Origin of the sequence: Thetidibacter halocola, from assembly GCF_018224955.1 — a bacterium.
Classification (GTDB): Bacteria; Pseudomonadota; Alphaproteobacteria; order Rhodobacterales; family Rhodobacteraceae; genus Thetidibacter; species Thetidibacter halocola.
The window spans coordinates 1-112,883 of the sequence record NZ_JAGTUU010000001.1; the positions used below are offsets into that span (position 1 = coordinate 1).

Annotated in this window: 113 protein-coding genes and 2 tRNA genes (1 of these 115 running past the window's edge); 67 read left to right on the forward strand and 48 right to left on the reverse strand. The window is 65.8% G+C overall.

Going from position 1 to position 112,883, the window contains the following annotated elements; genetic code table 11:
• From KB874_RS00005 to KB874_RS00025, 5 genes are all read right to left on the reverse strand, one after another.
• Nucleotides 1-147 (reverse strand): CoA-transferase (locus tag KB874_RS00005; RefSeq protein WP_283053733.1); only part of this gene is annotated, 147 nt, incomplete at its 3' end.
• On the reverse strand, nt 144-1,004 hold the full coding sequence (locus KB874_RS00010; RefSeq protein ID WP_212534486.1) for a 3-oxoadipate:acetyl-CoA acetyltransferase: 861 nt from the start codon (nt 1,002-1,004) through the stop codon (nt 144-146). The genes KB874_RS00010 and KB874_RS00005, both read right to left, overlap by 4 nt.
• A 52-nt stretch (nt 1,005-1,056) precedes the next feature.
• Entirely contained in the window at nt 1,057-1,206 is a 150-nt protein-coding gene (locus KB874_RS00015) for a hypothetical protein (RefSeq protein WP_212534487.1), read from the reverse strand.
• Between the two features lie 24 nt (nt 1,207-1,230).
• Nucleotides 1,231-2,088, reverse strand: coding sequence for an alpha/beta fold hydrolase (locus KB874_RS00020; protein WP_212534488.1), 858 nt, complete (start codon nt 2,086-2,088; stop codon nt 1,231-1,233).
• On the reverse strand, nt 2,085-2,465 hold the full coding sequence (locus KB874_RS00025) for a hypothetical protein (protein ID WP_212534489.1): 381 nt from the start codon (nt 2,463-2,465) through the stop codon (nt 2,085-2,087). The genes KB874_RS00020 and KB874_RS00025 overlap by 4 nt, the downstream gene beginning before the upstream one ends.
• Before the next feature lie 247 nt (nt 2,466-2,712).
• On the opposite strand from KB874_RS00025, the gene KB874_RS00030 reads away from it, so the two are divergent.
• Nucleotides 2,713-3,588: a dioxygenase family protein gene (locus KB874_RS00030; RefSeq protein ID WP_212534490.1), complete on the forward strand. Its 876-nt coding sequence runs from the start codon at nt 2,713-2,715 to the stop codon at nt 3,586-3,588.
• A 94-nt stretch (nt 3,589-3,682) separates the two neighbouring features.
• Complete coding sequence (locus tag KB874_RS00035; RefSeq protein ID WP_212534491.1) at nt 3,683-4,573, forward strand: LysR family transcriptional regulator; 891 nt, start codon at nt 3,683-3,685, stop codon at nt 4,571-4,573.
• 7 nt (nt 4,574-4,580) lie between these two features.
• Here the strand turns inward: KB874_RS00035 and KB874_RS00040 are convergent, their stop codons facing one another.
• The 11 genes from KB874_RS00040 to KB874_RS00090 form a co-directional block, all read right to left on the reverse strand.
• A complete protein-coding gene (locus KB874_RS00040) occupies nt 4,581-6,464 on the reverse strand; it encodes an FAD-binding monooxygenase (RefSeq protein ID WP_212534492.1) in 1,884 nt (627 codons plus the stop codon).
• Nucleotides 6,465-6,483: 19 nt separating this feature from the next.
• A complete protein-coding gene (locus KB874_RS00045) occupies nt 6,484-7,182 on the reverse strand; it encodes an ABC transporter ATP-binding protein (protein WP_212534493.1) in 699 nt (232 codons plus the stop codon).
• Nucleotides 7,175-7,918, reverse strand: a complete 744-nt coding sequence (locus tag KB874_RS00050) for an ABC transporter ATP-binding protein (RefSeq protein WP_212534494.1) — start codon at nt 7,916-7,918, stop codon at nt 7,175-7,177. Before KB874_RS00050 ends, KB874_RS00045 begins: the two co-directional genes overlap by 8 nt.
• Entirely contained in the window at nt 7,911-8,915 is a 1,005-nt protein-coding gene (locus KB874_RS00055) for a branched-chain amino acid ABC transporter permease (RefSeq protein WP_212534495.1), read from the reverse strand. Before KB874_RS00055 ends, KB874_RS00050 begins: the two co-directional genes overlap by 8 nt.
• A 4-nt stretch (nt 8,916-8,919) precedes the next feature.
• Nucleotides 8,920-9,789: a branched-chain amino acid ABC transporter permease gene (locus tag KB874_RS00060; RefSeq protein ID WP_212534496.1), complete on the reverse strand. Its 870-nt coding sequence runs from the start codon at nt 9,787-9,789 to the stop codon at nt 8,920-8,922.
• Between the two features lie 56 nt (nt 9,790-9,845).
• Nucleotides 9,846-11,018, reverse strand: a complete 1,173-nt coding sequence (locus tag KB874_RS00065; RefSeq protein ID WP_212534497.1) for an ABC transporter substrate-binding protein — start codon at nt 11,016-11,018, stop codon at nt 9,846-9,848.
• A 42-nt stretch (nt 11,019-11,060) separates the two neighbouring features.
• The gene (gene benD / locus KB874_RS00070) at nt 11,061-11,840 is read right to left on the reverse strand and encodes a benzoate diol dehydrogenase BenD (RefSeq protein ID WP_212534498.1); all 780 of its coding nucleotides are present in this window, start codon (nt 11,838-11,840) and stop codon (nt 11,061-11,063) included.
• Nucleotides 11,837-12,856 carry a benzoate 1,2-dioxygenase electron transfer component BenC gene (gene benC / locus KB874_RS00075; protein WP_212534499.1) on the reverse strand — a complete coding sequence of 340 codons (1,020 nt, stop codon included), beginning with the start codon at nt 12,854-12,856 and terminating at the stop codon, nt 11,837-11,839. The genes benD and benC overlap by 4 nt, the downstream gene beginning before the upstream one ends.
• Nucleotides 12,857-12,929: 73 nt before the next feature.
• A complete protein-coding gene (gene benB, locus KB874_RS00080) occupies nt 12,930-13,454 on the reverse strand; it encodes a benzoate 1,2-dioxygenase small subunit (RefSeq protein WP_212534500.1) in 525 nt (174 codons plus the stop codon).
• Between the two features lie 12 nt (nt 13,455-13,466).
• Complete coding sequence (benA, locus tag KB874_RS00085) at nt 13,467-14,855, reverse strand: benzoate 1,2-dioxygenase large subunit (protein ID WP_212534501.1); 1,389 nt, start codon at nt 14,853-14,855, stop codon at nt 13,467-13,469.
• 29 nt (nt 14,856-14,884) lie between these two features.
• Nucleotides 14,885-16,033, reverse strand: a complete 1,149-nt coding sequence (locus tag KB874_RS00090; RefSeq protein ID WP_346346489.1) for a muconate/chloromuconate family cycloisomerase — start codon at nt 16,031-16,033, stop codon at nt 14,885-14,887.
• A gap of 304 nt (nt 16,034-16,337) precedes the next feature.
• On the opposite strand from KB874_RS00090, the gene KB874_RS00095 reads away from it, so the two are divergent.
• From KB874_RS00095 to KB874_RS00135, 12 genes are all read left to right on the forward strand, one after another.
• Complete coding sequence (locus tag KB874_RS00095; RefSeq protein ID WP_212534502.1) at nt 16,338-18,656, forward strand: DEAD/DEAH box helicase; 2,319 nt, start codon at nt 16,338-16,340, stop codon at nt 18,654-18,656.
• A gap of 229 nt (nt 18,657-18,885) precedes the next feature.
• Entirely contained in the window at nt 18,886-19,065 is a 180-nt protein-coding gene (locus tag KB874_RS23340; RefSeq protein WP_428849217.1) for an HGGxSTG domain-containing protein, read from the forward strand.
• A gap of 338 nt (nt 19,066-19,403) precedes the next feature.
• On the forward strand, nt 19,404-21,212 hold the full coding sequence (locus KB874_RS00100; RefSeq protein WP_212534503.1) for a calcium-binding protein: 1,809 nt from the start codon (nt 19,404-19,406) through the stop codon (nt 21,210-21,212).
• A gap of 523 nt (nt 21,213-21,735) precedes the next feature.
• A complete protein-coding gene (locus KB874_RS00105; protein ID WP_346346503.1) occupies nt 21,736-23,049 on the forward strand; it encodes a tyrosine-type recombinase/integrase in 1,314 nt (437 codons plus the stop codon).
• 313 nt (nt 23,050-23,362) lie between these two features.
• Nucleotides 23,363-23,551, forward strand: a complete 189-nt coding sequence (locus KB874_RS00110; RefSeq protein WP_212534505.1) for a helix-turn-helix transcriptional regulator — start codon at nt 23,363-23,365, stop codon at nt 23,549-23,551.
• A gap of 3 nt (nt 23,552-23,554) precedes the next feature.
• Nucleotides 23,555-23,962, forward strand: a complete 408-nt coding sequence (locus tag KB874_RS23345) for a winged helix domain-containing protein (RefSeq protein WP_428849218.1) — start codon at nt 23,555-23,557, stop codon at nt 23,960-23,962.
• Between the two features lie 195 nt (nt 23,963-24,157).
• Complete coding sequence (locus KB874_RS00115; protein ID WP_346346491.1) at nt 24,158-25,051, forward strand: DUF7146 domain-containing protein; 894 nt, start codon at nt 24,158-24,160, stop codon at nt 25,049-25,051.
• Complete coding sequence (locus KB874_RS00120; protein ID WP_212534506.1) at nt 25,048-26,544, forward strand: YfjI family protein; 1,497 nt, start codon at nt 25,048-25,050, stop codon at nt 26,542-26,544. The genes KB874_RS00115 and KB874_RS00120 overlap by 4 nt, the downstream gene beginning before the upstream one ends.
• A gap of 13 nt (nt 26,545-26,557) precedes the next feature.
• The gene (locus tag KB874_RS00125; protein WP_212534507.1) at nt 26,558-26,842 is read left to right on the forward strand and encodes a hypothetical protein; all 285 of its coding nucleotides are present in this window, start codon (nt 26,558-26,560) and stop codon (nt 26,840-26,842) included.
• Complete coding sequence (locus KB874_RS23350; protein WP_212534508.1) at nt 26,839-27,204, forward strand: helix-turn-helix domain-containing protein; 366 nt, start codon at nt 26,839-26,841, stop codon at nt 27,202-27,204. Before KB874_RS00125 ends, KB874_RS23350 begins: the two co-directional genes overlap by 4 nt.
• Nucleotides 27,104-27,310: an HGGxSTG domain-containing protein gene (locus KB874_RS23080; protein ID WP_428849225.1), complete on the forward strand. Its 207-nt coding sequence runs from the start codon at nt 27,104-27,106 to the stop codon at nt 27,308-27,310. The genes KB874_RS23350 and KB874_RS23080 overlap by 101 nt, the downstream gene beginning before the upstream one ends.
• 444 nt (nt 27,311-27,754) lie before the next feature.
• The gene (locus tag KB874_RS00135; protein WP_212534509.1) at nt 27,755-28,501 is read left to right on the forward strand and encodes a hypothetical protein; all 747 of its coding nucleotides are present in this window, start codon (nt 27,755-27,757) and stop codon (nt 28,499-28,501) included.
• A gap of 1,311 nt (nt 28,502-29,812) precedes the next feature.
• Here KB874_RS00135 and KB874_RS00140 read toward each other — a convergent pair.
• Nucleotides 29,813-29,902, reverse strand: a tRNA-Ser gene (locus KB874_RS00140).
• A 160-nt stretch (nt 29,903-30,062) separates the two neighbouring features.
• On the opposite strand from KB874_RS00140, the gene KB874_RS00145 reads away from it, so the two are divergent.
• The 7 genes from KB874_RS00145 (at nt 30,063) to KB874_RS00175 (ending at nt 36,267) form a co-directional block, all read left to right on the forward strand.
• Nucleotides 30,063-30,872 carry a DUF2059 domain-containing protein gene (locus KB874_RS00145; RefSeq protein WP_212534510.1) on the forward strand — a complete coding sequence of 270 codons (810 nt, stop codon included), beginning with the start codon at nt 30,063-30,065 and terminating at the stop codon, nt 30,870-30,872.
• 197 nt (nt 30,873-31,069) lie between these two features.
• Nucleotides 31,070-31,666, forward strand: a complete 597-nt coding sequence (locus tag KB874_RS00150; protein WP_212534511.1) for a 50S ribosomal protein L21 — start codon at nt 31,070-31,072, stop codon at nt 31,664-31,666.
• 19 nt (nt 31,667-31,685) lie between these two features.
• The gene (gene rpmA, locus KB874_RS00155; protein ID WP_212534512.1) at nt 31,686-31,955 is read left to right on the forward strand and encodes a 50S ribosomal protein L27; all 270 of its coding nucleotides are present in this window, start codon (nt 31,686-31,688) and stop codon (nt 31,953-31,955) included.
• Between the two features lie 148 nt (nt 31,956-32,103).
• Complete coding sequence (locus KB874_RS00160) at nt 32,104-32,643, forward strand: GNAT family N-acetyltransferase (RefSeq protein WP_212534513.1); 540 nt, start codon at nt 32,104-32,106, stop codon at nt 32,641-32,643.
• A gap of 176 nt (nt 32,644-32,819) precedes the next feature.
• Nucleotides 32,820-33,860: a GTPase ObgE gene (gene obgE / locus KB874_RS00165; protein WP_212534514.1), complete on the forward strand. Its 1,041-nt coding sequence runs from the start codon at nt 32,820-32,822 to the stop codon at nt 33,858-33,860.
• Nucleotides 33,848-34,954 carry a glutamate 5-kinase gene (gene proB / locus KB874_RS00170; protein WP_212534515.1) on the forward strand — a complete coding sequence of 369 codons (1,107 nt, stop codon included), beginning with the start codon at nt 33,848-33,850 and terminating at the stop codon, nt 34,952-34,954. Before obgE ends, proB begins: the two co-directional genes overlap by 13 nt.
• A 47-nt stretch (nt 34,955-35,001) precedes the next feature.
• Nucleotides 35,002-36,267 carry a glutamate-5-semialdehyde dehydrogenase gene (locus tag KB874_RS00175; protein WP_212534516.1) on the forward strand — a complete coding sequence of 422 codons (1,266 nt, stop codon included), beginning with the start codon at nt 35,002-35,004 and terminating at the stop codon, nt 36,265-36,267.
• Between the two features lie 12 nt (nt 36,268-36,279).
• On the opposite strand, the gene KB874_RS00180 is transcribed toward KB874_RS00175, so the two are convergent.
• A complete protein-coding gene (locus KB874_RS00180; RefSeq protein WP_212534517.1) occupies nt 36,280-36,885 on the reverse strand; it encodes a histidine phosphotransferase family protein in 606 nt (201 codons plus the stop codon).
• Between the two features lie 45 nt (nt 36,886-36,930).
• Here KB874_RS00180 and KB874_RS00185 point away from each other — a divergent pair, with 45 nt between their 5' ends.
• The 3 genes from KB874_RS00185 to olsA all read left to right on the forward strand — a co-directional run bounded on the left by KB874_RS00185 (nt 36,931) and on the right by olsA (nt 38,826).
• Nucleotides 36,931-37,113, forward strand: a complete 183-nt coding sequence (locus KB874_RS00185) for a DUF3553 domain-containing protein (RefSeq protein WP_212534518.1) — start codon at nt 36,931-36,933, stop codon at nt 37,111-37,113.
• 88 nt (nt 37,114-37,201) lie between these two features.
• Nucleotides 37,202-37,984: an L-ornithine N(alpha)-acyltransferase gene (gene olsB, locus KB874_RS00190; RefSeq protein WP_212534519.1), complete on the forward strand. Its 783-nt coding sequence runs from the start codon at nt 37,202-37,204 to the stop codon at nt 37,982-37,984.
• A complete protein-coding gene (gene olsA / locus KB874_RS00195; protein WP_212534520.1) occupies nt 37,981-38,826 on the forward strand; it encodes a lyso-ornithine lipid O-acyltransferase in 846 nt (281 codons plus the stop codon). The genes olsB and olsA overlap by 4 nt, the downstream gene beginning before the upstream one ends.
• On the opposite strand, the gene KB874_RS00200 is transcribed toward olsA, so the two are convergent.
• The gene (locus KB874_RS00200; RefSeq protein WP_212534521.1) at nt 38,800-39,417 is read right to left on the reverse strand and encodes a thiamine phosphate synthase; all 618 of its coding nucleotides are present in this window, start codon (nt 39,415-39,417) and stop codon (nt 38,800-38,802) included. The genes olsA and KB874_RS00200 overlap by 27 nt on opposite strands.
• 129 nt (nt 39,418-39,546) lie before the next feature.
• Here KB874_RS00200 and KB874_RS00205 point away from each other — a divergent pair, with 129 nt between their 5' ends.
• From KB874_RS00205 to KB874_RS00220, 4 genes are all read left to right on the forward strand, one after another.
• Nucleotides 39,547-40,296 carry an RNA methyltransferase gene (locus tag KB874_RS00205; protein WP_212534522.1) on the forward strand — a complete coding sequence of 250 codons (750 nt, stop codon included), beginning with the start codon at nt 39,547-39,549 and terminating at the stop codon, nt 40,294-40,296.
• Between the two features lie 217 nt (nt 40,297-40,513).
• The gene (gene ctaA, locus KB874_RS00210) at nt 40,514-41,653 is read left to right on the forward strand and encodes a heme A synthase (RefSeq protein WP_212534523.1); all 1,140 of its coding nucleotides are present in this window, start codon (nt 40,514-40,516) and stop codon (nt 41,651-41,653) included.
• Nucleotides 41,654-41,656: 3 nt separating this feature from the next.
• The gene (locus tag KB874_RS00215; protein WP_212534524.1) at nt 41,657-43,144 is read left to right on the forward strand and encodes a carboxypeptidase M32; all 1,488 of its coding nucleotides are present in this window, start codon (nt 41,657-41,659) and stop codon (nt 43,142-43,144) included.
• Between the two features lie 170 nt (nt 43,145-43,314).
• Nucleotides 43,315-43,653 carry a hypothetical protein gene (locus KB874_RS00220; protein WP_212534525.1) on the forward strand — a complete coding sequence of 113 codons (339 nt, stop codon included), beginning with the start codon at nt 43,315-43,317 and terminating at the stop codon, nt 43,651-43,653.
• 102 nt (nt 43,654-43,755) lie between these two features.
• Here KB874_RS00220 and gyrA read toward each other — a convergent pair whose 3' ends face one another.
• Entirely contained in the window at nt 43,756-46,491 is a 2,736-nt protein-coding gene (gene gyrA / locus KB874_RS00225) for a DNA gyrase subunit A (protein ID WP_212534526.1), read from the reverse strand.
• A 193-nt stretch (nt 46,492-46,684) separates the two neighbouring features.
• Here gyrA and KB874_RS00230 point away from each other — a divergent pair, with 193 nt between their 5' ends.
• Nucleotides 46,685-46,954 (forward strand): usg protein, encoded by a 270-nt coding sequence (locus KB874_RS00230; protein ID WP_212534527.1) that lies wholly within the window; start codon nt 46,685-46,687, stop codon nt 46,952-46,954.
• Between the two features lie 103 nt (nt 46,955-47,057).
• On the opposite strand, the gene KB874_RS00235 is transcribed toward KB874_RS00230, so the two are convergent.
• Entirely contained in the window at nt 47,058-47,612 is a 555-nt protein-coding gene (locus KB874_RS00235) for a lipid-binding SYLF domain-containing protein (protein WP_212534528.1), read from the reverse strand.
• A 130-nt stretch (nt 47,613-47,742) separates the two neighbouring features.
• Nucleotides 47,743-48,741: a porphobilinogen synthase gene (hemB, locus tag KB874_RS00240; RefSeq protein WP_212534529.1), complete on the reverse strand. Its 999-nt coding sequence runs from the start codon at nt 48,739-48,741 to the stop codon at nt 47,743-47,745.
• 130 nt (nt 48,742-48,871) lie between these two features.
• On the opposite strand from hemB, the gene KB874_RS00245 reads away from it, so the two are divergent.
• Nucleotides 48,872-49,393, forward strand: coding sequence for a component of SufBCD complex (locus KB874_RS00245; RefSeq protein WP_212534530.1), 522 nt, complete (start codon nt 48,872-48,874; stop codon nt 49,391-49,393).
• Nucleotide 49,394: 1 nt separating this feature from the next.
• Here KB874_RS00245 and KB874_RS00250 read toward each other — a convergent pair whose 3' ends face one another.
• Nucleotides 49,395-49,757 (reverse strand): hypothetical protein, encoded by a 363-nt coding sequence (locus KB874_RS00250; RefSeq protein WP_212534531.1) that lies wholly within the window; start codon nt 49,755-49,757, stop codon nt 49,395-49,397.
• Between the two features lie 46 nt (nt 49,758-49,803).
• Here KB874_RS00250 and KB874_RS00255 point away from each other — a divergent pair, with 46 nt between their 5' ends.
• Entirely contained in the window at nt 49,804-50,907 is a 1,104-nt protein-coding gene (locus tag KB874_RS00255) for a PQQ-dependent sugar dehydrogenase (protein WP_428849219.1), read from the forward strand.
• A gap of 71 nt (nt 50,908-50,978) precedes the next feature.
• The gene (locus KB874_RS00260) at nt 50,979-51,785 is read left to right on the forward strand and encodes a DUF2235 domain-containing protein (protein ID WP_212534532.1); all 807 of its coding nucleotides are present in this window, start codon (nt 50,979-50,981) and stop codon (nt 51,783-51,785) included.
• Here KB874_RS00260 and KB874_RS00265 read toward each other — a convergent pair.
• Both KB874_RS00265 and KB874_RS00270 read right to left on the reverse strand, forming a co-directional pair.
• Nucleotides 51,773-52,279 (reverse strand): GNAT family N-acetyltransferase, encoded by a 507-nt coding sequence (locus KB874_RS00265; protein ID WP_212534533.1) that lies wholly within the window; start codon nt 52,277-52,279, stop codon nt 51,773-51,775. The genes KB874_RS00260 and KB874_RS00265 overlap by 13 nt on opposite strands.
• Nucleotides 52,276-53,286, reverse strand: a complete 1,011-nt coding sequence (locus KB874_RS00270) for a GlxA family transcriptional regulator (RefSeq protein ID WP_212534534.1) — start codon at nt 53,284-53,286, stop codon at nt 52,276-52,278. Before KB874_RS00270 ends, KB874_RS00265 begins: the two co-directional genes overlap by 4 nt.
• Before the next feature lie 169 nt (nt 53,287-53,455).
• On the opposite strand from KB874_RS00270, the gene KB874_RS00275 reads away from it, so the two are divergent.
• From KB874_RS00275 to KB874_RS00285, 3 genes are all read left to right on the forward strand, one after another.
• On the forward strand, nt 53,456-54,826 hold the full coding sequence (locus tag KB874_RS00275) for a class II 3-deoxy-7-phosphoheptulonate synthase (protein ID WP_212534535.1): 1,371 nt from the start codon (nt 53,456-53,458) through the stop codon (nt 54,824-54,826).
• A gap of 275 nt (nt 54,827-55,101) precedes the next feature.
• Nucleotides 55,102-55,404, forward strand: a complete 303-nt coding sequence (locus KB874_RS00280) for a hypothetical protein (protein WP_212534536.1) — start codon at nt 55,102-55,104, stop codon at nt 55,402-55,404.
• 30 nt (nt 55,405-55,434) lie between these two features.
• Nucleotides 55,435-55,683, forward strand: coding sequence for a GNAT family N-acetyltransferase (locus KB874_RS00285; RefSeq protein ID WP_212534537.1), 249 nt, complete (start codon nt 55,435-55,437; stop codon nt 55,681-55,683).
• A gap of 296 nt (nt 55,684-55,979) precedes the next feature.
• Here KB874_RS00285 and KB874_RS00290 read toward each other — a convergent pair whose 3' ends face one another.
• Both KB874_RS00290 and KB874_RS00295 read right to left on the reverse strand, forming a co-directional pair.
• The gene (locus KB874_RS00290) at nt 55,980-56,558 is read right to left on the reverse strand and encodes a hypothetical protein (RefSeq protein WP_212534538.1); all 579 of its coding nucleotides are present in this window, start codon (nt 56,556-56,558) and stop codon (nt 55,980-55,982) included.
• 146 nt (nt 56,559-56,704) lie between these two features.
• A complete protein-coding gene (locus KB874_RS00295; RefSeq protein WP_212534539.1) occupies nt 56,705-57,412 on the reverse strand; it encodes a PAS domain-containing protein in 708 nt (235 codons plus the stop codon).
• A 237-nt stretch (nt 57,413-57,649) separates the two neighbouring features.
• Here KB874_RS00295 and KB874_RS00300 point away from each other — a divergent pair, with 237 nt between their 5' ends.
• The 13 genes from KB874_RS00300 to KB874_RS00360 all read left to right on the forward strand — a co-directional run bounded on the left by KB874_RS00300 (nt 57,650) and on the right by KB874_RS00360 (nt 70,958).
• Nucleotides 57,650-58,540, forward strand: coding sequence for a YicC/YloC family endoribonuclease (locus KB874_RS00300; protein ID WP_249200197.1), 891 nt, complete (start codon nt 57,650-57,652; stop codon nt 58,538-58,540).
• A 4-nt stretch (nt 58,541-58,544) separates the two neighbouring features.
• Nucleotides 58,545-59,192 carry a guanylate kinase gene (gmk, locus tag KB874_RS00305; protein ID WP_212534540.1) on the forward strand — a complete coding sequence of 216 codons (648 nt, stop codon included), beginning with the start codon at nt 58,545-58,547 and terminating at the stop codon, nt 59,190-59,192.
• Complete coding sequence (locus tag KB874_RS00310) at nt 59,189-59,710, forward strand: gamma carbonic anhydrase family protein (protein WP_212534541.1); 522 nt, start codon at nt 59,189-59,191, stop codon at nt 59,708-59,710. Before gmk ends, KB874_RS00310 begins: the two co-directional genes overlap by 4 nt.
• Before the next feature lie 116 nt (nt 59,711-59,826).
• Complete coding sequence (locus KB874_RS00315) at nt 59,827-61,017, forward strand: trans-sulfuration enzyme family protein (protein WP_212534542.1); 1,191 nt, start codon at nt 59,827-59,829, stop codon at nt 61,015-61,017.
• Complete coding sequence (locus KB874_RS00320) at nt 61,017-62,093, forward strand: sensor histidine kinase (protein ID WP_212534543.1); 1,077 nt, start codon at nt 61,017-61,019, stop codon at nt 62,091-62,093. The genes KB874_RS00315 and KB874_RS00320 overlap by 1 nt, the downstream gene beginning before the upstream one ends.
• Nucleotides 62,094-62,194: 101 nt before the next feature.
• Nucleotides 62,195-63,232, forward strand: a complete 1,038-nt coding sequence (locus KB874_RS00325; RefSeq protein WP_212534544.1) for a substrate-binding domain-containing protein — start codon at nt 62,195-62,197, stop codon at nt 63,230-63,232.
• Nucleotides 63,233-63,326: 94 nt separating this feature from the next.
• Complete coding sequence (gene pstC / locus KB874_RS00330) at nt 63,327-64,799, forward strand: phosphate ABC transporter permease subunit PstC (protein WP_212534545.1); 1,473 nt, start codon at nt 63,327-63,329, stop codon at nt 64,797-64,799.
• Nucleotides 64,796-66,127 (forward strand): phosphate ABC transporter permease PstA, encoded by a 1,332-nt coding sequence (pstA, locus tag KB874_RS00335; RefSeq protein ID WP_212534546.1) that lies wholly within the window; start codon nt 64,796-64,798, stop codon nt 66,125-66,127. Before pstC ends, pstA begins: the two co-directional genes overlap by 4 nt.
• Nucleotides 66,128-66,152: 25 nt before the next feature.
• Nucleotides 66,153-66,950: a phosphate ABC transporter ATP-binding protein PstB gene (pstB, locus tag KB874_RS00340; protein ID WP_212534547.1), complete on the forward strand. Its 798-nt coding sequence runs from the start codon at nt 66,153-66,155 to the stop codon at nt 66,948-66,950.
• A gap of 10 nt (nt 66,951-66,960) precedes the next feature.
• Nucleotides 66,961-67,692: a phosphate signaling complex protein PhoU gene (gene phoU, locus KB874_RS00345; protein WP_212534548.1), complete on the forward strand. Its 732-nt coding sequence runs from the start codon at nt 66,961-66,963 to the stop codon at nt 67,690-67,692.
• 3 nt (nt 67,693-67,695) lie between these two features.
• Nucleotides 67,696-68,385 carry a phosphate regulon transcriptional regulator PhoB gene (gene phoB, locus KB874_RS00350; RefSeq protein WP_212534549.1) on the forward strand — a complete coding sequence of 230 codons (690 nt, stop codon included), beginning with the start codon at nt 67,696-67,698 and terminating at the stop codon, nt 68,383-68,385.
• Nucleotides 68,386-68,529: 144 nt separating this feature from the next.
• Nucleotides 68,530-69,828 (forward strand): HupE/UreJ family protein, encoded by a 1,299-nt coding sequence (locus KB874_RS00355; protein ID WP_212534550.1) that lies wholly within the window; start codon nt 68,530-68,532, stop codon nt 69,826-69,828.
• A gap of 89 nt (nt 69,829-69,917) precedes the next feature.
• Nucleotides 69,918-70,958, forward strand: a complete 1,041-nt coding sequence (locus KB874_RS00360) for a patatin-like phospholipase family protein (protein ID WP_212534551.1) — start codon at nt 69,918-69,920, stop codon at nt 70,956-70,958.
• Here KB874_RS00360 and KB874_RS00365 read toward each other — a convergent pair.
• The 5 genes from KB874_RS00365 to KB874_RS00385 form a co-directional block, all read right to left on the reverse strand.
• Nucleotides 70,955-71,875, reverse strand: a complete 921-nt coding sequence (locus tag KB874_RS00365) for a calcium/sodium antiporter (protein WP_212534552.1) — start codon at nt 71,873-71,875, stop codon at nt 70,955-70,957. The two genes, KB874_RS00360 and KB874_RS00365, sit on opposite strands and share 4 nt — an antisense overlap.
• Nucleotides 71,876-71,987: 112 nt before the next feature.
• Nucleotides 71,988-72,680, reverse strand: a complete 693-nt coding sequence (locus KB874_RS00370) for a DUF502 domain-containing protein (protein WP_212534553.1) — start codon at nt 72,678-72,680, stop codon at nt 71,988-71,990.
• 88 nt (nt 72,681-72,768) lie between these two features.
• The gene (locus KB874_RS00375; RefSeq protein WP_212534554.1) at nt 72,769-73,680 is read right to left on the reverse strand and encodes a pseudouridine-5'-phosphate glycosidase; all 912 of its coding nucleotides are present in this window, start codon (nt 73,678-73,680) and stop codon (nt 72,769-72,771) included.
• Nucleotides 73,677-74,570 (reverse strand): PfkB family carbohydrate kinase, encoded by an 894-nt coding sequence (locus tag KB874_RS00380; protein ID WP_212534555.1) that lies wholly within the window; start codon nt 74,568-74,570, stop codon nt 73,677-73,679. Before KB874_RS00380 ends, KB874_RS00375 begins: the two co-directional genes overlap by 4 nt.
• Nucleotides 74,567-75,493 (reverse strand): LysR substrate-binding domain-containing protein, encoded by a 927-nt coding sequence (locus tag KB874_RS00385; RefSeq protein WP_212534556.1) that lies wholly within the window; start codon nt 75,491-75,493, stop codon nt 74,567-74,569. Before KB874_RS00385 ends, KB874_RS00380 begins: the two co-directional genes overlap by 4 nt.
• A 97-nt stretch (nt 75,494-75,590) precedes the next feature.
• On the opposite strand from KB874_RS00385, the gene KB874_RS00390 reads away from it, so the two are divergent.
• Both KB874_RS00390 and KB874_RS00395 read left to right on the forward strand, forming a co-directional pair.
• Nucleotides 75,591-76,814 (forward strand): acyl-CoA dehydrogenase, encoded by a 1,224-nt coding sequence (locus tag KB874_RS00390; protein WP_212535294.1) that lies wholly within the window; start codon nt 75,591-75,593, stop codon nt 76,812-76,814.
• 226 nt (nt 76,815-77,040) lie between these two features.
• Nucleotides 77,041-77,802, forward strand: coding sequence for a LuxR family transcriptional regulator (locus tag KB874_RS00395; RefSeq protein ID WP_212534557.1), 762 nt, complete (start codon nt 77,041-77,043; stop codon nt 77,800-77,802).
• 416 nt (nt 77,803-78,218) lie between these two features.
• On the opposite strand, the gene tsf is transcribed toward KB874_RS00395, so the two are convergent.
• From tsf to KB874_RS00410, 3 genes are all read right to left on the reverse strand, one after another.
• The gene (gene tsf / locus KB874_RS00400) at nt 78,219-79,094 is read right to left on the reverse strand and encodes a translation elongation factor Ts (RefSeq protein ID WP_212534558.1); all 876 of its coding nucleotides are present in this window, start codon (nt 79,092-79,094) and stop codon (nt 78,219-78,221) included.
• Nucleotides 79,095-79,191: 97 nt separating this feature from the next.
• The gene (gene rpsB / locus KB874_RS00405) at nt 79,192-79,962 is read right to left on the reverse strand and encodes a 30S ribosomal protein S2 (RefSeq protein ID WP_212534559.1); all 771 of its coding nucleotides are present in this window, start codon (nt 79,960-79,962) and stop codon (nt 79,192-79,194) included.
• A gap of 242 nt (nt 79,963-80,204) precedes the next feature.
• Nucleotides 80,205-80,978 carry a 3-hydroxybutyrate dehydrogenase gene (locus KB874_RS00410; RefSeq protein ID WP_212534560.1) on the reverse strand — a complete coding sequence of 258 codons (774 nt, stop codon included), beginning with the start codon at nt 80,976-80,978 and terminating at the stop codon, nt 80,205-80,207.
• 280 nt (nt 80,979-81,258) lie between these two features.
• Here KB874_RS00410 and KB874_RS00415 point away from each other — a divergent pair, with 280 nt between their 5' ends.
• The 5 genes from KB874_RS00415 to KB874_RS00435 all read left to right on the forward strand — a co-directional run bounded on the left by KB874_RS00415 (nt 81,259) and on the right by KB874_RS00435 (nt 87,490).
• A complete protein-coding gene (locus tag KB874_RS00415) occupies nt 81,259-83,076 on the forward strand; it encodes an extracellular solute-binding protein (RefSeq protein WP_212534561.1) in 1,818 nt (605 codons plus the stop codon).
• Between the two features lie 91 nt (nt 83,077-83,167).
• Nucleotides 83,168-83,284: an entericidin EcnA/B family protein gene (locus tag KB874_RS00420; protein ID WP_212534562.1), complete on the forward strand. Its 117-nt coding sequence runs from the start codon at nt 83,168-83,170 to the stop codon at nt 83,282-83,284.
• Between the two features lie 79 nt (nt 83,285-83,363).
• Nucleotides 83,364-84,059 (forward strand): response regulator, encoded by a 696-nt coding sequence (locus tag KB874_RS00425; protein ID WP_212535295.1) that lies wholly within the window; start codon nt 83,364-83,366, stop codon nt 84,057-84,059.
• Nucleotides 84,060-84,100: 41 nt separating this feature from the next.
• Nucleotides 84,101-85,276, forward strand: coding sequence for an FIST N-terminal domain-containing protein (locus KB874_RS00430; RefSeq protein ID WP_346346492.1), 1,176 nt, complete (start codon nt 84,101-84,103; stop codon nt 85,274-85,276).
• Between the two features lie 3 nt (nt 85,277-85,279).
• Nucleotides 85,280-87,490, forward strand: a complete 2,211-nt coding sequence (locus tag KB874_RS00435; RefSeq protein WP_212534563.1) for a PAS domain-containing hybrid sensor histidine kinase/response regulator — start codon at nt 85,280-85,282, stop codon at nt 87,488-87,490.
• An 8-nt stretch (nt 87,491-87,498) separates the two neighbouring features.
• Here the strand turns inward: KB874_RS00435 and KB874_RS00440 are convergent, their stop codons facing one another.
• The 3 genes from KB874_RS00440 to KB874_RS00450 all read right to left on the reverse strand — a co-directional run bounded on the left by KB874_RS00440 (nt 87,499) and on the right by KB874_RS00450 (nt 89,737).
• Nucleotides 87,499-87,924: an acyl-CoA thioesterase gene (locus tag KB874_RS00440; RefSeq protein WP_212534564.1), complete on the reverse strand. Its 426-nt coding sequence runs from the start codon at nt 87,922-87,924 to the stop codon at nt 87,499-87,501.
• Nucleotides 87,925-88,040: 116 nt separating this feature from the next.
• On the reverse strand, nt 88,041-88,319 hold the full coding sequence (locus KB874_RS00445) for a hypothetical protein (RefSeq protein WP_212534565.1): 279 nt from the start codon (nt 88,317-88,319) through the stop codon (nt 88,041-88,043).
• A 125-nt stretch (nt 88,320-88,444) separates the two neighbouring features.
• Nucleotides 88,445-89,737 carry an ATP-binding protein gene (locus tag KB874_RS00450; protein WP_212534566.1) on the reverse strand — a complete coding sequence of 431 codons (1,293 nt, stop codon included), beginning with the start codon at nt 89,735-89,737 and terminating at the stop codon, nt 88,445-88,447.
• Nucleotides 89,738-89,779: 42 nt separating this feature from the next.
• Between KB874_RS00450 and KB874_RS00455 the strand changes: the two genes are divergently transcribed.
• From KB874_RS00455 to KB874_RS00470, 4 genes are all read left to right on the forward strand, one after another.
• Nucleotides 89,780-90,694, forward strand: coding sequence for an MBL fold metallo-hydrolase (locus KB874_RS00455; RefSeq protein WP_212534567.1), 915 nt, complete (start codon nt 89,780-89,782; stop codon nt 90,692-90,694).
• A gap of 80 nt (nt 90,695-90,774) precedes the next feature.
• A tRNA-Asn gene (locus tag KB874_RS00460) sits at nt 90,775-90,849 on the forward strand.
• A gap of 95 nt (nt 90,850-90,944) precedes the next feature.
• On the forward strand, nt 90,945-91,202 hold the full coding sequence (locus tag KB874_RS00465) for a hypothetical protein (RefSeq protein WP_212534568.1): 258 nt from the start codon (nt 90,945-90,947) through the stop codon (nt 91,200-91,202).
• Nucleotides 91,203-91,792: 590 nt separating this feature from the next.
• Nucleotides 91,793-93,085 carry a PQQ-dependent sugar dehydrogenase gene (locus KB874_RS00470; RefSeq protein ID WP_212534569.1) on the forward strand — a complete coding sequence of 431 codons (1,293 nt, stop codon included), beginning with the start codon at nt 91,793-91,795 and terminating at the stop codon, nt 93,083-93,085.
• A gap of 374 nt (nt 93,086-93,459) precedes the next feature.
• Here KB874_RS00470 and KB874_RS00475 read toward each other — a convergent pair whose 3' ends face one another.
• The 4 genes from KB874_RS00475 to KB874_RS00490 are packed head-to-tail and all read right to left on the reverse strand — an operon-like array spanning nt 93,460 to nt 97,502.
• Nucleotides 93,460-94,962 carry a tripartite tricarboxylate transporter permease gene (locus KB874_RS00475; protein WP_212534570.1) on the reverse strand — a complete coding sequence of 501 codons (1,503 nt, stop codon included), beginning with the start codon at nt 94,960-94,962 and terminating at the stop codon, nt 93,460-93,462.
• 24 nt (nt 94,963-94,986) lie between these two features.
• The gene (locus KB874_RS00480; RefSeq protein ID WP_212534571.1) at nt 94,987-95,436 is read right to left on the reverse strand and encodes a tripartite tricarboxylate transporter TctB family protein; all 450 of its coding nucleotides are present in this window, start codon (nt 95,434-95,436) and stop codon (nt 94,987-94,989) included.
• Nucleotides 95,437-95,478: 42 nt separating this feature from the next.
• Nucleotides 95,479-96,456, reverse strand: a complete 978-nt coding sequence (locus KB874_RS00485; protein ID WP_212534572.1) for a Bug family tripartite tricarboxylate transporter substrate binding protein — start codon at nt 96,454-96,456, stop codon at nt 95,479-95,481.
• A 50-nt stretch (nt 96,457-96,506) separates the two neighbouring features.
• The gene (locus tag KB874_RS00490) at nt 96,507-97,502 is read right to left on the reverse strand and encodes a substrate-binding domain-containing protein (RefSeq protein WP_212534573.1); all 996 of its coding nucleotides are present in this window, start codon (nt 97,500-97,502) and stop codon (nt 96,507-96,509) included.
• 945 nt (nt 97,503-98,447) lie between these two features.
• On the opposite strand from KB874_RS00490, the gene KB874_RS00495 reads away from it, so the two are divergent.
• The 8 genes from KB874_RS00495 (at nt 98,448) to KB874_RS00530 (ending at nt 107,612) form a co-directional block, all read left to right on the forward strand.
• A complete protein-coding gene (locus KB874_RS00495) occupies nt 98,448-99,170 on the forward strand; it encodes a FadR/GntR family transcriptional regulator (protein WP_346346493.1) in 723 nt (240 codons plus the stop codon).
• A gap of 578 nt (nt 99,171-99,748) precedes the next feature.
• Nucleotides 99,749-100,825 (forward strand): transporter substrate-binding protein, encoded by a 1,077-nt coding sequence (locus KB874_RS00500; RefSeq protein WP_346346494.1) that lies wholly within the window; start codon nt 99,749-99,751, stop codon nt 100,823-100,825.
• A complete protein-coding gene (locus tag KB874_RS00505) occupies nt 100,822-101,430 on the forward strand; it encodes an ANTAR domain-containing response regulator (protein ID WP_212534575.1) in 609 nt (202 codons plus the stop codon). Before KB874_RS00500 ends, KB874_RS00505 begins: the two co-directional genes overlap by 4 nt.
• A complete protein-coding gene (locus KB874_RS00510; protein WP_212534576.1) occupies nt 101,408-102,289 on the forward strand; it encodes an ABC transporter permease in 882 nt (293 codons plus the stop codon). Before KB874_RS00505 ends, KB874_RS00510 begins: the two co-directional genes overlap by 23 nt.
• A complete protein-coding gene (locus tag KB874_RS00515) occupies nt 102,289-103,209 on the forward strand; it encodes an ABC transporter permease (RefSeq protein ID WP_212534577.1) in 921 nt (306 codons plus the stop codon). The genes KB874_RS00510 and KB874_RS00515 overlap by 1 nt, the downstream gene beginning before the upstream one ends.
• Nucleotides 103,210-103,238: 29 nt before the next feature.
• Entirely contained in the window at nt 103,239-104,861 is a 1,623-nt protein-coding gene (locus tag KB874_RS00520; RefSeq protein WP_212534578.1) for an ABC transporter substrate-binding protein, read from the forward strand.
• Nucleotides 104,862-104,865: 4 nt separating this feature from the next.
• A complete protein-coding gene (locus KB874_RS00525) occupies nt 104,866-105,810 on the forward strand; it encodes an acetamidase/formamidase family protein (RefSeq protein ID WP_212534579.1) in 945 nt (314 codons plus the stop codon).
• A gap of 29 nt (nt 105,811-105,839) precedes the next feature.
• Entirely contained in the window at nt 105,840-107,612 is a 1,773-nt protein-coding gene (locus KB874_RS00530; protein WP_249200199.1) for an ABC transporter ATP-binding protein, read from the forward strand.
• A 244-nt stretch (nt 107,613-107,856) separates the two neighbouring features.
• Here the strand turns inward: KB874_RS00530 and KB874_RS00535 are convergent, their stop codons facing one another.
• The 6 genes in view from KB874_RS00535 to KB874_RS00560 are tightly spaced (at most 30 nt apart) and all read right to left on the reverse strand, a layout consistent with a single transcriptional unit that may run on beyond the window.
• Nucleotides 107,857-108,885 carry a histone deacetylase family protein gene (locus KB874_RS00535; protein WP_212534581.1) on the reverse strand — a complete coding sequence of 343 codons (1,029 nt, stop codon included), beginning with the start codon at nt 108,883-108,885 and terminating at the stop codon, nt 107,857-107,859.
• Complete coding sequence (locus KB874_RS00540) at nt 108,882-109,337, reverse strand: GNAT family N-acetyltransferase (RefSeq protein WP_212534582.1); 456 nt, start codon at nt 109,335-109,337, stop codon at nt 108,882-108,884. Before KB874_RS00540 ends, KB874_RS00535 begins: the two co-directional genes overlap by 4 nt.
• 30 nt (nt 109,338-109,367) lie before the next feature.
• Nucleotides 109,368-110,294 carry a 3,5-dioxohexanoate:acetyl-CoA acetone transferase gene (gene kce, locus KB874_RS00545; protein ID WP_212534583.1) on the reverse strand — a complete coding sequence of 309 codons (927 nt, stop codon included), beginning with the start codon at nt 110,292-110,294 and terminating at the stop codon, nt 109,368-109,370.
• 12 nt (nt 110,295-110,306) lie between these two features.
• Nucleotides 110,307-111,662, reverse strand: coding sequence for an aminotransferase family protein (locus KB874_RS00550; RefSeq protein WP_212534584.1), 1,356 nt, complete (start codon nt 111,660-111,662; stop codon nt 110,307-110,309).
• An 8-nt stretch (nt 111,663-111,670) separates the two neighbouring features.
• On the reverse strand, nt 111,671-112,444 hold the full coding sequence (locus KB874_RS00555; protein ID WP_212534585.1) for an amino acid ABC transporter ATP-binding protein: 774 nt from the start codon (nt 112,442-112,444) through the stop codon (nt 111,671-111,673).
• Between the two features lie 15 nt (nt 112,445-112,459).
• Nucleotides 112,460-112,883, reverse strand: the 3' portion of a protein-coding gene (locus tag KB874_RS00560) for an amino acid ABC transporter permease (protein ID WP_212534586.1). Its footprint extends 233 nt past the window's final position; only the last 424 of its 657 coding nucleotides appear in the window; its start codon lies off the right edge, out of view — the gene reads right to left on this strand; it ends in the stop codon at nt 112,460-112,462.

Sequence of the window (112,883 nt, forward strand, 5' to 3'; positions counted from 1 at the left end):
CGTCAGGTTCTTCACACCGCTGTCGACGATCGCCTGGATCAGAAGTTCCGGAATGCCGCAAAGACCGAAGCCACCAGACGCGATCAGCATGCCGTCATGCAGCACACCCTCCAGCGCCTCGGCCGCACTGCCGTAGACCTTTTTCATGCCGCTTGTCCTTCCTCGTTTTCGCCCGGCATCCGCAGCCCGAGGATCTGCCGCGCCTCCTGCCATGTGGCCACCGGGCGGCCGTTTCGGTTGCAGATGTCGACCGCGCGGCGCACAAGCGCGGCATTGGACGGCGCCAGCCGGTCGCGGTCGAGCCGCACGTTGTCCTCGAGCCCGGTGCGGGCATGACCGCCCGCGGCAATGGCCCATTCGTTCAGCTTCAGCTGGTTCGATCCGATGCCAGCAGCGCACCACGGTGCGTCCTCACCGAACAGCCGGCGTACGGTGTGGATGTAGTAATCGAACACGTCGCGATCGACGGGCATGGCGTTCTTCACACCCATCACGAACTGCACGTATGGCGTGCCCGCAAGCTGCCCCTTGTCGGCCATCTCTTTGGCTTTCAGGATATGGCTCAGGTCAAAGGCCTCGATCTCGGGCTTGACGTCGTATTTCAGCATTTCGGCCGCCAGCCAGTCGACCAGATCTGGCGGGTTCTCGTAGACGCGGGTCGGAAAGTTGTTGGACCCCACCGACAGCGACGCCATGTCAGGCCGCAAGGACAGCATCCCGCCGCGCGTGTGGCCTGCCCCCGAGCGACCGCCGGTCGAGAACTGGATGATCATGCCGGGGCAATGCTGCTCCAGCCCTTCCTTGAGGCGGGCGAATTTCTCGGGGTCCGAGGACGGGGTCTCATCGTCGTTGCGCACATGGGCATGGACGATGGTCGCCCCTGCCTCGAAGGCCTCGTGGGTCGATTCCACCTGTTCCGAAACGGTAATCGGCACCGCGGGATTGTTGGCCTTGGTCGGCAGGCTGCCGGTGATGGCCACGCAGATCATGCAAGGGTTTGTCATCTGGGTCTTTCGCTGTCTGGCTGAGGCGCGATGCGCCGGTCATGGCCTCGGTTCAGGAGTGCGACACCGCGCCGGGACGCTCGGCTGTCCTGTCAGGCCGGGTGAGCGCCGCCCGATCCTCGTCGGTGAAGAACATCCAGGCTGAGTCAGCCGTGGTGTGTTTCGTGCAGCCCGGGCAGGGCTTGTCGGCGTTCTTGCACATGGGTCCTCCTCCCTTGCGGTCGTCTCAGGCCGCCCTTGCGGCGGGTTGCGGCATCTTCCCGAGAGCCTCGACGAAGAATGGGCGGAACCCCTCGGGGTGCTCGCTCATCGGGAAGTGGCCGAGTTCTTCCATCACAGCCAGCGTCGCGCCGGGAATGGCAGCGGCGGTCCGGCGGGCGTCCTCGGGCGTGCAGGTCAGGTCATAGGCGCCGACGAGTATGTGCACAGGCGTCTTCCGCGTGTCGATGGTCGGGAGACGCGCGATCAGGCTGTCGTCCTTCGTGTAGAAGCTGAGGTCACCCCGGAACACGCCCGGCCCGCTCTGCATGAACATCCACAGCGTGTTCCAGCGCTCGGCTTCGGGCGCGAAGGGAGAGATGTTGGCCGAAACCAGTGCCGCGCCCATCTCGCCGCCATGGGCATCGGGGCGGTGGAACCAGTCGATGTCATACCAGGCGGGTTGGAAATCCGACGCCTCGATGGCGATGAAGCCGCTGAACTTGTGGCCGTGCAGCGCCGCCAGTTGCAGCGCGATACGGCCACCCATGGAACAGCCCGCCAGGATAGGCCGATCGAGGCCGAGTCCGTCGATCACGGCAAGGACCGTCTCGATGTAGGCCTCGGTGGTCAGCAGGTATTCCTGCGTCTCGAAGCCTTCGGGCGGCAGGGACTTGCCGTGCCAAGGCATGTCGAAAGCGATCAGGCGGTTCGACGCGGTGATTCCAGCGTCGTTCATCAGGTGGCGCCACTGGCGGGTGTCGGCGCCCGCCGTATGCAGGCAGAGGACCGGGCGGCCCTGGCCGGCTTCCTCGAAATAGATGCGGCGGGGGGCACCGCCGACTGTCACGGTCAGATACCGGCCGGTGATGGGTTCGATGGTCATGCGGCTTGCTCCTCTTTCGCGCGGGCAAGGGTAAGCACTTCCTTGAAGAAGCGCAGGGTCTTGACGAGGCTCAGGATGTCGCCGTCGATCCGACCGCGCCCGATCTTCACAAGCCCGAAGATGTCGTGGAAACCCGGCGCGGGCCGCGCCTGCCAGAACTGCGCCAGCGCCTCGGCATCCGTGCGCAGGGCGAAACGCCAGGGCGTCTTGCGGCTGGGCCCTTCGGTGACCGAGACGATGCGCCCCTTCTCGAAGGTCAGGTAGTATTCGGCGCCGCCGACCTCGATCAGCACCGTCTCGGAAAACAGCCGGCCAAGGCGTTGTAGGTGCGGTGTCGCGTCGAGTTGCGATTGGATTGTCCTGAAGGTGTCGATCACCTGCGCCTCGCTTTCGTTCCTGTGGATGCAAGGGTGGTGCCATGACAGGGCAGGGCGGGGCCATGCCGGGGCGGGTATGGGGCGATACCCGGCGCCACATGCCCGCGACGGCCCTGCATCCGTCATGGTATCATCCGATACCGGCGCAGGCATTGGGCCGGGGCGCGGTTTCGGCCAAGCCTGATGGCAGACGGGGGCCTGACGCCTCCCGCCAACGGACCAAAGACCGCCAGGAGGAGGAAAACCCATGGGCATCGTCAATCAGGACAACATCACCGACGTGGTGATCGACAGCCTCGGCAAGCACGGTGAAATCACCGACCGCGAGCGCGAGATCGCCACATCGTTGATCAGGCACCTACACGGCTTCATCAAGGACGTGAAGCTGCAGCACAGCGAATTCCTCGCCGCGTGCGACTACCTCGCCCGCGCCGGCAAGCTCTGCAATGACAACCGCCAGGAGTTCATCCTGCTGGGCGACATCCTGGGTGTCGAGGTGCTGGTCGACATGATGACCAACCCGGTCGAGGGCAACGAGAGCGAGTCCACCGTGCTCGGCCCGTTCTACCGCGAGAACCCGCCGGTCCTGCCCAAGGGCGCCTCGACCATCCAGAAGCACTATGACAACGAGGAAACCGCCTATTTCGAGGGTTACATCAAGGATGAAAACGGCCGCGGCATCGCTGGGGTGACTCTGGACGTCTGGGAAGACGCGCCGAACGGCATCTACGAGAACCTCGACCCCGACCAGCCGGAATACAACCTGCGCGGCCGGTTCGAGACCGACGAGAACGGCCATTACGCATTTGTCGCCGTCCGTCCCGTGCCATATCCGATCCCCGATGACGAGACCGCCGGAGAGCTGCTGCGCTTCATGGGCCATCATCCGAACCGCCCCGGCCACATGCACTTCATCATCTCGAAAGAGGGCTACCGTCCGCTGATCAGCCAGATCTACGACGCCGACAGCGCGTGGTTGGACGAGGACAGCGTGTTCGCCGTCAAGGAAAGCCTGATCGGCAAGTTCAAGCCCGCGGCGCCGGAGCTGGGCACCGACCTGCACTTCACCTTCGACTTCGTGCTGAAGACCGCTGCCGACGCCAAGGCGCTTGCCGCCGAGTGACACCGAGACCTCCCTGTGACTGGCCCCCGCATGTCGGGGGCCTTTCTTCGTTCCGGGAGATCACCTAACGTTTCACGAGGGAAGAGGGCCGGGCATGAATTTCAGACAGCTGACCTATTTCATCGCAGTCGCCGAGGAACTGCATTTCGGCAGGGCTGCCGAACGGCTGGACATGGCGCAGCCGCCGCTCAGTCGCCAGATCAAGCAGCTGGAAGAGGAACTGGGCGCCATCCTGTTCAACCGCGGCCGCAGCGCCATCACCCTGACCCAGGCGGGCGAGCGGCTGCTGGAGCGCGGCAAGTCGATCATGGCCCAGATGGAGGATACGCGACTCGAGGTGCGCCGCCTGGGGCAGGGGGCCGAGGGGCGGCTGCGGATCGGATTTGTCGGCTCGGCCACGTTCGGCATCCTGCCCAACATTATCAAGTCCTACCGCGCGAACTACCCGGAGGTCAGCCTCAGCCTGATCCCGATGAACAATGCGCAGCTGCACCGGTCGCTGGTATCGCGCGAGCTGGACGTGGTCTTTGCGCGGCCCGCGCTGAAGGATCCCGAATTCCTGACCAAGGAACTGCTCGAGGAAAAGCTGATCCTCGCGCTGCCGGATATCGTCGATACCGGGGGCCGCAGCGTGGCCAGGCTGGAGCGCCTGATGACGCACAACCTGATCCTCTACCCGGAATACCCGCGCCCCAGCTACGCCGATTTCGTGCTGAAGGCGGTGGAGGATGCCGGGTTCGAGGCGCCACTGCGCATCTGGTGCATGGACCTGCAAACGGCGCTGGGTCTGGTCGCGGTGGGCGAGGGCGTCTGCATCGTTCCCGAATCCGTCGCCAACGCGCCGCGCAAGGGCATGAAGTTCCTGCGCATCGAACCCGAGATCGCGCGCACCGCGCTTTCGTTGAATTATCGGCTGGACGAGCAGGGCGTGCACGTCCAGAACTTTGTCCGCCTCGCGCAGAAGGTGGCGCGCAAGATCCTTTAGCTTGCCGTCACGCCGCCGGGATCAGGAACCCGCCGAAAAAGGCGGCAAGCGCCGGGCCGCCGCCCTCCAGCGGCAGCACGGTGGCCACATGCTGGTCCGGCCGGACCACGACCACGCAGCCGCGCGCGCGGTCGACGCCGCGCAGGGCATGGATGTTCCGGTCCGCGTGCTGGTCGGCGCAAAAGACCTTTTCGTGATCGATCAGCCCGTGCCGTCCCTTGCGCGGTCTCAGCAGGTCGGCCAGGGCGGCAGTGTCCAGGTCGTGGTGATGGCCGGGATAGATCGCGCGCAGGTCGATCACGTCGTCGGGGTCGGCGCCCCCGGGCGTGAAGCGCCGTAGCGGCGAGGCCGGATCGTCGGCAAGGAAGGCGAAGAGGGTATTCGCCTCGTCCTGTGCCTCTGTTCCCACGAAGACGAAAACGCGCCAGCGCCCGTCGGCCTGCACGACGTGGCCCAGATGCATCGGCTTGCCGTCATGGAACCGGATCACCGGCGCCGAATGCAGCCGCGTGCCCATCTGGAACCCGGTCGCCAGCGCCTGGTGTGCGCCATCCCCGGTCAGGACCGAGGGCGCATAGCGCACCGCGACACCGGCCGTGTAGCGCCCGTGTTCGATGAAGTACTTCTGGAATGTCGGCGTGTCCTTCCCCCTGGCGCCGTCCGAGCGTTCGGACATGATCCGCGCCCATTCCCGGTCGAAATCGATCAGGTCCTGCGCCACGCCCTGCCGCTCGGCCGAGTAGCTGTGCAACAGCGACGGCTCGGCCTGCCCACGCAGCACATGCGCCAGTTTCCAGCCGAGGTTGAACGTGTCGCCCATCGAGACGTTCATCCCCTGGCCGGCCTTGGGGCTGTGGGTATGGCAGGCGTCACCTGCGATGAAGACGCGGGGCAATTGGTGATCCTCGGACCCGGCGGGCACGTCATCGAACTTGTCACATAGCCGCTGGCCGATCTCGTAGACCGACCACCAGGCGACCTCCTTCACCTCGAAGGAATACGGCCGCAGGATGCGTCCTGCCGCCGCGATCAGGTCGTCCACGGTGATCTTGCGGTCGGCCACGCGCTCATCCGCGGCCAGCTTGTCCATCTCGATGTAAAGGCGCACGAGGTAGCCGCCCTCGCGCGGGATCACCAGGATCGTGCCCTGGTCGGCGGAGCGGATGAGCGACTTGAACCGTATGTCGGGGAAATCGGTGACGCAGAGCACGTCCATCACGCCCCAGGCATGGTTCGCGGCCTCGCCGCTCAGGCTGCGGCCAATCGCCTTGCGCACCGCGCTTCGCGCCCCGTCGCAGCCGACGACATGGCGGGCGCGCACGGTCTCGGTCCCGTGCGGGCCGTCGAAGGTAACGGTGACGGGGTGATCCCCCGCCGCCTCGTCGATGTGGAGCGCGTTCATCTCGCGACCATAGTCCGGCACCAGCCGCGACGGCGAATTGCGCATCACCTCGAGATACATGTCATGCACCCGCGCCTGGTTGAGGATGACATGGGGCATCTCGCTGAGCCCGTCCTCGACATCCCGGACGCGCCCGTTGCGCATGATCCCGCCATGCCCGTCCGGTTTCCAGAAGGTGTCCTCGTTCACCCAATAAGCCTCTCGCATGACGCGATGCGCGAAACCGAAGGCCTGGAACATCTCCATCGAGCGGCAGGACACGCCGTCGGCCTGGCCCTTTTCCATCGGGCCATCCTTGCGCTCGACGATCCGGGTCGAGATCTCGGGAAACTGCGACAGCTGCGCGGCCAGCGTCAGCCCGGCGGGGCCGGCGCCGACGATCAGCACGTCCACCTTGTCCGGCAGCCCCCCGCGCCGTGCCTCGACGCCGGGGGCGGGCTCGGCAATGTCGGGATCGCCGGGGCGGAACCCGTTCAGGTGAAACTGCATGGCATCCTCCCGGATTGTGTCAGACGCCCAGCCAGGTGTGCTGCGCCGTCTCGTCAGCCTTGATCGCTTCGGCGCTGCCTGTCCAGACGACCTGTCCCTTGCTGACGACCACCACGTCATCCGCAAGCGAGGTTGCAAAGCCGAAATTCTGCTCCACCAGGATCATCGACAGCCCTTCGGCCTTCAATTCCTGCAACTTGTCGTGGATCAGCTTGACGATGATCGGGGCCAGCCCCTCGGTCGGCTCATCCAGGATCAAGAGGCGCGGGTTCATCAGCAGGGCGCGGGCGATAGCCAGCATCTGCTGTTCGCCACCCGACAATTGCGTCCCGCCATTGTCCAGCCGTTCGCCGAGGCGCGGGAACAAGTCCAGCACCCGCTCCATCGTCCAGTCTGCGCCTTCGGCCCCGAACCGGCTGGCGGCGATTTCGAGGTTCTCTCGCACCGAGAGCGACGGAAAGATATCGCGCGTCTCGGGGACGTAGGCGATGCCGGTCCGGGCGACATCGAAGGGGCGCGCCGGGATCGGTTTGCCGTCAAAGGCGATCTGCCCGGATTTGACCGGCAGCAGACCCATGATGGTCTTGAGCGTCGTGGACTTGCCCGCGCCGTTGCGGCCGAGGATGGCCAGGACCCGGCCCTGTTTCGCCTCAAGTGTCAGGCCATGCAGGACCTGCGTCTCGCCGTAGCCGGACTGCACTGCGTTGAGTTCAAGCATCTTCCCAACTCCCCAGGTAAATGTCCTTCAGCAGTTTCGACCCGCGCGCTTCTTCCGGCAGGCCGTCGAACACCACCTCGCCGTAGTTCAGCACGGTGATCGTGTCGGCCACGTCGAATGCAAGGTCCATGTCGTGCTCGATGATGAGCAGCGTCAGGTCGCGCGGCAGGCCGTTGAGCAGGTCGTGGAACCCTTTGGCCATCTCCGGGCCGACGCCGCTGGTGGGTTCGTCCATCAGCAGGACGAGCGGCCGTGTCGCCAGCGCGACGCCCACCTCCAGCTGGCGACGCACGCCATAGCTGATCTCCGACACTTTCGCGTGCAGGAAGGGCATCAGACGGACCTGTTCGGCCACCTCGGCGACGATCTCGCGCACCTCGGGCTTGGCCAGGCTGTCGGACCACAGTCGCGTGGCGTGGCCGGTGTGAACCGCCGCCGCGAGGCCAAGGTTCTCCTCCACCGTCAGCCCGTCGAACAGCGTGTTCTTCTGGTAGCTGCGCGACAGGCCGCGCCGGGCGCGTTTGGCCACGGGTAGGGCGGTCACGTCCTCGCCCGCCAGGTGGACCGAGCCGCTGTTTGGCGTCAGTTCCCCCACCAGCAGGTTGAACAGCGTCGTCTTGCCGGCCCCGTTCGGGCCCAGGATCACGCGGCGCTCGCCGCGCTCCAGTTTCAGCAACACATTTCGGGTGACGTGGACGGCGCCGAAGCTCTTGTCCAGATTGCGTGTCTCAAGCATCGCTCACCACCTCCCCGGGTTGCTGCTTGCGCGTGGCGTCGGCCACGCGGCGGTCTATCCGCGCACCCCAGCGGGCCTCGACCCAGCCGAAGATCCCGTTGGCGCGGCTCATCACGACGGCGATCAGGATCACGCCGACGACAAGATGCCAGTAGGGGGTGACGGCGCTGAGTTCGTGTTTCAGCACCACGAAGGCGGCGGCACCGACCAGCGGACCGACCAACGTGCCGAGCCCGCCAAGGATCACCACCACCAGCGCCTCGCCCGACACGGTCCAGCCCAGCAGGCCGGGCGAGACGAACATGATGTGCTGCGCCGCCAGTGCCCCCGCCAATCCGGCAATCATGCCCGACAGGCCGAACACGTCCGCCTTGACACGCCAGACGGTCAGGCCCAAGGCGCGCATCCGCTGTTCGTTGTGCATGATGCCCGAAAGCGATCGGCCTAGGCCCGACCGCAGGATCAGCACCGTCGCTCCATAGGCCGCGCCCAGCGCGAACAGGCAGAACAGTGCAAAGCTGCGGCTGTCGGTCAGGTCGAGGCCGATCATGGTCAGGTCCAGCCGGGCGATCCCTCCGAGGCCGTCATCGCCGCCAAAGACCGGCGCCTCGAAGACCCAGGAATAGGCCATCTGCCCAAAGGCGAGCGTCGCCATGATGAAGTAGATGCCGTGGCTGCGGGCGCAGACCGCGCCGATCACCCAGGCCGCGGCGCCGGTGATGGCGACCGACCCGGCCATGGCGACGGGCGGCGCGATCCCGGCCTTGGTGGTCAGCATCGCGTAGGCATAGGCGCCCACGCCCATCAGCGCGCCGTGGCACAGCGAGACCATGCCGCCGAAACCCGCGACCATGTCGAGCGCCAGCACCAGCATGGCGAGGATCAGGATCTCGGTCAGGATCTCCAGGCCGAAATATTCGGCGGTGAAGGCCTGGAACAGGGCCGCTGCGGCCAGCAGCACGAGGACGCCATAGCGCAAGGGGGTATGTCGGAACATCGGCTTATCCTTTCGCCGGGAACAGGCCGACGGGCTTGATCACCAGGACCGCCGCCAGCAGGGCATAGATGAGGACAGAGGCGAGTTGCGGGGCCAGCACCGCGCCAAAGGTCTGCACGAAGCCGAAGATCAGCGACCCGGCGACCGCGCCCTTGAGCGAGCCCAGCCCGCCGATCACGATCACGATCAGCGTCGGGATCAGGATCTGCAGGCCCATGTCCGGCGTGACGCTCAGCAGCGGCGCGGCCACGGCCCCAGCCAGTCCTGCCAACGCACAGCCGACGCAGAAGACCACGAAGAACAGCCGTTCAACGTTGATCCCGAGGCAGGCGGCCATCGCGTCGTTGTCGACGCCCGCGCGGATCATCGCGCCGATCTGCGTGCGGCCCAGCACAAAGGCCAGTGCCGCGATGATGGCCAGGCCCAGTGCGATGATGAACAGCCGGTAGGTGGGGTATTCGACGCCGAGGAAGCTCAGGCGTCCGTCCAGCAGCGCGGGCACCTCGATTGCCAGCGCCAGGTCGCCCCAGAAGATGCGGGTCAGGTCCAGCATGGCAAAGATCAGCCCGAAGGTGACCAGAACCTGCGCCATCGGCCCGGACTTGCGCATCCGCCGGATGAGCCCCGAGTAAAGCAGGATGCCTACCCCCGCCACCGCGACCGGCGCCAGGAAGAAACCCATCCAGAACCCGCCCACCGCCGCCAGAGAGGCGGCGACATAAGCGCCCAGCGCGTAAAGCGAGCCATGCGCGAGGTTCACGAAATGCATCAGCCCGAAGATCACGGTCAGGCCGATGGACAGCAGGAAAAGCAGCATGGACAGTTGCAGCGCGTTCAGTGCCTGCAGCGTCCAGAAGCCAAGATCGTTCGCCATGATTGGCCCTCCTCCAGGGGTTGCCCGGCCGCTCCTCCGCGGCCGGGTCTGAGGCGTCAGTTGGAAACCGGCGCCATCTCGCAGCCGTTCACGGGGTCGCGCTCGGCGGGCAGTTGGGCCAGGACCTTCTGGGTCAGGCCGCCCTCGCCGGCGATGGTCTCGTAGACGTAGATCGGCTGGATCAAGTTGTTCGTGGCCGGGTCGATGGACAGCGGGCCGCGCGGACCGTCGAAGCTGACCTGACGCAGGGCGTTGGCGAGGCTTTCGCGGTCGGTCGCACCGGCCTTGACGGCCTCGACCAGCGCACGGGCCGAGTCGTACCCCTGCACCGCGTATTCCGACGGCACGCGGCCGGTCGCGGCGGTGAACGCCTCGGCAAAGGCCTTGTTCGCGTCGTTCTCGATGGTCGGCACGTAGTGCAGCGCGGTGATCACGCCCTCGGCCGCCGGACCTTCGGCGTTGACGTAGAGGGCCGAGGTCAGGAAGCCCGAACCATAGAGCGGCAGGTCTGCCTTGAGGCCAAAGCTGTCATACTGCTTGACGAAGGAGATCGCCTCGCCCCCGGCGTAGAACACGAACACAGCATCCGCGCCGCTGGCCTTGGCCTGCGCCAGGTAGGGGCCGAAATCCTGCGTCTTCTGGAAGGGAGTGAACTCCTGCCCCACGATCTCGCCGCCGGCGGCGGTGAAGGTCTGGGCGAAGCCGTCGATCATCTGCCGGCCCGCGGCATAGTCGGGCGCTAGCGTGTAGACCTTCTTGATGCCCTGCTCGGCCATCCAGGTGCCCATCGGGCGGTTGACCTGCCCGTTCGAGAAGGACATGCGCGTGATGTAGGGCGAGCACTGGATGCCCGTGGCCTCATCGTTGCCGGCGTTGGCCACGATCAGCGGCACGCCCGCGCCGTGCACCATGTCACGCACCGCGCCCAGGACGCCCGAGCTGACGATGCCCGCCATGACGTCGACCTTGTCCTGCAGGATCAGCTTCTTGGCCTTGCCCAGTGCCACGGGCGGCTTCACCTCGGTGTCCTCGCGGACGATCTCGAAGGTCGCTCCGGTCTCGGCCCCAAAGGTCTCGAGGCCCAGGGCGAAGCCTGCGTCGATGTCGTTGCCCAGCGCTGCGTAGACGCCGGAATAGGGCAGCAGCAGGCCGACCTTGATGTCCTCGGCCGTGGCAGGCATGGCGAGGCTGGTGGCGAGCCCGAGGGCCGCCAGGATTGCGCGTTTCATTGTGGATCTCCTCCGGTTGGTTACACGGCCCCTCCCCGGGGCCTATCCAAGATCGCCCCCACCGACCGGCACGGTGACGCCGGTGATGTAGGAGGCATCGTCCGACGCCAGGAACAGGATCGGGCCTGCCTGCTCGTCGACCGTTCCGTATCGTTTCATCAGCGAGGACTGGATCGTCTGGTCGACGATGGTCTTGTACCAGTCCTCGCGCTGTTCCTCGGCCGCGTTCGGGTTGCGCGGCACGACGCGCGGCGGCGCCTCTGTCCCACCTGGTGCGGTGGCGACGACGCGGATGCCGCGTTCGGCCACTTCCCAGGCGAGGCTGGCGGTGATCGCGTTCACCCCGCCCTTGGCCGCCGCATAGGGCACGCGGTTCAGCCCACGCGTGGCGATGGACGAGACGTTGACGATCACGCCGCTATTGCGGGGCAGCATGTGGTCGATGGCCGCGCGGCAGCAGTAGAGCGTCGGGAAAAGGGAACGGCGCACCTCGGCGTCGATCTGCTTTGGCTCGTAGAACTCGTAGGGTTTGGCCCAGATCGTGCCGCCGACATTGTTGATCAGGATGTCGATGCGGCCCCAGAGGTCCATCGCCTTCTGCATGGCTTTCTCGCAGCCCGTCCAGGTCTCGAGGTTGACGTTGACCGCTTGGGCCTCGCCGCCCGCCCCACGGATCGCCTTGACGACGTCCGAGCGGGCAGGGGACCGATCCACGATCAGCACCTTGGCACCCTCGGCGGCGGCGCGTTCCGCGACGCGGCGGCCGATGCCCTGGGCCGCGCCGGTCACGACCATGACCTTGTCGGCGAAGCGGCGGGTCATGCGGCGGCCTTCTCTTCGGTCGGGTTGAACTTCTCGAAGTAGAAGTTGGCCGGTTCCACGCCCAGCTTGCCGAAATGCGCACGCACGGCGTCGACCATCGGGGGCGGGCCGCAGAGGTAGACGTCGCAATCGCCGCCCACCAGGTCCTCGGCCGTCACGTGATCGGTGACGAAGCCCTTGCGGTCATGCGCGTCCTCGGCGGCGGCGAGGATGGTGATGACGGTCACATCCCCGATCCGGTCAGCGAGCGCCTTCACCCGGTCCAACTCCACCAGGTCGGCGGCGCGGGTCACGGCGTAATAGAGCGTGATGGGATGATCGCAACCCTGCTCGGCCACCTGTTCCAGCATCGACAGGAACGGGGCAAGCCCGGTGCCGCCCGCGAGCCAGACCTGCGCCCGCTCGATGGGCCGCAGGTAGAAGGCGCCCATCGGGCCGGTCACGGTAACGGAATCGCCAGGCTGGGCGCGGTCCGCCAGGTAGCTGCTCATCACGCCGCCGGGCAGGTTGCGGATGAGGAAGGTGGCCTCGTCCGCGCCGGGGGCGGAGGAAAAGGAATAGGAGCGGTGACGCCCGGTGCCGGGGACAGTGACGTTCACATACTGGCCGGGCAGGAAACCGACGGGCTTGGCCAGCTTCACCCGCAGGCCGAAGGACGTCTCGGACAGGCGCTCGACGCCAAGGACCTCGCCCTCGACCGCCTCGGGGGCGGTCTTGCACACGGCGGACGAGGCCGAAACCCGCACGACGCAGTCGCTTTCGGGGATCATCTGGCAGGTGAGCGCGTAGCCCTGTTCGGCCTCCTCGTCGCTCATCGACTCGTCCATGTAGAATTCCAGCTCGTACTCGCCCTTCTCGACGAAGCACTTGCAGGTGCCACAGACGCCGTCGCGGCAATCCATCGGCAGGTTGATCTTCTGGCGGAAGGCGGCGTCGGTCACCTTCTCGTCGTCGCCGCACTGGATCAGACGGGTCACGCCGTCCTCGAAATTCAGGGCGATGGTGTAGTTCGTCATGGCATGCTCCTCCCTTGGCCGCGCACCGGGCAATCGGTGCGCGGAGGTTCGTTCCAGTCCGGAAAGGACGGGGTCAGATGTGGTAGACGTCGATCACGTGGTGGATGCGGTCGTTCTTGAGGACGACCTTCTTGTCGGTGATCAGCGGCCGGCCACTGGCTGTGTCGATCGTGTAGAACGATGTGCCCCAGTGCTGGTCGGTGTCGCCGTAGCGGTAGCTCAGCGTGTGCCAGTTGAAGCGCAGCGTGATCTTCGTGCCCTCGCGCCCCGTCACCTCGATGTTAGACAGGTTGTGGTTGGTGCGCGGCTCGGGCAGCGAGGTTGCCGACGAGCGGTCGGTCTTGATCCGGAACACGCGGTCCTCGATGCCCTGCTTGTTGGGGTAATACATCAGGGACATCTCGTTGGCCGGGTCCTCGGTCAGCTTGTCCTCGTCATCCCAGGTCGGCATCCAGAACGGGCAGTCCTTGTGGTAGAAGGTCAGCCAGGTGTCCCAGTCGCGGTCATCCAGCGCGCGGGCCTCGGCATAGAGAAAGGCCTGGATCTGGTCGAAGGACAGGGTCGTGGCGGCGGGGCGTTCCAGCGTTGCGGTGGTCATGGTCTCTCCTCCTCACTCGGCCGCGACTTGGGTCGCGGGTGCGGTTGCGCGTTCCTTGGCGATGGCGTCCGCCATGCGCTCCGACCAGTTGGTGTGCTGGATGACGAACAGGCCCTCGTCCTCGGTGCGGGCGCCGGACAGGATCGGGTTGATCCCCAGTGCCTTTGCGTCCTCGTCCGGGCCTTCGATCCACTGGGTCGCACCGCGCGTCAGGTCGTTCCACTTGGCATGGGCCGCGCCGGCATAGCCGCGCTGGGTCGCCCGGAATTCCTCGGTGTCGTCCGGCGTCGCCATGCCGGAGGCGTTGAAGAAATCCTCGTACTGGCGGATGCGGCGGGTGCGGGCCTCCTGGCTCTCGCCCTTGGGGGCGATGCAGTAGATCGTCACCTCGGTCTGGTCGACGCTGATCGGGCGGAAGACGCGGATCTGGCTGGAAAACTGGTCCATCAGGAAGACGTTGGGATAGAGGCAGAGGTTGCGCAGCACGCCCACCATCCAGTCGGCCTTCGTCTTGCCGTACTGCTCGGTCCACTCGTCCTTGCGCGGGTAGTTCGGGCGGTTGGTCGGGTCGGCCCATTCGGTCCACAGCAGGATGTGGCCGTTGTCGTAGGCGTGGAAGCCGCCGCGCTGCTTGGCCCACTTGGAGGCGTCGGTCGCCTTGATGTTGTCTTCCTTGCCGTCGTCGGTGCGGTGCGCGGTGGTGGCGACGTAGTTCCAGTGCACGGCCGAGACGTGATAGCCGTCGGCGCCGTTCTCAGCCTGCAGCTTCCAGTTGCCGTCATAGGTGTAGGTGGAGGAGCCACGCAGCACCTCGAGCCCCTGGTCGGCCTGGTCGACGATCATGTCGATCATCTTGCGCGCCTCGCCCAGGTACTCTTCCAGCGGTTTCACGTCGGCGTTGAGCGAGCCGAACAGGAAACCGCGATAGTTCTCGAACTGCGCGACCTTCGTCAGGTCGTGGCTGCCGTCCTGGTTGAACTGCTCGGGGTATCCCGCGCCCTTGGGGTCCTTCACCTTCAGCAGCTTGCCGGTGTTGGAGAAGGTCCAGCCGTGGAACGGACAAGTAAAGGTCTTCTGGTTGCGCTTCTTGAACCGGCACAGCATCGCGCCACGGTGCGAACAGGCGTTGACCAGCGCGTGCAGTTCGCCGTCCTTGTCGCGGGTGATGACCACCGGAGTCCGGCCCATGTGCAGGGTGAAGTAATCGCCCGGCTCGGGGATCTGGCTTTCATGCGCCATGTAGATCCAGTTGCCCTCGAAGATGTGCTTCATCTCCAGATCGAACAGGTCCTCGTCGGTGAAGATGTCGCGCCGCGCGCGGAAGATGCCGTTCGCCGGGTCCTCCTGGACAGCGCCACCGATGCGGGACTCGACGGCATCGAGATGGGATTGGGTAAGCATGGTATGTCCTCCTCCTTTGTATAGCGGGGTCACTCACCCGCGACGGCTTTGACGGTCCGTCCGCCATCGCGGCGGTAGAAATCGATCTTGTCGGGGTCGAGCGTCGCGCCGATGCCGGGTCCTTGCGGGATCTCGACGCAGAAATCGCGGTAGACGATGGGCTCGGCCAGGATGTCGGCGGTCAGCAACAGCGGGCCGAACAACTCGGTACCCCAGCGCAGCGTCTCGACCGTTGCAAAGAGATGCAGCGCGGCGGCGGTGCCGAGGCCCGTCTCGAGCATCGTTCCCGCATACAGTCCCAGTCCCGAGGACTGGCCGATCGCGATCACCTCGGAGGCGCGCTTCAATCCGCCCGACTGCGCCACCTTGACGGCGAACACGTCGGCGGCTCTCGCACTGGCCACCTCCAGCGCATCCTCGGGACCGTTCAGCGACTCGTCCGCCATCACCGCGATCTCGTAGCCCTGCGCCAACTCGGCCATGGCGCGGCGTTGGCGCGCCGGAACCGGCTGTTCGACCAGTTCGCAGCCCGCGTCCTGAAGCCCCTTCAGGCCCCAGCGCGCGTCCTGCAGCGACCACGCGGTGTTTACATCGACGCGCACGCTGGCGGCGTCGCCCACGGCGCGCTTGATCCGCGCCACATGCGCCACGTCCTCGGCCACGGCACGCTTGCCGATCTTCAGCTTGAAGATGTTGTGCCGGCGGGTCTCGATCATCTCCAGCGCCTCGGCGATGTCGGTATCCGAGTTGCCCGAGGCCAGCGTCCAGGCGACCGGCAGCCGGTCATGCACCGCGCCGCCGAAAAGCTGCGACACCGGCACGCCCAGACGCTTGGCCAAACCGTCCCACAGCGCGATTTCCACCGCCGCCCTGGCGATGCGGTTGCCCTTGACCAGCTTGTCCATCAGCTGGATCGCGCCGTTCACGTCGTCTGCGTCGCGGCCCGTCACGGCGGGGGCGATGTAGGTGTCGATGGCCGAGCGGATGCTCTCGGGGCTTTCGGGGCCATAGCTGAGACCGCCGATCGTCGTGCCTTCGCCGATCCCTTCGGACCCGTCCGAGAAGCGGACCCTGACCAGAACGGCGGCCTGCACCCGCATCGTGGCCATGGACAGCACATGTCCCCGGATGGTCGGGATATCGAGGATCACGGTCTCGATCTGGTCGATCTTGGTCACTGGGCTCACCACGTCAGCATGTTTCGTCGAGGTGGAGATTGCCTGCGCCAACCGGTTTCTGTCGATGATGGGGCGGGTCTTGGGTGATACCCTTGGGCGACATGACGGGTGCTTGTCCGGTCGCCTGGCCCGCCGCCAGAAGCGCGCCCCGACCTTGAAAACCGTGTTCGACGATTTGACCGCTCGGGCGGGTATTCGCGGTATACAGCCGGGACGCATGTGTTTATGAGGCGGGGCTTGTCTCTGTTCACCCGCAGGGGCGGCACGCGCAGACGCGCCTCATCCATCCAGACCGAGTCCGACCATGTTACAATGCCTTTCCGATGCGCTGACCCAACGCGGCTATGACAGCCTGACCGCCGTGCAGGAGGCCGTCACCCGTGCGGACCTGCAAGACGCGGACCTGCTGGTTTCGGCACAGACTGGGTCGGGCAAGACCGTGGGCTTTGGCCTCGCCATCGCCCCGACCCTGTTCGACGCCGACGGCACGCTGGGCGTGGCGCAGGCGCCTCTGGCGCTGGTCGTCGCGCCGACGCGCGAACTGGCCTTGCAGGTGAAACGCGAGCTTGGCTGGCTGTACGCCAAGGCCGACGCGCGGGTCACGACCTGCATCGGCGGGATGGACATGCGCGACGAACGCCGCGCGCTGGAGCGGGGCGCGCATATCGTCGTGGGCACCCCAGGCCGCCTTCGCGACCACATCCAGCGCGGCTCGCTCGACATGGGCAGCCTGCGCGCCATCGTGCTGGACGAGGCGGACGAGATGCTCGACCTCGGCTTTCGCGAAGACCTGGAATTCATGCTGGCCGAGGCGCCGCAGGAGCGGCGGACGCTGATGTTCTCGGCCACGGTGCCGACGGCCATCGCCCGGCTGGCCGAAAAGTATCAGCGCGACGCCGTGCGCGTGACGACACTGGGCAGCGAAAGCCAGCATTCGGACATCGCGTACCAGGTGCTGCGCGTGGCCGAGCAGGATTCCGAGAATGCCATCATCAACCTGCTGCGCTATCACGATGCGGAAAACGCCATCGTCTTCGCCAATACCCGCGCGATGGTGAACCGGCTGACCGCAAGGCTGACCAACCGGGGCTTCTCTGTCGTGGCGCTGTCGGGCGAACTCAGCCAGAACGAACGTACGCATGCCTTGCAGGCGATGCGCGACGGGCGGGCGCGGGTCTGCGTCGCCACGGATGTTGCGGCGCGTGGCATCGACCTGCCCGGGCTCGAACTGGTGATCCATGCCGAACTGCCCTCCAGCGCCGAAGGGCTGCTGCACCGCTCCGGTCGGACGGGACGGGCCGGGCGCAAGGGCATTTCGGCGGTGATCGTGACGCCAAAGACCGCGCGCAAGGCCGAACGGCTTTTGTCCTTTGCCAAGATCGATGCCGATTGGATCGCGGCGCCTTCGGCCGACGAGATCCTGCGCATGGACGAGGAACGCCTGCTGGCCGACCCGGTCTGGAGCACCGAGCCCGAGCCGGAGCAGCAGGACTTCGCCGCCCGGCTGCTGGCCCTGCATGGCCCCGAGAAGATTGCCGTCGCCTACCTTGCACTGCACCGCGCGCAGCTGTGCGCGCCCGAGGACCTGGCCGATCCCGACACGCGCCCCGAGCGCCGAGAGCGTAAGCCCTTCGGCCCGAGCCGGTGGTTCGCGCTGTCCGTGGGGCGTGACGACCGGGCAGAGCCGCGCTGGCTGCTGCCGCTGCTGTGCCGGGCCGGCAATCTGGACAAGGACGCGATCGGCGCGATCCGCGTCCAGCAGTCGGAAAGCGTCGTGGAAATCGCCGAAGCGGCCGTGCCTGGCTTCCTCGCTGCGATCGGCGATGCGGGGCAGCTGGAAGAAGGGGTCACGGTCCGGCCCATGGAGGGCGCACCCGCCCCGGCGGCCGCGCCGCGAAAGGCCGGGCCCCGTCCTGACCGTCCCGAGCGCGCGCCCCGTCCGAAAAAGGACAGCCGCACCGACGAGCGTCCCGACGCGGCGCCGCACCCGGCCAGAACAGTCGAGCCGAAGCCCGCCGCCATACCGGAGGCGGCTGCGGCCCCCGAAACCAGGGCGACGCCCAAATCCGACGCGCCCAGGGCACCCGTTTCCGCTGCCGCGCCGGCCTCCGACCGGCCGAAGGCGCCCGCGAAAAAGGCGGCGCCGAAATCCGACCGCGCCAAGCCGTACAGCTCAAAGCCTGCCCCGGCATCCGAGCGGCCCAGATCGTTCGCCAAGAAGGTGGCGTCATCCGACGCGCCCAAGCCGCGCCAGCGTCCGCGAACCGAGGACGGTGCCCCGCGATCCGCCGCGCCCGGGCGCCCTTCGGAGCCCCGCCGCCCGGAGTCCAAGCCCCGCAGCGGTGCGCCGGACAAGCCGAGGAACAAGCCCTTTGGCAAGCCCCAGGGCAACCCGGCCGAGAAGGACAGACGCGGCGGCCCCGCGGGCGCCGCAACCCGCAAACCTGACGCCAAGCCGAAACCGCCACGCGCGAATGCCGCCGACACGTCGAAACGGTTTACGCCGCCAAAGGCGGCAGGCAAGCAGGGAACCCCGGGAAAGCCGAAGCCGCAAGGCGCCCGGCCCGGCGCATCCCCGCGCCGCAAGGGCCCCGGCGGCAACGAACCGCCCCGTCGCGGCTGACAGCAGCAAGATTGCCATCGGGCCGGTCATGACCCGGTGGCGACGTCCACGGCATGGCCCTTTCGGCGACGGCTTCGCGCTGTCGATTGCGCCGCGGGCGCGGCTCTGACGATCTAGCCGCCTCCTTTACAGGATCGTTGCGATCCCATCTTGGCGCGTTGCTGTCGTCGGGGGCGCTGCACAAGCAGCGTTCCGGGCATATGCGTCAGTACCACCGCCGCCCCGCCGCATGACCCGCGAGGGTTATACGCGAAAGGGCACACCCTGCCGGCTGAAGACCGAACGCGGCCAGCGGCGCTGTCGGTTTCACGGCGGATGCAGCACCGGGTCGAAGACGCCGGAAGGCAAGGATTGCCGAGGCGCAGCGACGGCGTTGGGCACAATGGAGAGCCTCCAGGGACAAGCCTGAAGGCCTGCGAAGCCAGGCGGGCAGGACCGTTGCAAGCTGCATGTCGCCCGTTGGACGCGTGAGGCGCGCATATCACCGGGGCCAATTTGCGCAGCCTGCGGCAAGCTGAGGGATGGACCCTGCGCAAGGCTCGACCCGCACCGGCACACACAGACGCAACTTGCGCAGGGGCTCGGCCTGCATCTGCCGAGGTCGGGTCATGTCGCCCTCAGTCAATTTGTATCAAACACCCGGAACGAGCGACCGTTTGACTTGCATCAAGGCCCTCTGGTTGTCACAGGACAAGGATTGGTCCGCAGAAACGACAGCGCCGCTGTCGAAAACCAGTGGAGAGAACCATGGCGGGACCAAATTCAAGTGGCGGCGGAGGCGACAATCTGGGGGAGCTCTACGGCGACCTTTGGGTGGTGGTGCGGGATTTCGATCCATCCGATGGTGGCGGAAACGGAGAGCCCGTGCTGGATGAGAATGGCCAGATCGTGCCAATCGGATACAATCCGGAAACGGGCGAAACCTTTCCGATCTACTTCGTCGAAGGCATAGAAGAGGATTACGAGGTTCCACCCGATCTGTTGCCCTACATCCAGGAGATTGAGCTCGAGCGAGCGAACATCATCCGGGCGCCCGACAACGTGATGGAAAATGCGCTGGCCGAGGCGCTGGCCAAGATCGACGCCGGGACGGAAATCACCGCCGAGGCATCGGGCCGCATCATGGTCGACGGGGTTCTGATCGACTCGCCGCGCGAGAACGTGGCGCTCTACCAGCTGATCATGACGGCCGGCGGCGCCACCAGCTGGACAGAGGTGCAAGCCAATGCCGCGGCCGAACTGCCGCAACCGATCGCCGATCTGATCGCGTCGGGCTGGAATCCGACGGGCCTGCTCGCCGGCGTCTTTTCGAAGTTCAATGCGATCAGCCTCGACGCCGTGATCACGTCGCACACGCTGATGGGCGTGAACGAGGTCACCGGGTCGGGCGAAACGCTCAACATCGATCACTTCGGCTTCACCGACGGCGTGAACGAGACCTTCGACTATGACCGGGTTGCGACCTATGGCGATGTCTGGATGCGGTGGTATCAGGATCTGGACGGGAATCCGGCCAATCTCGAGGCCGTGCAGCGCACGCTGCTCGACGTCATCTGGGGGGAGGACCTCAACGGCGACGGTGTCAACGATGTCGGCAGCGGGGTGGGCTGGACGGACGAGTACCTGGCGCTTTCGGATGATGGCCAGAGTTTCGTGATGGCCGAAGGGTCCGCAGCCGGCATCAACGACTGGGCCCAATCGGTGGAAGATGCCCGCCAGGCCATCTACGTGCTGCACGAATACATCGGCGCCGAAGAGGTTGAAGCGCCCCCGGTTCTCGACGAGATCCTCACAGGCACCCTGGTCGCCGATCTTCTGGCCGGCTGGGGTGGCGATGACGTGCTGTACGGGCTCGCTGGCGACGACACCCTGGAAGGGGGCGATGGCAACGATACGGTCTACGCCGGCGACGGCGACGATCTCATCGACGGTGGAGCCGGAGATGACCTCCTTCGTGGTGCCTCGGGCGCCGATACGCTTTACGGCGATGTCGGCAACGACACCATCAAGGGCAATACCGGCGCGGACTTGATCTTCGGCAACGAGGGCGACGATCTGATCGGCGGCGGCATGCAGGCCGACACGATCTTTGGCGGCTTCGGCAATGACACGATCTGGGGCGGTCTCGGCACGGACCTGGTCTACATGAACGACGGCGACGACGTGTTCAACGATCACGCCCAGTTCACGGCCTATGGCGATGACAAGGTCTTCGGCGGTGATGGTAACGATACGTTCAATGGGGTCGGCGGCAACGACTCGTATGACGGCGGCAACGGCAACGACCGCCTGCTGGGTGCGGTGGGCGATGACCAACTGACCGGCGGCGCCGATGCGGATGTGTTCGCCTTCGTGTCGGGCGCGGGCCACGGCGACGACACGATAACCGACTTCGAGGACGGGATCGACCGGATGGAGGTCTCCGGCGCGGTTTTCGGCGACCTGACGATCTCGGATGCCGGCGGCAACGCGCTGGTGGCTTGGGCCGACGGTTCGGTCACGCTTCTGGGCATCTCCGACGCGCTGATCACCTCGGACGATTTCCTCTTCGTCTGATCCGTCCCACGAAATGACATGTGGCGGGCGCTACAGCGCCCGCCCTTTTCCTGGCAGCAGGCGCTCTGTTGCAGAAATCTCGCAAGAGATCGGTTTCGTGACTCCCGAGTGGTAGCAGGGTCTGAGCAGGCCGACGCCCCGACATACAGGACGAGGGCCTGATCGGCTATGCTATTCGTACGCAGGAAATCGTGAAGAAGCGGCGCGGCTTTGCGGGCTGGCGAGGGATTTTCAGGCGAGAGTCCCGGGGAAATCCAATGCAACCCGCGTCAAGGACCGGAATATGATGGAGGATGCAAAAGCCATCCATGCCATTTTCTGAATTTACGAGAATAAACTAAGCTTCTTAGTGGCGGAGAGACAGGCCGCCATAGGATAATCCGGCCTGTTCCGCAGAAGTCCCAAAATGTCTTGTTTAATTGGGGATATTGCACCTTCCCTTGTGCGTTACGTTCCGGCATGATCCGATGCAATCCACGTCAAGGTGGGGGATGTATCGGGGGATACGATGAGCAGCGAAAACATGCGCCGACCGGAAAAGGCTCTGTCGCCACGTTTCGTGGAAACCGTGTCTGACCCCGGCAAATACTTCGACGGACACGGGCTGTTCCTGCGGGTGGCGAAGAACGGCGCAAAGCAATGGGTGCAGCGCATCACCATTCGCGGCAAGCGCACCGAACTCGGGCTGGGAAGCCCGCCTGCCGTGCCGCTCAAGATGGCGCGGGAACAGGCGCTGTTGAACCGGGGCAAAGCGATGCTGGGTGGCGACCCGCTGGCCGAGAAGCGCAAGGCGCGCGAGGGCATGACCTTCTCGGATGCCGTGGACAAATACCTTGCCGCGAAGCTGTCGGAATTCAGGAACGAAAAGCACCGCAAGCAATGGCGCTCGACGCTGGACGCCTACGCCGCGCCAGTCATCGGGCCGAAGCTGGTTTCGGAAATCGATGTGCAGGACGTGCTGCGCGTGCTGGAACCGATCTGGAAGGACAAGACCGAAACTGCATCCCGCCTGCGCGGGCGGATCGAAAACGTGCTTTCCTGGGCGACGGTGGCGGGGCATCGGACCGGCGATAATCCCGCCCGCTGGAAAGGCAACCTGTCCGAAACCCTGCCGAAGCCCGCGAAGGTGGCGAAGGGCGACAATCAGCCGGCTCTGGCGCTTTCTGACGTGTCGCGGTGGTGGGCCGATCTGCGGCAACGCGACGGCATGGCGGCGCGGGCACTGGAATTCCTGACGCTGACCGCCGCACGCTCGGGTGAGGTGCGGGGCATGACGTGGGATGAAATCGACCTTGGACGCCGGGACAAAACCGACGCAACCGACAAAACCCCCGCTGCGAATCCCGCGAATTCTGCGAATTCAGGCGCGGTCTGGACCGTTCCGGCTTCTCGGATGAAGAACGGGCGGGAACATCGTGTGCCGCTGACGCCCGAGGCCGTGGCGCTGCTGGAAGCCCTGCCGCGCATGGACGGCTCGCCTTTCGTGTTCTTCGCGCCGCGTGGCGGGATGCTGTCGGATATGTCCATTTCCGCCGTCATGCGACGGATGCAGGAGGCTGAGGTGAAGGCGAAGCGCAGGGGTTACCTGGACCCGCGCAACAAGCGTCCTGCCGTGCCGCACGGGCTGCGCTCGACCTTCCGGCAATGGGCGGCAGAACGGGGCTATCCGCGAGACATGGCCGAAATCGCGCTGGCGCACTGGATCGGTTCGGAGGTGGAACGCGCCTATCAGCGGGCCGACATGCTCGACCGGCGGCGGGATATGATGGCGGATTGGATTGCGCATCTTTGTAGCGAGACGGCGCAGGCAAGCAAAGTGTCCAACATTCGACGCTAGGCTTTGCGTTAGTTGCTAGGCCGCACACAACTTATATGGACAGTCACACCGCGTTTGCCTTTACAGAAGGGTGGATGATGTAGGAAACTAACAGCGCATCTAGGCAACCGTGCGCTTAGGTGCGCCCTATGCCGTCACGGCAATGACGTCACAGGGCGCTGTAAGGGTTATGTGTACGTCCCCTGACGGCATTCTGCACGCCAACGAATTCTGAGCAAGTCTTGACTTTTCCCGTAACGTCTACGTGCGACAGTTTTGCTCATGCAGGGGAACGGGACATCAGGGTGCTCAGGATGAACCTTGAGGTGGCTGTATGCAACCGCTTGTATTGCGGCGACGTGCCGTCGAGCAGATGACCGGGCTCTCCCGTTCTACGATCTACGCAAAGATGGCTGACGGAACCTTTCCCAAGCAGGTGAAGCTGGGCAAGCGCGCCGTTGCTTGGCGCGAATCGGATATTGTGGAGTGGCTCAACAGCCTGGAATCGGGCAGCGCGGCCTGATCCATGTCGGGCAAAAAGAATGCGCCGTGCAGCGGTCAGGCTGGCACGGCGCGGGATATTCCGTTTGCGGCTGCGACGGACACCCAAAATGTATCAACCCGGCGCGTCAGACGCCAGAGCAATGGCACGCCCTATCGCGTCACGCCCAGCGCGGGCGACCCCTTCCGTATCGTGGTTGGGGGCCGTGTCCGGTGGGCGCTCGACCGGCTTCGGGCGGCAAACGATAGGGGCTGCACGCCGATAACCGAACCCGCCCCCCGCTGGGCCGCCTACGTTCATTCCCTGCGCGAACTCGGGGTTGAAATCGAGACGGTAGCGGAACCGCATGGCGGCGAATTCTCGGGCCACCATGCGCGGTATGTCCTGCGCTGTCAGGCCGCCCCGGACTGGAAGGGGGGCGCGGAATGCTGATCCTTCTTCTTCTGCTTTGCGGCGTTCCTCTGTCACAGGCCATAACCGTTGCCTTGCCCTGCTACGCGCTTCTCGTGCTGATCCTGTGGGAGGGCGAGGCATGAACCGGCTTCGAATCCTTTACCTTCGCCGCCTTCACGGACTGACCGAGGCACAGGCGCAGGCAATCGCCGCCCTGATCTGGGGGATGGGCCAGTGACGGACGCACGCGACCTGACATTGCAACTCGGGGGCAAATGGTATCGCCGCTATGGCAGCGCGCCTTGCCCGGTTTGTCAGTCCGAGGGCCGGAAGGGGCAGAACGCCCTGACGCTGCAAGACGGCACGTGCGGGCGGTTGCTGGCCCATTGCAAGAAATCGCATTGCGACTTTCGGGACATTCTGGTGGCGGCAGGTGTCGCCCCCGGAGACTATCGCGCGCCCGATCCGCGCGAACTCGCCCGCCGGGAGGCGGAGCACCGGGCCGAGGCCGTCAAGAAAGCGCGACAGGCCGAATACACCTGGCAGGAAGCGCAGCCGATAGGCGGCACCATCGCGGAAACCTACCTGCGCGGGCGGGGCATCACCTGCGGCCTGCCGGAAACCCTGCGGTTTCATCCGGCTTGCTGGCACGGGCCGACCGCCAAGCGGTATCCCGCCCTGGTGGCTCTGGTGGAAGGCGGTGACGGTTTCGCGGTGCATCGCACCTACCTGCGCGCGGATGGCACCGGCAAGGCGGCGCTCGACCCCGACAAGGCCATGCTCGGGGCCGTCTCTGGCGGCGCTGTGAGGCTGTCAGAGGCACCGGGCGCGCTAGTGGTGGCCGAGGGAATAGAAACCGCCCTGTCGCTTGCCTGCGGGCTTCTCCGCGCCCCTGCGACGATCTGGGCGGCTTTGTCCACGTCAGGAATGCGCGGCCTGCGACTTCCGACAAATCCGGCGCGGCTGACAATCGCAACCGATAGCGACGACAAGGACGGCGCGGGCAAGGCCGCTGGTGTCGCCTTGGCCGAACGGGCGCACGCGCTCGGGTGGGCCGTGTCGCTTCTTCCCGCGCCGGATGGGCGCGACTGGAATGATATTCTGATGATGAAAGGGGATGCAGCATGAATGCCCCCGAACCAATCCCGTTCAACGCGGAAGGGCCGGAACCGCTGGTGCGGGAAATCGCCCCCGGCAAACCCTATCCCGTCGCAGCTCTGGGGCCGCTGCGCGCGGCTGTGGAGGCCGTGCAGGGCATGACGCAAGCCCCGGTGGCAATCCCGGCTGCATCGGCCCTGTCCGTCGCGTCTCTGGCCGTGCAGGGCTTCGCTGATGTGGAAGCCCTGGGCGGCACGCAACCCACATCGCTTTTCGTTCTGACCATCGCACAAAGCGGGGAGCGGAAATCCTCTTGCGACAAACGGTTGATGGCGGCGCTGCGTGACCATGAAATGCAACGGGCCAAGGCGCAGCGCGAGGCGCACGCAAGCTGGCAGAACGCGCACGCGCTCTGGAAAGGCGAACGCGACCGCATCATGCGAGAGGCCACGAAAGTTGCAGGCGAGAAAAAGGCGGCAGCGCGGGCCGATCTGGACGCGCTCGGGCCAGAACCCGCCGCGCCGCCCGGCGCCGACCTGACCGTAACGGAACCGACCTTCTCGGGCCTGTCGAAGCTGTTTCAATCGGGGCAACCGTCGCTGGGTCTTTTCCACGATGAAGGCGGGCAATTCCTGGGCGGGCATGCGATGAACAGCGACAATGCCCAATCCACGATGGCGGCGCTGAACGGGCTATGGGGCGAAGGCACGATAAAGCGCACGCGCTCGGGTGACGGGCATTCGACGCTCTACGGGCGGCGGTTGGCGGCGCACCTGATGGTGCAGCCCGTCATTGCACGCGCATTCCTGGCCGACCCTCTGGCGGCAGGCTCGGGCTTTCTCGCCCGCTTCCTGATCTGCGAACCGCCCAGCACCATCGGCACGCGGTTCTACGCGAATGAAAGACGGGATGAGGCCGCGCTATCCGCCTTCGCAGCGCGCCTTTCCATCATTCTGGAAACGCCCCTGCCAATGGACCCGGAAACCCGCGCCTTGCAGCCCCGCACTTTGCCGCTTTCGGCGGGGGCACGTTCCCTGCTGATCGGATTTTCGGACTCCATAGAAGCGTTGCAGGCAAAGGGGCGCGAACTGGCCCACATTACCGGCGCAGCATCGAAGGCGGCGGAACAGGCGGCGCGCATCGCGGGCGTGCTGACGCTCTGGCGCGACCTGGACGCAGCACAGGTGGAGGCGGGCGACATGGCCGATGCAATCGACCTGGCGCAATTCTACCTGTCCGAGGCTTCGCGCCTTGCCAGCGCGGCGACCATATCGGCGGAAACCGACCGGGCCGAAACCCTGCGGCGGTGGCTGCTGGAAAGCTGGCCGCATCCCGAGATTACAAGCGCCGAGGTGGTGAACCGGGGGCCGAACCAACTGCGCGAACGGGTGAAGGCGCACGCGGCGTTGTCGCTTCTCGAAAAGGCCGGGTGGCTTGTGGCGCTCGACCCGGGAACGGTGATCCGGGGCAAAGCCCGCAAGGCGGCATGGCGGATCGTGCGGGGCGTGTGCAATGTGGTTTGACGCACGGGCGGCATTGGCGCGGATCGAGGGCGGGGAACATCCCGCCCCCGAACCGCTCGACCGGCGGGATTCGCAGAATTCGCAGAATTCGCAGCCCCCCGCTGCTGAAACAGAAAAATACCCCGCCCAGCGCGCCCCGGCTCAATTCGCAGAATTCGCGGAATTCGCAACGGGCGAGCATCGAACCGCGCCGCCAACCTGCGCCGCCTGCGGCCTGGCCGACTGGCGGGTTTCGCTGACCGAACCGGACGGGCGCAAGCTGCATGTCGCCTGCTGGCAGCGCGAGGCGGGCATATGACCGGGGCCGATTTGCGCGCTGCACGACTGGCGCAAGGATGGAGCCTGCGCGAACTCGCCCGCCGTGCCGGTGTATCGCATCGGGCCGTTGCCTATTGGGAAGCCCGCCCGAGGATTGACCCGCGCGGGCACGCGCCGAAACTGCTGACAGAGGCGCTCGGACTGAGCCTGCCGGATAGTTATCGGACCAATACGCGCACGCGTGAAAGGGTCTTACCGATTTTTCTGCGCCATGCCGCAAACGGCGCGACCCAAGCCCGTGATCTGCGGCGCTCGAACGCGAAAAGGCACGCCCTGCCGTGCAAAGTCCGAACCCGGCAAGCGGCGCTGTCGGTTTCACGGCGGATGCAGCACCGGGCCTAGGACGCCGGAAGGCCGTGAACGTATCGCGGAAGCCCAGCGCAGGCGGTGGGCGGCATGGCGTGCCGCGCAGAAGCCTTCAACGGCTTCCGAACGCGAGGCGATTTGACCAAGAATTTCTTTTGCAATGACTGGAGACAAAGCGCGAACAAAGAATTCCGACTATTATTGTTTGGTTAGTTGGTGCCTCAGTGAGTTGTTCAAGTTGTGTTCGCAGGATTTTTCCTGCGCGGCGCACGACCTCTGTCCCTTGGTCATTTACGCGCCTCTTGGGTATTGATGACGCGCAGCCCGCGACCACTTCAAGGTCGCGGGTTTTTTTCTCTTTGCAAGAGAAACCTACATGCCAGAAGAAAGCTGCACGGGACCGCCGCGCCGCGCTTTCCTAATGCAGGAAAGCCCTAGAAATGAGCATGGCGGCGCGACATGGCTGAGACGGTATGCCTTCGCAAAATGTCTGTGCGCATTGAAGGTCACACGGGCAGATTCAGCTTTGTCGGCTGAAGGTCGGCTGATACCTTGAACGTAGTCCCGTTGGATTCGAGGTATTGTAATGATCAAGCTTTTCTTGCTGGCCTCGGTGCTGGCGTGTCTCAGTGTGGACCTTGCTCAAGCCAAGACAGTGATTTTGGATGCGATGGGTGAGTTGGGAGAGATCGTCCTCGATAACGATGAAATATTGACTGTCGAAGACGGCTTCTCGTTCCTCGCCTGCGATTATCATTATTGTGCACCGGGCGGCGACGTGATTACCATCGGGACTAGGACCGGTGACAGAAAATCTGAGCTCTCTTCTGTGTCAGGGAAGAGATTTGATTTAATCTCAGCGGACCTCTCAACCTTCGTGAGATATTGGCGCACAGGCTTTGGCGATCGGCTTTACAATACAGAATCTGACGGTCAGCCGTGCGGTTCTTCATGCGATTATTGGCAGTGGGCTTTCTACGAGAGCCTAACTTTTGAGAGCCTAGGGGTGCTGGGCTACCGTAACGGCAAGCTAGTTGCGGATGCCTATTTCTCTGATGGTGCTCAGGACTTCGAATTCGACAAAGCGTTCAGGAATCTGGATTCGGTGCAATTCGTGGCTCGTGTTCCTGATGCCCAAACAGGTTACTGGCCTCCGTCCGAAGAGCGCACCGAATATTGCTACGTAGCCTCAGGCAACCTATCTTGTTCTCGGATTTCTATTGATGAAATCATCCTTCGCCCCGTCCCGCTGCCTGCAGCCTTGCCGCTGAGCCTTGCAGGGCTGGGGCTTCTCGTGTTGGCTGGCAAACGCCGAAAGAAGGCGGCAGCATGAGTAAGCCGACACCCCGACTGGCAAGAACAGAAAGAGAGCCATAAGGTTCCGGCTTGGCGCTGCGAGGCCGTGGGTGGGGCAATTCTTTGCCGCAATGCCTTGGGAACCGGCGGTGGGCTGCCATTTTCGCGCATTCACAAAATGGAGATTTCGACTGCCGGTCAGCCGTGCCGAATATCTCGCTGACCTAGTAAAATCCGGCTATCATTGAATTTCAGCTGCTTAACCCGTCTGTGGGTGCCGATTTATCGAGGATGCGCCATGCCTGGACCCGACCCGCACGCCCTCTGGATCGAGAGCGACGAACCGCCTTACCGGGTTTGCTTCCAAGCCTATTTCTGGACCGGCAACAACGGCAACCGTAGGGCGCGCGCAAACGCAATCCTGCGCCGCCTGTATCACCGGGACTGGGTCTGCCGGTGGTGCGGCGACGATCTGCCCGACTATGTGCGGGCCGATGCGCTGTATTGTTGCCAAGGGTGTAGGAAGCGAGGCGCGCGAGAACGGCGCAAGGCGCGGGCTGATATGCAAGCTTGACGCTGGCTAATTTTCTCGCGGATTGAGCCAAACAAATCCAAGAGGACAACCAGATCTATAGGCAACTCTTCTCGACTATAGCGTTCCTTACTGCGGCGAAGCGGGCACGAAGCACACGCGCCTCTTGGTCTTGTCGCATCTGCGCGCCCATCGCGTAGCCGCTTGCATACGATCCGGCAATATTGGCCACTCCATACTGACCCTGTGAGGAAGTTAATCCCTGAGAACCATAAGGGCTTCCGCCGAAAAGCTGGATTTCCTCAGCCAGTAGCTTCCTCTCCGCAAGCAGTTGTTCGCATGACATAGACGCTACGGAAGCCGGGGCGCTCGGAGCAGGTATGGTTTGCTGTGTGGAAGTTGTAGTTTGGCAGGCCACCAAGAGGCAGACGGAAGCCAATGAAATCGCGAATTCTTTCGTCATGGATCAAACCTCAAAAATACGAATCCCACTCGACCTTAAGATAGGCTGACAAAGGCTTGTGAAGAAATCTAGCCGCTACAAGGCGGGCGCATCGCGAAGTGGCTAGTCGGGCTAGATCGAGACAAGCCACGCTTTCCATATGCAGGAAAGGTCAGGGCAGCGACGCGACGCGCTTTCCTTAAAGCAGGAAAGCCCGAAGACAGCGCACGGCGCTGCGTTCTGGACCGGTATCGTCAGGCAAACATTCCAGCGAAATCCGGGGCAGTCCGCGTCACGGTGGGGGACATGATGGGGGATGGTAAAAAATCCGATGCCGTTTTGATTTTTAGATTCAATGACATGCGTGATTTTTGTGGCGGAGAGACAGGGATTCGAACCCTGGGTGGACTTGCGCCCACAACGGTTTTCGAGACCGCCCCGTTCGACCACTCCGGCACCTCTCCGCGGGGGTCTTGGTGGCGCAGCGTGTAGCCAATGCCGTGCGCGCATGCAACACCCAAAATCGGCTCTTTTCCGCGACCTCGCGCAAAGCGTGATCGGCCCGCCCTTGGAAATCGCCGCCGTCGCCGGTAGGGTGCGTGCGATTTCCTGACAGGAGCCTTCATGCTGCGCCGTCTCGTGCCGATTCTCTGCCTTGTCGTCCTTGCCCTGCCGCTGCGCGCGCAGACCGTGGATGCGTTGTTCGACCAGCTGCGCCTTTCCGAGATGATCGAGGTCATGCGCGAGGAGGGGCTTGATTATGGCCGGGAACTGGGCACCGACATGTTCGCCGGCGGCTCCAATCCGCAATGGACCGCGATCCTCGACCGGATCTATGATACCGGGCGGATGGAGGCGCTGGTGCGCGCCCGCTTTGACGCGTCGCTGACCGGAACGGACATCGCGCCGCTGTCCGACTTCTTCACCACCGAGACCGGGCAAGAGATCGTCGCGCTGGAACTGGGCGCGCGGCAGGCGATGATCGACTCCGCTACCGAGGAGGCGGCGCGCCAGACCTTCCGCGAGCGCGAGAACCAGGACGGGACCCGGATGGAGCAGGTGACCGCCTTCGTCGAGGCAAACGACCTGATCGAGACCAACGTGGCCGGGGCGCTGAACGCCTCGTATCGCTTCTATGCCGGGCTGGTCGAAGGCGGTGGGCTGGAGATGTCGGAATCCGAGATCCTGGCCGATGTCTGGTCGCAGGAGGAGGACACGCGAGGCGACACGCGCGAATGGCTCTTTGCCTACCTGCTGATGGCGTATGAACCGCTGTCGGACGACCAGATGGCGGCGTATCTCGATCTTGCGCGCAGCCCCGAGGGGCAGGCGCTGAACCGGGCGCTATTCGATGCGTTCAACCGGATGTATGACGACATCTCCTACGCGCTGGGGCTTGCCACGGCGCAGCAGATGCAGGGGCAAGACCTGTAATCAGGTGGGCCTTTGCGGCTTGACAGCGACGTGGACGACGGCCATACAGCGCCCACTCGGGACGGGGCCTTGGCCCCGCCTTTGTGTTTTTTACAATGACGGTTCCGCGAGGAACGCGCTGTTCGAGGCGGGCATGGATGCCCACAACACCCGGCGACGGGGGCCGAAGGACGCGGCAGACAAGAAGGACGACGCGCATGTTCGCGGTGATGAAGACCGGCGGCAAGCAATACAAGGTCCAGTCGGGCGATACGCTCCGGGTGGAAAAGCTGGCCGCAGACGCGGGTGAAACCGTGCAGTTCAACGACATCCTCATGCTGGGCGGCGACTCTGTCGTCATCGGCAGCCCGCTGGTGGCCGGTGCCGCCGTGCAGGCCGAGGTGATCGACCAGATCAAGGGTGACAAGCTCATCCACTTCGTGAAGCGCCGCCGCAAGCACAGCTCGCAGCGCACAAAGGGCCACCGCCAGCAGTTGACCCTGCTCAAGATCACCGAGATCCTGGCCGACGGCGCCGACAAGACCGGCGTCAAGGCCGCGATGGGCGCGGGTTCCGTTCCCGCCGCCGCCAAGGCAGCCGCTCCGGCCAGCGCCAAGCCGGCCAAGGCCGCCGCAGCACCCGCGGCCGCAGGCGACGACCTGACGCAGATCACCGGTGTCGGCCCCGCCGCCGCCAAGAAGCTGAACGAGGCCGGTATCACGACCTTCGCACAGCTTGCCGCCGTGGACCCCGAGACCTTCGAGGCCACCAAGGTCAAGCCCGAATGGGTCGACCAGGCCAAGACCCTGGTCTGAGTTAGAAGGAGAGACACTCATGGCACACAAGAAAGCTGGCGGTTCCTCCCGCAATGGTCGCGACTCTGCCGGTCGCCGTCTGGGCGTAAAGCTCTACGGTGGACAGGCCGCGATCCCCGGCAACATCATCATCCGTCAGCGCGGCACCAAGTTCTGGCCGGGCGCGGGCGTTGGCATGGGCAAGGATCACACGATCTTCGCCACTTCCGAGGGCTCCGTGACCTTCCACAAGGGCCTCAAGGGCCGCACCTTCGTATCGGTGCTGCCAATGGCGGAGGCCGCCGAGTAAGCCGACCTTAACGGTTTTGAACCAGAAGGGGATCGGCGGAACGGCCGATCCCCTTTGCCGTTCAGGGGCCACGCGCCCGTCGCACCGCTGCCAAAATGGCGGTGCAATTTGGCGGCGCGCTTCATCGCACGGGAACAGGAGGGTGCCGATGAGCCTTGCCACGATCACGGAACAGCCCGTCATCACGACGGATCGGTTCATGCTGCGTCCGCCGCGCCTGTCGGATATCGGTCTGCTGGACCTGTATGCCGGCGACGCCCGCGTGGCGCGCATGACGACATGGATCCCGCATCCGCTTCCGCCCGGCGCCTGCGAGGCGATGGTCGCCCGCGCCCAGGCTCCGAAGCGGGTCGAGGACATCTGGGTGATGGACGGCACGCCGGAGGGCGCGTCGGAACTGATGGGGGTCATCTCGCTCGAGCGGATGGATGCCCGCCAGTCAGAGATCAGTTACTGGGTGGCGCCGCCGTTCTGGAATACCGGGCTGGCCTCGGACGCGGTGCGCGCCCTGGTCGAGGCGAACCCGCTGCGCTGTGCAACGCTGTTCGCCAGCGTGTTCCAGGACAACGCCGCTTCGGCGCGCGTTCTGGTGAATTGCGGCTTCGACTATATCGGCGATGCCGAGGCGCATTCGGTGGCACGCGGCGCCACCGTGCCGACGTGGACCTACCTGCGCAAACTGGGTTGACGCAGGACCAGCGCAGCGCCCCCGGCTGATCCTGCCACACCCCTTCGGACTCGCGCTTTGTCGCTGGCCATATCCGTCATGCCCTGGGACGGGGTTTCCCCCGCCCAACCCCGCCTTGCCGTGTCGCGCAAAGGCGGGTAAACCGCGCCCTGCGCCCGTTCTCCGAAAGTCCCCCGATGAAGTTTCTCGATCTCTGCAAGGTCTATGTCCGCTCCGGCTCGGGCGGCAACGGCTGCATCAGCTTCCGGCGCGAGAAATTCGTCGAGTTCGGCGGGCCGGATGGCGGTGACGGCGGCAAGGGCGGGGACGTCTGGGCCGAGGCCGTCGACGGCCTGAACACGCTGATCGATTTTCGCTATCAACAGCACTGGTTCGCGCAGAATGGGCAGGGCGGCATGGGCCGCAACCGCACCGGCAAGGATGGCGACGATATCGTGTTACGCGTGCCCGTCGGCACCGAGATCCTCGACGAGGACGAAGAGACCGTGATCGCCGACATGACCGAGCTTGGGCAGCGCGTCCTGCTGGCGCGCGGTGGCAATGGCGGCTGGGGCAACCTGCAGTTCAAGACCTCGACCAACCAGGGCCCGCGCCGTGCGAATTCGGGCCAGGAGGGGATCGAACGCACGCTCTGGCTGCGGCTGAAACTGATCGCCGATGTGGGCCTCGTCGGCCTGCCCAACGCGGGCAAGTCGACCTTTCTGGCCGCGACCTCGAATGCGCGGCCCAAGATCGCCGATTACCCCTTTACCACGCTGCACCCGAACCTGGGCGTCGTGGGTGTCGACGATGCCGAATTCGTCGTCGCCGACATTCCCGGGCTGATCGAGGGCGCGCATGAGGGGCGGGGGTTGGGCGACCTGTTCCTGGGCCATATCGAACGCTGCGCGGTGCTGCTGCACCTGGTCGATGGCACCTCTGGCACGCTGATCGAGGATTGGCAGACCATCCTGGACGAGCTTGCGGCCTATGGCGCGGGGCTGGATGAAAAGCCGCGCGTGACCGTCTTGAACAAGATCGACGCACTGGACGACGAGGAACGCGAATTCCTCAAGGACGAGCTTGAGGCCGCCGGCGCCAAGGACGTGATGCTGATGTCGGGTGCGACCCGCGAAGGCGTGACCGAGGTGCTGCGCGCCTTGCGGCCGCATGTCAATGCCCGCCGCCGCGCCGAACGGATCGAGGCGCAAGAGGACGAAGGCCCGTGGCAACCCTGAACGACGCCCGCCGCATCGTCGTCAAGATCGGCTCGGCCCTGCTGGTCGACCGGGCCAGCGGTCGCTTGCGCGAGGACTGGCTGCACGCGCTGGCCGAGGACGTCGTCGCACTTAAGGCGCGCGGCGCCGACGTGGTCCTGGTCTCGTCGGGGTCGATCGCGCTGGGGCGCGGCGTGCTGCGCCTGCCGCCCACGCCGCTGCCGCTGGAACAGAGCCAGGCTGCCGCCAGCGTCGGTCAGATCCGCCTCGCCCGCGCCTATGAAGAGGCGCTGGCGCCGCATGGTATCACCACCGGGCAGGTCCTTGTGACGCTCGAGGATAGCGCGGATCGCCGTCGCTACCTGAACTCGCGCGCGACGCTGGAAACGCTTCTGTCCTTTGGCGTCGTGCCCATCGTGAACGAGAACGACACGGTCGCCACCGACGAGATCCGCTATGGCGACAACGACCGCCTTGCGGCCCAGGTTGCCGCCACGGTGGGCGCGGACCTGCTGGTGCTGCTGTCCGATGTCGACGGGCTTTACACCGCCAACCCGAACACAGACCCCGACGCCCGCCACCTGCCGCTGATCGACGCCATCACGCCCGAGATCGAGGCGATGGCGGGCGATGCCGGGTCCGGCCTGTCCAAGGGCGGGATGAAGACCAAGGTCATGGCCGCGCGCACCGCAACCGCCTCGGGTTGCGCGATGCTGATCGGGCAGGGCGCGCCACTGCACGCGCTGAAGGCGCTGGCGGAAGGCGCCCGTTCGACCCTGTTCACGCCGCTGCTTGACCCGCATGCGGCGCGCAAGCGCTGGATCGCCGCGATGAAGCCGCAGGGCACGCTGATCGTCGATGATGGTGCGGCGCAGGCCCTGCAGCAGGGCAAGTCGCTGTTGCCCGCGGGCCTCTCGGCGGTCGAGGGCCCGTTCGGGCGCGGCGACCCGGTGACAATCCGCGACCGCGCGGGCCGCGTTCTGGGACAGGGATTGGTGCGCTACACCGCCACCGAGGCCCGCGCCATCGCCGGCCACAAGAGCGCCGAGATCGAGGCGATCCTCGGTTATCCGGGCCGCGCTGTGCTGATCCACCGCGACGACATGGCGCTTTAAGCGCCGCTGCATTACCCTCGGACCGACCCGCCACGAAGGACGACGCCATGAAGGACCAGACCGACATCCCCGCCCTGATGGCCGAGATCGGCCGCCGCGCGCGTGCTGCTGCGGCAGAGCTTGCCTTTGCCGCGCCCGAGGCCAAGGCCAGGGCGCTGAACGCCGCCGCCGATGCGGTCTGGTCGCACCGCACCGACATCGTAGAGGCGAACGCGCAGGACATGGACTATGGCCGCGACAAGGGTTTGAGCGACGCCATGATGGACCGTCTGCTGCTGACCGAGGACCGCATCAAGTCCATCTGTGACGGTCTGCGCGCCATCGCGGCGCAGGATGACCCCGTCGGGCAGGTCATGGCGGAATGGGACCGGCCTTCTGGCCTGCATATTCGCCGGGTGCGCACGCCGCTGGGCGTGGTCGGCGTGATCTATGAAAGCCGGCCCAATGTCACTGCCGATGCCGGCGCGCTGTGCCTGAAGGCCGGCAATGCCGTGATCCTGCGCGGCGGCTCCGAGAGCTTTCACAGCTCGACCGCCATCCATGCCTGCCTGGTCGAGGGGTTGCGCGCCGCGGGACTGCCCGAGGACGCGATCCAGCTGGTGCCGACGCGCGACCGCGCGGCGGTATCCGAGATGCTGGCGATGACGGGTTTCATCGACGTGATCGTGCCGCGCGGTGGCAAGGGGCTGGTTGGGCTGGTGCAGCGCGAGGCGCGGGTGCCGGTCTTTGCCCATCTCGAGGGCATCGTGCATGTTTATCTCGACAAGGAGGCCGACCCGGTCAAAGCGCTGAAGGTCGTGATGAACGCCAAGACCCGTCGCACCGGCATCTGTGGGGCGGCCGAATGCCTGCTGATCCACCGCGAGGCGCTAGACACGGTCGGCCAGGGCGTGATCCGCGCTTTGCTTGATGCGGGTGTCGAGGTGCGCGGCGACGGGACGCTTCAGGCCATTTCAGGGGTGCGGCAGGCCACAGAGTCGGATTGGGGATGCGAGTATCTCGACATGAAGATCGCGGCGAAAGTCGTTGATTCTATTGATGACGCTATCGCTCACATTCGCCGGTACGGCAGCCAACACACCGATTGTATCGTGACCGAGGACCAGGACGCGGCCGACCGTTTCATGACCCGGCTCGACAGCGCGATCCTGATGCACAACGCCTCGACCCAGTTCGCCGATGGCGGCGAGTTCGGCATGGGCGCCGAGATCGGCATCGCCACCGGCAAGATGCACGCGCGCGGCCCCGTGGGGGCCGAGCAACTGACAAGCTTCAAGTACCTGGTCACCGGCGACGGCACCGTGCGCCCGTAAGGGCGCGGGCCGTTAGCCGATCTCGATCCGCACGCCGGCCTCGCCGGTGCTGATGGTCAGCGGCATGTCGCGTTCCGCCGCCAGCAGGGCCAGCAGGCCGAACTGCACCCGGTCGGGCGTCATCGCCGCCACATCACCGCCGCCGCGCAGGATGTCCCAGGCCTCGGGCAGCGCCTTGACCCGCGCCGCGGTGGCCGACACCGAAAGGCGCGCGCCGTCCTTGTCGCAGTGGATCGTGCCGCCCAGCGGCAGTGCGCTTTCGCAACACAGGCAGGCGAGGAAGGCCATCTGCACCAGCGGACGGGGCTGGTCGTCGGGCAGGCGCCATTGCGCGTCGATTCGGCTGTTCGCGGTCAGGCCCTTGAGCGTCGAGGTGATCTCGCGCGCGCTGACATGCTGGTCGTTGCCGGCGGTGCCGAAGGCGATGCGGAAGAACCGGATGCGTGCCGCCGCGCTGTCGCAGCTGTCGCGGATCAGGTCCAGTTCCGGCGAGGCCTGCGCCCCCGCCATCGTCATCAGTTCCAACCCGTTCTGGATCGCCCCGATTGGACTGATCAGGTCATGGCACAGCCGCGACCCTACCAATGCGACCAGTGTGGCGCTATTGTCTGTCTTCATTCGCCTCGCCTTCGTTTCTCATTCGCCCCGAACCCGGACAGAACCATGACCAACCTTAACGCACTCCTTGAACCCGGGATGCTGGTGCAGCATCCTGACCGGCCCGACTGGGGAATCGGACAGGTCCAATCCAACATCGGTGGCCGCATCACCGTGAACTTCCGCGAGGAAGGCAAGGTCGTGATCGACGGCGCGCGCATCTTCTTGCTACCGGTGTATGGATCATAGGTAAACGGAACGAGGTTATCCAAGCGTTAATGCCGCTGCAAAGCATCACGATGCTTGTCCTTTCGGGCAGGATTGCTAGAAGCGGCGCATGAGCGCTCAGCAGCCTTCCCGATCACGACAGACTTCGGACTTTTCGGTGCGTCTCGCGCGATCCGAGGCCGATATCGAGGCGGCGCAACGCCTGCGCTACGCGGTCTTCGTCGAGGAACTGGGGGGCGACGGCCCGATGGTCGACCATGCCGCCCGGCTGGAACGCGACCGCTTTGACCCGTTCTTCGATCACCTGATCCTGTGCGACGAGCAGTCCGAAGGCGCCGTTGTGGGCGTCTACCGCCTGTTGCGCGACGACCAGGCCGAGGCCGCCGGGCAATTCTATTCCGAGGACGAGTTCGACCTGACCCTGCTGCGGCAGAGCGGCCGGCGTCTGCTGGAACTGGGGCGCTCCTGCCTGCATCGCGACTATCGCGGCGGCAGCGCGCTGTTGCACTTGTGGCAGGGCCTGGGCGATTACGTTCAACGCCACGGGATCGAGATCCTGTTCGGCGTGGCAAGCTTCCACGGCACGAACATTCCCGCTTTGGCAGAGCCGCTGTCGCTGCTGCATCACCGCCACCTGGCGCCACCGGAATTGCGGGTGCGGGCGCGGGTGTTCCAGCCGATGGACCTGATCCCCGAGGATCAGCTTGACCGGCGCGCCGCGATGCTGCGTGTGCCCGCGCTGATAAAGTCCTACCTGCGGTTGGGCGGATTCGTGGGCGAGGGCGCCTTTGTCGACCATGCCTTCAACACGACCGATGTGTGCCTTGTCATGGACACCGCGCGGCTCGACCCGCAGCAGAGCCGCCGCTATGCCGGCGCCCCCGGCGCATGAACTGGACGCCACCGCCGCCGCCAGTCTTCGAGCCGCCGGGTGCGGCCGGCTGGGCGCGGATCGCCTTGCGCGCGCCGGTGATCGCCGTCGTGGTGTTCGGCGGTCTGGCCTTCCTGCTGCTCTGCCGGCTGGTGGAACGACCGCTCTGCGGCATGGACCGCCCGTTCACGCCGCATATCACCCGCTTTGTCTGCCGCAGCACGCTGGCCGTCATGGGCCTGCCGGTGGAACAGAAAGGGCCGGTGATGCGCGGGCCGGGAGCATTGGTGGCGAACCATACCTCGTGGCTGGACATTTTCGTACTGAACAGCCGCAAGACGATCTATTTCGTCTCGAAATCCGAGGTCGCGAAGTGGCCCGGCATCGGCTGGCTTGCGCGGGCGACGGGCACGCTGTTCATCCGCCGCGATCCGCGTGATGCCCGCGCGCAGACGCAGCTGTTCGAGGAACGGCTGATGCACGGCCACCGGCTGCTGTTCTTCCCCGAGGGCACCTCCACCGACGGGCGACGCGTGCTGCCCTTCAAGACGACGCTCTTCGCATCGTTCTTTTCTGAGCGGCTGCGCCACGCGGTACAGTTGCAGGCGGTGACGGTGATCTATCACGCCCCGCCCAACCGCAAACCGGATTTCTATGGCTGGTGGGGCGAGATGGACTTCGGCCCGTCACTCCTGCAGATTCTTGCCCAGCCACGGCAAGGCCGCGTCGAGGTGATCTATCACAAGCCGGTGCGGGTCGACGATTTCCCCAACCGCAAGAGCCTGGCCTCGCACCTCGAAGACCAGGTGCGCGCCGACCACATGGCGGCGATCGGGTCAGAGCATCGCCTGGCGCAGGCGTAGCAGCGCGGCCAGCGGATCGTCCGCACCCCAGATCTCTTCGCCCACGGCGAAGAAGTCGGTAACCGGGGCAAGGCTGCGCACGGCTGTCTCGGTCAGGCCGCCCTCGGCCACCACCGGCAGCTCGATCATCTGCGACCACCACTCGAACAGCTCGCGTTCTGCCAGGCCGCCATCGCCGAGGCTGCCCGTCACCGGGCCGAACGAGATATAGTCGCAGCCCGCTTCACCGGCGCTGATCCCATCGTGGCGGGACTGGCCGCAAAACGCGCCGACGATCGCATCGGACCCCAGAGCTTTGCGCGCCGCGCGCACGCTGCGCGATCCGTCCCGCAGGTGCACGCCATCGAGGCCCAGCCGTTCGGCGAGGACCGTGTGCGTATCGATCACCAACGCCACGTCGGCGGCGTGGGCCACATCGCGCACCGCGTCGGCGGCGCGCATCAGGCGGTCCTCGTCATGGCTGGCCAGCGACAGGCGCAGGCAGGCGATCTCGCATCCATCCAGGACGCGCGCCAGCGTTCCCGAAAAGCTGCCCAACTCGAAATCCGGCGGTGTGACGAGATAGATCTGCGGCGTGTCCTGCTCGGCCATGGCGGGCTCCCTGATCGTCTGGAGCGGTCGTTTACCGCAGCGGCGCGCGCTTGGCCATTCCGATTCGCCATCGCTTGCCCAAGGCGGCGCGCCCGGATAGGACAGGGCGCGCAATTGCAGGAGACCCACATGCCGACGGACATGCCGCAACCGGCCTTCGTGCTGGTGCGCCCGCAGATGGGCGAGAATATCGGTGCGGCGGCCCGCGCCATGTGGAATTTCGGGCTGGACCGGATGCGCGTGGTGGCCCCCCGCGACGGTTGGCCGAGCGAAAAGGCCGTGGCCATGTCCTCGGGGGCGGGCCGGCTGCTGGACGAGGCGCTGCTGACCGACGATCTGGCCGGGGCGCTGGCTGACTGTCATTTCACCCTGGCCACGACCGCGCGACCGCGCGACCTGACAAAACCCGTCTACACGCCCGAGGCCGCGATGCGCGAGGCGCGCGACCGCATCGCGCAGGGACAGCGGGTGGCGGTGATCTTCGGCCCCGAACGCGCGGGGCTGGAAAACGAGGACATTGCGCAGGCCAACGCCATCGTCTCGGTCCCGGTGAACCCGGCGTTTGCCTCGCTCAACCTGGCGCAATGCGTGCTGTTGTGCGCCTATGAGTGGCGCCGCATCCAGGACGACACGGCGCCCGTCGTGCAGGCCTTGGCCGGCACCGAGCCCGCGGAAACCCACGAGATCGAGCACCTGGCACGGCACTACGAGGAGCGCATGAATGAGGCGGGGTTCTTCTTTCCGGAAACCAAGGCCGAGGCGATGAAGGTCAACCTGCGCAACATGTGGAGCCGGATGCCGTTGACCCGCGCCGATGTGCAGATGCTGCATGGCATGATGCGGCAAATCGTGCGCTGGAAGGAACGTGGCGGGCGCTAGAAAGAAAAGGGCAGGCGAGCATCGCGCCCGCCTGCCAGTCGACCGGTTGCACGGTCAGGGAGAAAGAGGGCCGCCCATCGGGGCGGGATAAACTTGAGGTTGAGCATGCCCTGTCTCGGGTCGCAGGCAAAGTCCGGAATTGCTGACCCATTCCGGGAGGTATGGATGGTTGCGGTTGCGCAACAGCCTCGCTAGAACAACTTTAACGGAGTCCATGATGGCAGAAAAGCGCAAGCTGTTCGAAGAAGTCGGGGAAACCACCCGATCCGGGCAGCCGCAGACAGGCGGAATGATCGACGCGGGACGGCGCGGCGCGCGCGGTGCGATCCGGCTGTGGCTGATCGTGCTGTTCGCGCTGGTGGTGACGATGATCGCGGTGGGCGGGCTGACGCGGCTGACGGATTCGGGTCTGTCGATCACCGAATGGCGCCCGCTGACCGGTGCGCTGCCGCCGATGTCGGCCGAGGCCTGGCAGGTCGAGTTCGACAAGTACCGCGCCATTCCTGAATACCAGCTTCAGAACAAGGGCATGAGCCTGTCCGAGTTCCAGTTCATCTACTGGTGGGAATGGGGTCACCGGCAGCTGGGCCGGGTGATCGGCCTGGTCTGGGCGCTGGGGTTCTTCGGGTTCCTGCTGGCGCGTCGTATTCCCACCGACTGGACGGGCCGGCTGCTTGGCCTGGGCGTGCTGGGTGGGCTCCAGGGTGCGATCGGCTGGTGGATGGTCGCCTCCGGCCTGACGGGCGAGCGGCTCGACGTTGCCTCCTACCGGCTTGCGACGCATCTGGGGCTGGCCTTTGTCATCCTCGGGCTGATCGCCTGGTATGTCTATGCGCTGGGACGCGAGGAGCGCGCGTTGATGCAGGCGCGCCGCTCGGCCGAGCCGAAACTCTTTTCGATGTCCACCGGGCTGATGCATTTCGCCTTCCTGCAAATCTTGCTGGGGGCGCTGGTGGCGGGGATCGACGCGGGTCGCACCTACAACGACTGGCCGCTGATGGCCGGGCATTTCCTGCCGCCCTATCCGTTCGACCTGACGCCGGTCTGGCGCAATTTCTTCGAGAACGCGGGGCTTGTGCAATTCCTGCACCGCATGGCAGGCTACTTGCTGTTCGCCTTCGGGGTCGTGGTCTGGTTGCGGGCGCGCCGTTCGGCCAATCGTGACACACGGTTCCGGTTTAACGCGATCTTCGCAGTTCTGTGCCTTCAAATGGTGCTGGGGATCGTGACCGTGCTTTACATGGCGCCTTGGCAGATCGCCATCCTGCACCAACTGGGCGCCGTGGCGCTCTGGGCGCTGATCCTGCGGGGCAGATTTGCCGCGCGCTATCCTGTTCCGCAATCCCTCAGGAGTTGATTGATGACAGCCTTTGACGACCTCATGTCCTTCCAGCGCGAGACCGAGGCCCTGGCCCAGGTCGCCGGTCGCCTTTCCTGGGACCAGGAGACGATGATGCCCCGCGGGGCCGCGGCGCAACGGGAGGAAGAGGTCGCAGCGCTGGAATCCGTGCTGCATGCCCGCCGCGGCGACCCGCGTCTGGGCGACTGGCTGGCATCGGTTGACGACGCCGCGCTGGACGAGGCGAACCGCGCGCAGCTCCGGCTGATCCGGCGCAGCTATGAACGTACCGTGAAGGTGCCCGCCGCTCTGGCCGCCGCCATCGCCCGCACCGTCAGCCGGGCGCAGGTCACCTGGATCGAGGCGCGCGAGGCGGGCGATTTCCGCGGCTTCGCACCGCTTCTGGACGAGGTGCTGCGCCTGCGGCGCGAACAGGCCGCCGCGCTGGCGGGCGAGGACGGCGATCTCTACGACGCGCTGCTCGACGATTACGAGCCGGGCGCCAAGGGAGCGGACCTTCAGGCCATGTTCGACCGACTGCGGCCCCGGCTGGTCGCGTTGCGGGCCGAGGTGCTGGGACGGCCGTCACCGCTGGCGCTGGGTGTCGATTTCCACGAGGACGGCCAGATGCGGCTGGCCCGGATCGTGGCCGAAAGCTTTGGCTATGACCTGCGGCGCGGGCGCATCGACAAGGCGGTGCATCCGTTCAGCTCGGGGCAGGGGCATGACGTGCGGATCACCACCCGCACGGTGCCCGCCGACCCGTTCAACTGCCTCTACTCGACGATCCACGAAACCGGCCACGCGGGATACGAGCAGAACATCGACGCGGCCTATCATCTGACCCCTGTGGGTGGCGGCGTGTCGATGGGCGTGCATGAAAGCCAGAGCCGCATCTACGAGAACCAGCTGGGCCGGTCTCGCGCCTATTGCGGCTGGCTGTATGAACGGATGCGGGACGAGTTCGGCGATTTCGGCATTCCCGACCCCGAGTCCTTCTATGCCACGGTGAACCGGCTGAAGAACGGCTACATCCGCACCGAAGCGGACGAGGTGCAATATAACCTGCACGTGCTGCTGCGCTTCGACCTCGAACGCGCGCTGATTTCGGGCGACCTGGCGGTGGCGGATCTGGAAACGGCGTGGAACGACCGGTTCCTGGCCGATTTCGGCTATGCGGTCGACACGCCCGCCAACGGTGTCCTGCAGGACGTGCACTGGTCCGCGGGCCTGTTCGGCTACTTCCCGACCTACACGTTGGGCAATGTCTATGCCGGTTGCCTGCATGCCGCGCTGCGCCGTGCGGTGCCCGATCTCGACTCGCAACTGGCCGTGGGCCGGACCGGCCCGGCGCTGGCCTGGCTGCGCGAACGGCTGCAACGCTTCGGCGGCCTGCGCACGCCGCGTGCCACGATCGAACATGCCGCCGGGATGCCGGTCAGCGAAGAACCGCTGCTGGATTACCTCGATGCGAAATTCGCCGGCATATACGGGTTGAAAGCCGCCTGACAGGCGGTTTTCAGACTGGTTTCGGCGCAGGGTTCAAGCCCAAAGTCACGGCAATTCCACCAAGTGGTGCGAAAAATGCCGCATGTGCGAACCATGATCCAGCATTCTTCTTGCAACGAGAGGAACCGCACCTGTAAGGTGTTTCTAACGCTCTAACAGTGGAAATGAACATGAATCAGAAATTCTTTGGCATCATTGCTGCGGCTGCCATCACCGCTGCATCGGTTGTCCCCGCACTCGCAGCGACTGGCACGGTCATCGGCGACAGTGGCCTGCCCAACTACCCGCTGAGCGTCCGGACCAGCGATGGTGAGGTTCTGGCTTGCCGGAACTCGGTCGAAGGTGAGCCGGCAAATACGTTCTACTGCATCCGTCGCACCGCAGGCGCAGTTGCCCCGGGTGCGGGTGGCGGTCTGTTGGCTGGCGGCGGCGCAGCGGGTGTCGGCATTGGCATCGCGGCACTGGCTGCAGGCATCATCGCGATCAACTCGTCGTCCGACACCGAGTGATCCCGACCTGATAGACGGAAAAAGGCGCGGTGAGAACCGCGCCTTTTTTCATGTCCGATCTCCCGTTGCCCTTCCCCAGGACGCGGACGGATCGGGCGGCGCTTACGCGCCGCCGTCCTCTGCCTCGTCGTCGCCCTGGTCGGCGATCCAGGCAACGCTGACCACTTCCTCGCCGGCGCCGGTGTCGAACACCTTGACCCCGCCCGCGCTGCGCGACCGGAAGGAAATCCCGTCCACTGGCACGCGGATCGACTGGCCTTTCGAGGTGGCCAGCATGATCTGGTCGTCCATCTCGACCGGGAAACTGGCAACGATCTCGCCGCCACGCATGGTTTTCTCCCACGCGGTGACGCCCATCCCGCCGCGCCCGCGCACCGGGTAATCGTGGCTTGACGACAGCTTGCCCAGGCCCTTGGCCGTGATGGTCAGGATCAGGTTTTCGGCCGCCGACATCGCGGCATAGCGGTCCTGAGGCAGGGCGCTGTCGGCATTGCCTTCTTCCTCGTCGCTCTCGGTCTCTTCGGTCACACCCGCCATCAGGCGGCGCATCTTGAGATACGAGGCGCGCTCGTCCGATTCCGCGTCGAAATGCCGGATCACCGACATCGACACAACCTCGTCCTTGCCCAGCAGGCGGATACCCCGGACACCGGTCGAACTGCGCGAGTTGAAGATCCGCACGTCCGGAACCGGGAAACGGATCGCCCGGCCGGAATTCGTCACCAGCATCACGTCGTCATCCTCGGAGCAGATGCGCGCGTCGATCAGGCGGGTGTTCTCATCCTCGCCTTCGAACTTCATCGCGATCTTGCCATTGCGCATCACGTTGGTGAAGTCCGACAGCCGATTGCGGCGCACCGACCCCTTGGAGGTCGCAAAGACGATCTGGAGAGCGTCCCATTCCTCCTCGGGGCGGTCCACCGGCATGATCGCGGCGATCGAGACGCCGGTCGGGATCGGCAGGATGTTGACGATCGCTTTGCCCTTCGAGGTGCGCCCGCCCAGCGGCAGGCGCCAGGTCTTGAGCTTGTAGGCCATGCCGTCGGTGGTGAAGAACAGCAGCTGCGTGTGCGTGTTGGCGACGAACAGCGTCGTCACCACGTCGTCATCCTTGAGCGCGCCGCCCGACAGGCCCTTGCCACCACGCTTTTGCGAGCGGAACTCGGCCAGCGGGGTGCGCTTGATATAGCCGCCCGCGGTGACGGTCACGACCATGTCCTCGCGTTCGATCAGGTCCTCGTCGTCGAGGTCTCCGGCCCAGTCGGTGATCTCGGTGCGGCGCGGCACGGCGAACTCGTCGCGAATGCTGCGCATCTCGTCACCGATGATCTGCATGATCCGCTCGCGCGAGGACAGGATGTCGAGGTAATCCTTGATCTTCGCCGCCAGGTCTTCGAGCTCGTCGGTGATTTCCTTGACGCCCAGCTGCGTCAGGCGTTGCAGCCGCAGTTCCAGGATCGCGCGTGCCTGCGCCTCGGACAGGTTGTAGGTGCCGTCCTCGTTGGCCTTGTGGGTCGGGTCGTCGATCAGTGCGATATAGGGCAGGATGGCGCCCGCCGGCCAGCGCCGCGTCATCAGCCGTTCCCGCGCCTCGGAGGCATCCGCGCTGGAGCGGATCGTCGCCACGACCTCGTCGACATTGCTGACCGCCACGGCGAGACCGCACAGGATATGCGACCGCTCGCGCGCCCTGCGCAGCAGGTAGGCGGTGCGCCGCGCCACCACGTCCTCGCGGAAGTCGATGAAGGCGGTAAGGAAGGCGCGCAGCGTCAGTTGTTCCGGCTTGCCGCCGTTCAGCGCCAGCATGTTGCATCCGAACGAGGTCTGCATCGGGGTAAAGCGATAGAGCTGGTTCAGCACCACCTCTGCCGTCGCATCCCGCTTGAGCTCGATCACCACGCGCACGCCGTCGCGGTCGGATTCGTCCTGCACGTGGGCGATGCCCTCGATCTTCTTGTCGCGGGCGGCCTCGGCGATGCGCTCGATCATCGTGGCCTTGTTCACCTGGTAGGGGATCTCGTCGATGATGATGGCAAAACGATCCTTGCGCAGTTCCTCGACCCGGGTCTTGGCCCGGATGATGACGCTGCCGCGCCCTTCGAGATAGGCCTTGCGCGCACCGGACCGGCCCAGGATCACGCCGCCTGTGGGAAAGTCGGGGGCCGGGATGTAGTCGATCAGGTCTTCGGACGACAGGTCGGGATTGGCGATCAGCGCCAGCGTCGCGTCGATCACCTCGCCCAGGTTGTGCGGTGGGATTCGCGTGGCCATGCCGACGGCGATGCCCTCGGCGCCGTTGACCAGCACGTTGGGATAGCGCGCGGGCAGGACGGTCGGCTCCATCCGCTCGTTGGCATAGTTCGGGACGAAATCGACGGTCTCCTTGTCGATATCTTCCAGCAGCGCCTCGGCCACCTTCTGCAAGCGGCTTTCGGTATAGCGGTAGGCGGCGGGCGGGTCGCCGTCCATGCTGCCGAAATTGCCCTGGCCATCGATCAGCGGCAGGGACATCGAGAAATCCTGTGCCATGCGCACCAGCGCGTCATAGACCGCCGAATCCCCGTGCGGGTGATAGCGGCCCATCACGTCGCCGACCGCCGTCGCGCATTTGCGATAGGGCTTGGCGCGGGTCTGGCCGTTCTCCCAGAGCGTATAAAGGATGCGCCGGTGCACCGGTTTCAACCCGTCCCGAAGGTCGGGAATGGCCCGGCTGACGATCACCGACATGGCATAGTCGAGATAGCTCGACTTCATCTCGTCGGTGATGGTGATCGTCGGTCCGGCATGAGGCGCCGGTTTTTTCTTTTCGTTTTCAGGAGTTTCCGGCGTATCGTTCACGTGCTCTGCCTGTCCGTTGCGCGGCCATATCTAGTTGCCGGAACTATACCAGAGACAAGATGCGGGGTGCAATGGCGCCTGCCCACCGCATTTTGGCAGCCGCGGCATATGACTGCTAACACACTGTTTTTATTGAAAAGTAAAGAATCACTTGGCAGACTCTTTCTGTGACACCCCGACATGAGGTTACAGGATGGAGAAAAGCGAGACCGAGTTGATGCTGCGAGGCTACGGGCTGACCACGGCGGAATTCTTCTACCGCATGCCCGACTACAAGAACGTCATCAATACCTTCGTCTGGCAGGATTACGACCTCGCCCCTGACCACCCGAAACTGTTCCGCTTCATCGAGTACTGGCAGGATCAGATCGAGGGGCCGCTCCACTCGGTGCGCTTCGTGCATCGAAAGATGATCAGCCCGGGCGAATGGCGCAATGTGGTGGGGGAATTCACCTACCACTGAGGCGCAACCGAAGCTCCGGCTACATCGAGCCGGACAAACTATGGGGTCGATTGGTCCCGGACCTGTCCGGGACCAAGAGGTGCAGAACCCTCTTGCACCTTTGTCAGGGAATGATCCGGGTGTATTTCACGCCTTCCAGTGTCGCGCCCACATGCAGGCCCGATTGGCCGAAGATCACCGCGATCACGGGCGCGAGCGAGGTCGTCGTCTCGGCGGCCAGGGTCTCGCCCCGTTCGGGGATGGCGTATTCGATATTCGCGCCGGCGGCGAAACCGGGCGAGCGGCGGAAGTTCATCAGCGCCTGTTCCGTCATGAAGAACAGCACATGCGAATATTGCTTGCCGCCGATTTGCAGCCCGCCGCTGGCCTTGGCGACGGAATAGTAATCCACCGTCGCCCCGCCGACGCGCAGCGCGCCGCGCCCATAGGCGCCGCCGAAGCCAAGCCCGGCCTCGGTGACAAGAGGCATGATCAGGATGCCCGCGGATTTCGCACCGAGGCTACGCGTGCCGGGATATTCGTTGTAAAGCTGCGCCAGGGTGGCGTCTGCGCGGGCGTCGATCATCGCCGGGCCGCGGCTGCCCACGCCGTTGGCGCATGCGGCCAGCAGCGTCGTGCTGCCCAGGCCCATCATCAGGGTGCGTCGGGAAAGGGTCATGGCTCTGCTCGCTCTCGTTCGGACGTCTTTTGCGTCCCGTTTGCTGCAAACCGGGATCTCCGGCTGGGCGCTTTATACAGCCAGCGCACGGGATTGTCACCGTTTGTTGTAGGCCTTGGGCGACAAACCGCTAGCCGTTGAGCAGGCGCGCGGCGGCGGGCGCGAAATAGGTCAGCACCCCGTCGCAACCGGCGCGCTTGAACGCCACCAGCGACTCCAGCATCACCTTGTCGCCGTCGACCCAGCCGCGTTCAGCCGCGCCGGCCAGCATCGCGTATTCGCCCGACACCTGGTAGGCAAAGGTCGGCGCGCCGAACATGTCCTTGGCACGGCGGCAGATATCGAGGTAGGGCATGCCCGGCTTGACCATTACCATGTCGGCGCCTTCGGCGAGGTCGCGTGCGATCAGGCGCATCGCCTCGTCGGAATTGCCGGGATCCTGCTGATAGGTCTTCTTGTCGCCCTTCAGCGCGCCGGATGCGCCCACCGCATCACGGAAGGGGCCGTAGAAGGCGCTGGCATACTTGGCGGCATAGCTGAGCAGGCAGACATTCTGGTGGCCGTGCGATTCCAGCGCCTTGCGCAGCGCGCCGATGCGGCCGTCCATCATGTCGCTGGGTCCGATGATGTCGGCGCCGGCCGCCGCCTGGGACAGCGCCTGTTTGACCAGCGCCTCGACCGTGCGGTCGTTGACCACATAACCGTCCTCGACGAACCCGTCATGCCCATCGATATTATAGGGATCCAGCGCCACGTCGGTCATCACCGCGATGTCGATGCCGGCATCCTTGATCGCGCGGGTCGCGGTGTTGGACAGGTTGTCGGGGTTCCACGCCTCGGCGCAGTCCTTGGTCTTCTTCGCCGGGTCGGTGTAGGGAAACAGGCAGATCGCCGGGATTCCCAAGGCGTGCGCCTCTCGCGCTGCCTCGACTACCTTGTCCACCGACAGCCGGTTCACGCCGGGCATCGAGGCGATCGGTTCGACCACGCCCTCGCCGTCGCGGACAAAGACCGGCCAGATGAAATCGGACGGCGTCAGCAGTGTTTGCGAGACCAGCGCCCTTATCGCGGGGCTCTGCCTCAGTCGGCGAAAGCGGGTGGCGGGGAAGGGCGATTGCGTGGGCTGCATGGCATGACCTGTCACTTTTTTCCGACACTAGGGATGCACCGTGCATGGCCCGCTGTCCAGACCCGCGCCCGGCTATGGGCAATCGCGTTTTGCCACGCTAGAGAGGGCGCGCAGGCGAAAGGGCGGACATTTGGACTGGTACGAAACCGTTTTCGAAGTCATCGACATGCGGTCCTTCTCGAACCTCTGGTTCTGGATCGTCCTCGCGGTCGTCTGGTCCTCTGCCAGCCACTGGGTCCTGGGCGTGCCCTTCGACATGGTGGCGCGCGCACGGCGCAATGGTGGGCGGGCCGAGCAGGATCTCGAGGACCTCGTGCGGATCAACACCAATCGCCTGATCTTCATCGTCGAGGAGGCCGGGCTCTGGGTCGCGGGGCTTGGCTCGGCACTTCTGACCGGGATGGGCGTGCTGGGCTTCGGCTACGGGATCGAACTGGCGCAGGCGCTGTTCCTGCTGGCCTTCCCGATGAGCCTCGTGGGTCTGCTCAGCCTCCGCACCTCGCGCCGCATCCAGGCCGGAGAGAACAGCGGCGAGGCGCTGTGGCGTCGGCTGGTGCGGCACCGCTTCGCGGTTCAGGGGATCGGCATGCTGTCGATTTTCGTCACCGCGCTCTGGGGCATGTATCAGAACCTCTCGGCGCACGTGCTCTGACTCAGCCTTCGGGGCGGCATTCTCCGCCCAGCCGCGCCCCGTCCGCCGTCAGCGTGGCCGACCCGTCACTGTGGCGGATCAGCAGCATGGCGCGCTCGGCCAGGAAAAAGCCGCGACCGCCATCCTGCGTCAGGATCGCCTCGGCGGTCAGTTCCACATTAGGCAGGGTGACGCGCGACAGCTGGCGGCGGGGCGGCTCGTCCGGTGAGACGGGATCAGCGAATTGCGCCGGGTCCAGCGTGAATCGCAGCGTCTCGAACGGCGGTGCAAAGGCACATAGCCACGCCTCGGGCGCGGCCCCGGCCTGGCCTGTCGACGCCATCGTGACCATTCCGGCCAGGACGAAACCCTTGCTGTGCCGCATTGCACCCCCATATGCCCCCATATCCCGATGATAGGAGGATTTGTCCGTGTTTCCAAAGACCGCAGCCGCCACCGCCGCCCTGATCCTGGCTGCCAGCGCCGCCCTGGCCGAACGGATCGCGACCGAAGCCGGCCCGATGGTCGCGCAACCCGTGGTCGAGGGGCTCGACATTCCCTGGGCCTTCGGATTCCTGCCGGACGGGACGATCCTGGTCACGGAACGCGAGGGTGCGCTTGTGGCGCAGCGCGGCGAGGACCGCTGGACAATCGACGGTCTGCCGAAAATCGAGGTGGACGGGCAGGGCGGCCTGCTGGACATCCTCGTGCCGCGCGATTTCGCCACCAGCCGCGAGATATTCCTGACCTACTCCAAGGCGCAGTTCGTCCGCGGATCGGGCACCGCCGTCTACCGCGCGCGCCTGTCCGAGGACGGCCGCCGCCTGGAGGGTGGCGAGACGATCTTCGAGATTGCACGCGGCAGCGGAGGCGGTTTTCACTTCGGTTCGCGCATCGTCGAGGCGTCGGATGGCACGCTGTTCGTGACCGTGGGCGACCGCGGCAATCCCGAGACCGCGCAGGACCGCGCGATGCACAACGGTTCGGTGCTGCGGATCACGCGGGACGGGCGCGTGCCTGCCGACAATCCCTTTGTCGGGCAGTCCGGCGTGCAGCCGGAAATCTGGTCCTGGGGCCACCGCAACCCGCAGGGCGCGGCGGTGGACGGCGATGGCCAGCTTTGGGTGATCGAACACGGCGCGCGCGGCGGGGACGAGGTCAACCGGATCGAGAAGGGCGCGAATTACGGCTGGCCCGTGATCGCCTACGGCGTGAACTACAACGGCTCGTCTATCGGGGTTGGCACCGCGCAGGAGGGTATGAAACAGCCGGTGTATTACTGGGATCCCTCGATTGCGCCGTCGGACATGGCGTTCTTCCGCGGTGGCAACTGGGACGGCCAGGCCTTTGTCGGATCGCTGAAATTCGACTATGTCTCGCGCCTTTCGGGCAATCCGCTGCGCGAGGTCGAGCGGATCGAGGGCGCGGCCACCAGCCGTGTGCGCGACGTCGACCAGGGGCCGGACGGGGCGCTGTGGTTCCTCAGCGAGGGCAACGGCGCGCTTTATCGGTTGGTGCCCGGCGAAGGCAGCTGACGCTTTTTCTTGATCGGCGCAGAATTCCCCGGCAGGCTTTCCGCATTGGTTGCCTTTCGGGGAATTTCACCATGCGGATTTATTGTTGCATCGATGGCACCGACAATGCCGATCCCTCCGGCAACGCGGTGCAACGCGCCTGCGTCATGCTGGAGGGCACCCAGTCGATGACCAACGGCCACGTCAAGCGGATCGCCTCGCTGGGGTTCGACCGGCACAAGTATTTTCCCGGCACGCAGGACAGTGTGACGGGCCGCAGTTCGGCCCAGATCGTCGAACAGGCCCTGAACTGGATTCTGGCCAATTACGGATCGTCGCCCAACCCGGACCGAAAGCTCTTCCTGGGCGGGTTCAGCCGGGGCGGCGCGGCGATGATCGTGATCGCCCACCGGTTGCAGCAAAGGCGCATCCCCGTGCAGGAGATGTACCTGTTCGACGCGGTGGACCGGTCCTTCTGGATGGATGACGACCAGACGAATTCCATCCCCGGCAATGTCACCATGGCCTTTCACGCGCTGCGCGATCCGCTGTCGGGCAGCCGCGTCAGCTTTGGCAATTGCGGGCTCTACGGCACCGGCGCGAACGTTTTGCCCGCGACCTTCATGACCACGCATGGCGGCGTCGGCGGCTGGCCGAACGGGGAAGCGATGGTCAAGCCCGGCGTCGGTCCCGAGGATTACATGTACATGGCGCGACTTGGGCCGGTCATCGGGGCCGCGGCGGCCGCATCCGACCGGCGCCGCCACAACATCCACGAAAGCGGTGAACCCTGGCCGTCGAACATCACGCCGGCACAGGAAAGGGCCGGGATGAGACGGGCCTGGGACTGGATGTTCGGCAAGGCGTTCAGCACGCTGGGGGCTGCCTATTCGTCCTGACGCAGGGCCAGCGCATACGAGGCGGTATCGCACCACTCGGTCCCACCATAGAGGAAGTTCCGTTCCTCAAGCCCGGTCATCGCGAAGCCCAGCCGCGCCAGCAACCGGGCCGAAGCGATGTTGCGGGGGTCGATCTCGGCGGTGAGCGTCTGCGCCTCGGGAAAGCGCGCCGCGATCTCGGCGATCAACGCGCGCATGGCTTCGGTCGCGAGGCCCTGGCCCCAATGGTCGGGATGGATCAGGTATCCGACCTCCCAGCGTTTCCACATCGCCACGCGCCCGATCAGCGCGCCGTCGCGCTCGACCGCGTATTCCAGCGACTGGTCCGGCGGGTTGTCGATGCATTTCGCCAAGAAGCGACGGGTTTCCGCGATATCATCCCAGGCGGGACGGTCCCAGTAGCGCATGGCGCGCGGGTCGGAAAAGATCGCGTGCAGCGCTTCTGCATCGTCCTCGCGCAGCGGCCGCAGGCGCAGCCGGGGCGTCTCGATCACACCGACAGGCGCTGCGCGTGGGCGCCGCGTTCGCGATAGGGGGTCGTCTCATAATGCGCGCGGTAGCATTTCGAGAAATGCGACGGGCTGGCAAAACCGCAAGCCAGCGCGACGTTGATCACGCTCATGTCCGTCTGCATCAACAGGTTGCGCGCCTTTTGCAGGCGCAGCTCCATGTAATAACGCTTGGGCGAGCGGTTCAGGTAGCGCCGGAACAACCGCTCCAACTGGCGTGTCGACATGCCGACCTCGGTCGCCAGGACGGCGGGGCTGATCGGTTCCTCGATATTGGCCTCCATCTTGTGGATGACCTGGCTAAGCTTGGGGTGGCGGACGCCGATGCGGGTCGGCACGGACAGGCGCTGGGTGTCCTGGTCGGTGCGGATCGAGGAATAGATCTGCTGGTCGGCCACCGCGCTGGCCAGATCCTCGCCATGGTCGCTGGCGATGATCTGCAGGAACAGGTCGATGGACGAGGTGCCGCCCGCCGTCGTCATCCGGTTCCCGTCGATCACGAACACCGACTTGGTCAGCGTGACCTCCTCGAATTCCTCGGAAAAGCTGTCGTGGTTCTCCCAGTGGATCGTCGCCTTCTTGCCATCCAGAAGCCCGGCACGGGCCAGCGTGTAGCCCGCGGTGCAAAGCCCGCCCATGCGCAGCCCCTTGCGGGCCTCGCGGCGCAGCCAGTTGAGCATCTTCTTGGTGGTCGCGTCCTGCACGTCCATGCCGCCGCACAGGATCACCGTGTCGTCGCGGCGCAACTCGTCGAGGTCACCATCCAGATGGAATGCCGTGCCGGTCGAACTGCGCACCACCGTGCCGCCCTCGCCGATCAGGCGCCAGTCATACAGCTTGCGGCCCGACATCCGGTTGGCCAGCCGCAGGCAGTCCAGCGCCGCCGCAAAGGACAGCAGGGTGAAGTTCTCCAGCAGCACGAAGACGAAACGCCGGGGCTTGTCCGGGGCGTTCTCGATCTCGACGGTCTGGCGCTGGGTCTGTGCGAGCATTCCGGCGGCATCCTTCCACGCGGCAGGCGCGCCGCTGTGCAAGGATGGTCAGAGAAGGACGAAAGCGTCAAGATATGTCGCATAAAAGCGGGTGGCGGGTCCGCCGGGCTTTGAGTATAGACGACGCGTTAACGCCAACACCCATGCTGAGAAGAACCGGAGAAAAGCGATGACCGAGTGGCAGAAAACGAGCTGGCGCGCCAAGCCGCGGGTTCAGATGCCCGATTATACGGATCAGGCCGCGCTGAACACCGTCGAGGCGCAACTGTCGAAATACCCGCCGCTGGTCTTCGCCGGCGAGGCGCGCAAGCTGAAAAAGGCGCTGGGGGCCGCGTCGCGCGGCGAGGCGTTCCTGCTTCAGGGCGGCGATTGCGCCGAGAGCTTCGAGCAGTTCAGCGCGAACGCGATCCGCGACACGTTCAAGGTCATGTTGCAGATGGCCATGGTGCTGACCTTTGGCGCCAAGGTGCCGGTGGTGAAGGTGGGCCGCATGGCCGGCCAGTTCGCCAAGCCGCGCAGCGCGCCGACCGAGATGGTGAACGGCCTGGAACTGCCCAGCTATCGCGGCGACATCATCAACGAGCTGGCCGCCACCCCCGAGGCGCGCCGGCCCGATCCGGCCAAGATGTTGCAGGGCTACACGCAGGCAGCGGCGACGCTGAACCTGCTGCGCGCCTTCTCGACCGGCGGTTATGCCGACGTTCACCAGGTGCACAGCTGGACGCTGGGTTTCACCGACCGCGAGGAAGCGGAAAAGTATCGTGACATGGCGAACCGCATCCAGGACACGCTGGACTTCATGCGCGCCGCAGGTCTCGACAGCGACCGCGAGCCCAGCCTCCAGACGGTGGATTTCTACACCAGCCACGAGGCGCTGCTGCTTGAATACGAAGAGGCGCTGTGCCGCCTCGATTCGACCAGCGGGAAATGGCTGGCGGGGTCCGGTCACATGATCTGGATCGGCGACCGCACGCGGCAACCGGACGGCGCGCACGTGGAATTCGCCCGCGGCGTGCTGAACCCGATCGGCCTGAAATGCGGCCCGACCACCACCGCAGAAGATCTCAAGGTCCTGATGGCCAAGCTGAACCCGAACAACGAGCCGGGCAGGCTGTCGCTGATCGCGCGCTTTGGCGCGGGCAAGGTGTCCGAGAACCTGCCGCGCCTCATCAAGGCGGTTCAGGAAGAGGGCGCCAACGTGCTCTGGGTCTGCGACCCGATGCATGGCAACACGATCAAGTCGGCCACCGGCTACAAGACGCGGCCCTTCGACCTGGTGCTGCGCGAGGTGCAGGAGTTTTTCGGGATTCATCGCGCCGAGGGCACGATCCCCGGCGGCGTGCATTTCGAGATGACCGGCATGGATGTGACCGAATGCACCGGCGGCGTGCGCGCGGTCACCGAAGAGGACCTGTCGGATCGTTATCACACGGCCTGCGACCCGCGCCTCAACGCCTCGCAATCGCTGGAACTGGCCTTCCTCGTGGCCGAGGAACTGACGGCGCTGCGCCAGGCTGGCGCGGCGGCCGCCAACGGCTGACCGGCCAACCCGGACACGTCAAAGGCCCGTCGCGATGCGGCGGGCCGCTTACCACATGTGGTGATGGTCGCGGCAACGGCTGGATCGCAATCCTTGACGGGACGTTCATCCTCTTTAGGACCCAAGTGGGGACCGCTGCATGGGTCCGATGGACGTGATGAATATCCAGCGCTGGATCAATCTCGGTCGTATCGAACGCGTGCGCGTCGCCAGTGTTGACCATGCGGATTCGAACTCGCATTTCTCGAGGAGGGTATCAAATCGGGAGCGTGAAGATGACCTCGGAATTCATTCGCGCGGCGACTCCCGATGACGCGCCACATCTCGTTCGTTTCTTCGTATGGGCCGGCGACGGTCTTCCTGACCTCGTCTGGGCCGGAATGGCTGCACCGGGGCAAAGCATCGACGATGTTGGGCTAGAGCGGGCAATGCGCGACGAGGGCAGTTTCAGCTATCGAAACGCCCATGTGATTGAGGTGAACGGCGTGGTCGAGGCCGGGCTCGTCGCGTATCGGCTGCCATCCGAACCGGGTCCCATCGGCCCGGATGTCCCGGCGCCTTTCGTGCCCTTGCAATAGCTTGAGAACCTCGCTGCAGGATATTGGTACGTGTACATCTTGGCCACGGTGCCCGATGCGCGTGGTAAGGGGTTTGGAACCGCGCTGCTGCGGCACGCAGAAGAGCGCGCGAAAGCCGACGGTAATCCGGGCATGGCATTGATCGTGTCCGCATCGAACCCGGGGGCCACTCGCCTGTATGCCCGGATGGGCTATGATGAGGCGGCGCGCCGGCGTCTCGACATCCCTGGCTGGCGCCATTCGGGTACCGACGCCGTCCTACTCCTCAAGCGCCTCTAACGGGTCACTCCTCGGTTTAGGTCCAGCAACCGAACTGCGGCGAGGTTTGCTTGCCAGCCAACCCACGGGCTCCGGCGAACAGGACACAAGGTGGCCGATACGCGCCAAAGATACCACATCAACGTTCGTTTCGTCCGATAGGTGGGTAAATCAAACGAATATGCCCCCGCGGCTTTCCGCAAGGGCGCTCTCTTGTTGAAAGCCAGGGTGCACTGGGCGCCTCGGGTGGCGTATCTTCACATCTGGCTAGGGGCTTGCGCGCTACGGCGGGCCATTCGTCTTGCGCAGTCGGGCGATCAGTTGCTCCAGTTGTGGACGTGCACGTCGCGGCCAGAATGGCCTTTCAGGATCTTCACGGCCAGTTCCTCCTTTTCCTTGTCCGCCACCCGGACCCAGACCAGGATGCCGCCATGCGCGATCTGCTCGGCGTAGTAATCCCGATGATGCTTGCCGACCCGCCGCGCCAGCAAGGTGCCGATGACCGCCGCCGGGGTTCCGCCGATGGCGATGGCCGCCACCGAAGCCGCGAGCGTGCTGAGCGGGGTCAGCATCGCCGCCATCGCGATGTAGGAGCCGAGAAAGAAGAATCCGCCGGCGATGGCGCCTTCGAGTTCGCCGATGGCTTCTTCCGAAACGAAGGCCGCACGCGGTGCGTCCGGATTGTCCTCGAGATCCTTCGACTGCCAGTAGCTCTGTCCCAGTTTCTCCTTCAGCGCTTTCTCGTCGCCCAAAAGGCTGATGTCGTAGCGGCTGAAGCCGACCATGCGCAGATCGTAGAAGGCGGCTTGCAGGGCGTCGAAATTGTCGAAGACACCGACTGCTTCTGGGATATCGATGACCGTGGTGCGGGTTTCCGTGGCTTTATGCGACGTCATCGCGAGCTCTCCTGATCTGGGTTCGGATAGCGCGATGGTTACAGCAGTCGGCGTGTTGAAGGATTGACACGGGTCAAGTCGCGGAAGTCCCCAAAGCGAAGCTGCTTGAAAATCTGCCTTGTCCTGCCTCGTGACCTTCAGGCCGCTCAGTCGTTCGACACGACCAGCCGCAGGTGCCCGCGCTGACGCTGTGGGGCTGCGGCGGTGGACCGGGCCGGTGCGGCGGGCGGCAGGGTGACGGCGGGCGCGGGGCGCGGCGCGCGCGGGGCAGGCGCATCACCGGTGGTCGCCGGGGCGACGACGCCTGCCGAGGGTGCCGACTCGACATCGATCGCGGTCACGCGGAACCGGCGCGGCGTGCGCCCGATCCGGCCATCGGTCACCATCGCGCCAAGGCCGCGGCTGACCTCGCCGAAATCCGAGCGCAGCGGCATCAGGATGATGTGGCCGGTCATCGCAGGCTTGCCGAAACCGCCCTCGGCCTCGAGCGTGATGCGCACCACCGCCGGATCGGCGAACAGCCGCGCCACCGCCGCGCCGAACCGGTCGCGGTCCTCGGGCGCGATGAAGCTGGACAGGGGCATGCCCGCGACCTGCATGCCCAGCAGGTCCGACAGGTGCGAGCCGGCAACCCGGATCTTGGCCAGGCTGGGGGCGATCCGTTCGATGAGAAAGGCGAATTCCAGCGCATTTTCCATCCCGCGCGGGTCGACATCGCTGCGCAGCGGCACCTGCGTCCCGTCGCACAGCCCGTGCCAATAGGCCTCGACCGTACGCAGCGGGGCCAGCCTGCGCGCCTTGTCCCGATCCGTCATCGAGACGATATCCTGGTCGTTCCCACCGTTGCCGAACATCACGTCGCTCCTGTCAACTCCGCGCTGCCCAAGCCCCCGATCGGACAGCGTCGCGTCATATTGCTTACTGAAACCTTACTAGCAGATCGGCGCCCCGATTTCGCCTCATTTGTGACCCAAAGGTTAACCCTGCGCTAAATCCCGCAAAGCGTGTCGCGGCCCGGGTGACGCGCAGCGACGGCTTGCCTTGCCGGTTGCGGGCGGATACCCCGGAGACGAGCGAAGGGAGGCCGGCGCATGCGGCAATCGATGACGGGTTTCGCCTCGAAGGCGGGGGATGGCGCGGGCCACGCCTGGCTGTGGGAACTGCGTGGCGTCAACGGCAAGGGCCTGGACCTGCGCCTGCGCCTGCCGGACTGGATCGAGGGGCTCGAACCCTTGCTGCGCAAGGCACTGGGAGCGCGGGTGGTGCGCGGCAACATCCAGGTCTCGCTCAAGCTGACCGCCGGCGACGATGCCGCGCCAATGCGCCTCGACGAGGCGCAGCTGGGCGCGGTGCTGGGTGCGATGGCCCGGATCGAGGCCGAGGCGATGGCGCAGGGCCTGTCGCTGGCGCCCTCGACCGCCGCCGAGATCGTGACCCTTCGCGGCATCCTGACCACCGAGACCGCCGAGGCCGACATCGCGGCGCTGCGCGACGCGCTGCTGGCGGATTTCGACGCGGCTCTCGACGCCTTCTGCGCCATGCGCGCCGAGGAGGGCGCGGCGCTGATGCAGGTGCTGACCCGGCAGATCGACGAGATCGCCGCATACACAGCCGAGGCCGCCGCCATCGCTGAAAGCCGCGCCGATGCGCAGGCCGCGCGGCTGCGGACGCAACTGGCCCGCGTGATGGAGAATGCCGAGGGCGCCGACGCGGCCCGCGTTGCGCAGGAACTGGCGTTGATCGCGGTGAAATCCGACATCACCGAGGAACTCGACCGCCTGCGCGCCCATGTGGATGCCGCGCGCAGCCTGCTGGCGGAACCCGGCGCGGTGGGGCGCAAGCTGGATTTCCTGTGCCAGGAATTCAACCGCGAGGCCAATACCCTGTGTTCCAAGTCCGGCGACGGGCGGCTGACACAGGTGGGGCTCGCGCTCAAGACCGTCATCGACCAGATGCGCGAACAGGTCCAGAACGTGGAGTGAGCCCATGCAGACGACCGGCCGACGCGGCCTGCTGATCATCCTGTCCTCGCCGTCGGGCGCGGGGAAGTCGACCCTGTCCCGGCGACTGCTGGAATGGGACCCCTCGTTGACCTTCTCGGTCTCGGCCACCACCCGGGCGCCGCGGCCGGGCGAGGTGGACGGCAAGGACTATCATTTCCTCAAGCCCGAGCAGTTCAAGCGCTCGGTCGCGGATGGCGGCATGCTGGAACATGCCCATGTCTTCGGCCATTTCTACGGCAGTCCGCGTGCGCCGGTGCAGCAGGCCATCGAAGAGGGGCGCGACGTGGTCTTCGACATCGACTGGCAGGGCGCGCAGCAGATCGTGAACTCGGCACTGGGGCCAAACACGCTGTCTGTCTTCATCCTGCCGCCCTCGATCAGGGAACTGCGCCGCAGGCTTGAGACGCGCGGCCAGGATTCGCCCGAGGTCATCGCCAAGCGGATGCAGAAAAGCTGGGACGAGATCAGCCATTGGGGCAGCTACGACTACGTCCTGGTGAACGACGATCTTGACCAGACCTTCGACCGGCTGAAAACCATCCTGACGGCGACGCGCCTGCGCCGCCTGCAACAGCCTTGGCTGGTGGAGCATGTCCGCCGGCTCCAGGACGAATTCGAGGACGTGTCATGACGCTTTACGCATTGGACGGAATTGCGCCCGAGGTTGCCGGGGATGCCTGGGTGGCCCCGGATGCCAACCTGATCGGTCGGGTGGTGCTGGAGGCGCGCGCAAGCGTCTGGTTCGGCTGCACCCTGCGCGGCGACAACGAGGAAATCCGGCTGGGCGAAGGCTCGAACATCCAGGAGAACGTTGTCTGCCATACCGACAAGGGCTATCCGCTGGTGATCGGGCCGGGCTGCACCATCGGTCACAAGGTCATGCTGCATGGCTGCACGATCGGCGAGAACTGTCTGATCGGCATGGGCGCGACGATCCTGAACGGGGCGAAGATCGGGAAGAACTGCCTGATCGGCGCCGGCGCCCTGATCACCGAAGGCAAGGAGATCCCCGATGGCAGCCTGGTGATGGGGATGCCGGGCAAGGTCGTCCGGCAACTCGACGAGGCGGCGATCGAAGGGCTGCGCCGCTCGGCGCTGGGCTACCAGGCCAATGCGGCGCGCTTTGCCCGGGGGCTGCGCGCGCTCTGAGCGGGGCAGGGGGCGCTGCCCCGCTGCTCCCGCAGAGCAGTCTCCCCCGGGATATTCCCGGCCATATGAAACGGGCCGGGCAACAGGAAACCAGTGGAAGCAAGGAACCTGCCAGCATGAGCGATGGCGAGATGAAACCCAGTCTGCAACGGCCGGTGGCGCCGATGGTGGGCGCCTCGCGCCCAGTTGTGACGCCGATCATGCCTTCGGTCGTCTATGCCTCGGACTGCCCCGACGCGCTGGATGCGCAATACGAGGGCCGGGTATTCGGCCATACCTACGCGCGAGAAGGGCACCCCAATGCCGACCTGCTGGCGCGGCGCGTGGCGGCGATGGAGGGGCTCGAGGACGGGATCACGCTGGGGTCCGGCATGGCGGCGGTGACGGCGGTCCTGCTGGGGTTGTGCCGCTCGGGTGATCACGTGCTGGGGGCGGACCAGCTTTATGGCCGGTCGCTGCGGATGATGAAGGAAGACCTGCCGCGGCTGGGAATCGCCACCTCGCTGGCCGATCCGACCGACGCGAGGGCCTTTGCCGCGGCGATCCGGCCCGAGACGCGGATGGTGCTGGTCGAGGTCGTGTCGAACCCGACGCTGCGGGTTGCGGATATCGACGGCATCGCCGCCGCCTGCAAGGACAAGGGCGTGCTGCTGGTCGTGGACAACACCTTTACCACGCCCGCCGCGATCCGGCCGCTGGAGCATGGCGCGGACATCGTGCTGCACTCGGTGACCAAGCTTCTGGCCGGGCATTCCGACGTGACGCTGGGCTGGGTCGGCGCGAAGGACCGGGCGCTGCTGGACGCGATGCGGGTCTTCGCGGTAACCACCGGCCTGACGGCAAGCCCCTTCGACTGCTGGCTGGCCGAGCGGGGGCTGGCGACCTTCGATCTGCGCTTTGCCCGTGCGCAGGAGACCGCGCAACGGCTGGGTGCGCACCTTGCGGGGCAGAAGGGCGTGACGCGCGTTCTCTATCCCACGCGGCCCGACCACCCGGATTCGGCGCGCGCGCAGGGCCTGTTGCAAGGCCGGGGCGGCAACATGCTCAGCTTCGAGATCGAGGGCGGGCGGCCGGCGGCCAATGCCTTTGCCAGGGCGGCAGAGGGGATCGCCTTTGCGCCGACGCTGGGCGACGTGGGCACGACGCTGTCGCATCCTGCCTCGTCCTCGCACCGGGCGCTGACGCCCGAGGGACGCGCGGCGTTGGGGATTTCCGAGGGGTTCTTCCGCGTCTCGGTGGGGCTTGAGGATCCGCAGGCGCTGATCGCCTGTTTCGATGCGGGCCTGTCCGCGGCGCGCCAGGTCTGATGACCCAGGCCGCGGCCTGCCTCGACGCGTTTCCGTTGCCCGCGCTGCTGGTGCGGGCCGACGAGCGTATCGAGGCGGCCAATGCCGAGGCGCGGGCGCTGTTCGGGCAGGGCATCGCGGGGCGGCACTTCATCACCGCGCTGCGCCAGCCGGTGCTGATCGAGGCCGTCGAGACCTGCCTGCGCGAGGGCCAGGCCCGCGAGGTCGAATACCTGGCACGGGTCGACCAGCGCGACGTGACCTTCCGGGTGACGGTGCGGCCGGTGGATGCCGGGGCGCGGGCCTCGGCGCTGGTCTGTCTCCAGGACACCAGCGCGGTGCAGCGGGCCGGGCAGATCCGGCGCGATTTCGTCGCCAATGTCAGCCACGAGCTGCGCACGCCCCTGACCGCGCTGATCGGCTTCATCGAGACGCTGCGGGGGCCTGCGCGCAACGATCCGAAGGGACAGGAGCGGTTCCTTTCGATCATGGAGCGCGAGGCGCACCGGATGAACCGGCTGGTGGGCGACCTGCTGTCGCTCAGCCGGGTCGAGGCCGAAGAGCGTGTCCGCCCGACCGAACCCGTCGACCCGGCGGCGCTCATCCAGTCCTGCCTGCACGGTCTCGCGCCGCTGGCGGCGGAGGCGGGCGTCACGCTGCGCGCCGACCTGCCCGAGGCGCCGGTCCGCATTCCAGCCGATCCCGACCAGTTGCGGCAGGTGCTGACGAACCTGTGCGAGAACGCCATCAAGTATGGCGGGCGCGGCTGCGTCGTGACCGTCACGTTGACCGGCCCGGACTATGAGCCGCGGCTGCGCGCGCTGGGCGTTAGAATCGCGGTGCGCGACACCGGGCCGGGGATCGACCCGCATCACATCCCCCGCCTGACAGAGCGATTCTACCGCGTCGACGATCACCGGAGCCGCGAGATGGGCGGCACCGGGCTGGGCCTCGCCATCGTCAAGCATATCGTGAACCGTCATCGCGGCTGGCTGCGCATCGACAGCACGCCGGGCGAGGGCAGCGTCTTCACGCTTATCCTGCCGGCCGATCCGGCCGAGGCGGGGGGTTCGCAAGGGCAGCGCGGCCTGTCATAAAACTGTTACGTCCCTGTCACAAAAGCATCGCGCGCCGGGTCTAGCTGTCCGCGCAAGATCATCGTGGGGATGATCGCACGGATTCAGACAGGAGCTATCCCATGACCTTCAAGATGACCGCCTCGGCCCTGGCGATCGCGGCCGTTTCTGCCACAGCCGCCGCTGCCCGCGACAACGTTCAGGTGGCCGGGTCCTCGACCGTTCTGCCCTATGCCTCGATCGTCGCCGAAGTCTTTGGCGACAACACCGACTTCCCGACGCCGGTCGTCGAATCGGGTGGGTCCTCGGCAGGCCTCAAGCGTTTCTGCGAAGGCGTTGGCGAGAACACCATCGACGTGGCCAACGCGTCGCGCCAGATCCGTCCGGCCGAGGTCGAGGCCTGCGCGGCCAATGGCGTGACCGACATCATCGAGGTCCGCATCGGCTATGACGGAATCGTCTTTGCCAGCCAGCAGACCGGCCCGGCCTTTGCCGCCTTCGAGCCCGCCGACATCTACAACGCCATCGGCGCCAAGGTGATGAAGGACGGTGCCCTGGTCGACAACACCTACGCCACCTGGGCCGATTTCAATGCCGACCTGCCGGCGGTCGAGGTCGCCATGTTCATCCCCGGCACCAAGCACGGTACCCGCGAAGTGTTCGAAGAAAAGGTCCTGCTGCCGGGCTGCGAGGCCACCGGCGCAATGGCGGCGATGATCGCCGGCGGCATGTCCGAGGACGACGCCGAGGACGCCTGCCTTGACGTGCGAACCGACGGCAAGTCGGTCGACATCGACGGCGACTATACCGAGACGCTGGCGCGCATCGACGCCAACCCGAACGGCATCGGCGTGTTCGGCCTGGCCTTCTTCGAGAACAACCAGGACAAGCTGAAGGTCGCCACCATGTCGGGCGTCGCGCCCTCGACCGAGAGCATCGCCACGGGTGAATACCCGGTGTCGCGCCCGCTGTTCTTCTACGTCAAGAAGGCGCATATCGGCGTCATCCCCGGCCTGAAGGAATTCGCACAGTTCTTCGTGTCCGACGAACTGGCCGGCCCGACCGGCCCGCTGGCCAACTACGGCCTGGTGTCCGATCCGGAACTGGCCGCGGTGCAGCAGATCGTCGCCGACGAAGTGACGTTGAGCAGCGGCATGTAAGACCGGGTCACGCCCGTTCTGCCGGGGGCGGCATATTCCGCCGCCCCCGTTTCCTTTTAGGACCTTTTCACCAACGGACTAGGGGCGCGGGCTCATGCCATTACTCTGGCTCATCGTGATCGTGACGGCGCTGGCGGCGGCTGGCTTCTTCGCCGGTCGGGCGCGCGCGCTGCAAAGCGCGGGTGGCAACATCCGCGACCTGCATTCGCTGCCGTCCTATTACGGCTGGAACGTTGCGTTGAAGGCGCTGGTGCCGGCAGGCGGGCTGCTGCTGGTCTGGCTGCTGGCGCAACCGCTCTACGTCAACGCGACGGTCTCTGCCACGCTGCCCGAGGCCGCCATCGCCGAGGGATCCTCGCGCGACCTCCTGATGGCCGAGGTGCGCCGCACCGCCGCCGGGCTGGACAGCGCCGTGGCGCAGGGCCTGCTGAGCGCCGACGAGGCCCGCGACCCGCAGGCCGATCCCGACGCCGTGTCCGAGCGGCTGAAGGAAGCCGGCCAGATCATCACCAGCCAGATCACGCGGCCGATCCTCGACGCCGCGCAGATGTTCCGCGCGATGAACGCGACCGGCGCCCTCATCATGGATTTCGCCGTGCTGGCAGCCGCTCTGGCGGGGCTGGGATTTGGCCTGCGCGAGACGCAGCGCGAGTTCCGCGCCCGCAACACGGTCGAGCAGGGCGTGCGCGCGCTGCTGCTGGCCGCCGCCTCCATCGCGATCCTGACCACTCTGGGAATCGTCCTGTCGCTGGTGTTCAACACCTGGGAATTCTTCCGCCTTTATCCCGCGACCGACTTCTTCTTCGGCACCACCTGGGCGCCCAGCTTTTCCGGCCGGGGCGGGGCGTCGGAACTGGGCATCCTGCCGCTGCTTTGGGGCACGATCTATATCTCGATCGTCGCGCTGACGTTTTCGGTGCCGGTGGGCCTGTTCTCGGCGATCTACCTGTCGGAATACGCCACGCCGCGCGTCCGCTCGGTGGTCAAGCCCCTGCTCGAGGTGCTGGCCGGCATCCCGACCATCGTCTACGGCCTGTTCGCGCTGCTGACGGTCGGGCCACTGTTGGTCGGGGTCTTCGGCAAGGACGGGCTGAACATCATGCAGTCGGGCACGGCGGTGATGACCGCGGGCCTGGTCATGGGCATCATGCTGATCCCCTTCGTCAGTTCGCTGTCGGACGACATCATCAACGCGGTGCCGCAATCGCTGCGCGATGGCTCTTACGGGCTGGGCGCCACGCAATCCGAAACCATCCGCCAGGTGGTGTTGCCTGCCGCGCTGCCCGGCATCGTCGGCGCGATCCTGCTGGCCGCCAGCCGCGCCATCGGCGAGACGATGATCGTGGTGCTGGGGGCAGGGGCGGCGGCGCGTTTGTCGCTGAACCCGTTCGAGGCGATGACCACGATCACCGCCAAGATCGTCAGCCAGCTTACCGGCGACGCCGATTTCGCCAGCCCAGAGGCGCTGGTCGCCTTCGCGCTGGGGATGACGCTGTTCGTGCTGACGCTGGGGCTGAACGTCTTTGCCCTCTACATCGTGCGCAAATACCGGGAGCAATACGAATGACCGACGCGACCCTGCACGACGGCCAGCCCGCGCCGCGCAAGTCCTCGCTGCACCAGCTGGACGCGCTGACGAAAAAGCGCAACGCAGCGGAATCCCGGTTCAAGGCCTATGGCATCGTGGCCATCCTGATCGGCCTGTTCTTCCTTGTCGTCCTGACGGTGACGATCGTCCGCTCGGGCATCCCCGCCTTCACACAGACTGTCGTCGCCGTCGAATTCACCCTGACGCAAGAGCAGTTCGACGACGCCGAAAGCAAGCTGATGAAGACCGGCGCCTACCAGGACTACTTCATCGCCGCGATGGAGGGGAAACTGGCCGAGCGCGGGATCGAGATGGATTTCGACCCGGCCGCAATCGAGCGCCTTCTGGGCAAGATCGGTTCGAACCTGCGCGAGCATTACCGCGCCAATCCCGGCGATCTTGGCCGGCCGGTGTCGTTCGAACTGTCCGCGTCCAGCCGGGTCGACGGCTATTTCAACGGCCGCGTGACGCGCGACACGCTGGTTGAATCGCGCTTCCTGATGCTCAGCGACCTCGATCTGGTCGACGCGCTTTCCGACGCGGGCCTGCTGAAGCAGGCCTTCAACTGGAACTTCATCACCGGCGCGGATTCGGGCGTGGACAATCCCGGCGGCGCGGGTATCGGCGCCTCTGTCGTCGGGTCGTTCTTCATGATGCTGGTTGTGCTGGTCCTGTCGCTGCCCATCGGCGTCGCGGCCTCGATCTATCTCGAGGAATTCGCGCCAAAGAACCGCTTTACCGACCTGATCGAGGTGAACATTTCGAACCTGGCGGCGGTGCCGTCCATCGTGTTCGGCATCCTGGGCCTGGCGGTGTTCATCCAGTTCATGCACCTGCCGCAATCGGCACCGCTGGTGGGCGGGCTGGTGCTGACGCTGATGACGCTGCCCACGATCATCATTTCGACCCGCGCCTCGCTCAAGGCGGTGCCGCCGTCGATCCGCGACGCAGCGCTGGGGGTTGGCGCGTCCAAGATGCAGGCGGTGTTCCACCACGTGCTGCCGCTGGCGATGCCGGGCATCCTGACCGGCACGATCATCGGTCTTGCTCAGGCACTGGGGGAAACCGCGCCGCTGCTGCTGATCGGCATGGTGGGCTTTGTCGCGCGCGGCTATCCCGACGGCTTCCTTGACGGCTTCGTCGAGCCGAACTCGGCCATGCCGGCGCAGATCTACACCTGGGCCGCGCGGTCGGACGTGGCCTTCTACGACAAGGCCTGGGGCGGCATCATCGTGCTGCTTGTGTTCCTGCTGGCCATGAACTTCGTCGCAATCGTCCTGCGCCGCCGCTTCGAGCGGCGCTGGTAATCGCGCGACCGGAAAGGGTATCCTGATGTACGACGCACTGCACAGGCAGAAAGAGGTGGACGTGAACGAGATCAAGATCGCCGCGCGCGGGGTGCAGGTCCATTATGGTGACAACCACGCCATCAAGGACGTGGACGTGGACATCGAGGACAAGACCGTGACCGCCTTCATCGGCCCCTCGGGCTGCGGCAAGTCCACCTTTCTGCGCTGCCTGAACCGGATGAACGATACGATCCCGATCTGCCGCGTCGAGGGTTCTATCCTGCTGGACGGCGAGGACATCTACGACAAGCGCGTGGACCCGGTGCAACTGCGTGCCAAGGTCGGCATGGTGTTCCAGAAACCGAACCCCTTCCCCAAGTCGATCTACGACAACATCGCCTATGGCCCGCGCATCCACGGCATGGCCCGCAACAAGGCGGAACTCGACGAGATCGTCGAACGCGCCCTGCGCCGCGGCGCCATCTGGGAAGAGGTCAAGGACCGGCTGAACGCACCCGGCACCGGCCTGTCCGGCGGCCAGCAGCAGCGCCTGTGCATCGCCCGCGCCATTGCCACCGAACCCGAGGTGCTGCTGATGGACGAGCCCTGTTCAGCGCTCGACCCGATCGCCACTGCGCAGGTCGAAGAACTGATCGACGAGCTGCGCGAGAACTACTCGGTCGTGATCGTCACCCACTCGATGCAGCAGGCCGCCCGCGTCAGCCAGCGCACCGCCTTCTTCCATCTCGGCAACCTGGTGGAATTCGGCGACACCAGCACGATCTTCACCAATCCCGAGGATCCCCGGACCGAGAGCTACATCACCGGCCGGATCGGCTAGGAGCCCCACAATGAAGCAGCACATCGTCTCTGCCTTCGACCGCGACCTGGAAGGGATCCAGGCGCAAATCATGAAGATGGGCGGCCTTGTCGAGGCCGCCATCGGCGACGCGACCCGCTCGCTCGAGACGCGCGACACCGAACTGGCAGAGGTCGTCCGCAAGGGCGACGCGGCCATCGACGCGCTCGAGGAAAGCCTGAACGCCGAGGCCGCGCGCGTGATCGCCATCCGGGCGCCGACGGCCATCGACCTGCGGGTGATCCTGTCGGTGATGCGCATGTCGAACAACCTCGAACGCATCGGCGACCTGTCCAAGAACATCGCCAAGCGCACCGGCGTGCTGGTCCAGATGCAGCCCATCGGCGGCACCGCCGCCTCGCTGCGGCGCATGGCGCGGGATGTCGAGGGCATGCTGAAGGATGCGCTCGACGCCTATATCCAGCGCGACGAGGCGCTGGCGATGGACGTGATCTCGCGCGATACCGACGTGGACCAGATGTACAACACGCTGTTCCGCGAGTTCCTGACCTTCATGCTGGAGGATCCGCGCAACATCACCGCCTGCATGCACCTGCATTTCATCGCCAAGAACATCGAGCGCATGGGAGACCACGTCACCTCGATCGCCGAGCAGGTTGTGTTCCTGACCTCGGGTCACAAGCCCGACGAAAACCGCGTCAAGGCCGACAGCACGGCGATGGATGCCGGCCCGACAATCGCACGCGGCACGGACGGGGTCTGATCCATGAGCCCGGATCGTCCCACGGTCCTGGTCGTCGAGGACGAGCCCGCACAGCGCGAGGTGCTGGGCTACAACCTCGAGGCCGAGGGGTTCCGCGTGCTGCATGCCGAGAACGGCGAAGAGGGGCTGCTGCTGGTCGACGAGGAGAACCCCGACATCATCGTGCTGGACTGGATGCTGCCCAAGGTCTCGGGGATCGAGGTCTGCCGCCAGATCAAGACCCGGCCCGAGACGCGGAACACGCCGATCATCATGCTGTCGGCCCGCACCGAGGAGGTCGACCGTGTGCGCGGGCTGGAAACCGGCGCCGATGATTACGTCGTGAAACCCTACTCGGTGATCGAGCTGATGGCGCGGGTGCGGGCACAGTTGCGCCGCACGCGACCCGCGGCAGCGGGTCTGCGCCTGGACTACCAGGACATCGTGCTCGATTCCGAAACCCACCGCGTGACCCGCGCGGGCAAGGAGCTGAAGCTGGGGCCGACAGAGTTCCGCCTGCTGTCGACCTTCATGGAAAAGCCCGGCCGCGTCTGGTCGCGCGAACAGCTGCTCGACCGGGTCTGGGGCCGCGACATCTATGTCGACAGCCGCACGGTGGACGTGCATGTGGGCCGGCTGCGCAAGGCGCTTTGTGCCACGGGCGGCGACGATCCGCTGCGCACGGTCCGTGGAGCGGGGTATTCCCTGGGGTGATTGCGGTCGGGTGCGGAGCATCGCCGTACGCTCCAGTGGAGCGTTCGAGGCAATCATGGGCGGAGCCAGGGCGAGGGGGCCAATTCCCCCGTTGACCTTGGCCCGCCGCGTGTCATGTCCTGCGGCAAGACAGGAGGATAACCCATGCGTCTCATTTTCGGACTTCTGATCTGGATCGCCACGGTCGCGGCGGCCACCGCCCACGAGGTGCGCCCGGCCATCGGCGATCTGGCTACACAAGACGGCGTGATCCGGTTGGACCTGCGGCTGAACGCCGAGGCGCTGCTGGCCGGGATCGACCTGGAGGGCGTCGAGGACACGAACGAGACCGACGGCTCGGACGCGGTCGACGCGTTGCGCGCGCTGCCGGCTGACGAGATCGCGGCACGGCTGCGCGAGGCCGCGCCGGGGATCATCGCCGCTCTCGGCTTTGCCGCCGATGGCGCGCCGATGGATTTCACCGTTGCCGATACGATCGGTGAGCCGGTGGGCAATGTCGAGTTGCCGCGCGAGACCGTGCTGCGGCTGGAGGCGCCGCTGCCGCCCGGGACGGCGTCGGTCGAGATGTCCTGGCCCGCGCGCTACGGCACGCTGATCCTGCGCCAGATCGACGTCGAGGACGGCTATACTGGCTATCTCGCCGGCGACAGCACCGGACCCATCGCGGTCGCCGGGGGCGACGCCAAGGGTGCGCTCGGCACTTTTGCAGGCTATATCCCGGTCGGGTTCGACCACATCCTGCCCAAGGGGCTGGACCATATCCTGTTCGTGCTGGGCCTGTTCTTCCTGTCGACGCGGATGGGACCGCTGCTGTGGCAGGTCTCGGCCTTCACGCTTGCGCATACAGTGACGCTGGCTCTGGGAGCGCTGGGATACGTCACCATCCCCGGCAGCATCGTCGAGCCGATCATCGCCGCCTCGATCGTCTATGTCGCGGTCGAGAACATCGTCTCGGACAAGCTGCATCGCTGGCGGCCGGCGGTGATCTTCGTCTTCGGCCTGCTGCATGGGCTGGGCTTTGCCAGCGTGTTGCAGGAGTTCGGCCTGCCCGAGGCGCAGTTCGTGCCCGCGCTGATCGGCTTCAACGTGGGCGTCGAGTTTGGCCAGTTGACGGTGATCGCCGGCGCCTTCCTGCTGGTCGCGCTGGCGCAGCGGGTGGACCGACTGGATACCGACGTGCGCACCGGTCAGGTCGTCTACGGCGTGGGCGCATTGCTGTTCCTGGGTCTCAGCTTTGCGCTGAACGGGCCGGGCTTCGTCGAGGCCATGGGGGCAGGGGCACCCACCTTCTTCTGGCCGCTGGCGGCGCTCTGCGTGCTCTGCGCGCTGGCGGTCAGCAACGTCGACAAGCTGCACGCCTATCGCCGCTTTGTGGCGATGCCGGCCTCGCTGGCCATCGCCTGCGTAGGCGCCTGGTGGTTCGTCGAGCGGGTGTTCCTGTAAGGCAGGCCGGGCAGGGGGCTCTGCCCCCGTCGCGCTGGGGCGCGACTCGTCCGGAGTTTATCGGGCAAGATGAAGAGGCGGGCCTTTCGATGGGTGACACGGTGAGGATCAACCTGGCCTTGCAGGGCGGCGGTGCGCATGGCGCCTTTACCTGGGGTGTGCTCGACCGGCTGTTGGACGAAGAGGATGTCGAGATCGCGGCGATCTCGGGCACCTCGGCAGGGGCGTTGAACGGGGCGGCGCTGAAGGCGGGCTGGTTGAAGGGCGGGCGCGAGGGCGCGCGCGAGAACCTTGACTGGCTTTGGGGGCAGATCGGCGCGCTGGACGACATGGCGCTGCCGGCCTGGATCGATCCGTTTCTGCCTGCGCCCGCGGCGATCAGCCGGTCGGTCGAATACTCGCTTCCCTATGTCTGGGGCGATGCGGTGGGGCGGATGCTGTCGCCCTATGCCTGGGGGCCACTGTATCGCAACCCGCTGGAGCGGGTGGTGGCGCAGTTCGATTTCGGCCGCGTCTGCGCCCGCGAAGGGCCGGAGTTCTTCGTCTGCGCGACCTGCGTGCGGGACGGCAAGATCCGGATCTTTCGTGGCGACCGGATCGATACCGCGGCGATCCTTGCCTCGGCCTGCCTGCCGACGCTGTTCCAGGCGGTGACGGTGGAGGACCCCTTGACCGGCCAGCCCGAGGCATTCTGGGATGGTGGCTACAGCGGCAACCCGGCGCTGTTCCCGATGTTCGAGCCGCACCTGCCGGACGACATCGTGGTGGTCAACATCAACCCGCTGCGGCGCGACGCGCTGCCGGTGACGCCGCAGGAGATCCAGAACCGGATCAACGAGATCAGCTTCAACTCGTCGCTGCTGCGCGAATTGCGGGCAATCGACTTCGTCCAGCGGCTGATCGAGGCGGGATCCGTCACCGAAGGCGCGATGAAAAAGCCTCGGCTGCACATGATCGCCGACGACGCGCTGATGAACACGCTGTCGGTGGCGACGAAGGTCGTTCCCGTGCCCTCGCTGCTGCGCAACCTGAAGGAGGCCGGCCGGCGCGCGGCAGACGATTTCCTGCGTGCCCATCGCGACGACCTGGGCCACCGACAGACGGCGGACCTGCGGGGCATGTTCGGCTAGAGCACGCCGCGCGCAAGCCATCCGATATAGACGGCGTAGAGCGCCAGCAGCAACAGGCCCTCCCACCGCGCCAGGGTGCGGCCGGTGCGCGCCAGCACGACCAGAAGGACCGCGGCAGCCAGCATCACCCAGATGTCGAACCCGGCAATCACCGGATCGATCGGCAGCGGCGCCAGCAGTGCGGTGGCGCCGAGGATACCGAGGATATTAAAGATGTTCGAGCCCAGGATGTTGCCCAGCGCCAGCGCACCTTCGCCGCGCCGCGCCGCGACCACGCTGGTCGCAAGCTCGGGCAGCGAGGTGCCGACCGCCACCAGCGTCAGGCCGATCAGCGCCTCGGACAGGCCGGCATCGCGGGCCAGGGCGCTTGCGCCCTCGACCAGCAGCGCGGCACCGCCGATCGTGGCGCCCAGCCCAAGGACCAGGCGCAGCACGTTGGGCCCGACCGAGGGCGCGCTCTCGGGCAGTTCGGGGCCACGCTCGCCGCTGCGCAGGGCGTGCAGCAGGTAGGCCGCGAGGCCCAGCATCAGCGCGCCGCCCAGCAGCGGACCCGGCGTTTCGAGCCGGGTCAGCGCCAGCGCCGCCAGCGAGGCTGCCAGCATCCAGACGCCGTCGCGCCGCAGGGTGCCGCGCGCCACCGGGATCGCCACCATCGTGGCGGCCACGCCGCCGATCAGCAGCACGTTGGCGATGTTCGAGCCGACCACGTTGCCAAGCGCGATACCGGGGCTGCCGCGCCAGGCGGCCTGAAGCGAGGTCAGAAGTTCGGGCAGCGAGGTGCCGAAACCGACCAGCGTGACACCGATCACCAGCGGCGACAGGCGCAGGCGTTGGGCCACGCCCACCGCGCCGCTGACCAGTGCATCCCCGCCGGCGACCAGCAGGATCAGCCCGAGGGCGACATACAGGATATCCAAGGAAAACTCCGTTCCGGGCCGGTTCCGTCGGCCTCATTGCCCGTCAGGTGGGGCGAGGTCCGGGGTGCTGCAAGGGTGGCGCGAAAATATCGCGTCCCGTGGGGCCGGGCGGTCAAGATGCCTTGCGCAGGGCCTCGATCGCGGCCTTGGCATCCTTGCCGTTCGGGTAGACGAGGCCCGCCGAAATCACCAGCTTGGCCGCGTCCTCTATCGTCATGTCCAGCTCGATCACGTCCTCGGTCGGGAAGAACAGCAGGAACCCCGAGGTCGGGTTCGGCGTGGTCGGAACAAAGACCGAGGTCAGCCCGTTCATCGTCGCGGCCTTGTCGGCGATCTCGCCCTTGGCCTCGGTCGAGATGAAGCCGATGGCCCAGATCCCCTTGCGCGGATACTCTATCAGGCAGGCCTTTTCGAAGCTGCGCTCGGACTGGGCAAAGACCGTCTCGGCGATCTGCTTGATGCCGGAATAGATCGAGCGGACCACAGGCGTGCGGTCGACCAGCCCCTCGCCCAGGCGGATCAGCGAGCGTCCGATCAGCCCCTTGGCGACCCATCCCACCGTGATGGTGAACAGAAGGAAGATGATGACGCCCGCGCCGCGCAGGTTGATGCCGATGTATTGCTCGGGGTTGAACCGTTGCGGCACAAGCGGCAGCACGAACCCGTCGACCCAGCCGACCAGCGTCCAGATCAGCCAGATTGTCAGGCCGACCGGCGCGATTACCACGATCCCGGTCAGGAACGAGGCGCGCAGGCTGGCCAGCAGGCCGGGCCGCTTGGGCTTCGGGTCGAAAGGCGTGGTCATGTAGTGCGGGTCCGCGGACAAGGCATGGCGGCAACGTAAGGTCGCCACGGCGACACTACAATGCCAATGCGCGCGACGGCGGGCATTATCACGTGAGCAAGGTCATTCGGCAGGCGATCTGTGCCGCAAGCCGGGCATTGTTCAGCACAAGTGCGATGTTCGCGTCCAGCGAGCGGCCCTGTGTCAGCTCGAATATGCGTTGCAGCAGGTAGGGGGTCAGCGCCTTGCCGGAAATGCCGTGGCGCGCCGCGTCAGCATTGGCCTGCTCGATCACCGGGGCCAGAACGTCGCGGGGGATCTCGGCCTCGGCCGGGATCGGGTTGGCGATCAGCTGACCACCGGGCAGGCCCAGTGCCGCGCGCATCCGGTGGGCGCGGGCGATCTGCTCGGGGGTGTCCATCCGCAGCGGCGCGCGCAGCCCGGCCTCGCGCGACCAGAAGGCAGGCAGCTGGTCCTGGCCATAGGCGATGACGGGCACGCCCAGCGTCTCCAGCACTTCGAGGGTCTTGGGCAGGTCGAGGATGGCCTTGGCCCCCGCCGCGACCACGGTGACGGGCGTCTGCGCCAGTTCGTGCAGGTCGGCCGAGATGTCAAAGCTGCTTTCGGCGCCCCGGTGCACGCCGCCGATCCCGCCAGTGGCGAAGATCCGGATGCTTGCGAGATTCGCGGCGATCATCGTCGCGGCGACGGTGGTGGCGCCGGTGCGCCGCTCGGCCATGCAGACGGCAAGATCGGCGCGCGAGAGTTTCGCCACGTGTTTCGCCTGCGCCAGTTTCTCCAGTTGCGCATCGGTCAGGCCGACATGCAGCGTGCCATCCAGGACGGCGATGGTGGCGGGTTCGGCCCCATGCTCGCGCACCGTCGCCTCGACCTGCCGCGCCATTTCCAGGTTCTGCGGCCAGGGCATGCCATGGGTGATGATGGTGGATTCCAATGCGACGATACCGCGACCATCGGCCTGTGCGTCGAGAATGGCGGGCGACAGGGTGATAATGCTCATGGTCCGATCTCCCCGGAGACGTAGATGGCGGCGGTCTGGAGCGCGCGGCCCAGTGCCGTCTGGCGGTCCGCGCCGCCGCGTTCGGCGGCGATATGCGCCGCCATGAAGGTATCGCCCGCGCCGGTCACCCGCGTCACCAGCACAGGCGGCGGGCTGTCGGCGATCAGCCCGTCGGGCGTGGCGTCGCAGCAAGTCTCGCCACCGTTCGTCACCAGCACCCGGGCGGCGCCGCGCTCGATCAGGCGAGCGGCGGCCTCGGGCGCGCTGTCGAACCGGGTCTGGCAGAGCAGGCTGGCTTCTTCGAGATTGACGTAAAGCGTACCGCGCGCGGCGCGCAGGAAAGGCAGCAGGCGCTCGGCCTTGCCGGGGCTGGCGGGCGCGATGCGCAGGTCGGCGCTCGCAAAGGCCGGGTGATGCGCGATCTCTTCCAGCAGGCCCTCTGTCAGGTTGCCATCCAGCGCGATGATACCGGCATAAGGCGTGGTCACGCTGCCCAGAGGCCCCTCGGTCAGCGGCCGCAGGATGCGGGCCCCGGCGGCCTCCAGCGAAAAGGCGTCGGCTACGGCGGCGATCAGCCCGTTTGCGCCCTCGACCGCCATGTACCGGTCGGTCGGCAGGTCTTCCGAGCGGTAGAGGTGGTCCGTCACCAGCCCCATCCGCGCGCAGGCGGCGACCAGTTCCTCGCCTTCGGCGTCGCGGCCGACGACAGACAGAAGCGCGGGTTTCAGGTCGAAGCGCGCCAGGGTCATGGCGATGTTCAGCGCAACGCCGCCGGGCAGGCGGGTGATGCGCCCGGGCACGTCCGAGCCCTGCCGCATGACCGATGGCGACCGCCCGATCACGTCCCACAGGACGGAGCCAACGCACAGGATGTCGAATGGTCCGCTCATGCCTCGCTTGTGGCCTGAGCGGACGGCCCGTGCAAGGGGTCAGCCTCGGTTGCGATCCAGTCGAGAAAGGCGCGCAAACTTGCGCTTTCGGCGCGGTCGTCGGGCCAGACGAGGTGATAGGCGCCCAGCACGGCGGGCGGACGGTCGGTGGCGTCGACCAGCGCGCCGTCGCGCCGTTCGCGGATCGTCATGTAATCGGGCAGCAGCGCCACGCCCAGCCCGTAAAGCGCGGCCTGGATCAGCGCGCCGAACTGGTCGAAGGCCGGGCCGGGCAGGGGACCCGTCACCGCGCCTTGCGCCGCGAACCAGCGCGGCCAGGCGTTGGGCCGGCTTTCAAGGTGCAGCAGCGGCAGGCGCATCAGCGCGGCGGGTTCCAGCGGCCCGGCAGTCAGCAGGCCGGGTGCTGCCAGCGGGCGCACCGCCTCGTGCATCAGGTTCAGGTGCCGGGTGCCGGGCCAGGCCTCGGGGCGCCCGAAATGGATCGCCGCGTCCAGCGGTTCGGCGGCAAAGGAAAAGGGCCGCAGCCGGGTCGCCATGTTGACCGTCACGTCCGGGTGCAGCCGCGCGAAATCAGGCAGGCGCGGCACCAGCCAGCGCATCCCGAAGCCCGGCAGGATCGCGAGGCTGAGGGCGCCGCCGCGCGGCGTCAGGCGCAGCGCCATCGCCCCTTGCGCGATCCGGTCCAGCGCGCCACGCACCGTTTGCGCGAACTCGTGCGCCTGCGGTGTCAGGCGCAGCGCGCGTCCCTCGCGGTGGAACAGCGCGACGCCCAGCTGATCCTCCAGCGTTTTCAATTGCCTGGAGACCGCGCTTTGCGTGAGGTTCATCTCGGCCGCCGCCGCCGTGGCGCTGCCCAGCCGGTCCAGTGCCTCGAGCGCGCGCAGCGCCTGGGTGGGTGGCAAGGGGCGGATTGGGCCAGTCATGCGGTTTCCTCATGTATTCTTGCGATATTGTCGTTTTTCCATTCGCTTTTCGCAAGGTATAAAGGTTAAAAGCATAAGGAGCGCCGCGATGAACGAGATGAGCCAACCCAAACCCGCACTGAAGGCCAAGGACGCGCCCGACCTGGGCCGTTTCGACTGGGAGGATCCGTTCCACCTGGCCGACCAGCTGACCGAGGAAGAGCGTATGCTGGCCGAGGGCGCGCGCGCCTTCGCGCAAGAAAAATTGCAGCCCCGCGTGATCGAGGCCTTCCAGACAGAGGCGGTGGATCCCGGGATCTTTGCCGAGATGGGGCAGATGGGCCTGCTTGGCGTCACGGTGCCTGAGGAATATGGTGGTCTGGGCGCGGGTTACGTCAGCTACGGTCTCGTCGCCCGCGAGATCGAGCGCGTCGACAGCGGCTATCGCTCGATGATGTCGGTGCAATCCAGCCTCGTGATGTATCCGATCTACGCCTATGGCTCCGAAGAGCAGCGGCAGAAATACCTGCCTAAGCTCGCCAGCGGAGAATGGATCGGCTGTTTCGGCCTGACCGAACCAGACGCCGGCAGCGACCCGGCGGGGATGAAGACCCGCGCGGTCAAGACCGAGGGCGGCTATCGCCTGACCGGGTCGAAGATGTGGATTTCCAACAGCCCCATCGCCGATGTCTTTGTCGTATGGGCAAAATCTGAGGCGCATGGCGGCAAGATCCGCGGCTTTGTCCTTGAAAAGGGGATGAAGGGTCTGTCCGCGCCCAAGGTCGGCAACAAGATCTCGCTGCGCGCCTCCGTCACTGGCGAGATCGTCATGGACAGTGTCGAGGTCGGCGAGGATGCGCTGCTGCCGCATGTCGAGGGGCTGAAAGGCCCGTTCGGCTGCCTTAACCGCGCGCGCTACGGCATCAGCTGGGGCGTGCTGGGTGCGGCCGAATTTTGTTGGCACGCTGCAAGGACTTACGGGCTGGACCGCAAGCAGTTTGGCAAGCCGATCGCAGGCACGCAACTGTTCCAGAAGAAACTCGCCGACATGCAGACCGAGATCACGCTGGGGCTTCAAGGCTGCCTGCGCGTCGGACGCCTGATGGACGAGGCGCGAGCCGCTCCCGAGATGATCTCGCTGCTCAAGCGCAACAATTGCGGCAAGGCGCTGGATATCGCGCGGATGTCCCGCGACATGCATGGCGGCAACGGCATCTCGGCCGAGTTCCAGGTGATCCGCCACATGGTCAACCTCGAGACGGTGAACACCTACGAGGGGACGCATGACATCCATGCGCTGATACTTGGGCGCGCGCAGACCGGCATCCAGGCGTTCTTCTGATCCGATGCGATTGAATTCCGCGCGCCGTTCCACGCGGCGCGCGGTTCCGGGGGCGACCTCGACCCGGCGCCCCATGAGTCCCATAATCAGTATTATGTAAATATTACTTGCCCCCGGATGCATCGTCCTGGCAACAGATCGGCATGAAACCAAGCCCATTGTCCTTTGCATGCTTTCCGGCGCGGCGCGGCGGACTTAGTATTCTCTCGCGATTTGGAGAACGCCCATGACCCCGGAATTGCGGGATACGATGCTTGCCCTGACCAATGCCGACAGCGTCGAATGCCTGTGGAAGATGCATTGCGACGCGATGGCCGGTTTCGGATTCGACCGTCTGCTGTATGGCTTTACCCGGTTCCGCACCGAGAACTCCTTGGGCGATCCGGCGGACTTCGTCGTGCTGTCGAACCATTCGCCGGCCTATCGTCAGGGCTTTGTCGAGGGCGGCCTCTACCGCGATGCGCCGATGGTCCGCTGGGCGCTGGAGAACGAAGGCGCCAAGTCGTGGCGCGCCAGCGGCGAAAAATTCGCCGCCGGCCAACTGGACGAGAAATCGCTGCGCGTGATCGAGTTCAACTTGCGCCACAAGGTCCATGCCGGCTACACGGTCAGCTTCAAGTCGGTCTCGAGCCGGTCCAAGGGCGCGATCTCGCTTACCGGGCGCACCGATCTCAGCCAGGACGCGGTGGATGCGATCTGGGTCGAGCACGGGCGCGACATCACGCTGCTGAACAACATCACGCACCTCAAGATCCTGACCCTGCCCGTCACCCTGCCCAACCAGAACCTGACGCCCCGCCAGCGCGAGGCGCTGGAATGGGTCGGCGACGGCAAGACCATGCAGGACATCGCGCAGATCATGGGCCTGACCCAGGCGACGATCGAAAAGCACCTGCGGCTGGCACGCGAGACGCTGAACGTGGAAACCACCGCCCAGGCCGTGGCCAAGGCCGCGTTCCAGAATCAGATGTATATTCTCAAGGCCTGATGGACCATTTGGTCAAATCGGAGACCCACCGGTCTTGCCAGAGGCGGCCTCCGTCGACACGATTTCGTGAAAATCCCGTGAAAGTGTAGCGATTTTGGGAAGGTCGGGAAAACCCGACTTCCTTTGCGTCACTTCGAATTGCATTATCGGGAAGTTCCGTGAGTGGTGGCGTTATGCCATGGAACACAGAGGTCGCAACCTGGAGGATTGATCCGGGCGCTGTGGCTTCTCCGGTGCAAGCCGGAGCCGGTGTCCGGGGCGCAATTGTCGCGTTTCGGCGCCGGCATCTTCGATCGGGACCCCCATCATCCCCAATGTCTCTGGGGGTCCCGATCCTTCCCCAGGGGAGCTCGTCCCCAAAAAAAGGAAGGAGCCGTCCTCTGGACGGCTCCTTTTCTTTTCCAGTCGGCAGGATCTCAGCCTTGGGCGGCCTTGGCCACTTCGGCCGCGAAATCCTCTTCCTTCTTCTCGATGCCCTCGCCCACCTGCATGCGGATGAAGCCGAGGATCTCGGCACCGGCCTCTTTTGCGGCCTGGGCCACGGTGATGTCCGGGTTGATCACGAATTGCTGGCCAGTCAGGGTGACTTCGGCAAGATACTTCTTCATCCGGCCCTCGATCATCTTTTCGATCACGGCCTCGGGCTTGCCCGATTCGCGCGCGATGTCGATCTGGACCTGGCGTTCCTTCTCGATCGCGGCCGGGTCGAGGTCGCCCTCGTTCAGCGCGGCCGGGCTTGCGGCGGCGACATGCATCGCAACCTGCTTGCCGAAGGCCTCGTCGCCGCCCTTCAGCGCGACCAGCACGCCGATCTGGCCCATGCCGTCGCCGGCGGCGTTGTGGACATAGGTCGCCACCACGTCGCCTTCGATCTTGGCCATGCGGCGCAGCGACATGTTCTCGCCGATCTTGGCGATCTTGTCCGTGATGACCTCGGAGACCGGCTTGCCACCGATCGGTGCTTCGGCCAGCGCCTCGACGCTGTCGACACCCAGCGCGGCGGTGGCGATGTCGGCCACCATGGTCTGGAATTCGGCATTCTTGGCGACGAAGTCGGTCTCGGCATTCACCTCGACGGCGACGCCAACACCACCCTCGACCTTGACGGCCACGAGACCCTCGGCGGCGGTGCGGCCGGCCTTCTTGGCGGCCTTTGCGAGGCCCTTGGTGCGCAGCCAGTCGATAGCGGCTTCCATGTCGCCATCGGTTTCAACCAGCGCCTTCTTGGCATCCATCATGCCTGCGCCGGTCATTTCGCGCAGTTCCTTCACCTGTGCGGCAGTGATCGCCATGATCTTGGCTCCCTCGATATGATAAAAAGTCCGGGCGAACCGGGATTCGGTCCGCCCGCTCTTGTCACGTGTCCATGTCGCCCTTGCGACAGGACGGTCAGGCTTCGCCGGGGGCGTCTGCCAGAGTTTCCTCGGCCGGCGCATCCTCGAGCGCGCCCAGGTCGACACCGGCGGCTTCCATCTGGCCGGTCATGCCGTCCAGGGCGGCGCGGCTGGCCAGGTCGCAATACATCGCGATGGCGCGGGCGGCGTCGTCATTGCCCGGAATGATGTAGTCCACGCCGTCCGGCGAACAGTTGCTGTCGACGATGGCGACGACTGGAATACCCAGCTTGTTCGCCTCGGCCACCGCCAGCGCCTCTTTCTTGACGTCGATGACGAACAGCATGTCCGGCAGACCGCCCATTTCACGGATGCCACCCAGCGAAGCCTGAAGCTTGGCCTGATCGCGTTCCATGTTCAGGCGCTCTTTCTTGGTGAGGCCCTCGGCACCACCTTCCATCTGCTCGTCGATCTGACGCAGGCGGCTGATCGACTGGGACACGGTCTGCCAGTTCGTCAGCGTGCCGCCCAGCCAGCGGTGGTTCATGTAATACTGCGCGCATTTCTCGGCGGCTTCGGCCACCGGCTGCTGCGCCTGGCGCTTGGTGCCGACGAACAGCACGCGGCCGCCCTTGGCGACGCAATCGCGGATCGCCTTCAGCGCCTGGTCCAGCATCGGGACGGTCTGCGTCAGGTCGAGAATGTGGATGCCGTTGCGCGCGCCGTAGATGAACTCGCCCATGCGGGGGTTCCAGCGCTGAGTCTGGTGGCCGAAGTGAACGCCAGCTTCAAGCAGCTGACGCATGGTGAACTCGGGAAGAGCCATGCCTTCTATCCTTTCCGGTTTCATGCCTCGGCGGGGGATCGGACCATTTCGGGCCAACCGGTGGACGCATCGGGATGTCTCCCCGAATACGCCCGCCCCCGCCTGCGGGGTTCGTGGACGCGTCCTTAGCCCTCATTTTCCGGATGCACAAGCCCCGGCATCGCGCCCCGGCCTCTTCTGGCCGGAAATATCCCAGGGGATTCGCGCGGCACGCGCGCCGGGGGCAGAGCCCCCTGCCCGGCTCAGGCCGCGGTCCAGCCGCCGTCGACCGCGATGGCCGTGCCGGTGATCTGCGCCGCCGCGTCCGAGCACAGGAACAGCACCGTTCCTGCCAGTTGCTCGACCGTGACGAATTCCTTGGAGGGCTGCTTGGCCAGGATGACCTTCTCGATGGCCTCGTCCTCCGATATGCCGTAGCGCTTGGCCGTGTCGGGGATCTGCGCCTCGACCAGCGGGGTCAGCACGTAGCCTGGGCAGACCGCGTTGCAGGTGATCGGCTCCTTCGCGGTCTCGAGACCCACGGTCTTGGTCATGCCGACCACGCCATGCTTGGCGGTGACATAGGCCGCCTTGAAGGGCGAGGCGCGCAACCCGTGCCCCGAGGCGATGTTGACGATCCGGCCCCAGCCAGCCTTGCGCATCATCGGCAGCGCCATGGCCGTGGTGTGAAAGACCGAGTTCATGTTGATCGCGATGATCGCGTCCCACTTGTCGGCGGGAAACTCGTCGATCGGCGCGACGTGCTGGATGCCGGCGTTGTTCACCAGGATGTCGCATGCGCCCGCCTGTGTGATCAGCGCGCGGCACTCTTCGGGCTTCGACATGTCGGCCTTGATGTAGCGCGCGGTGACGCCGTGGTCGGCGGCGATCCCGGCGGCCAGCGCGTGATCCTCGTCCCGGTCGGTGAAGGAATTGAGCACCACGTTGGCGCCAGCCTTGGCCAGTTCTCGCGCGATGCCCAGCCCGATGCCGGAGTTCGATCCCGTGATGACGGCGGTCTTGCCCTTGAGCGTCATGGCGCCCTCCTGATGCTGTGTCCGTGTCGGAGTAATGCTGCGGGCGCGAGAAAGTTCAACCGCGATCCGGCCTGCCGTGCAAACAGGCACAAAAAAAACCCCGGCCGAAGCCGGGGTTCAGTCATTGAGGCAGGTTTCATACAGGCAAGAAACCTATCGAGCAGTGCATCCTGTATAAGCGTTAATGCGCGCGAGTCCAAGCTAAAAGTTTGAAAAGGCGTGACAGCACCGATAGGCTCGGGCCTTAACGATACAAGGCCAAACAGGGATTGTTGCGCAAATGACAGGTGATTATTTCCACCGGGCGCGGACCGCCTGTGCAGCTGGCATGGCGGCGATTCTGCTGACCGCCGCAGCATGGGCAGAGCCGCAGCATGGCATCGCTATGTATGGCGACCCTGCACTGCCACCGGATTTTGTGTCCCTGCCCTATGCCAACCCCGATGCGCCCAAAGGTGGAAGGATCGTCACCGGCGAGGTCGGCAGTTTCGACAGTCTCAATCCCCACATCCTCAAGGGCAGCACGCCCTGGCAATTGCGCCTCATCGGCTACGAGTCCCTTATGGGCCGCAGCTGGGACGAACCCTTCACGCTTTATGGCCTGCTGGCCGAGTCGATCGAGGTCGGGCCGAATCGGGAATGGGCGGAATTCACCCTGCGGGAAGAGGCCCGATTCTCGGATGGCAGCCCCGTCACCGTCGAGGACGTGATGTGGAGCTACGAGATCCTCGGCACCGAGGGCCACCCGCGCTATCGCGGTGTCTGGGACAAGATCGACACCATGGAACAGACCGGGCCGCGCAGCATCCGCTTCACCTTCAACGCCGAGGACCGCGAACTGGCTCTGCTGGTGGGCATGCGACCGGTGATGAAAAAGGCGCAGTGGGACGGCCTCAGTTTCGCCGAGTCGGGCCTGGACGTGATCCCGATCGCCAGCGCGCCCTATGTCGTCACCGATTTCGAGGCAGGCCGTTTCGTCGAGCTCACGCGCAATCCCGACTACTGGGGCCGCGACCTGCCCTTCATGCGGGGCCAGGCCAACCTGGACACGATCCGGCTGGAATTCTTCGGCGACGGCACCGCCCAGTTCGAAGCCTTCAAGGCCGGGTTGCTGAATTCCAACCGCGAGTTCAATGCCGAGAAATGGGAGCGGCAATACGACTTCCCCGCCATAGCCGACGGGCGCATGGTGAAATCCGTGGTCCCGCACCAGCGTCCCACGGGCATGACCGGGTTTGTGATGAATTCGCGCAAGCCGCAATTCCGCGACTGGCGCGTGCGCGAGGCGCTGATCAACGCCTTCAACTTCGAATACATCAACGAGACGATGACCGGCTCGGCACAAAGCCGCATCACCTCGTATTTCTCGAACTCGGTCCTTGGCATGGGGCATGACCCGGCCGAGGGGCGCGTGCGCGAATTCCTTCTGCCCTATGCCGACGAACTGCCGCCCGGCGTGCTCGAAGGCTACAGCCTGCCGGTGGGCGACGGCACCGCGCGCAACCGCGCCAACCTGGCCCGCGCGATGGATCTTTTCGCCGAGGCAGGCTGGACCGTGCAGGACGGCGTGATGCAGAACGCGACCGGCCAGCCCTTTACCTTCGAGATCGTGCTTTCCAACGGCGCGACCGAGGAACAGACGATCATCGACATCTATGTCGAGGGGCTGAGACGGATCGGCATCACGCCCACCGTGACCGCCATCGACAGCGCCCAATACAAGGAACGCGAAAGCGCCTTCGATTTCGACATGACCTATTTCCGCCGTGGCCTGTCGCTGTCCCCGGGCAACGAGCAGTATCTCTACTGGGGTTGCGCTGCCGCCGAGACAGAGGGTTCACGGAACCTGATGGGCATGTGCTCGCACGCGGCCGAGGCGATGATCGACAAGCTGTTGAACGCCCGCAACCAGGAGGATTTCGTCGCCGCCGCCAAGGCGTTGGACCGGGTGCTGATGGCGGGTCGCTACGTGATCCCGATCTACGAATGGAACATCAGCCGCATCGCCCATGCGAAGGAACTGACCTTTCCCGACTACATTCCGATCTACGGCGACTGGATCGGCTGGCAGCCCGATGTCTGGTGGTGGCAGGAGTAGCGCCGCCCGGATCTTGGATCGAGCCGCTTTTTCTGATAGGAACCACAGCGACACGGCGGCGTGAGACCGCAGAGCAGACATGAGGCAAAGCATGAAACGGGTGGCATTCCCCCTTCTCCTGGCGATCGCGCTTGCCGGATGCGGCACGGTCGAGGGCATCGGCAACGACATCTCGTCGGGCGCACGCACGGTGCAAGGCTGGTTCTGAGGACTAAGACCTTTCGCCTAAAGACCCGCGCCCGCCGCATCCCCTATGCTGCAAGCAGGCGGGGAGAAGGGTGACGACCATGATCGAAAAGGCGCGCAACATCGGAACTGTCGGCGGCGGCGCGGCGCTGGTGGTCGACGACCATCCGTTGTTCTGCGACGCGCTGACCCTGACGCTGCAATCCATCGCCGATTTCGACGAGATCCGCAGTGCGGGCACGCTGGAAAAAGCGCTGGAGATCGTCGCGCAGGACGACCGGGTCGGTCTGATCGTGCTGGACCTGAACCTGCCCGACGTGAACGGGCTGGACGGGTTGGTGCGGCTGCGCAATGCCGCGCCCGCCGCCCCCATCCTGATCGCCTCGTCGATGGCCGACAACCGGATGATTTCCCACGCGCTCAAGGCCGGGGCCAACGGGTTCGTGCCGAAACACTCGCAGCGCTCAGTCTTCCGTCGCGCCTTCGAGGCGGTGCAGGCGGGACAGTCCTTTGTCCCGGACAACTACATCGAACCCTCGGGCGGTGGCGGCGACGACGCGCCGGGCGACGCGCTGGCGCGACTGGCCTCGCTAACCAACCAGCAGGCGCGCATCCTGCACCTGATCTGCGAGGGCAAGCTGAACAAGCAGATCGCGTATGACCTGTCCATCGCCGAGACCACGGTCAAGGCGCATGTCACCGCCATCATGCGCAAGCTCGGCGTCCAGAGCCGCACGCAGGCGGTGCTGATCGCGCAGGAGGCGCGCTTTGCGCGGGTCTTGCCAACCGACGCGTAAGGCTCTTAACCTGTCTTCAGCCATAGTGATGGGAAACGAAGGTGGACGGAGCGGGTCACGGCTCTGCCCGGGAGGAGACGGCTACCACGCATGGCACGCTGCGCATCGCGCAGGTCGATGCCCGGAGCCCCGATGCCGCCGCCCGGTTGCATCAGGCCTTGGGCAACGGCCCGTTCGCGCTTCTGTGCCTGTTCGCCTCACCGGATGCGGATTTTCCGGCGCTGATCGGCAGCGCGGGCACTCTTTTTGTCGGCATGCCGGTACTGGGCTGCACCACGGCGGGCGAACTGGGCGCGATGGGCTACGAGGAAGGCCAGATCATCGCGATTGCCTTTCCCGCAAACTTCTTTTCGGTGTCCACCTATGCCATCGAGGGCTTGCAGGAATTCGATCAGCAGGCCGAGATCGACCGGCTGATCCAGTCGCGCCTGGCCCTGGCAAGCCGGGCGCCCGACATGGCGTCGGAATTCGCCTTTCTGATGGTCGACGGCCTGTCGCTGCGCGAGGAACATCTGACCGCCGCGCTGGCCTCGGGACTGGGGCCGATGCCGCTGTTCGGTGGCTCGGCGGGCGACGGCACACGGTTCAAGGCGACCTGGCTGGCGCATGACGGTCGCGTCCTTCGGGATGCCGCGCTGGTCGCGCTGATCCGCTCGCGCTGCCCGGTCCGGGTGTTCAGCCTCGACCATCTCGTTCCGACCGAGACGCGCATGGTCGTGACCCGCGCCGATCCGGAACGCCGCCTGGTGCAGGAGATCAACGCCGAACCGGCCGCGCAGGAATACGCGCGCCTGCTCGGCAAGGACCCGAACCAGCTGTCACCCTTCATATTCGCCTCGCATCCGGTGGTCGTGCGCCTGGGCGACAGCCACCATGTCCGCGCCATCCAGCAGGTCGACGAGGACGGCGACCTGGTGTTCTTTTCGGCGATCAACGAGGGGATGGTTCTCACGCTGGCGCAGCACCAGGACATCTCGGCCCACCTTGAACAGGCCCTGTCGGCGCTGGAAGGCAAGGGCGCACCGGATCACGTCCTTGGCTGCGACTGCATCCTGCGGCGGATCGAGGCTGGGCAGATGCAGAAGACGCACGAGATCTCGGACATCCTGCGGCGCCACCGCGTCATCGGCTTTTCCACCTATGGCGAGCAGTTCGGCGCGCTGCATGTCAACCAGACGCTGACCGGCGTCGCCATCTATCCCCCCGAAGAGAGCTAGGCCATGTCCCTCGTCAATCCCTCGGACAGTCTCGAACGGCAGAACGAGAAGCTGATCAAGATCGCGGGGGCGCTGATGCGCCGGGTGGAATACGGCAGCGAGCAGAGCAGCGCCGCCTATGCCCAGTTCGAACGCGCCGCGCTGCTGGAACGCCGGGTGCGGGAACGCACGCGCGACCTCGAACGCACGCTGGACCTGCTGCACGAATCGAACGCCCAGCTTGGCCGCGCCAATGCCGAGGCCGAGACCGCGCGCTCCAACCTGGCCGACGCGATCGAGACCGTCTCCGAAGGGTTTGCCCTGTTCGACCCGCAGGATGTCATGGTGATGTGCAACTCGCGCTTTTGCCGCGATTTCCGCGATACCGCCAATGACCTGCGCCCTGGCCTGCCCTTTGCATCTTACGTCGATGAGGTCAGCCGGTCGCGTTTCCTGGCCCTGCCCGACGGCCAGACGCCCGAGGCCTGGGCCGCGCAGCGCATCCGGCGGCACCGGGATCGGAGGGTGATGTTCAACGTCCAGCTGGCGCATGACCGCTGGTTGCAGGTGTCCGAGCACCGCACCGGCAACGGCGGCACGGTGGTGGTGCAGACCGACGTGACAGACCTGGTCCGGCTGGAACGGCAGGAACGGGCGCGGCTGCGGGACAAGCAGACCCGCATGATCCGCGCTACGCTGGATCACCTCAACCAGGGTGTCTGCATTTTTGATGAACATGCCCGCCTGCTGGGCTGGAACGACAAGCTGGGCACGCTGTTCGGCCTGCCGGCGCGGCGCCTGCAACTGGGCGTCAGTTTCTTCGGCCTGCTCGACCGGCTCGACGAGGACGTGGTGTTCACCCGCGGCATCGACCGCGACGGGTTCACCCGCTGGGCACGGGCCGAGGGGCCGCGCGGCCCGGTCAGCTTCGAGATCCGCCGCGGCGGCGGTGCGGTGTTGCAGGTCTTTGGCCGCGGCATGCCCGACCGCGGCTTCGTGATCTCGGTGACCGATGTCACCACCGAACGCGAGGCCGCCGAGAAACTGGCGCAGCTGAACGAGATCCTCGAACAGCGCGTGATGGAACGGACGCTGGAACTGGAGGACGCGCTGTCGGCGGCCGAGCGTGCCAACGCGTCGAAATCACGGTTTGTCGCGGCAGCCAGCCACGACCTGCTGCAACCGCTTTCGGCGGCAAAGCTCTACATCGCCTCACTGAACGACCGCTGCGCCGGTGGCGACGACGGCGTGATCCTGTCCAAGGCGGAATCGGCCCTGACCAGCGCCGAGCAGATCATCGACGCGCTGCTGGACATCTCGAAACTGGACGGCGACGGGCTCAGCCTCGACATCCGGCGGGTCGCGCTGCGCGACATCTTCGCACCGCTGCGCGACGAGATGGAGGTGCTAGCCGCGCGCAAGGGGCTGGACCTGCGGTTCGTCCCATCGGACCTGATGGTGGAAAGCGATCCGGCCTACCTGCGCCGCATCCTCCAGAACCTGCTGGCCAACGCGGTGCGCTATACCGAGACGGGCCGCGTGCTTGTGGGCGTGCGGCGCAATGGCGGGTCGGCCCGGATCGAGGTCTGGGACACCGGGCCGGGCATCGCCGAAGAGGACCAGAACGCCATATTCGAGGAATTCCGCCGGCTCGACGCGACGCGAGGGACGTCCGAGGGGCTGGGCCTGGGCCTGGCCATTGTCGAACGCGCCTGCGCGCGTCTGGGTCATCCGCTGGGCCTGTGGTCGGAACCGGGACGCGGCAGCTGTTTCATGGTGAACGTTCCCATCGCGGGCCGGGCCGAACCCAACAGGCCGACGCTGGCGCGGCAATCGGCGCGGCCGGCGGGGCTCGCGCAATCCGGGTTGATCGCGCTTCTGGTGGAAAATGAACCCCAGATGCGCCGCGCCATGTCGGTGCTGATGGAAAGCTGGGGCGTCAGCGTGATCGAGGCCGAGGATGCGCCCGGCGCGCTGACGCTGCTTGACGATCTCCAGATCACGCCGGACGCTCTGGTGCTGGATTACCAGCTGGGCCCAGGCCCCAGCGGCCTGACGCTGTATCGCATGATCGAGGATCGGCTGGGCGCCCTGCCCTGCGTGATCGTCTCGGCCGACCGCTCTTCCGCGCTGCGGCAGGGGTGCAAGGATCTCGGCCTGGCACTTCTGGCGAAACCACTGGACAGGCACAAGCTGGCAGCCTTCCTGGAACGCGCGGCCGTGCTCATGGCGTGACGGGGCGCTCAGCCCTGGAACGCGCCGGACAGGTAATCGGCCATCCGGGCGCGCACGCCCTCGGGCCAGTGGCGCGGCCGGATCACGTCGAGATCGGACAGGACCAGCGTCAGCGCCATCTTGACCCGCGCCTCGCCGCCGCAAGTGGCCGCAAGGTCCAGGTCAATCGCACTGCGCCCGATCCGTTGCACGCTTAATCGCCAGACCAGGTGATCGCCGAGGCGCGAGGCCCTTGGATACTCGGCATCGCAGCGCACCACGGGCACGCTGGCGGACTCGCCTCCGATCATTCGGGCAAAAGACCAGTCCAGCGCCTCGTCGAACCAGCTTTCGACGACATGCATGGCCATTTCCGAGTATCGGGGAAAGTGAACGATTCCAGTTGCGTCACAGTGATGGCAGAGCACTTGCAGGTGCAGCTTGTAGATCGTCATGTGAAGTTCGGTCGCCCCTTTCCCGGCCTTTGAGCGAGGCCCGTTTTGGGAAATGGTTAAACACGCGACACCGACCCGGCAACAGGTTTTTCCCGCTTCAGGCCGCGACCTTGGGACTACATCATCCCCGGACAGCCGCTCGGCGGCCTCGGCAGGCCCAGTTGCTGCGGATTGACGATCAGGATCCAGCGCTCGGGATAGCCCGGTGCCTGGGTGCGTCGATAGGTGCAGCCCTCGGGCGTTGTCCGGTAGTCACCTGCAACCGGGCCCGGCGCCATGCCCTGCGCGTCGATGAAGGGCGGCGCCTGGGTAAAGGTGGTCCCGGGTGCCTCCTGCGGCGCCAGCGTGCCGGCAAGGCCGAGCGCGGCAAGGGTGACAAACGTCTGGAAAGCCATGAGAACTCCTGCGGTCGGGGGCGGGCACACGGCCCGGACGATGGCAGCCTCGCCGATGCGCGGCGCCGCGCCGGGGCACGGACATGGCGAAACCGGGGCGAAAGCGCCGGATTTGAACGATGGCTTCAGCGCGCGATGACGATATCGGCGCGCAGCCCGCCCATCGCGTCGCTTCGGCCCAACCGCAGCATGCCGCCATGCGCCCGCGCGATATCGGCGGCGATGGCGAGGCCCAGGCCCACGCCCGTGCCGCGATCCTGGTTGCGCGACGGGTCGAGCCGGGTGAAGGGGCGCAAGGCCTCGTCGCGGCGCTCGGCCGGGATGCCCGGGCCATCATCCTCGACCCGGATGCGCAGGGATTTCGGCGTCACCCGCACCGAGACGGTGCAGGTCTCGCCATAGCGCACGGCATTGCCGATCAGGTTCTCGACAGCCCGGCGCATGGCTGCGGGGCGCAGGGTCACGGTGCCGACGCCCTCGGCCTCGGCCAGCGTCACCGCCTGCCCGGCGCGCTGCGCATCGGCGACGATACCCTCGACCAGTGCCACCGGGTCGACCGCCTCGGCTTCGCCGGCCTGGACGTCGCCGCGGGCGAAGTCGAGGAAGGCGTCGATCAGGCGCTGCATGTCCTCGACATCGCGTTCCAGCGGTTCGCGGTCGGCGTCGTCCAGCAGTGACAGGCCCAGCCGCAACCGGGTCAGCGGCGTCCGCAGGTCGTGGCTGACCCCCGACAGCATCAGGGTGCGCTGCTCGATCTGCCGCTCGATCCGGGCGCGCATGTCGATAAAGGCATTGCCGGCCGCCCGCACCTCGACGGCGCCGCCGGGCGTGTAGGGCACGATGCGGCCCCGGCCAAAGGCCTCGGCGGCGCGGGCCAGCCGGGTGATCGGGCGCAGCTGGTTGCGCAGGTAGAGAAAGGCGATGACGGTCATCAAGCCGCCAAAGACCAGCATGTTGACGAAAAGCTGATGCGCATTGGTGGGCGACAGGCGCCGGCGCGACAGCTCGATGCGATAGAGCGTCTCGTCCTGGCGCAGGAAAAGGAGCGCATCGCGGTCGTCGGGCAACATAACCCGTTCGAGCCCGGGCAGCGCGGCACGCAGTGTGCGGGCGACGGTGATGCCGGTCAGGTCGAACCAGCGCCGCTGGTCGCGAGCGGGCAGGTCGGCCTCGGTGACGGGCACCACTGTCAGCAATAGCGAACCCGCCAGCCCGGGGTCGGGCGGCACGTCCTGCAGGATGGTCGAGACGGCGCGCGCCGTCTCGGCGCTGAGCTGGCGCGTGACGTCCTCGAAGTGGCGCTGGATGAAGACGATCGAGACCACCAGTTGCAGCGTGATGACAGGCAGCACGAGGATCAGCGCCGCCCGCCCGTAAAGCCCGCGCGGCATATAGCGTTTGAGCCAGTCAAAGGTCATGCGCTAAGCCTGTGTCGTTGTCGCAATCAGTAGAGGCCGCCCGTGACGGATCCGCAACCCGATTTCCGCCCCACTCCGGGCCTTGCCGAGACAGTCGGGCCAGGCATCCGGCGCATCCTGGCGCCGAACCCCTCGCCGATGACTTTTCGGGGCACAAACACTTATCTCGTGGGCACGGGCGAGGTCGCCGTGATCGATCCCGGCCCGGACGACCCGGCGCACCTCGCGGCGATCCTCGCTGCGCTGGAACCGGGGGAACGGGTGACGCATGTCCTTGTGACACACGCGCATCTCGATCATTCGCCGCTGGCCCGCCACCTGTCGGACCGCACCGGCGCGCCCGTGCTGGCCTTTGGCCCGGCAGAGGCCGGGCGCAGCCCGGTGATGGCGCGCTTGGCTGCCGAAGGGCTCGTGGGCGGCGGCGAAGGCGTGGACAGGGCTTTTGCGCCCGATATCTTGCTGGCGGACGGGGCACGCGTCGAGGGCGAAGGCTGGCGGCTCGAGGCGCTGCACCTGCCCGGCCACATGGCCAGCCACATGGGGTTCGCGCTGGACGGCGCGCTGTTCTCGGGCGACCTGGTGATGGGTTGGGCGACATCGCTGGTCTCGCCGCCCGACGGCGATCTCGGCGCCTTCATGGCCTCTCTCGACCGGCTGGCCGGGCGGCGCTGGACGGTGTTTCACCCGGGGCACGGTGCACCGGTAGCGGATCCCGCCGGGCGCGTGGAAGAGCTATCGGCGCACAGGCGCGGCCGGGCCCGGCAGATCGCCGAGGCGCTGGCCGACGGCCCGTCCGACCCCGCGGCGCTGGCCGCGCGGATCTACACCGACGTCTCCCCTGCCCTGCTGCCCGCCGCCGAACGCAACGTCCTCGCACATCTTATTGAAATGGTTGAGAAAGGATCAGCCCAAACCGAGGGTCCCCTGCACCGAGGTGCGCTCTTCTCGCTTACCTGAACCCGCATGCAGATTTTTCCGGATTTTGGCGCAAAAGCCTCTGGACGCCCGGAATCGGGATTGCTATACGGCCCCCGTGTTCCGGCGTAGCTCAGCGGTAGAGCAGTTGACTGTTAATCAATTGGTCGTAGGTTCGATCCCTACCGCCGGAGCCACTAATGCCCGCCTATCTCCTTGAAAGCCTTGGAAACAAGGGCTTGCAGTGTCCTCGAGGGTCACTTTACGGGATACATCGGGGATGCACGCAACCATGGCACTGCTGATGAAGTTGGCGAATGTCGTCAACAACAAGGGGAAACTCGTCTACGCGAGACGAATCCCGACTGACATCAAACATCTCTACCCCTCCTCCAAGGAGCCCTTCTTTCACTGCCGCCTTCGCAATCAGCAACGAGATGCGAATTTGGTTGCCGAACATGCCGCGCTCGAAGCTGCCTACGCCTGTTTGGTCGCAGATGCCCGCAGCGGCATGCCGGAGGCTTTTGGCGACTGCGGTATCGAACGCTAAAAGCAAAAAGCGTGGGGTAGCATGGAAGACCCACGAAGAGAGAGAGAAATGGGAAGACTCCCGCATTGAAGCTGAGGCATTGGTCAGGTCGGCCTTGGCGGTCAAAGGCATAGCGGGTGCCGATTTTTTTGAAGATGGTGGGGATGAGGAAAGGCGGCAAATCGTTGCGAGGGAGATCGAGCACAGCGGCGGAGACCCGTTGCTTTACCGAGCGGTGACCCAGCCAGATGCACCCCCTCCCCCGGCCACACTCGCGGATGCCGCCGGGGTCTATCGAAGAGAACGTCTTGGCGACAATGTCCGACAGGTCGATATCCTCCTCGCGGATTGCGGCAATCTCAGTGATACGTCTTTGCGATATAGGCATCGTAGTGTTTCTTCTCATGAGCGGTTGCCTTGTCCCCAAGGCAACGACGGCGCGATATCGGTCGCCGGGCGATCCGTTTCGGCGCACGAGACAGGCTCCGCATGGCTGACACGGGTGCAGCATCCGGCGCATGACCGCATCGGGCCGGTTCGCGTCACCTGGCGCGGCTGGTCTTGCCGCCGGGCGTCGGCTACGCTGGCCGCAGCTTTGCAGGAGGGAAGACATGGAGCTTGTCGCGAGAGCAACGGCGTTGGTGGGGGGCACAGTCGCCTTCCTGCGGCGCCTGGGAGCGCCGAAGCGGCAGGCTTTCGGCGCCGATCCCGAGATTCCCGCCGCGCGCGCACAGGGAATCATGACGCTCAAGATGCCGGTGGCTGAAGGCTGGAAGAACGGCCGCCTGCCGACCTGTGCCCCGGGGCTCAAGGTCAATGCCTTTGCCTCCGGCCTCGACCACCCGCGCTGGATCGAGGTGCTGCCGAACGGCGACGTGCTCGTGGCGGAATCGAAGGAGCAGGCCGGACCGCCGAAGACCCTGATGGATCACGCGGCGCAGGCGACGATGCGGCGCGTCAAGGCAATCGGCAAGAGCGCCAACCGCGTCACGCTCTGGCGCGACGCCGACGGCGACGGCGTGGCCGAGATCCGCGAGGTCTTTGTCGAGAACCAGAACCAGCCCTTTGGCATGGCGCTGGTGGGCAACCGCTTTTTCCTCGGCAATACTGACGGCATCAAGGTCTTCGACTACGCGCCCGGCGACACCGCGCTGAAGGGCGCGGGCGAAACGCTGGTCACGTTCAAACCCCATGGCCACTGGACGCGCAGCCTGCTCGCCTCGCCGGATGGCACGCGAATCTACGCCGGGGTCGGCTCCCTGTCGAACATCGGCGACCAGGGGATGGACGCCGAACAGGGCCGCGCCGCGATCTGGGAGCTGGACGTGGCGACGGGCAAGGCGCGCATCTTTGCCTCAGGCCTGCGAAATGCCGTGGGCATGGCCTGGGAGCCGGTGACCGGCAGGCTCTGGACCGTGGTCAACGAGCGCGACGGTCTGGGCGACGAGACGCCGCCGGACTACCTGACGTCCGTGCAGGACGGTGGCTTCTACGGCTGGCCGTATTGCTACTGGGGCCAGACGGTGGACGACCGGGTGCCGCAGGACCCCGCGATGGTGGCGCGGGCGATCCAGCCGGACTACGCACTTGGCGGGCACACGGCCTCGCTGGGCCTTTGCTGGATGCCCGAGGGCACCCTGCCCGGCTTCGGTGACGGCATGGTGATCGGCCAACACGGCTCATGGAACCGCTCGAAGCTGAGCGGTTACAGGCTGATCTTCGTGCCCTTCGAGAACGGCGCACCGAGCGGCCCGGCGCGCGACATCCTCACGGGCTTTCTGTCGGAGGACGAGAAACTGGCCTACGGGCGGCCGGTTGGCGTGACCATCGGGCCGGACGGGAAGTCCCTGCTGATGGCGGATGACGTGGGCGACATCATCTGGCGCGTGACCGCGGCCGGGTGAACGGGCAGGATGCGGCGATGCCGACATGCACAGCAGTTCAGCCGGCGTGATCGTCCTAGAGGGGACAGCACAGCGAACGCGGCATCGCCGAGATGTGCCGCACACGAGCACCTCAGACCCAGAGCCTCTGGAGCGCACGTAGCCGTGCCCTGGACCCCGGGGTGAGCATCGCCGCCTGGGGAACGTCCCGGTTTTAGAGGTGTCGGTTCAGGCGCCAGTTCTCGACTTGCTGCGATCCCTGAACGAAACCTCAGCCTATCTTGCTTGTTGCCCGGGATTTCGCCGAGGCCGAGACCGTTGTCGACTGCATCGCGGTGATGTACCCACCCCCCCTGATCATCTGCGACCTCACGCCGTGCCTGTCCCCGGTCACATCAGCGCGCCCCGCGTTTCATCCGTTCGGCAAAGCGCCGCTGGCGGATCGCGGTGAGCACCGGCAACACGATTGCCAGTGCCACAGCACAGAGAAGCAACGCAGAGATCGGCCGCTCGAGGAAGATCATCGGACTGCCGAACGACAAAAGCAACGCTTGCCGGAGAGAGGTCTCCATCAGAGAGGCCAGAACAAGCGCAAGAACGAGCGGCGGGCGGGGAATGCCGAACTTGATCATCGCGTAACCGAGAAGCCCGAAGACCAGCGACATCCAGACTGTCGAGATGTCGAGCGTCGCGGCATAGGCGCCGACAAGCGAGATGCCGAGGATCGATGGCGCGAGATAGACATAAGGTATGCGCAGCAGCGCCGCGAAGACCGGCGCGAGCGGCAGGTTCAGGATCAGCAGGAAGACGTTGCCGACGAACATGCTGGCGATCAGGCCCCAGACCAGCGCCGATTCCTGGGTCATGAGCTGCGGTCCCGGCCGGATGCCGTGAAGGATGAGCGCCGCCAGCAGGATGGCGGTAGAAGCGGAGCCCGGGATGCCAAGCGACAGCATCGGGATGGCCGCGCCATGGGATGCGGCGTTGTTGGCGGATTCCGCCGCCGCCACGCCGTCGATGGCTCCCTTGCCGAAGGTCTCGGGCGAGCGGCTGAACTTCCGTTCAGTGAGATAGGCGAGCAGCGAGGCGATCGACGCACCGGCGCCGGGCATGATACCGACGAAGAGGCCGATCACGCCCCCCCGAACGATCGAAAGACGGCACACAGCCCAGTCGTTCGAGGTGAGCCACATGTCGCGCAGCCGCGTGCGGATCGGCTTCACGCTTTCGATGCGTTCCAGCGAGGCCAGCACCTCGGCGATGCCGAAGACGCCGATGACCACGGGGATGAAGTCGATTCCCTTCATCAGCAGCGGCTGGTCGAAGCTGAGCCGCGGCGTTCCGGTCAGCGGGTCGACTCCGATCAGCGCGATCATCAGGCCGAGGACGGCCGCGGCCAGCGACTTGATGGGCGAGCCGCCGAGACTGCCGATGGCAAGAACGCCCAGCAGCGCGAGCAGGAAGTATTCCGGCGCGTTGAATTTCAAACCGAAACTCGCCAGCGGCGGCGCCAGAAGCGCGACAGCGGTCACCGCGCCGATCCCGGCGAGGAAAGAGCCGATCGCCGAGATCGAAAGCGCCGCCCCTGCCCGGCCCTGGCGCGCCATGGCGTTGCCGTCGACGGCTGTCATCACGCCCGAGGCCTCGCCGGGCACCGCGATCAGCACCGATGTCAGCGTGCCGCCGTACTGGCCGCCATACATGATCCCGGCGAGCATCATCACCGCCGTGACCGGCTCGAGGCCGAAGGTCAGCGGCAGCAGCAGCGCCATGCCGGCCGAGGGGCCGAGCCCCGGGAGAGCCCCGACGATCTGCCCCAGCAGAACGCCAAGAAGAATGAAGAGCAGGTTCTGCGGCTCGAGGGCCGTTGCGAACCCGAGCAGGAGTTGATCGATCATGGTCTTGTCCTCTGCCCCGCCTGATCAGAAACCGAGCGGCATCGGCAGCGGCACCGACAGCCAGTGGATGAAGACAAGCTTGACGAAGCCCGAAACGATCACGGTCGCCGCCAGCGACGGCAGCGGCCGCTGCCTCAGGATGGCGAGCAGCATCACCGCCATGAAGGCCGCAAGCGCAGGAATGAAACCGACAAGCGGCGTAAAGACCGCAAGCGCCACGAGCGCGGCGACAGTGGTGCCGACGCGGAAGGCAGCCTCCCGCGTCGGGAAATGCAGGATCACGGACTCGAACCCGCGCCACTGCGCCCATAGCAGCACGAGCGCCACCGCCGAACCGGCGATGGCGAGGATCGTGGGAAAAAACCGAGCGCCTGGCGTTATGCCGTCCCAGTGGTTCAAGCCGGCGGTTCCAAAGACGATGATGCCCGCAAGCACCAGCATGAACAGGGCCGGGATGGCCTCGACCAGACGCATGGCAGTCTCCTTCGTGACTTCGGTTCGATCCGGGGTCGTCAGTTACTTGGCCAGACCGATGCGGGTCAGCACGTCCCGGAAGGTCTGCTGGCCATCGGCAAAGTAGGTGCCAGCGTCACCAAGGGTCAGCATGTTCGCGCGGTAGAGGTTCGCGTCGAGCCACTCCTGAAACTGCGGGCTTTCGGCGGCCTTGGCGAACTTGTCGGCCCACCAGGCGGCCACCGCCGGGTCAAGCCCGGCCGGACCGCCGACACCCCAGAACTGCGTGTAGACCACGTCGACGCCCTGCTCGCGCGCGGTCGCGACATTGGCAAAGGCCTCTTCCGGGCGGCGCTCTTCCGAAAAGATCGCGAGCGGCTTGCCCGTGCCCGAAGTGATCAGCTCAAGCGCCTCGGAGAGCGTCGCAAAGTGGAGTTCCACGTTGCCGCCGAGAAAGGTCGCCCGACCTGCGCTGCCGCTTTCATGCGGGATGTAGGTCAGCGTCGTGCCACTTGCGGTCTCGAGCAGACCCGTCAGGATATGGTCGTTGCCGCCCGACGAGCCGCCGGCGACGCGCACGCGGCCGGGCGCCTCGGTGGCTGCGGCCACGACGTCCTGCAGCGAGTTCAGCGGGCTGTCCGGCGTGGTCAGCAACACCAGTTCGGACTCCGCCAGCAGCGCGATCGGGGTGATCTGGTCGATCACCGAGGGCGTGCCCTGCACGATCGGGGTCGTGAAGACCGGCGAGGCCAGCGTCAGCAGCGTGGTCTCGTCGCCCGGCAGGCCGAGCACGTGGTTGTAGGCGTTCGAGTGTCCGCCGCCCGAGCGGTTCTGCACCACGATCGCGTTCGGCACGATGCCCTGCTCGGCCATGATCTGGGCATAGGTGCGCATGATTACGTCGGGCGAGCCGCCGGCACCGGAGCCGACGGTGAATTCGATCGGGCCCTCGGGGGCGCGCATGTCCTGCGCCATCGCGGTGCCGGCGAGAAGTGCGCCGCAAAGGGCAGCCGTCCCGAAGGTGAAGGTTCGTCTCAGCATTTCAGTCCTCCCAGTGTGTCTTTGGTCGTCTTCGGTGCCATGATCGCGGCTCAGGTCTCGAGCAGCGATGCTTCGAAAAGTTCCTCGGGCGCGACGATGCGCGGGGCGAGGAACTGGTCGACGGAATAGCGGCACATGGCCGCGATTTCGGTCCGGGCCCCCGCGAACCCGTAGGGCCAGTAATCGGGGCCCATCGTGGCGCGGGTGCGCTCCATGGCGGCATTGAGCCACGGCAGGCTCAGGCGGTTGGCCGAGCCGAGCCAGACATCGCGAAGCCGCTCCAGCGCGATGTCCCGCGCGCCGCACAGCGCCTGGTAAAGCGCTCCGGCGAGCCAGGGGTGCTCTTCGGCGAGCGTGCGGCGCAGCGCGATCACGTGCATGATCGGGAAAAAGCCGGTGCGGCGGTGCCATTCCTGCTCGACCTGTTCGAAATCGGGATAGACGCGCTCGATCCGCGGGTCTCCCTCCATGAAGGCGCGCGGTGGGTTCGGCGCCAGAAGGCCGTCGATCTCGCCTGCGAGCAGGAGGTCCTGCAGCGTCTCGCCGTCGGCGATCGGCGTGATCCGCAGGTCGGGCGGTGGCGTCAGGGCGAGGCGTTCGTGCCGGATACCCTGGTCGAGCGCCCCGGTACGCCAGTGCACCTGCGTCGGCGTGACGCCGTGGTCGTCCGCCATGATCCCGCGCATCCACAGCGCGGCGGTCATCTGGTATTCCGGCACGCCGATGGCGCGGCCGGCGAAATCGGACGGGCTGGTGATGCCGCTGCCGGTGCGACGGTAGAACCCGTTGTGGCGGAACGCTCGGCTGACGAAGGCCGGAATCGCGACGTAGGCCGCATCGCCTCTGGCGACCTGCAGGATGTGGCTGGACAGCGACAGCTCGGTTATGTCGAAACGGCCTTCCTGCACGGCGATCGGAAACAGCTTGCCCGTGGGCAGGATGTGGCTGGTGAAGGCGCAGCCCGGCACCGGCACCCGACCGTCGTGAAGCGCCATGACGCGGTCATGGTCCCATGTGGCGAGGCTCAGGTTCAGAGAACCAGTCATCGCGACACCGCCGCGTCACGCCTTGTGTCGACGTATGCATCAGCAGCCAAATCTAGATTGATCATTCTCATCCCCCTGAACAATGATTTGATATGGATTGATCAAAATCAAGGGGCATGAGTGGGTGAATTCGTGTCGAGCTGCCGTATCTGAATTCCCGCATGCGTTTCAGGAAACGCTGTCACCCCCAGGCAAGGGCGCGCGACCGTCCATCCACAGTGGACCATACCGCGAGATCAGCAAAGCTGGGACCACCACGTCTGATCAAGGCGAAATAGTCTACAGGTGATTGAAACCGTGACACTTTTTGGCTCCTCTAAAGCCAGGCGCACGGTCAGTGCGCCCTTATCTTCGACCGCGCCTTCCATGACATCGCCACGGACAACGGCGCCCGAGCCTGCCGTGTGTCCGTTATGGCGATATCGCCGGGCATCAACCCGACTGGTCCGAGAGCTTGGAGGTCATTTCCGGCCTCGTGCTGATGTCGTCGCATCATATCGAGGCGGACGGCATAACCACAAACGCAGTCGTGCGCGTTTTCGACCGGGACACTCGTCCTACCCTGGGGGCACAGCCACGACCAGTTCGCTCTCGTGATCAACGGAGGACGTATTGTCCGAAAAGGGAATTCTCTCATAAAATCAGGATTGTTCGAATTGTCCTGAAGAAGGAACGGCGGTTCGCGGTCTGGATCTTGCCCATCTCGATTGCATGGGCGGCATGGTTTTGGCCGGTGCCGCAGATGCACCGCACCGGGAAGACGTCGCTGCACCCTTTGACAGGGCAAGAAGCGGCACGGAGATAGGGGTCACGGTCATCATCATGGCTGGAACCTCGTCTGCTTGCACAAATCAGACGAGGTGGAAGAAAAAACAGGATCAATCTGTATTGATCGGATGCCCGCTGCTCATTACGATGACATAAACGGCGAGCGGAGACACATCAGTGAACGGCCAGCTTCGGAGAGACCCGGACGAAGACCGCCAGGCAGAAGACCTGCACGAGGTCTCCGATCCCGCGGCGGTCGCGCAGTTGCGGTCCTACATCGCCGATCACGGTCTGGCCGCCGGTGACCGGCTTCCGCCCGAGCGTCAGCTCGGCCCCGAACTGGGCCTGCGCCGGTCGTCGCTGCGCCGGGCCTTGGAAATCCTTGTGCACGATGGCGTCCTCTGGCGCCATGTCGGCAAGGGAACCTTCCTCGCCGACGACCGCGCGCTGGCCGCGAACGACTCCCTGTCTGCCGTCGCCCGTGACATCAGCCCGGCGGACGCCATGCGCGCGCGCGCCGCCTTCGAACCCTCCATCGCCCGCGAGGCGGCGCTGCATGCCTCCGCCGCCGACATCTCGCGCCTGGAACTGATCGCCGACCGGGCGCGGCACGCAGCGACCTGGCGCGAATACGACAGTCTAGACGCCGACCTCCACCGCGCCATTGCCGAAGCGACTGCATCTCCAACCTTGCTGGCTCTGTTCGACCAACTCAATGCACTGCGCGCGATGATATCCTGGGGCAAGGCCAGACGGACAGGCCCGAGGCCGCCAGACAACCATTTGAGTTTCGCCGAGCACGACCGGATCATCGAAGCGATCGCGGCGCGCATACCCGATGAAGCCGAGGAGGCCATGCGCCGCCATCTTCAGACGGTCAGCACCCGACTCGAGGCATGAGGCTTCTGAGTTCCTCCCCGAAAATCGCAGAGTGACCCAAGCTGGGATCTGACGTCTGCTGGTCTCCAGGAACGCCGAGGTCAGGACCTGTCAAAACGCAGGAACCATGACACGACCCTCAGGGCACGCGACGAGAATCCCACCCCAGGCAAACGTGGCCGCGGACTCGTCTCCCCTCCGCAAGGCGCATCGTCACGACACGATCTGGCAAAGAACCAGGCGTTGAAGGCGCCGGGATGCCTGATCCTCGGCGGCAAACCAGCAAGGCGACCCGATACCATCCAGGCTGTGAAGGGACGCCCGACCGCGTTCCGCGACGGGCCCGTCATCTTCGCATCCATATGCACCAGGCCCTCGCAACCGGCTACAGTCCCGCGACTGCCCAGAAATGCGACGGTGCCCCCCGCTGAGCCGGGAAATCGTGGCGCAGGAAGCAACAGTCACTTGACTGGGTGCTCACTGGGGCTTTCTCTGGACCAATCAGTCGGGCTGCTGGAGCCCAACAGGCATGCACGCCTCGCGTCTGCCCGCCTTGGCGGGGCCAGTCGCGGGGCGTTCGTTTTTTGGAGCGGCGCCAGGTGCGTATCGAACTCGGCATCCTCTTCTCGCGCGAAGGAAGCTACCGGCGGATTTCCGAGGCCTGCCGCAGCGGCGCGCTTGCGGCGATCGAGGCTGTCAACGCCGACCCCGCGCTGCCGATCGAACTGGTCGCGGTCGAACGCGATCCGCAGGGCAATGTCGATCGCTACGGGCCCCTCTGCGCCGAGATCCTGCGCGACAGTTCTGCGCGGCATATCGTCGGCTGCGTCACCTCCTGGAGCCGAAAGGAAGTCATTCCGACTCTCGAGAAATGGGACGGCAGCCTCTGGTATCCCTGTCCCTACGAGGGGTTCGAGGCGTCCGACCGGGTGGTTTATGCCAATGCCTGCCCGAACCAGCACCTTCTGCCGCTGCTGTCCTGGGCCTTTCCACGTTTCGGGCGACGCGGCTATCTGACCGGATCGAATTACATCTGGGGCTGGGAGACGAACCGCGTCGCCCGCGACCTGATTGCCGAGGCCGGTGGCGAGGTCGCAGGCGAACGCTACCTGCCGCTCGGCGACGACGACGTTAGCCGGCTGATCGATGAAATCCGGGCAACCCGCCCGGATTTCATCCTGAATAACCTGATCGGCCCGTCCTCTTACCGGTTCCTCGCGGCCTATACCGCCCTTGGCATCGAGGACGCGTCTTTTTCGCCTGATCGCTGCCCCGTCTTGTCCTGCAACCTCACCGAATGCGAATTCCCGGCGCTGGGATCCGCGGCCGAGGGGATGATCGCGGCGGGGCCCTATTTCCAAACCGGCGCAGCACCTTATGGCTCGTCCTTCGAGGCCGCCACGCATGATGCGGTCCGGACACTGGCGCTCCGCCTCGCGTGCGTGGAAGACCCCGGGACGGCGTCTCTGTCCGACCTGCTGCGGGTTCCGGTGCGCGGCGGCCTGACGATCGATCCCGGGACCCATCACGCCACTTTGCCGGTGCTGATCGCACAGGTTCAGGGCGGCGCCTTCCGGGTGCTCGAACGCTGGGAGGATGTTGTCGCCGACCCCTACCTGTCGCACCGCGACCGCCGTGTTGCCGCGCCGCCGACCAGCCTTTCGGTGGTGAAATGAACAAGCGGTTGAGGATTCCCGACCTGGGCGGGGCGCGGGCGATGATCCTGCACCGCCCTCACGCGACGGTCGAGGCGCTGACCCGCCAGCTTCGCGCCATCGGCCTCGCGACCAGCGATCACTGGCCCGAGTTGCCTGCCGCGGCGCTGGGTGCCGATTATGTCTTCTTCGACACCGACATGGGCCATGACGGACAGTTCCCGTGGAAGCCTGGCGAGGCGCCGATGCCGATGATCGCATTGATCGGGTCCGAGGCGCCGGGCCGGATCGAATGGGCGCTGAGGCAGGGCGCGGACGCGCAACTGCTGAAACCCGTCGGCGACAACGGCGTCTTCTCGGCGCTGCTGATCGCGCGGCAAGCCTTCGAGTCGCGCCGCGCCTCGGGAGACGAGATCGCTGGGCTGCGGCAGCGGCTGGCAGAACGGCAGACGATCGTGCGCGCGGTGACGCTGCTAGCCGCCCGCGGCAAGACCGAGGAAGAGGCCTTTGCCCAGTTGCGCCAGTTGGCCATGGCCTGGCGCGAGACAATCGAACAGGCTGCCGCGCGGGTGGTGGCGCGTCACGCCACCGAGGGAGGCCGGGATGACCGACGCGAACTTCCCTGAAATCCGTCAGCGCGGCACGCTGGCGAGACTGGCGCAGCGCAAGCTGGCGCTGCTGGGGCTGTTCCTGATCGTGCTGACCGTGGGCGGCGCGATCCTGGCGCCCTACCTCACGAAATACGGACCCGAAGAACAGCTCTTTGACGGGTTGACCATCGAAGGCGCGCCGCTGCCGCCGGGAGGCGAGTTCTTGCTAGGCACCGACCTTCTGGGCCGCGACCTTCTGAGCCGGATCCTGCACGGCGCGCGCACCTCGCTCATCATCGGGGTTGTGGCGAACGGGCTCGCGCTGATCATCGGCACCGTGGTGGGCGTGACGGCGGGCTATTTCCGGGGATGGATCGGCAGCGTGCTGATGCGCTTTACCGACCTCATGATGGCCTTTCCCGCGCTGCTGCTGGCCATCTGCCTTGCCGCGATCTTTCAACCCTCGCTGTGGATCGTGGCGATGGTGATCGCCATCGTGAACTGGGTCCAGACGGCGCGCGTGCTGTATACCGAGACGACCTCGCTGGCCGAGCGCGAGTTCATCGCCGCCGAGCGCGCGCTGGGTGCAGGGCACATGCGCATCCTGTTCCTGCACATCCTGCCGCATCTCGTGCCGACCATCATCGTGTGGGGCACGCTGGGCATCTCGACCACGGTGCTGCTCGAGGCGACGCTCAGCTATCTCGGCATCGGCGTGCAGCCGCCGACGCCGTCCTGGGGCAACATCATCTTCGAGAACCAGACCTATTTCCAGGCGGCGCCCTGGCTGGTCTTCTTCCCGGGCGTGGCCATCCTGGTGCTGGCGCTGTCCTTCAACCTGGTCGGCGACGCCCTGCGCGACGTTCTCGACCCGACGCAGCGGGGGCGTGACTGATGACGGCCTACCTGATCCGGCGGCTGGTGCAGGCGGTGCTGATCCTGCTGGGCGTCTCGCTCATCACCTTCTTCCTGCTTTATGCCCTGCCCGCCGACCCGGTGCGCCAGATCGCCGGGCGGTCGGCCACCGCCGAGACGGTCGAGAACATCCGCCGGCAGCTGGGCCTCGACCAGCCCTTCGTCGTGCAATACTGGCGCTACCTGACCGGCCTTGTGCAGGGCGATCTCGGGCGGTCCTACCTGCAGAAGACCGATGTCTCGACGCTGATCGCCGCGCGGCTTCCAGCAACGCTGCTGCTGATGGCTGGCGCCATCTTCTGCGAGCTGATGCTGGGTCTGACCATGGGCATCATCGCGGCGCTGCGGCGCGGCACAACCACGGACAACGCGCTGATGATTACCAGCTTCATCGGCGTATCGGCGCCGCAATTCGTGGTCGGGCTGCTGCTGCTCTATGTCTTCGCGGTCAAGCTGGGCTGGTTCCCGATCGGCGGCTACGGCACCTTCGCGCACATGGTTCTGCCCTCGATCACGCTCGGCATCCTGGGCTCTGGCTGGTATTCGCGCATGATGCGCTCGTCGATGATCGACGTGCTGCGGCAGGATTACATCCGCACCGCCCGCGCCAAGGGGCTCAGCCGCCGCCGCATCCTTCTTCGCCACGCGCTGCCCAACGCCATCCTGCCGATCGTCGCGATGATCGGCATCGACATCGGCATCTTCATGGGCGGCATCGTCGTGGTCGAAAGCGTGTTCGGCTGGCCGGGGATCGGCCAGCTGGCCTGGCAGGCGATCCAACGCGTCGACATCCCGATCATCATGGGCGTTACGCTGGTCTCGGCCTGCGCCATCGTCCTCGGCAACCTGCTTGCCGATGTCGTCACCCCCTTCATCGACCCCCGGATCCGGGTGCGATGACAAAAAACCAACCAACAGGAGACAAGACCATGAAAAGACTGCTGACCTCGACCGCGCTTCTTGCGGCGCTCGCGCTGCCGGCAACGGCGCAGGAATATACTGCCGACCCGAACGCCAAAGCGGGCGGCGGGATCGTCGTCACCTACAAGGACGATGTCGCGACGCTCGACCCGGCCATCGGCTACGACTGGCAGAACTGGTCGATGATCAAGTCGCTCTTTGACGGGCTGATGGACTACGTTCCCGGCACGACGGAACTGCGCCCCGGCCTTGCCGAGAGCTACGAGATCTCCGACGACGGCATGACCTTCACGTTCAAGCTGCGGTCTGGCGTGACGTTCCACAACGGCCGCGAGATGACGGCCGACGACGTGAAATACTCGCTCGACCGCGTGACCAATCCTGTCACCCAGTCGCCCGGCGCGGGCTTCTTCGGGTCGATCGCCGGCTATGACGCGATGTCGGATGGCTCGGCCACCAGCCTGTCGGGTGTCGAGGTCGTCGATCCGATGACGGTCAAGATCACGCTGTCGCGTCCCGACGCGACCTTCCTGCATGTCATGGCGCTGAACTTTGCCTCGGTCGTGCCGAAAGAGGCGGTCGAGGCCGCAGGCGACGATTTCGGCAAGCAGCCCGTCGGCACCGGCGCCTTCAAGCTGGCCGAATGGACGCTGGGCCAGCGGCTGGTGTTCGAGAAGAACGCCGATTACTGGCGCGACGGCGTGCCCTATCTCGACACCGTGACCTTCGAAGTCGGCCAGGAACCCATCGTCGCCCTGCTGCGCCTGCAGAACGGCGAGGTCGACGTGCCCGGCGATGGCATCCCGCCGGCGAAGTTCGTCGAGGTCATGAGCGATCCCGAGCAGGCCGCGCGCGTCGTCGAGGGCGGCCAGTTGCACACGGGCTATATCACGATCAACGTGAACACTCCGCCGCTCGACAACGTCAACGTCCGCAAGGCCATCAACATGGCCATCAACAAGGATCGGATCACCCAGATCATCAATGGCCGCGCGGTGCCCGCGACCCAGCCGCTGCCGCCGTCGATGCCGGGCTATACCGAGGGTTACGCGGGGTATCCCTTTGACCCCGACGGCGCCAAGGCGCTTCTGGCCGAGGCGGGTCTGGCCGACGGATTCGAGACCGAGCTTTACGTGATGAATACCGACCCGAACCCGCGGATCGCGCAGGCGATCCAGCAGGACCTTTCCAACATCGGCATCAAGGCGTCGATCCAGAGCCTCGCGCAGGCCAACGTGATCGAGGCCGGCGGCACCGGGACCGCGCAGATGATCTGGTCGGGCGGCATGGCGTGGATCGCGGACTTCCCCGATCCGTCCAACTTCTATGGGCCGATCCTCGGTTGCGACGGGACCGTGGAAGGCGGCTGGAACTGGTCGAAATACTGCAACGAGGCGCTCGATGCGATGGCGGTCGAGGCCGACAGCATCACCGATCCTGCCATGGCGGGCGATCGCATGGCGAAATGGTCCGACGTCTACATGGGCGTCATGGCCGACGCGCCCTGGGTGCCGGTGTTCAACGAACAGCGCTATACGATGAAGTCCGCCCGCATGGGCGGAGCGGACGCGCTGTATGTCGATCCGGTGTCCATCCCGGTCAACTACGACTATGTCTACGTGACCGAGTAAGACGATGTGCAAGGCCTGCGACTACACGATCCACGGCGCGCAGCACCATTTCGGCTGGGACAATTCCAATATCCCGGCCGAGACGGTGGCGCCCGGATCGACCATCCTCTTTCATTGTCATGACTCTTCGGCGGGCCAGCTTGGCCCGTCGTCCACCGTCGAAACCGTCAAGACCCTCGATTTCGGCAAGATCAACCCGGTCTCGGGACCGATCTACGTCGACGGGGCGCAACCCGGCGACGCACTCAAGATCACCATCGACAGTTTCGCGCCCTCGGGTTGGGGCTGGACGGCGAACATTCCCGGCTTCGGGCTGCTGGCCGACCAGTTCACCGAGGCCGCACTGACGCTGTGGAAGTACGATCCCGACAGCATGGAGCCCGCGCTTTGGGGCACGCAAGGCAAGGTCCCGCTCAAGCCCTTCGCGGGCACGATCGGCAACGCGCTGGCAGAACCGGGGCTGCACTCGATCGTGCCGCCGCGGCGGGTGGGTGGCAACCTCGACATCCGCGACCTGACGGCCGGCGTCACGTTGTATCTGCCGGTCGAGGTCGAGGGTGCGCTGTTCAGCGTCGGCGACACCCATGCCGCGCAGGGCGACGGCGAGGTCTGCGGCACGGCCATCGAAAGCCCGATGGACGTGGTGTTGACCCTGGACCTGGTGAAGGGAGCGAACCTGAAGACGCCGCGCTTCACCACGCCAGGGCCGGTCACGCGGCACCTGGACGCCAAGGGCTACGAGGTGACGACCGGCATCGGGCCGGATCTGATGGCGGCATCGAAGGACGCGGTATCGAACATGATCGACCTGCTTTGCGCCCAGCACGGCATGGCGCCGGTGGATGCCTACATGCTGGTCTCGACCTGCGGCGATCTGCGGATCTCCGAGATCGTCGACATGCCGAACTGGGTGGTGTCCTTCTACTTCCCGCGCTGCGTCTTCGAATGACGGCGCTTGCGGAAAAGCGTTCCGGGGCCATGGCGGCCCCGGAACAGGAAACGGTGCTCTCGGTCGAGGGGCTCACGATCTCGGTCCGCACCGAGGCGGGCCTGCGTCCGCTGGTCAGCGACATGAGCTTCACGCTGGGGCGCGGCCAGACGCTGGCCATCGCGGGGGAAAGCGGGTCGGGCAAGTCGATCACCTCGCTTGCCATCATGGGGCTTCTTCCGCCGCCGGCCGTGCGGGTGACGGGCGGGCGCATCCTGCTGGGCCAGACCGATCTGACTGCTCTGAACGACGAGGCCATGCAGGACATCCGCGGCAACCGCATCGCGATGATCTTCCAGGAGCCGATGACCTCGCTCAACCCGGTGATGACCATCGGACGACAGCTGACCGAGGCCATCGAGGCGCACGAGTCCATGAGCGCTGTCGAGGCGCGGTCCCGCGCGCTGGACGCGTTGCGCGCGGTGCGCATCTCGGAACCGGAACGGCGACTGCGGCAGTATCCCCACGAACTGTCCGGTGGCATGCGTCAGCGTGTGATGATCGCCATGGCGCTGGCCCTGCGCCCTGACGTGCTGATCGCGGACGAACCCACGACTGCCCTCGATGTGACCGTTCAGCGCGAAGTGCTGGACCTGCTGCGCGACCTGCAGCGCGATCTGGGCACCGCGATCATCCTGATCACCCATGACATGGGCGTGGTGGCCGAGATGGCCGACCACGTCATCGTCATGCAGTCGGGCCGCATGGTCGAACAGGGCAGCGTCGAGCAGGTTTTTGCCGCCCCCGCCGAGGACTACACCCGCGCGCTTCTGGCAGCGGTTCCGCGGATGGGTCGCGGCGCCGCGACCCCGGCTGCGCCCCGGGCATCCCAGCCACCGGTCGCGCGCCTGTCGGATGTCGAAGTCACCTTCGATTTGCGCAGCGGTCTTCTGGGCCGCGTCACGCACCATGTCCACGCGGTCGCCGGCGTCAGTTTCGACATCCGCAAGGGCGAGACCTTTGCCCTGGTGGGCGAAAGCGGCTGCGGCAAGTCCACCATAGCAAGGGCGATGGCCGGCCTCGTCCCTTTCCGCGGCGGTATCGAGATCGGCGGCAAGCGTGTGGACGGCACAAGGGCAGACCTGTTGGCCACGCGACGCGAGGCGCAGTTGGTCTTCCAGGACCCGATGGCCGCTCTTGACCCCCGCATGCGGGTCGGTGACCTCGTGGCCGAACCGCTGGTCATCCACCGCATCGGCACACCCGAAAGCCGTCGCGCCAAGGTCTTCGACCTGTTCGAGCGGGTCGGCCTGACGCGCGAGCATGTCGACCGCTATCCGCACGAGTTCTCGGGCGGTCAGCGCCAGCGCATCTGCATCGCGCGCGCCCTTGCCCTCGATCCGAAGCTGATCATCGCCGACGAAAGCGTCTCGGCGCTGGACGTGTCGGTGCAGGCGCGGGTTCTCGACCTGCTGAAATCCCTCAAGGACGAGTTCGGCGTCTCCTACCTGTTCATCTCGCACGACATGGCCGTGGTCGAAAACATCGCGGACCGCGTCGCCGTGATGTATCTCGGCCAGATCGTCGAGATGGGGAGCCGCGCACAGGTCTTTGGTTCGCCGATCCACCCCTACACAAGGCGGCTGATCGACGCCGTGCCGGTCCCCGACCCGCGCCACCAGCGCAAGCCGCTCGAACGGCTCGCCACCGAGGTGCCGAGCCCGGTGCGCAGGGTTGGCGACAGTCCCGCCCGGCTTCCATTGCGCAACGTGGGAGACGGTCATCTTGTCGTCGACTGGCAGCAGGACGGGATACCGACGTGACCACCGACGCCGAACAGCCCCCGCACCAAAGGGTGTACTTTCATCAGGGCACGGACCGGAGGCAAAGTCGGTGCCTCCGGATCCCGAGTTGCGCCCTTTGTGCTGATGCTGACCTGCGGGCAGCAAGATGGCGCGCAAACGACGGCAAGGACTGCTGCACTGTCCGGGTCACGCGGCGATCCCGGCCTTGGCGGCAGAAACCGCAATTGCGAAAGCCGTTCCGCCTGACTTCCGGTCCTTTCGTTCAGCCTTTGCTGACCTGGAAGCCCCCAAGTACCGATGCGAGGTTCTTGCCCAGGCTTTCCGAAAGATAGCCACCCTCCTGCACGAACAGAACCGGCAGCCCGGCGGAAGCGATCCGCGTACCAATCCGTCCGAACCCGTCCTGCGTGATCGCGAGCCCCTTGAACGGGTCGTCGATCGACGCATCCAGACCCAACGCCACGACCAGCACATCGGCACCGAAATCCGCAACCCGCGCCAGCGCCGTGTCAAGCGTCGCAAGATAGGCATCGTTTCCCGTGCCACGCGGCAGCGGCAGGTTGAGGTTCGCGCCCAGGCCCTCGCCTTCGCCCCGTTCATGCGCATGGCCCCAGAAGAAGGGGTAGAAGCGCGCGGGATCGGCGTGGATGGACACGGTCAGCACGTCGCCTCGGCGGTAGAAGATGCCCTGAGTGCCATTTCCGTGGTGCACGTCCACGTCCAGCACGGCCGGGCGCATCCCTGCCTTGCGCAGACGCTCGGCAGCGATGGCCGCGTTGTTGAGGAAACAGAACCCCCCGGCGAGATCGGCAAAGGCATGATGGCCCGGCGGTCGACAGAGGGCATAGGCGACGCCCTCTCCGCCGATGACCAGATCTGCCCCCGCGATGGCGCTCTGCGCCGCCCAGTAGGCCGACTCCCACGTATGTTCCGCGATCGGGCAGGCGGTATCGGCCTGATGGTATCCCGCCTGCCCGATCGCGGACAGCGGGTAGCTGTCGGTCCGGTTGGCCGGGTGGATGTTCGGAATGACCTCTGGCGCGGCGCCCTCGATACGGCTCCATCGCCCGTGGATCGTGCGCAGGAAGGTCAGATACTCGGCCGTATGCACCGCCGCAATCGGCACGAGGCCCGCGTCGTCCGGTTCCGTGAAGACGCATCCCGCATCCTCGGCCGCGGCCTTGAGGACACCGATGCGCGCCGGCTGTTCCGGGCTTTGCGACACCACGCCGTTCGCCATGAAGTTCTTGGGGTCGTGTTTCCACTGCCGCGCATCGAAAATCGCTTTCATGTCATCCTCCGCAACCTTTGAAATCCCTCGTCGGTCAACACCATCAGCGTCTCGCCAGCGGCAGGCTCGAACCCGAGCCGTCCATAGAAGGCGCGCGCCGCATGGTTGTCGTCATGGACGGACAACCGCATGAACCGCGCGTCCCAGTCCTGCCCCGCAATCTCCGCCGCGCTGCGCAACAGCGCGAGGCCAAGACCCCTGCCCCGCTGGCCCTCGCCGACCCAGACGTCCGAGACATAGAGACCCGCCCCGCCCCGCACCGTCGAAAAGAGCGGCGTGAACAGGATGATGCCCGACAGCCCACCCGACCCCTCGGCAACGCAGGCGCGGGCAAAACCCGACGCGCCGAACAGCGCCCGTCCCAGATCGCTTGCCACGGTCCGGTGCGGGTCTCCGAGTTCGCGTGACAGAGCGGCCAGCGCCGCGTCGAGCGCGCGCAGATCAGCCTCCACGACGGGTCTGATACCGAATTTTTCCACGGGTCAGATCGCCGTCCGGTCCGCGCCCTTGAGCCCCAGGATCTCGCGCGCCTCGGCGGGCGATGCCGGCTCGCGCCCGAGGTCCTCGACGATCCGCCGGATCTTGGCGACCTGGTCGGCGTTGCGCCTGGCCAGCGTGCCGCGCGAGATCATCAGGCTGTCCTCGAGGCCCACCCGAACATGCCCGCCCATCGCCGCCGACATGGTCGTCAGCGGGATCTGGTGGCGCCCCGCGGCAAGGACGGAAAAGGCATAGTCATCTCCGAACAGCTTGTCCGCGATGCGCTTCATGTGCATCAGGTTCTCGGGATCGGCGCCGATCCCGCCCAGAACGCCGAACACGAACTGGATGAAATAGGGCGGTTTCATCAGGCCACGGTCGGCGAAGTGGCGCAGCATGTAGAGATGGCCGACATCGTAGCATTCGAACTCGAACCGCGCGCCGCGGTCCTGCCCCAGCTGGATCAGGATCGTCTCGATGTCCCGCGGCGTGTTCTTGAACACAAGGTCGTCCGAGTTTTCCAGGAACGGCTTTTCCCAATCGTATTTCCAGTCATGGATGCGCTCGGCTGCGGGATAGAGGGCAAAGTTCATCGTCCCCATGTTCAGAGAGCACATTTCGGGTTCGGCGGCCTTCGGCGCAGCGAGGCGTTCCTCGAGCGCCATGATCGCGCTGCCGCCGGTCGTGATGTTGAGAACCGCGTCCGAGGCCTGCTTGATCCGCGGCAAGAAGGCCATGAAATGCTCGACCGTGGCCGAAGGACGCCCGTTCTCGGGGTCGCGGGCGTGAAGGTGCAGGATCGCGGCGCCGCTTTCGGCGGCCTCGATCGCCTGTTGGATGATGTCTTCGGCGGTAACGGGCAGATAGGGCGACATGGACGGCGTGTGGATCGACCCGGTCACGGCGCATGTGATAATGATCTTGGACATGGGATGCGGTCCTCAGGCTGTCGCGACAAGCGACGGCGCGATCTCGTCGGCGAACTGGGAAAGGGCACCGTCGAGCAGCCCCATGATCTCGTCGATCTGGGTCTCGGTGACGATCAGGGGCGGACAGACGAGGAAGTGATCGCCTTCATACCCGCCCCTTGTGCGGCGGGAATAGACGATCAGCCCGCGTTCGTAGGCGATCTCGACCAGCCGGGAATGGGCGTTCAATTCCTTCGGCAGCGGGCGCATGCTGGCGCGATCCGAGACCAGCTCGAATGCCAGTAGCAACCCCTTGCCCCGGACGTCGCCGATGAAGGGATAGGTCTCCATCAACCCGTCCAGCCGGGACTTCAGCAGCGCCCCCATCGTCGCAGCGTTGGCAACAAGGTCCTGCCGCTCGATCTCGTCCAGGACCGCCAGCCCTGCGACGCAGGCCAGAGGGTTGCCGGCATAGGTGAAGCCGTGCAGGAAGCCCCCGGAATCGAGCACCGTCTCGACGATGTCGCTGCGGGCGACGGCCGCCCCCAGAGGCATGTATCCCGCCGCGAACCCCTTGGACAGCACAACGAGGTCGGGCACGATCCCCCAGTGCTCGGCCGCGATGAAGGCGCCGGTGCGGCCGGCCCCGGACATCACCTCGTCGTAGATCAGCAGGATCCCGAACTCGTCGCAGATCTCGCGGATCCGGGCATAGTAGCTGTCGGGCGCAACCAGCGCCCCGGTCGAGGCGCCGCCGACCGGTTCCATGATGAAGGCCAGAACGCTTTCGGGCCCCTGTCGCAGGATCTCGTCCCGCAGATACTCGGCATATTTCAGTCCGCGCGCCGCCGGGTCGAGATTGTCGCGGTCAAGATAGCAGGTCGGCGCGGGGATCTTGGGCATTTCGCGCATCATCGGGGCAAAAGGCACGGTCAGCGGATCGTAGCCGGTCACCGCCAGCGCGCCCAGCGTGCAGCCATGATAGGAGGGATGGCGCGAGATGACCTTCCAGCGGGTTCCCTCGCCGCGGGCCACCGCGTATTGGCGCGCGAGTTTCATCGCACTTTCGACGGCCTCGGACCCGCCCGAGACGAAGAACACGCGGTCCAGCCCCGCCGGCATCCGGCGCGCCGTCTCGGAGGCCAGCCGCTCGGTCGGCTCGGACTGGAAGTGCAGGCGGTACCCGAAGGTCGCCTTTTCCATCTGCCGGCGCATCGCCTCAAGCACGCGCGGGTTGGAATGCCCGATATTGGACACCATCGCACCGGAACTGCCATCGATGTAACGCTTGCCGGTCACGTCGTAGAGATAGATCCCCTCACCCCGGTCCAGCATCGGACGCGGCTGGCGCGACTGGTAGAAGAGGTTGGAGACGGGAGCGGTGGGCATCGCTTTGCTTACCTGTTGTGGTTGGTTTGAAGATGCTTGCGCAGGAAGGCCCGCGTGCGCTCGTTTTCCGGGTTGCGGAAGATGACTTCGGGCGGGCCTTCCTCGACCACGACGCCGCCATCCATGAACAGCACCCGGTCGCAGACACTTTCGGCGAAACCCATCTCGTGGGTGACGATGATCATCGTCATGTGTTCCTCGGCCAGCTGTTTCATGACGAGGTTGACCTCCTCGACCAGTTCGGGGTCGAGCGCCGAGGTCGCCTCGTCGAACAGCATCACCTTTGGTTTCATCGCCAGCGCGCGGGCGATGGCGACGCGCTGCTTCTGACCGCCCGAAAGCTGCGATGGATAGGCGTCGATCTTTTCCATCAGCCCGACCTTCGCCAGTTGCTGTTCGGCCAGCGCGTTCGCCTCTCCGGCCGACATGCCCTTGAGCAGTTTCGGCGCCAGCGTGATGTTCTCGCGGACGGTCAGGTGCGGGAACAGGTTGAAGTGCTGGAACACCATGCCGATGTCCTGCCGCACCTGGTTGACGTGCCGTTCATACTGGCGGTGCGGCAGCTTCTTGTTGATCTGGACGCCTTCCAGCCAGATCTCGCCCGAACTCAGCGGGTCGAGTTCGTTGATGGCGCGCAGCAATGTGGACTTGCCCGATCCGCTGGGGCCGATGATGGCGACGATCTGGCCGCGCTCGACCTTCAGGTTGATGTCGCGCAGCACCTGCAGCGACCCGAAGCTCTTCGCGGCGTTGCGGATTTCGACGAATGCGGTATCGGTCATGGCTCGGCCCCCGGTTTATCGGCTCAGGGCGATGCGGCGCTCGATCCGGCGCTGCACGGCCTCCATGATGAGGTTGATGGCGTAATAGAACGCGGCGGCGGTCACGTAGAACTCGAACGGCCGGAAGGTGCGCCCGATCGCCTGCTGCGCCGACAGCGTCAGCTCGGACACACCGATTACCGAAACCAGCGCGGAATCCTTCAGCAGCGCGATCATGTTGTTCCCGATGGGCGGGATGACATCGCGCACCGCCTGCGGCACCACCACGTAGCGCAGCGTCTGCATCCGGCTCAGGCCCAGGGTCCGCGCCGCTTCGGTCTGGCCGCGATCGACGGCGAGGATGCTCGCCTGGATCAACTCAGAATTGTAGACCGCGTAATGCAGCCCCAGCCCGATGACCCCCGCCACGAAGGCCGGCAGGTCGATCCCGACCTGGATC

Coding starts and splice junctions, on each gene's coding strand:
- KB874_RS00010 (WP_212534486.1), bottom strand. CDS start 1,004: ATGACAAACCCTTGCATGATCTGCGTGGCCATCACCGGCAGCCTGCCG.
- KB874_RS00015 (WP_212534487.1), bottom strand. CDS start 1,206: ATGTGCAAGAACGCCGACAAGCCCTGCCCGGGCTGCACGAAACACACC.
- KB874_RS00020 (WP_212534488.1), bottom strand. CDS start 2,088: ATGACCATCGAACCCATCACCGGCCGGTATCTGACCGTGACAGTCGGC.
- KB874_RS00030 (WP_212534490.1), top strand. CDS start 2,713: ATGGGCATCGTCAATCAGGACAACATCACCGACGTGGTGATCGACAGC.
- KB874_RS00035 (WP_212534491.1), top strand. CDS start 3,683: ATGAATTTCAGACAGCTGACCTATTTCATCGCAGTCGCCGAGGAACTG.
- KB874_RS00040 (WP_212534492.1), bottom strand. CDS start 6,464: ATGCAGTTTCACCTGAACGGGTTCCGCCCCGGCGATCCCGACATTGCC.
- KB874_RS00045 (WP_212534493.1), bottom strand. CDS start 7,182: ATGCTTGAACTCAACGCAGTGCAGTCCGGCTACGGCGAGACGCAGGTC.
- KB874_RS00050 (WP_212534494.1), bottom strand. CDS start 7,918: ATGCTTGAGACACGCAATCTGGACAAGAGCTTCGGCGCCGTCCACGTC.
- KB874_RS00055 (WP_212534495.1), bottom strand. CDS start 8,915: ATGTTCCGACATACCCCCTTGCGCTATGGCGTCCTCGTGCTGCTGGCC.
- KB874_RS00060 (WP_212534496.1), bottom strand. CDS start 9,789: ATGGCGAACGATCTTGGCTTCTGGACGCTGCAGGCACTGAACGCGCTG.
- KB874_RS00065 (WP_212534497.1), bottom strand. CDS start 11,018: ATGAAACGCGCAATCCTGGCGGCCCTCGGGCTCGCCACCAGCCTCGCC.
- benD (WP_212534498.1), bottom strand. CDS start 11,840: ATGACCCGCCGCTTCGCCGACAAGGTCATGGTCGTGACCGGCGCGGCC.
- benC (WP_212534499.1), bottom strand. CDS start 12,856: ATGACGAACTACACCATCGCCCTGAATTTCGAGGACGGCGTGACCCGT.
- benB (WP_212534500.1), bottom strand. CDS start 13,454: ATGACCACCGCAACGCTGGAACGCCCCGCCGCCACGACCCTGTCCTTC.
- benA (WP_212534501.1), bottom strand. CDS start 14,855: ATGCTTACCCAATCCCATCTCGATGCCGTCGAGTCCCGCATCGGTGGC.
- KB874_RS00095 (WP_212534502.1), top strand. CDS start 16,338: ATGTTACAATGCCTTTCCGATGCGCTGACCCAACGCGGCTATGACAGC.
- KB874_RS23340 (WP_428849217.1), top strand. CDS start 18,886: ATGACCCGCGAGGGTTATACGCGAAAGGGCACACCCTGCCGGCTGAAG.
- KB874_RS00100 (WP_212534503.1), top strand. CDS start 19,404: ATGGCGGGACCAAATTCAAGTGGCGGCGGAGGCGACAATCTGGGGGAG.
- KB874_RS00105 (WP_346346503.1), top strand. CDS start 21,736: ATGCGCCGACCGGAAAAGGCTCTGTCGCCACGTTTCGTGGAAACCGTG.
- KB874_RS00110 (WP_212534505.1), top strand. CDS start 23,363: ATGCAACCGCTTGTATTGCGGCGACGTGCCGTCGAGCAGATGACCGGG.
- KB874_RS23345 (WP_428849218.1), top strand. CDS start 23,555: ATGTCGGGCAAAAAGAATGCGCCGTGCAGCGGTCAGGCTGGCACGGCG.
- KB874_RS00120 (WP_212534506.1), top strand. CDS start 25,048: ATGAATGCCCCCGAACCAATCCCGTTCAACGCGGAAGGGCCGGAACCG.
- KB874_RS23350 (WP_212534508.1), top strand. CDS start 26,839: ATGACCGGGGCCGATTTGCGCGCTGCACGACTGGCGCAAGGATGGAGC.
- KB874_RS00135 (WP_212534509.1), top strand. CDS start 27,755: ATGATCAAGCTTTTCTTGCTGGCCTCGGTGCTGGCGTGTCTCAGTGTG.
- KB874_RS00145 (WP_212534510.1), top strand. CDS start 30,063: ATGCTGCGCCGTCTCGTGCCGATTCTCTGCCTTGTCGTCCTTGCCCTG.
- KB874_RS00150 (WP_212534511.1), top strand. CDS start 31,070: ATGTTCGCGGTGATGAAGACCGGCGGCAAGCAATACAAGGTCCAGTCG.
- rpmA (WP_212534512.1), top strand. CDS start 31,686: ATGGCACACAAGAAAGCTGGCGGTTCCTCCCGCAATGGTCGCGACTCT.
- KB874_RS00160 (WP_212534513.1), top strand. CDS start 32,104: ATGAGCCTTGCCACGATCACGGAACAGCCCGTCATCACGACGGATCGG.
- obgE (WP_212534514.1), top strand. CDS start 32,820: ATGAAGTTTCTCGATCTCTGCAAGGTCTATGTCCGCTCCGGCTCGGGC.
- KB874_RS00175 (WP_212534516.1), top strand. CDS start 35,002: ATGAAGGACCAGACCGACATCCCCGCCCTGATGGCCGAGATCGGCCGC.
- KB874_RS00180 (WP_212534517.1), bottom strand. CDS start 36,885: ATGAAGACAGACAATAGCGCCACACTGGTCGCATTGGTAGGGTCGCGG.
- KB874_RS00185 (WP_212534518.1), top strand. CDS start 36,931: ATGACCAACCTTAACGCACTCCTTGAACCCGGGATGCTGGTGCAGCAT.
- olsB (WP_212534519.1), top strand. CDS start 37,202: ATGAGCGCTCAGCAGCCTTCCCGATCACGACAGACTTCGGACTTTTCG.
- olsA (WP_212534520.1), top strand. CDS start 37,981: ATGAACTGGACGCCACCGCCGCCGCCAGTCTTCGAGCCGCCGGGTGCG.
- KB874_RS00200 (WP_212534521.1), bottom strand. CDS start 39,417: ATGGCCGAGCAGGACACGCCGCAGATCTATCTCGTCACACCGCCGGAT.
- KB874_RS00205 (WP_212534522.1), top strand. CDS start 39,547: ATGCCGACGGACATGCCGCAACCGGCCTTCGTGCTGGTGCGCCCGCAG.
- ctaA (WP_212534523.1), top strand. CDS start 40,514: ATGGCAGAAAAGCGCAAGCTGTTCGAAGAAGTCGGGGAAACCACCCGA.
- KB874_RS00215 (WP_212534524.1), top strand. CDS start 41,657: ATGACAGCCTTTGACGACCTCATGTCCTTCCAGCGCGAGACCGAGGCC.
- KB874_RS00220 (WP_212534525.1), top strand. CDS start 43,315: ATGAATCAGAAATTCTTTGGCATCATTGCTGCGGCTGCCATCACCGCT.
- KB874_RS00230 (WP_212534527.1), top strand. CDS start 46,685: ATGGAGAAAAGCGAGACCGAGTTGATGCTGCGAGGCTACGGGCTGACC.
- KB874_RS00235 (WP_212534528.1), bottom strand. CDS start 47,612: ATGACCCTTTCCCGACGCACCCTGATGATGGGCCTGGGCAGCACGACG.
- hemB (WP_212534529.1), bottom strand. CDS start 48,741: ATGCAGCCCACGCAATCGCCCTTCCCCGCCACCCGCTTTCGCCGACTG.
- KB874_RS00250 (WP_212534531.1), bottom strand. CDS start 49,757: ATGCGGCACAGCAAGGGTTTCGTCCTGGCCGGAATGGTCACGATGGCG.
- KB874_RS00260 (WP_212534532.1), top strand. CDS start 50,979: ATGCGGATTTATTGTTGCATCGATGGCACCGACAATGCCGATCCCTCC.
- KB874_RS00270 (WP_212534534.1), bottom strand. CDS start 53,286: ATGCTCGCACAGACCCAGCGCCAGACCGTCGAGATCGAGAACGCCCCG.
- KB874_RS00275 (WP_212534535.1), top strand. CDS start 53,456: ATGACCGAGTGGCAGAAAACGAGCTGGCGCGCCAAGCCGCGGGTTCAG.
- KB874_RS00280 (WP_212534536.1), top strand. CDS start 55,102: ATGACCTCGGAATTCATTCGCGCGGCGACTCCCGATGACGCGCCACAT.
- KB874_RS00290 (WP_212534538.1), bottom strand. CDS start 56,558: ATGACGTCGCATAAAGCCACGGAAACCCGCACCACGGTCATCGATATC.
- KB874_RS00295 (WP_212534539.1), bottom strand. CDS start 57,412: ATGTTCGGCAACGGTGGGAACGACCAGGATATCGTCTCGATGACGGAT.
- KB874_RS00300 (WP_249200197.1), top strand. CDS start 57,650: ATGCGGCAATCGATGACGGGTTTCGCCTCGAAGGCGGGGGATGGCGCG.
- gmk (WP_212534540.1), top strand. CDS start 58,545: ATGCAGACGACCGGCCGACGCGGCCTGCTGATCATCCTGTCCTCGCCG.
- KB874_RS00310 (WP_212534541.1), top strand. CDS start 59,189: ATGACGCTTTACGCATTGGACGGAATTGCGCCCGAGGTTGCCGGGGAT.
- KB874_RS00315 (WP_212534542.1), top strand. CDS start 59,827: ATGAGCGATGGCGAGATGAAACCCAGTCTGCAACGGCCGGTGGCGCCG.
- KB874_RS00320 (WP_212534543.1), top strand. CDS start 61,017: ATGACCCAGGCCGCGGCCTGCCTCGACGCGTTTCCGTTGCCCGCGCTG.
- KB874_RS00325 (WP_212534544.1), top strand. CDS start 62,195: ATGACCTTCAAGATGACCGCCTCGGCCCTGGCGATCGCGGCCGTTTCT.
- pstC (WP_212534545.1), top strand. CDS start 63,327: ATGCCATTACTCTGGCTCATCGTGATCGTGACGGCGCTGGCGGCGGCT.
- pstA (WP_212534546.1), top strand. CDS start 64,796: ATGACCGACGCGACCCTGCACGACGGCCAGCCCGCGCCGCGCAAGTCC.
- pstB (WP_212534547.1), top strand. CDS start 66,153: ATGTACGACGCACTGCACAGGCAGAAAGAGGTGGACGTGAACGAGATC.
- phoU (WP_212534548.1), top strand. CDS start 66,961: ATGAAGCAGCACATCGTCTCTGCCTTCGACCGCGACCTGGAAGGGATC.
- phoB (WP_212534549.1), top strand. CDS start 67,696: ATGAGCCCGGATCGTCCCACGGTCCTGGTCGTCGAGGACGAGCCCGCA.
- KB874_RS00355 (WP_212534550.1), top strand. CDS start 68,530: ATGCGTCTCATTTTCGGACTTCTGATCTGGATCGCCACGGTCGCGGCG.
- KB874_RS00360 (WP_212534551.1), top strand. CDS start 69,918: ATGGGTGACACGGTGAGGATCAACCTGGCCTTGCAGGGCGGCGGTGCG.
- KB874_RS00370 (WP_212534553.1), bottom strand. CDS start 72,680: ATGACCACGCCTTTCGACCCGAAGCCCAAGCGGCCCGGCCTGCTGGCC.
- KB874_RS00375 (WP_212534554.1), bottom strand. CDS start 73,680: ATGAGCATTATCACCCTGTCGCCCGCCATTCTCGACGCACAGGCCGAT.
- KB874_RS00380 (WP_212534555.1), bottom strand. CDS start 74,570: ATGAGCGGACCATTCGACATCCTGTGCGTTGGCTCCGTCCTGTGGGAC.
- KB874_RS00385 (WP_212534556.1), bottom strand. CDS start 75,493: ATGACTGGCCCAATCCGCCCCTTGCCACCCACCCAGGCGCTGCGCGCG.
- KB874_RS00390 (WP_212535294.1), top strand. CDS start 75,591: ATGAGCCAACCCAAACCCGCACTGAAGGCCAAGGACGCGCCCGACCTG.
- KB874_RS00395 (WP_212534557.1), top strand. CDS start 77,041: ATGACCCCGGAATTGCGGGATACGATGCTTGCCCTGACCAATGCCGAC.
- tsf (WP_212534558.1), bottom strand. CDS start 79,094: ATGGCGATCACTGCCGCACAGGTGAAGGAACTGCGCGAAATGACCGGC.
- rpsB (WP_212534559.1), bottom strand. CDS start 79,962: ATGGCTCTTCCCGAGTTCACCATGCGTCAGCTGCTTGAAGCTGGCGTT.
- KB874_RS00410 (WP_212534560.1), bottom strand. CDS start 80,978: ATGACGCTCAAGGGCAAGACCGCCGTCATCACGGGATCGAACTCCGGC.
- KB874_RS00415 (WP_212534561.1), top strand. CDS start 81,259: ATGACAGGTGATTATTTCCACCGGGCGCGGACCGCCTGTGCAGCTGGC.
- KB874_RS00420 (WP_212534562.1), top strand. CDS start 83,168: ATGAAACGGGTGGCATTCCCCCTTCTCCTGGCGATCGCGCTTGCCGGA.
- KB874_RS00425 (WP_212535295.1), top strand. CDS start 83,364: ATGATCGAAAAGGCGCGCAACATCGGAACTGTCGGCGGCGGCGCGGCG.
- KB874_RS00435 (WP_212534563.1), top strand. CDS start 85,280: ATGTCCCTCGTCAATCCCTCGGACAGTCTCGAACGGCAGAACGAGAAG.
- KB874_RS00440 (WP_212534564.1), bottom strand. CDS start 87,924: ATGACGATCTACAAGCTGCACCTGCAAGTGCTCTGCCATCACTGTGAC.
- KB874_RS00445 (WP_212534565.1), bottom strand. CDS start 88,319: ATGGCTTTCCAGACGTTTGTCACCCTTGCCGCGCTCGGCCTTGCCGGC.
- KB874_RS00450 (WP_212534566.1), bottom strand. CDS start 89,737: ATGACCTTTGACTGGCTCAAACGCTATATGCCGCGCGGGCTTTACGGG.
- KB874_RS00465 (WP_212534568.1), top strand. CDS start 90,945: ATGGCACTGCTGATGAAGTTGGCGAATGTCGTCAACAACAAGGGGAAA.
- KB874_RS00470 (WP_212534569.1), top strand. CDS start 91,793: ATGGAGCTTGTCGCGAGAGCAACGGCGTTGGTGGGGGGCACAGTCGCC.
- KB874_RS00475 (WP_212534570.1), bottom strand. CDS start 94,962: ATGATCGATCAACTCCTGCTCGGGTTCGCAACGGCCCTCGAGCCGCAG.
- KB874_RS00480 (WP_212534571.1), bottom strand. CDS start 95,436: ATGCGTCTGGTCGAGGCCATCCCGGCCCTGTTCATGCTGGTGCTTGCG.
- KB874_RS00485 (WP_212534572.1), bottom strand. CDS start 96,456: ATGCTGAGACGAACCTTCACCTTCGGGACGGCTGCCCTTTGCGGCGCA.
- KB874_RS00490 (WP_212534573.1), bottom strand. CDS start 97,502: ATGACTGGTTCTCTGAACCTGAGCCTCGCCACATGGGACCATGACCGC.
- KB874_RS00505 (WP_212534575.1), top strand. CDS start 100,822: ATGAACAAGCGGTTGAGGATTCCCGACCTGGGCGGGGCGCGGGCGATG.
- KB874_RS00510 (WP_212534576.1), top strand. CDS start 101,408: ATGACCGACGCGAACTTCCCTGAAATCCGTCAGCGCGGCACGCTGGCG.
- KB874_RS00515 (WP_212534577.1), top strand. CDS start 102,289: ATGACGGCCTACCTGATCCGGCGGCTGGTGCAGGCGGTGCTGATCCTG.
- KB874_RS00520 (WP_212534578.1), top strand. CDS start 103,239: ATGAAAAGACTGCTGACCTCGACCGCGCTTCTTGCGGCGCTCGCGCTG.
- KB874_RS00525 (WP_212534579.1), top strand. CDS start 104,866: ATGTGCAAGGCCTGCGACTACACGATCCACGGCGCGCAGCACCATTTC.
- KB874_RS00530 (WP_249200199.1), top strand. CDS start 105,840: ATGGCGGCCCCGGAACAGGAAACGGTGCTCTCGGTCGAGGGGCTCACG.
- KB874_RS00535 (WP_212534581.1), bottom strand. CDS start 108,885: ATGAAAGCGATTTTCGATGCGCGGCAGTGGAAACACGACCCCAAGAAC.
- kce (WP_212534583.1), bottom strand. CDS start 110,294: ATGTCCAAGATCATTATCACATGCGCCGTGACCGGGTCGATCCACACG.
- KB874_RS00550 (WP_212534584.1), bottom strand. CDS start 111,662: ATGCCCACCGCTCCCGTCTCCAACCTCTTCTACCAGTCGCGCCAGCCG.
- KB874_RS00555 (WP_212534585.1), bottom strand. CDS start 112,444: ATGACCGATACCGCATTCGTCGAAATCCGCAACGCCGCGAAGAGCTTC.